This window comes from Anaerotruncus massiliensis (ex Togo et al. 2026) (assembly GCF_030825285.1).
Lineage (GTDB): Bacteria > Bacillota > Clostridia > Oscillospirales > Ruminococcaceae > Anaerotruncus > Anaerotruncus massiliensis.
Map to the genome: position 1 here is coordinate 1 of NZ_JAPJQF010000005.1, position 93,818 is coordinate 93,818.

Below are 93,818 nucleotides of genomic sequence, written 5' to 3' on the forward strand. Positions count from 1 at the left end.
CCCTCCGCAGGCCGCAAGGCCCGCCATCAGGGCCAGCGCCAACATGACTGCCAACAGCTTTTTCATCTTTTTCATCCTTTTACGCTCCTTTTACATACTTATTTCATATGCCCGCCGCGGTTCGCGGCGGGCATCCTGAACCATCATAAGACCGGACCGTCGGATTCGTAACCATTTTTGTAAATATACTTTACTTATGTTTTTAGTTTTAGCATACTCCCAACGGACAGTCAACATATTTTCAGGATTTATGGATAGAATTACAATTCTTTTTGCCGTTTCCCGTTGACAATCCACAAACTTCTGTATACTATATATATAAAAGTAGTTTAACATAAAGGAGCGGAGCCATCTTGAAAGACAGCACCAGGCAGATCCTCGACACCCTCTTCGCCCGCTATCCCCTCTCCTGCTGCGAGCGGGAGGTCCTCGGCGCCTTCACGCTGCTGCACGGCTGCTTCACATCGGGCGGCAAGCTGCTCGTCTGCGGCAACGGCGGCAGCGCGGCCGACAGCGAGCATATCGTCGGCGAGCTTATGAAGGGGTTCCTCCTTCCCCGCGCCCTGACCGCGGCGCAGAGCCGGCGGTTCGAGGAGGCGCTCGGGAGCGAAAGCGCCTACCTCGTGGGGCACCTCCAGCAGGGCCTGCCCGCGATCTCCCTGGTCAGCCAGAGTGGGCTGGTCACCGCCTACGGCAACGACGTCGCGCCCGACATGGCCTTCGCCCAGCAGGTCTTCTCCTACGCGCGCCCCGGCGACCTGCTGCTTGGCATCACGACCTCGGGGGCGTCGGTCAACGTGCTCCACGCCCTGCGCACGGCGAAGGCCGTCGGCATCCCCTCCATCCTGCTGATGGGCGGCCGCAACCGGCAGAATGCCGCGCTGGCCGACGTCGCCGTCTGCGTGGGCGAATCCGAGACCTTCAAGGTGCAGGAGCTGCACCTTCCCATCTACCACGCGCTCTGCGCCGCCGTCGAGGAGGAGCTCTTCGGCGGCTCCTGAGCGGACCGGGCAAAAAGGAGGGCCCGCGGGGACGGTCTGTCCCCGCGGGCCCTCCTTTTTTTAGGGGCGTCGCGTTATTTTGCATCCTCGCCCATGATCTCTTCAAAGTTTTCCGCCGTCACCATGACCGCGCTGAACGGATAGACGCCGTAGGCCTTATCCGTCTTGTACTCCTCAAAGATGGGCGTGCCGTTGGCGATCTTCTCGTAGAGCGCCTTCACCGACTCCTGTCCGGGCACCGACGCCTGGATGTAGGCGGAGGCGATGAAGCAGGAGTAGTCCTTGCGGAACTCGTCCTTCGCGTGGTAGCCGCCCAGGCCGATCACGACGGCGTCCTTGTCGAGGCCCGCCTGCTCGAGCGCGCGGGTCGCGCCCTGCGCGCCCTCGTCGTTGGCCGCGGTCACAAACCAGCGCTTGATCTGGGGGTTGGCGGTGATGGTGGCCGCGGCCGCGTTGTAGCCCTCGTCGGACGAGCCGCCGCCATAGTCGATGCGGATGATGTTCCCCTCGGGGAACTCGGGGAACGCCGCCTTGAAGGCGTCGTACTGCCCGTCGGAGCGCGGCACACAGCTTGTGACCTTCTCCATCGCGAGGATCATCATGCCGGTGGTCTCCGGCTCGGTCATCAGCTCGTTTTTGCCGATGTAGTCGGCCAGCCATTCACCCATCGTCTTGCCCGAGAGGTAGGAGTCGAGCTCGATGGCGGGCGCGAGGTAGTTGCCCGCGTCGTCGATGAGCGGGACGTCGACCGCCACGACGGGGATGCCCGCCTCGGCGCACTTGTCCACGGTCATCTTACTCAGCTGCTGGTCGCAGATGTTGACGATAAGCCCCTGGATGTCCTGCGAGAGGACGTTGTCCAGCACGTTGACGTAGACGGAGGGGTCCTCCTTCGAATCGCCCACGATGAGCGGCTCCATGCCGAGCTCCTCGGCCGTGGCGGTCGCGGCGGCCGCCTCCTGGATGAACCAGGACTGGGTCATGTCGCGGTAGATCGCGGCGATCTTGATCTTCTCCCCGGAAGCGGGCGTCTCGGCGGGCGCGGGGGTTTCCCCGGCCGGGTCAGCCGCGCCGGCGGGCGGGGCCTCGGGAGCGGCCGGTTCGGGCTGCGCGGACGAGCATGCCGGCAGGGCGAGCACCATCAGGAGGGTCAAGAGCAGTGCGGTGAGCTTTCTTTTCATTACGTTCTCCTTTCCACATCGGGTTTTAAAATACGAATCTGATCGTCATCCCTCGCGGGAACATCGGATGGGGCTACCCCTCCCTTCGCTGCTTTCTATAGAAGTCGAAGGTCAGTGCAAACATCATCAGCAGGCCACGCGCAACGTCCTGCCAGAAGGTGGAGACGTTGAGCAGCAGCAGGCCGTTGTTGAACCCCTGGAGGATCAGCACCCCCAAAAAGGTCCCGCTGAGCGAGCCGGTCCCGCCGGTCATCGCGATGCCGCCCAGCACCGAGGCGGTGATCGCGTCGAAGTCGACGTCGCTCGCCGCGCCCGGCTGCCCGGTGTTCATGCGGGAGGCCAGGATGATCCCCCCCAGCGACGCGAGGCAGGAGGAGAGGATGAACAGCCCGCGCTTGACCGCGTCGGCGTTGATGCCCGCCAGCCGGGCGGCGGCCGGGTTCCCGCCCACCGCGTAGACGTTGCGGCCGAAGCGGGTCTTGGAAAGCGCGACGCCCCAGACGAGGAACATCACCACGAGGATGATCACCGGCAGCGGGATCCCCAATATGCGGGTGATGCCGATTTTAATATAGGTGTTGTGGCTGATGAAGACGGGCTTGCCCGCGCAGATGATGTAGGCCAGCCCGCGCGCGATCGACATGACCGCGAGGGTCGCGATGAACGGCTGGATCTTCAGCGCGTTCACCTGGAAGGCGCTGACCGCGCCGAAGAGCGCGCCCACCGCCACCGTGATCAGGATGATCAGCAGGATCGGCATCCCCCGCTGGGCGAGCAGCGCGGAAAAGACGCCTGCGAACGCCGCGATCGCGCCGGGGGAAAGGTCGATCTGGCCCGCTATGATGAGGTAGGATTCGCCGATGGCGATCAGCCCGCTCAGCGACGCGGCGGTCAGGATGTTCAGCAGATTTTTCCCGGTGAGAAAACCGGGCTTCAGAATGGTAAAGACGACGCACATCAGGATGAGGACGACGAACAGCCCCAGCAGATTGGAGGACAGCGCCCGCCTGCTCATCTCCCGCAGTTTCGACTCTTTCAAGTGGTTCCCTCCCTGTTATCCAGCATTGCGTACCGCAGCACCTGCTCCTCGGTGGCGGTGCGCCCGTCGAGCTCCCCGGCCACCCGCTGGTTGCGCATCACGACGATGCGGTCGCTCAGGCCGATGATCTCGGGCAGCTCGGAGGAGACGAGGATCACCGCCACCCCCTGCGCCGCGACGTCGCAGATCATCCGGTAAATCTCCGCCTTCGCCCCCACGTCGATGCCCTTGGTCGGCTCGTCGAGGATGAGGATCTCCGGCTTGGCGGAGAGCCAGCGGGCGAGCAGCGCCTTCTGCTGGTTGCCGCCGCTGAGCTGGTAGATCGGCTTTTCAATCGAGGAGGTCTTGATCCGGAACTCCTCCACATAGTCCCTCGCAAAGGCGTTTTCCCGCCGGCTGCTGATGAACGGCCCCCTGCACAGCCCGCGGAGCACCACGACGCTGATGTTGTCCCTCACCGGCCGCAGCGGGAGGATCCCCTGCTGCTTGCGGTCCTCGGGGCAGTAGGCGATCTTCTGGTCGATCGCGTCGCGCGTGCGGCGGATGCGGCAGGGCTTCCCCCGCAGCTCGATCTCGCCCGCCTCGGCCGGGACCGCCCCGAAGAGCGCGAGCATCACCTCGGTGCGCCCCGCGCCCACAAGCCCGAAGAACCCGAGGATCTCCCCCCGCCGCAGCGAGAAGCCGACGTCGGCAAAGCCTCTGCCGGTGAGCCCCCGCACCCGGAGGATCTCCTCCCCCGACGGTTCGGCGCGCACGAGCCCGCTGAACATGCCGCCCACCGGACGGCCGACCATTTCGCTCACCAGGCGGTTTTCGTCGGTGTCGGCGGCCCGGTGCTCCGCGATGAACTCCCCGTCCTTGAGCACGACGATCTTGCTTGCGAGCCGGAAGATCTCGTTCATGCGGTGGGAGACGTAGATGACGATGAGCCCCTTTTCCCGCAGCCGGTCAATCAGCGTGAAGAGCACCTGCGCCTCCTTGTCCGAAAGGCAGGCGGTCGGCTCGTCGAAGGCGAGCACCTTGGGCCGCCGGGAGTAGGCCTTCATGATCTCCACCATCTGCTGCATCGCCACCGAAAGGTCCCGGACCTTGTCCCCCGGGCGCAGCGGCAGCCCGAATTCCGCGATCAACTCCCGCGCCATCCGGTTGAGGGCGGGAAAGTCGACCCGCCCGCCCCTGATGGGCAGGTTGCCGACAAAGATGTTCTCCGCCACGCTCAGGTCGGGGAACATCTGGCGTTCCTGGTAGATCAGCCCGATGCCGGCGGCGATCGCCTCCTGCGGGCTGGAAAAATGCCGCTCCTGCCCGTCGAGCAGGTAGCTTCCGGACGTCTGCTGGTAGTCGCCGTTGAGGATTTTCAGCAGGGTGGACTTTCCGGCGCCGTTCTCCCCCACGAGCGCGAGCACCTCGCCCCCCTCCACGGAAAAGCTCACCCGATCGAGCACCCGGACGCCCGCGAAGGATTTGCAGATTTCCCGGAATTCCAGTGTATGCTTCATGGTCATTTCTCCTTTGGCATCTCCGCGAAGGCGCGGACCGTCTCCTCCGGCGCGGCCAGCAGGTTCCACGAGGCCACCGCGCCCGCCGCGCCGCCGCGCGCCGCGCGCCTCACGCTGTCCCCGACCTGGCCGGCCGTGACGGGCGGCCTCCCGGGGACCGTGTGCAGCTCCATTCCCGCGAGCACCTCGCAGGCGCAGAGCGCCCGCGCCGCCGCGAGCTCGGCGGAATAGCACGCCCCGCCGCCCTCTTCGGGCCGCGCCCCCGCCGCTTCGCAGAGCGCGCGGAAGTAGGCCTCCTCCCGTCCTGCGGGCGCGAACGCGCGGGCGATCCCCCGCAGCTCGTAGAAGATCCCGGCGGGCGTGTCGGTATAGCGGTAGAGCATCGGCTTCACAAAGTCCGCCTTCTTGGAGAGTGCCCCGTAGTCCTGCCCCACAAAGGGCGCGAGCAGCGGCGAAAAGAGGTCGAGCCCGACCGCGAGCCCACGCCCGTGGAACCAGTCGGCCAGCCGCCCCGCGAGGGCGGTGACCAGCCCGGCGCGGCAGTCGAGATAGGCCGCGAACGCCGGGTCGGCAAAGCGGTAGCGCCCCTCCCGGCGGCTTTCGATCCCGAGCGGCTTTTCCTCCGCCCGCAGGCGGTCGCGGCACGCACGCAGCATCTCCTCCGTCAGCCCCGCCGCCCCGTAAGCCTCCCGGCAGGCGGGGCAGAGACAGGAAAAGAGCGCCTGCGGCCCCGCCGAGGGGGCGGGAAAGCGGATGCGGTCGAGGAACACCCCGTCGAACTCCGCCCAAGCGAACTGTTCCTCATAGATTTCCAGCAGGAACCGCCCGGTGTCCCGCCGGGTGGGACAGCAGAAATCGAACGTCTCGTCGCCGTCGAAACGCGCGCCGCCGAGCGGCTTTCCGCCGAACCCCTCGACGCCCCGGAAGGGGCGCAGCTCCCCGAACTCCGAGAGGACCGGGAGCCAGAGATAGAGCTTCAGCCCCCGCTCCCGTGTGAAACGGCGCAGCCACCGATAGGGCTCCGGCCGGACGGTCCAGCCGGCGATCACGCCGGCAAACGACTCCGCGCGTTCCATCGGGTCCAGCGCCGCGCGCATGGCCTCCTCCGAAACCGCCCGTCCCCCGGGCCCGCCCAGATAGAGCTGTACATACTTTTTCATCGGCTTCCTCTCTTCCACAAGCGCCGCGCCGTTTCACACGGCCTAGTCCAGCGAAATGTAGGGATCCAGCCCGTCGGGCATGTCGGGGTTGTGGCCCCGTTCCACCGCCTTATAGAAGGCGATCATCTGGCAGAGCGCGATGAACGGCAGGCCCCACGCGGCGTAGTCCGCGATCCCCCGCACGGGGAAATAGAAGTCCGCGCCCCAGATGTTCTCCTCCTGCGCGCCCAGCGCGGCCACGGCGGCGCCGCGTTTGCGGATATCCGCCACCATCTGCTTCTGGTAGCTCTCCTCCCACGGTCCCATCGCGGCGATGACGAGCTTTTTGCCGTCCGCCACGACGATCGGGCCGTGCCGGTAGTCAAGCAGGCGGAAGTATTCCCCCCGCAGCATACAGACCTCGGTGAAGGCGAGCGCGCCCTCCTTGGCGATCCCGCAGAGTTCGCCGTCCGCCAGAACCGTGACGTTGTCCCAGCCGACGGAGGCGATCCGCCGGCAGTCGCCGCTGTGGCCGGAAATCCACGCCCCCTGGCCCTCGACCGCCCGCCCAAGGCTCTCCCGGAGGCTTTCGTCGCCGCTGTACACCGTGAAAAGCTCCAGCAGGGCCGCGTAGAGGTTGGTGACGGTGCGCGTCTGGCAGACGCTCTCGTCGAACGCCCAGGGCAGCTCGAGCAGCAGATCGGTCCGCCCGCGCAGGCTGCTGTCCGCCTTCATGGTGATCCCCAGCGTCCGGAAGCGCGCCCGCTGCTTCATCCGCTCCAGCGCGAGCAGCACCTCGCTCGTCTCTCCCGAGCGGGAGAGCGGGAGCACAAGCGCCCCCTCAAAGAGCCCGGCGTACCGGCCGGGGGCGAGCATCACCTCGCCGCCCGCGAGCGCGACCGCCTGCGTCCCGCCCCGCACGGAGAAGAGGTGCGCCGCCCCGGCGGCGAGCATGTAGCTCGAGCCGCAGCCCAGAAAGACGAGCTTTTCCGGCCGGTCCTCCCGAAGCGCCGCGCGGATGCCGCCGGCATATTCCTGCAAATACCGCGCCGTCCGCCCGAGGGCGCGGTCCTGCGAAAAGATTTCCTGTTCGATTGTAAACATCATTTCCGCTCCATTTCTTCAAAGCTCTTGAGGGTCTCCGCGATCTCCGCGGGATCATCGCGCCCGTCCGCCTGCGCGGCCAGCAGCACGCCCCCGCACAGCGGCGGCAGCGCCGGCGGCGTGAGGACCGCGCCCATTTCGCCGAGCAGCCGCCCGAACGGCGCGAGGATCCGCGCTCCCGCCCGGTAGACGCCGCCGTAGTAGGAGACGCGCACCGGCTCCCCCTCCGGGAAATCCAGCTGCCGCAGCACGCCGCCGGCCGTCCGCGCGAGGGCCCGCGCCGCCTGTTCGTAGAGCCGCGCGGCGTCCCGGTCCCCGGCCTCGGCGGCGCGGCAGAGCAGCTTCTGCACCGCCGCGATCCGTTCCCGCCGGTTCTCCAGGTTTTCGCGGTAGTAGCGGATCACCTCGTAGTCCGATTCCAGCCCCCACTCGGCCCGGAGCAGCTCATAGAGCGGCCCTCGTTCCCTGCGGCGGTCCGCCTGCTGCGCGAAGAGCGCCAGCGCCTGCCGCCCGAGCCAGTAGGCGGAGCCTTCGTCCGAAAAGAATTCGTGCCAGCCGTTCGCGCGCGCGGTTTTCCCGCCGGGATCCCGTCCCATCGCGATCGCGCCCGTGCCCGCCACGACATGCACCCCCGGCCCCAGCAGCAGCGAACCGGCGAGCCCCAGCTCGACGTCGTTGCAGAGCCTGTGCGCGCAGGGCAGGACGCGGGGGAGCCGCCGGGACACATAGCCGTCGAACGCCCGGTCCTCCCCGTAGCAGGGGATTCCCCAGACCGCGCACGCCACTTCGTCCTCCCCGGCCGCCGCGTCCCGCAGCAGGAGCCGCGCGCCCTCCTCGAGCAGCTCGCACACGCCGTCCTGCCCGATGTAGGAGTAGGTGCAGCCGCCCAGCCTGCGGCGGGCCACCGGGCGCCCCGCCCGGTCGGTCAGCAGGAAATCTGTCTTGGTCCCGCCGCCGTCCACGCTCAGGTAATAGTTCATCTTGTTCCTCCCGGATCAATGTTACTTCAGTTCCACCGTGTAGACGAAAAAATCCCCCTTGATGATGTTGATCGTATACTCGATGCACCGCTCCCCGCTGAAGGTCGTCCGCTCGATCTGGATGGCGCTCTCCTTCGGCTTGATGAGGAGCAACTCCGCGTCCTCGGCGGAAACCTGGACGAGCCGCAGCTTTTCGACCGCGCGCTGGGGGATGATGTTGTAGGTCTGCATCGACCCGTACAGCCCGTGCTCCCGGATCAGCTCCCGCGTCATGCCGGGATAGACCGCCGCCGGGATGAAGGAGGTCTCCACCGTGTAGGGCTGGCTGCGCGCATAGAGGCAGCGCACCAGCTTGTACACCCGGTCCCCGGGCGAGATCAGCAGGCTGCGTGCCAGCGCCTCGTCCGCCGCGACGGTCTCGAAGGAGAGGATCCGGTTGGTGTGGGGAATCCCCTTGGCGGCGAACTCCTCCCGCAGGCTGTAGAGCTTGGTGAGCTTCTGCTCGATCTGCCGCACCGCCACAAAGGTGCCGCGGCCCTGCTTGCGGTAGATGTACCCGTCCTCCTCCAGCCGCTTGAGGGTGTCCCGCACGGTGATGCGGCTGACCCCGTACTGCGCGCACAGCTCCCGTTCGGGCAAAATCTTGTCGTGCGGCTTCCAGCAGCCGGAATTCATCTTTTCCACGAGGGCGTCGTAGAGCTCCTCATATTTGTACTGGGTTCCCGTTTCCTTGTGATTCACGCCGATTCCAGCTCCCTTCTCTTCTGTCTCTGCCCCGATCCGCTACGCCCGCCCGTTTGAACCGCACAGGCGGATTTTTTCGACGCACAGCCGTTCCACGGCCTCCCGGCCCCGGCCGAGGTATTTTTTGGGGTCGATGACCTCCCGGTCCCCCTCCATCGTTTCCCACACGGCCGCGGTCATGGCGGCGCGCAGTTCGGTGGCAAAGTTGACTTTCGCGATGCCCAGCCCGATCGCCCGGCGGATCATCCCGTCCGGGAGCCCCGAGCCCCCGTGCAGGACGAGCGGGACGGAAACCAGTCCGCGGATCTCACCCAGCAGCGCGAAATCCAGCCTCGGCTCCCCCTTGTAGAACCCGTGCGCCGTGCCGATCGCGGGGGCGAAGAGCCCGACGCCCGTCTCTTCCGCGAACGCCTGCGCCTCTTCCGGGTTGGTGAGGGCGGCCTCTGGAGCCGCGGCGGAATCCTCCTTGCCGCCGACCTGCCCGAGCTCCGCCTCCACCGTGAGGCCCATCGGACGCACGGCTTCCACCACCCGTCCGGTCAGGCGGAGGTTTTCCTCATAGGACATCGCCGACCCGTCGAACATCAGCGAGGTGTAGCCCGCCCGCGCGGCGCGCATCACCTCGTCAAAGGAATTGCTGTGGTCGAGATGGAGCGCCACCGGCACCGGCGCCTCCTGGGCCAGCGAGGCGGTCACGGCGACCGCCTCTTCCATCCCCCAGTAGCGCGCAGTCGGCAGAGTGGTCTGCAGGATGACCGGGGAGCCCTCCCGGCTGGCCGCCTGGATAATCGCCTGCGCCATCTCCAGATTCTCCGCGTTGAACGCGGGGACCGCATAGCCCTCCCGCTGGGCTTTTCGCGTCATCTCACCGGTCGATACAAAGGACATCTCTCCGCCTCCATATGGTCATATTTTGATATATCCATATTGTGCATAATGTGTTTAAATCTTAAATTAATAAAAATTTATATGTATATTAAGCTCATGTGGTATTGTTATAATAATACCACTTTCGGCGTTTGTCAACCCCTTTTTCGACATTTTCCGGTACTGGGAAATCATCCCTGCCACCGGCCCGGGCCGGGGTTCCCCCGAAAAATCCGCCGAAAAAGGCTCCGGACGGCGGGTTGCCGTCCGGGGCCGATAACAGTGTATAGCAATGGGTTCGTGTCCCGGTTTGTCGCGCAGGGCTGCGCGGCGTGAGCTTCGGCGGAGATGAACGACAAATCCAGCCCCGCGGAGAGGGAACGAAAAGGCAGAAAACCCGCAAGGCGGCTTGCCTTGCGGGTTTTCCTGGAGCTAGTAGTCGGACTCGAACCGACGGCCTGCGCATTACGAATGCGCTGCTCTACCAACTGAGCCATACTAGCAGCTGATGCCTAAATAGTATAGCATCCCGCACGAAAAACGTCAAGAACCTTTGCATAAATTCTTCCCGCGCGGGGCAAAAAGTTTTCGTTGACGAACGCTCTCCCCTGCCTTATACTGGTTTGAGAAAAGACGGCGCGGCCGCCGTCTTTACGCCGGGCGCGCCCGGAGGACGGAGGAAACAGGATGCTGCTTGCAATTGATATCGGAAACACCAACATGGAATTCGGCATATTCGACGGGGAGCGGCTCGCGGGCTCATTCCGGCTGGGGACCAACCGGGACATCACCTCCGACGAGGTGGGGCTCTTCACCTCCCAGTTTTTCCGTGAAAACGGCTTTGACCGCAGGGAAATCGAGGACGTGGTCATCACCTCGGTCGTGCCGCAGGTGATGTATTCAATCAGCAACGCGGTCAAAAAATACTTCTACGGCAAAGTCCCGCTCGTGGCGGGGGACAACCTCCCCTTTCAAATCGAGAACCGCTACGAGCAGCCGAAGGAGGTCGGCGCGGACCGGCTGGTCGCGGCGGTCGGCGGCTTCCACAAGTACGGCGGCCCGTTGATCGTGGTCGATTTCGGCACCGCGACCACCTTCGACGCGGTCGACGCGCGGGGCGCCTACCTCGGCGGCGCGATCTTCCCCGGCATCCGCATCTCGATGGAGGCGCTGTTCACCAAGACCGCCAAGCTCCCCCGCGTCGAGCTGGTTGCGCCGGGGCGTGTCATCGGGCGCAACACCGTGGCAAGCCTCCAGGCTGGCGCGGTATACGGCTATGTGGGCGCGGTGAGCAGCATCGTGTCGCGGATGAAGGCGGAGCTGGGCGACGACGTAAAGGTCGTCGCGACCGGCGGTCTCGCGCGGCTGATCGGGGATGAAACGGGCGTCTTCCACGCGATCGACCGCACCCTCACACTCGACGGGCTGCGGCTGATCTATGAAAATTTCCGCAAATAAGCGAAAAAGAGCCAGTCGCCCGGCTGGCTCTTTTTCCCGCGCGCTGGCGCGAAAACAAAATAAAAAGCGGCTGCATGCGCAGCCGCTTCAGGCAGATTAGAGAGAGATTTCCGGGCTGATCAGACCCGACGCCATTTTAAAACTGATTTTTCAGGAGGAGGCTTTACCAGAGCCCTTACCCTGTATTTATTATATCCCCGGAGGGGTTCCGATTCCGCCTTTTTTGATTACAAAGCGGTTACAATTCGGTTACAGCCTCCCGGGAAAAATGACAGAACCGTAACAACGCCCTTTCCCTCTCAACCGCTTCCTTTTTCCTCCAAATCCTTGGCCTTGACCGTGATCCTCCCGTCCCTACGAAAATCCTCCGCCCACCGGCGCGGAGACGGCGGCGCAAAGATGTCCGTGCACTTTCGCATAAAAATCCCCTCTTTCCGCCACTCTTATAAAGGAGCGGCGGAAAAAGGGGAAGCCCCGTATCGATTCGTCAGCTGATATAGTCCTCGATGAGCGCGGTCAGCTTGTCGTAATCCTTGACGCGCACCCCGCGTTCCAGCTGCTGCTGATCGTATTCGGGCAGGGTGCGCACGTAGACGTCGAACACGAGGTCCGGCTCCACGAGGTCGTCGGTAAACACCGCCAGCTTGCCGTCGTAGCTGCGCAGCAGGTAAGGATAGCCGGAGGTGTCCTCCGAGGGAAGGGCTTCCGCGGAGGCCCCGGAGGAAAATTCCGCGGGGGATTCCTGGGGCAGGGCGTAGACCACCCCCACGGTGAGCAGGGAAACGGCGACAATCCCCACCAAAGTCAGCAAAATCGCATTGCGCATAAGAACGCACCTCTTTGATTCGTTCAAGATTCCGGGAAAACGGATTCGTTTACAATATTTTGGACACAGTATAGGCAGAATATACAGATTGATGGAATTGTTGCTTTCCCGCGCCTTTTCGCGGAAATTCGTTTAAAAAACCGTAACACTTTGCCTTTCAATTGTGGTATACTATAGGATATGCTAAACTGCCGGAGTGTGACTTTTTCCTGATAGATGGGAGGATTCTGTTTTGGGATCTCGCAAAGATAAAAAGGGCGGGGGTGTCATCCGAGGCACCCTTGCGAATATCGGGCGGGTCATCGCCGCGCTGATTATGGTGGGGATCATCACCGGATGCATCATCGCGTCGGTGCTGACCGTCTACATCCTGCGCTATATCAACTCGGACGAGGAGATCAGCTTAAGCGACCTGAACCTGCGCTACTCCACCATCCTCTACACCGAGGAAACCGATCCGGAGACGGGCGAGCCCAAGGTGCTCCAGCAGCTCCAGACCACGGAAAACCGCATTTGGGTTTCACTGGATAAAATTCCCAAGCACATGCAGGAGGCGGTTGTCGCCATCGAGGACCAACGCTTCTGGACGCATCAGGGCGTCGACTGGAAGCGCACCTTCGGCGCGTTCGTCAACATGTTCATCCCGATCTATCCCACCCAGGCCGGCGGCTCGACCATCGACCAGCAGCTTATCAAAAACATCACCGGCGACAACGAGGTGCGTATCGAACGCAAGGTGCAGGAGATCTTCCGCGCCCTCAACCTGGAAAAACGCTACTCCAAGGATCAGATCCTGGAGGCCTATCTGAACACCATCTACTTCAACAACGGCGCCTACGGCGTGCAGGCCGCCGCGAACACCTATTTCGGCAAGGACGTCAGCGAGCTGTCGGTCGCCGAGGCCGCGTCGATCATCGGCATCACCAACGCGCCCGGCGCCTATAACCCGCTGGCCCATCCCGAGGCGAACAAACGCCGCCAGGAGAACATCCTCTTCGCGATGCACGAGCAGGGCTACCTCACCGACAAGGAGTACGAGGAGGCGCTCAACGAAAAGCTTGAATTCAAGACCGAGTTCGCCGCCTCCCGCGTCAACCCTGTCTACAGCTATTTTACCGACTATGTGATCGATCAGGTCATCGACGATCTGATGGAGCAGTACGGCTACACCAACCAGGTCGCCCAGCAGATGGTCACAAGCGGCGGTCTGCGGATCTATACGACCGTCGACGAGCGGGTGCAGGACATCGTCACCAACTTCTACAGCGACGTCAAGAACTTCCCGACCGTCACCAACGAGGGCGAATATCCCCAGTCGGCCGCCGCCATCCTCGACCCGAACGGCAAGATCATCGCCCTCGCGGGCGGCATCGGCGAAAAACGCGGCATGCGTGAATTCAACCGCGCGACCGACGCCTACCGCCAGTGCGGTTCGTCGATCAAGCCGATCTCCGCCTATTTGCAGGCGGTCGAACGGGACGTGGTCACCTGGTCCACCAAAATCGACGACGGCCCGGTCGACCTCGGCACCCATACCCTCGTCAACCACTATTCCGGCTACCTCGGCCCCATCACGGTCGACGAGGCGCTTCAGCGCTCCACCAACACCGTCCCCTATAAGCTGATTCAGCAGATCGGCCCCAAAACCTCCTTTGACTTCCTCACCGAGAAGCTCGACATGTATTCCCTCGTCGACCGCAAGGTCACCGACAGCGGCATCAAATCGGATATCGACGTCTTCCCGATGGCGCTCGGCGGCCTGACCGACGGCGTTTCTCCGCTGGAAATGGCGGGCGCCTACCAGATTTTCGCCAACGGCGGCTATTTCACCCGTCCCTACGCCTACACCCGCGTGCTTGACGCGGACGGCAACCCCATCCTCGAGCGGGACACCACCCCCCGCCGCGTCATCACCCCTGAGACGGCCACGATCATCAACCGCCTGATGCAGCGGGTCACGACTGGACCGCATGGAACGGGCGGGCGCGCCCCCTGGAACTCGGCGAGCTTCCCCGTGGCGGGCAAGACCGGAACCACCGACGACGACAAGGACCAGTGGTTCATCGGCGACACCCCCTACTATGTCTGCGCGATCTGGATGGGCTACGACGAGCCGGAGCGCATCCGTTACACCGGCGTCTGGTATCCGCCGCCGGAGGTCTACCGCACGCTGATGCAGCAGGTTCACGAGGGCCTCGAGCCCAAGCAGTTCCCCATCTGGGGCGATGTGCAGCAGGCGGAATACTGCACCGAATCGGGCGACCTGGCGGGCGACAGCTGCGCCACCACCGCCACCGGCTGGTACAAGACCACCAACATGCCGCCCGTCTGCACCTACTGCGACGCGATCGGCGCGGAGGACCTCGACGACCGCCGTTCCAGCGACGACGATGACGACGACCGCGGGCGCAGCTCCTCCAGCAAGAGCGGCGGCCTCATCCGCCGCTCCCCGAGCGGCCTGCGCATCATCGATAACGACGACTGAAAATGCGCGTCATTTGCGGTTCCCGTCCGCAAATGACCGATGTACATTGCCGCCTGCGGCAATGTACAGACGCATTTCACGGGCAGGGGGCGGGCCGCCCCCTCCCGTGTGCCCATCCCTGACAGACTGCAATAAAGGAGCGGCCGCCCGAAATGGGCGGCCGCTCCTTTTTTTCATTTCCATGGCGCAAGCGGGACACGCGTGCGCCTCACGGGCGGAGGGCAAGCCGTCCTCCGCCGTGTGCCCCCGCCCGGCAAGCTCTCTGCGCCTTCCGTTCCCTCAGGAGAGCGGCGAATAGCTCTGGATGATCTCATAGAGCCTGCGGTCGAAGTAGGCGGGCGGCAGGTACCGCCCGGGGTCGAGCGGGAGGTTGCGGGAGCTGTCGTAGAGCACCGCCGAAACCTGCTGGCGCTCGATCTCGACGACCTCCACGCCGCGGGCGCGCAGCTCGTCGAAGGCCGCCGCCTCCCTGTCGGTATAGACCCGCTCGAGCCCGGCGAGCAGCCCGGCGCAGGCCTCGCTGAGCACCGCGCGTTCATAGTCGGTGAGAGACGTGAGCGACTGCTCGTTCGCCCCCAGCCAGAGCGGCGCGGCCGCGTGGTAGCTCTTGATGAAGAAGAGGGTGTTGGGGTCGGCCTCAAGGGCGAGCGCCTGCTCGGTATCCACCTCGATCGTGTCGACCGTCACCTCCTCGGCGGGGCCGTCCGCCCCCTCGGGGAGCAGCTCCGCCTGCGCGCCGAGCATGTTGGGGATGGCGGAGGCCGAATAGGGCAGCACCCGCGCGCCGAGCGAGGAGAAGACCGCGAGCTTGTCCGCGTTGTCGGTGCGCAGCGCCGCGGCGATCCCCTTGTAGTCGGAGGGGGTGCGCAGCTCCCCCTTCGTCGAGACGAGAAAGGCGCTGCCGGAGTAGAAGGCGTTCAGCAGGCGGATCCCGCGCGGCTGGAGGCCGGTGTTGAGCCGCCCGAGCAGCTCCTCCGAATTGAGCGCGAGGCTCAAATGCTGGTGGTCGTCGTAGAGGAAGGGCAGCGCGAAGGTCGAAAAGCGTTCGTCAAGCTGGGCCATCTGCGCGTTGCGCAAAAAGGCGAGGTCCGCCTCCCCGCCCGTGAGCGCGTCGGCGGGCGCCTGCCCGGTGCGCACGTCTATGACGAGCTGCCCGCCGCTCAGGCGCGCGGCGTCCGCCGCGAACGCGTCCGCCTGCTCGAGCACGACCTGGTCCAGCGTGTTGGGCACCAGGAGGGTCAGCACCCGCACGACCCGCATCGGCTCGGATTCCTGCGTCCCCGGTTCCATCGGCGCGCAGGAACAGAGCAGCGCCAGACTGAGCGCCAGCGCCAGCGCGCGTCTCCCGATTTTCATGCCGGTTCCCCTCCTTTATCCGCCGCGCGGCCGCAGCCTGCGGGGACGGTCCCCCTCGTCCGGCGGCTCCTGTTCCTCCTGCTCCCGCGCGTCCTCACCGGACTCCTCCGGTTCCCCGGCCTTGGGGACGTCCGCCTGGAGGGCGCGCGGAACGAATACCTGATGGCGCATGTTGTCGATGCACCGGATGTGGTAGGGGGTGCAGACCGCGAAGGAATTGTTCGCGAAGACCAGCTCGTTGATGCCGTGCTCCCTGATGAAGTCGACGAGCGGGAGCTGGAAATACCGCTGGTCGACGATATACACCTCGTCGTAGTGGTTGATCAAAAAGGGCGCGAAGGCGTTGCCGAACGACTCCTTGACGACCAGAATCCTGCGCCCGTTGCCGATGCCCGTCTTGACCTGGACGAGGGGGAAATCCCCGTGCAGGAAGACGGAATAGCTGTTGGGGCTCTGCGCGTACTCCCCCCAGAGGGTGCTGTCCACCCCGCTGTAGGGGGCGTCCACCAGAAACCGCTGCGCCTCGTAGGGCTGCTTGAAGAGATAGTAGTCGACATAGTCGGGGTTCTTGAGCAGGGTGGTGTCCTGCGTCTGGGAATACATCGTCCCAATGAAATCGTCGAGCCGGCGCGTCTCAAAATCGCTCAGCTCCTTGGGCGTCAGCCCCGCCTCCCCGCAGAACGCCCGGTAAGCGTAATAGGCGCCCAGGCCCGTCCAGTGGTGGTCGGTGCGGAAGTAGATATACTCGTCCGTGTGCGCCGCGAGCTCCGAATAGGCGTCCACCTTCTTGATCGACGGGTCGAGCGTCCCGTAGACGAGGTCGATCATCGCCTTCTGGGACTGGGTGAGGTCGCGGTATTTGTCCGGGACGTAGAACTCGATCGCCGTGGGGATGATCATGTTGTAGATCTGAACGTCGGGCAGCTCCTCATGGTAGGAGTTGAGCACCTGCGCGTACCACTTCCCGCTCGCCGGGTCGCCCCCGTAAAGGGACATCGCCATCCCCCTGTAGACGAAGGTGCCGCCCGTGATCGCGCCGGGCGCGGCCCCGTCGTCCACCGCCGGCGGCGTTTCGGGCGCGGAGGACGCGTCGGATTGGGTTTCGGGCGCAGAGGAGGAATCCCCCGGCCCGGCGGGCGCCGGCTGGGGCTCCTGCGGCGCGGCGGGCGGCTGGTTGGAGGCGTCGGGAAGGTCCTGCGCCTCGCCGCCCGAGGGCGCGACGATGCGCACGTCGTCGACGCGCACGCCGTGCGCCTCGTCCACGACGGCGGAAAGGCCCACGAACGCGTCCCGGAAGGGGAAGGTGTCGGCGTACCACGTTTCGATGTCCCGCGTGAACGTCCCGCTCCTCAGCGCCTCGGCCGAAAAGGCGGGAAACCGCGCGAGGTCGCGCTTCTCCACCGCGGAGCGCTCGGGCTTGGGGCCCAGCAGCGAGCCGAGGAAGAAGGCCAGCAGCGCCCCGCAGAGCACGGCAATGTTGATCCAGCTCAGCCTGTGCAGCCGCTCCGGATCGATGCGGTGGCGGATGAGCGCGTAATACCGTTCCCGCTCCTCCTCGGGGCCGCGCGGGCGCGCGGCCCGCTTGGGAGCGGGACGGTAGACATAGTTCTGTTTGCGGTACTGGTCCATAAAGCCTCCGAAAACCGGGGATTCCCCCGGTCAGAAACGGTAATAGAGGAAGGGGTTGTAGCTCTGCCCGACCAGCTGCGCGGTGCAGACGATGAGCAGGAGAAAGCAGAGCGCGGGCGAAAGCGCCAGCAGGACGGCGGATTTCCCCGGGTCGAGCCGCTCGGAGACCGCGCGCTTGAGCCATTTGACGGCCGGCATGCAGAAAAACGCCGCCAGCGCCACCCAGAAGATGTTGTTGAGCAGGGTGATCTGCACGTTGCTGTCCCAGCCGCGCGCGCCCGAAAGGCCGAACATGACCGAGAGGTATCCGCCGAGCTTGCCAAGGTCGGTGAAGTAGAAGATCACCCAGCCGGTCGTGGCGAGCAGCAGCAGGTAGAGGTGCCCGAACACCGCCGGCATCCGGTCGAGCAGGTCCCCGAGGAAGAGCCGCTCGAGCGCGATGAACGCGCCGTAGTAGAGCCCCCAGAGGATGAAGTTCCAGCTCGCGCCGTGCCAGAGCCCGGTCAGCAGCCACACGGCCAGCAGGTTGAGATACTGGTGCTTCCGGTTGCCGCCGAGCGGGATGTAGACGTAATCCCGGAAGAAGCTCGAGAGGGAGATGTGCCACCGCCGCCAGAACTCGGTGGCGGAGCGGGCGACATAGGGGTAGTTAAAGTTCTCCTTATAGTGGAAGCCGAACATCCGCCCCAGCCCGATGGCCATGTCGGAGTAGCCGGAGAAGTCGTAATAGATCTGCAAAGTGAACATCGCCGCGCCGAACCACGCCCCGCCGACCGAGAGGCCCGAGGCGGGGGCCAGCAGGAACTTGTCCGCGAGGGAGCCCGCGGTGTTGGCGACGAGCACCTTTTTCGCCAGCCCGAAGCAGACCCGCGTCAGCCCCTCCGAGAAGGAGACGGCGTCGGTCGTCCGCGTGGTGATCTCCCTTGCCACGTCGGCGTAGCGCACGACGGGGCCCGCCACCAGCTGGTGGTACATCGACAGGTAGAGCAGGTAATAGACGGGGTTGGGCTGCGCCCTGGCGTCCCCGCGGTAGACGTCGACGACGTAGGAGATCGTCTGGAAGGTGTAGAAGGAGATGCCGATGGGCAGCGCGAAAGCGGGCACCGGAAAGGCGGTGCCCAGCAGGGCGTTCAGGTTCTGGACGAGAAAGCCGCTGTACTTGAAGGTGCCGAGCAGCCCGAGGTTGAGCGCCAGCGAGGAGGCGAGCGCCGCCTTGGCCGCCCAGGTCCCCCGGTAGCGCTCGATCAGCCGTCCGTGCATGTAGTCGAACGCGGCGGAGGTCAGCAGCAGCAGGAACCACACCGGCTCGCCCCAGGCGTAGAACAGGAAGGAAAACGCCACCAGCACCAGGTTGCGGTAGACGAGCTTTTTCGAAAGAAAGTAAAAGAGGATATTGAGCGGCAGGAACAGGTAGATGAACAGCAGATTTGCAAAAACCATGCGGCGCTCCTTCAACGGGTGATGATAGGTATTATTATACACAGTTTTTCCCGTAAAATAAAGCAATTTGTTGAATAAGGACCTTGTATTTGAGGCTTTTTTACGATAGGATAGGAACTGTTGTAAATCACTGAAACGGAGGTCTTCCCCATGAACTCCCAAAAGGCGCAGCAGCGCGCGATCTTCCTGATGATGATCTGCGCCACCCTCTGGAGCGTCGCCGGCATCTTCATCAAGATGATCCCCTGGAACGGACTGGTCATAGCGGGATGGCGAAGCCTCATCTCCGCGGGCTGCGTCGTCATCTACCTGCGCGCCACGAAACAGCGGCTGCGCCTCAACCGCGCCTCCCTCGTGAGCGGCGTCTTTCTGGCGCTGACCTTCCTCGCCTTCGTCTCCGCCAACAAGCTCACCACCGCGGCGAACGCCATCGTGCTCCAGTTCACCGCGCCCGTCTTCATCCTGATTTTGTCGGCGATCTTCCTGCGCCAGAAATTTTCCCGCGCGGACGTGATCACCGTGTCGGTCACGATGTGCGGCATCGCGCTCTTCTTCCTCGACCAGCTCGCGCCCGGCAACCTGCTGGGCAACTTCGTCGCGATCTTCGCCGGCCTCTCGATGGCCTGCATGTATATCATCACCGGCAACACCGACGAGGAGAGCCGCATGAGCGGCATCCTGCTCGGCCATCTCTTCACGGCCGCAGTGGGCATCCCCTTCATGTTCGTCTTCGACACCCCCGTCACCGCGCCCGCCGTCCTGAGCATCCTCGCGCTCGGCGTCGTCCAGCTCGGCATCCCCTACGTCCTCTACGGCATCGCCGTCAAGGACTGCCCCGCGCTCATGTGCTCGCTGCTCGGCGCGATCGAACCGCTTCTGAACCCCGTGTGGGTCTTCCTCTTCACCGGCGAGCGTCCCGGCGTCTTCGCCCTCGCGGGCGGCGTGATCGTCATCGTCACGATCACCGCCTGGTGCGTCTGGCGCGACCGCTCGCTCGCCGCGCAGAAAACCGTATGACGGGGAGAGCTATGATGAAAACGTCCGCCCTGTTCGCCCTGCCGCTTTCGCTCGCCCTCGCGCTCTCCGCCTGCGGCGCGCCGGCGGCGGCGCCCGCCCCGGAAAACGCCGCGTCCCAAAGCGCCGCCACCGAAAGCGCGGCGGCTCCGGAGGCTTCTTCGGCGCCCGCCCCTGCGGGAACGGAAGTTCCTCCGCCGCCCGTGGCGCTGGACTCGCTCGAATGGAAGAGCGACCATGTCCTGCTCGCGCTCGAATCCGGGGAGTACGAAGCCGGGGAGGACAACCTGCCTGTGGGCTTTTCCCTCCCGGCGGAGGCGGAGGACTTCTTCCTCACCGGGTACGCCGAGGAGTTTGGGCCCGAGGTGCTCCCGCTCATGCGGTACGACATCGCGGCGGGCGACGTGAACGGCGACGGCGCGCGGGACTATATCGTCTCCGCCCTGCCGCAGGCCATGTACTTCGGAAATTCGCCCGCGCCCGCCTATTTCTTCCACTCCCAGCCGGGCGGAGGCTACCGCATGGCGTATTTTTCCCTCGCGCAGCCCGTTTACCGCTTCCTCGACACCGGCGAAAACGGCCTGCCCGACCTGCTCTTCTTTTCCTCCGGGCGGACGCTCTCCTATGACGGCGCGAGCGCCTACGAATTTTCCGACGGTTCCCCGGAATCCCGCAGCTACAATCTGCTCTCCTCCAAGCCGGAGGCCGACGGCAGCGCCCTGCGCGTCCCGGTCTGCCTCAATTACGGGCTCCCGGAAAACTGCTGCATCGCGGCCTATTTCAAATCGGAGGCCGGCCGGCTGGAGGAAGCCGCCGTCTGGCTCACGATGCCCGACGGGTCCCGCGCCTTTACCGGAAGCGAAGGCTTCAGCCTGTGGGACTGCGGCGCGGACCTCCGGCTCCGGGACGGCGCGGCGCTCGGGGAGGACGAACTCCTCTTTCCGGACGAGATCCAGTTTGTTCCACCCGAATAAGGCCGCGCCCTTTGACGGGTGGACGGAAACGTTGTATAATCTTGGTGATTGAACCTCACAATAAACAGGTAATTTAAGATAAGGGATGGTCAACATGTCGAACGAACAAACCGCGCCCATCGGCGCGCAGCCGGAGGACGCCGTTCTGGACGCCGCGCCGGAGGCCGCGGACGCCCCCGCCGGGGACGCATCCGCGCAGGAAACGCCCGCGGACCAACCCGCGCGGGAGGAGACCCCGGCGGGCTATGTGGTGAACCCGGAAAAGAACGAGGTCATCGAGGTGGACGGCGTCGGCTACCGGCGGCTGTGCATCAAAACGCACGTCATCACCGACCAGGACAACATCTGCGACGTGGTGGAAAAATACGTTTCCCCGCTCACGGAGCCGGGGGATATCGTCTTCATCACCGAGAAGGCGGTCGCCTGCACCCAGCGCCGCGCCATTCCGCTCGAGGACATCCATCCCCGTCCGCTCGCGCGCTTCCTCAGCCGGTTCGTGCTGCGCACCCCCTACGGCATCGGGCTCGCGATGCCCGAGACGATGGAGATGGCGCTCCAGGAGTGCGGCACCATCCGCATCCTCTTCGCCGCCGCCGTCTCCGCCGTGGGCAAGCTCTTCCACATCCGCGGATGGTTCTACAACATCGCGGGCTACAAGGCGCGCAGCATCGACGGGCCGTGCGACTTCACGCTGCCGCCCTACAACCACTACGTCGTGCTCGGCCCCGACCGTCCCGACGAGGTCGCGGCGGAGATCTCCCGGCGCATCGGCGGCACGCCGGTGGCCATCACCGACATCAACGACCTCGAAGGGCAGATTCTCGGCACCTCCGACAGGAAGATGGACCGCGATCTGCTCTGCAAAATTTTGAAGGACAACCCGCTCGGCCAGTGCAGTGAGCAGACCCCCATGGGGATCATCCGGCGGGCAGAATAAGGAGGAGCAATCATCATGAACAACGTGCATGTGGTCAACGCGGGCAAACGGATGAACAACGTCTTTGTGGTCAACGCGGGCAGTTCGTCCCTCAAGTACCAGCTCATCGACATGGAGAGCGAGCAGGTGCTCGTCTCGGGCAACTGCGAGCGCATCGGCATCGACGGCGGCAAGATCACCTACAAGTACTTTGGCACCAAGAAGGTCGTCGAGACCGACCTGCCCAACCACAAGGCCGCGCTCGACCGGGTCGTCGACCTGCTGCTTTCGGGCGAGACCAAGGTCATCGACAGCATCGACGACATCGTCGCCGTCGGCCACCGGCTGGCGTTCAGCCGGGTTTCCCCCTGTTCCAACGAGATCACCCCCGAGGTTTTGAAGGACATCGAGGCCACCACCGAGATGTTCCCCCTGCACCTGCCCGGCATGCTCACCGGCATCCGCGCCTGCCAGGACACCTTCTCCGGCAAGGTCCAGGTCGCCGTCTATGACAACTCCTTCCACCTGACCATGCCGCCTAAGGCGTATATGTACGCGATCCCCTACGACTATTACAAGGACTACGGCTTCCGCCGCTACGGCTACCACGGCACCAGCCACCGCTATGTCTCCCTGCGGCTCGCAAAGCTGCTCGGCAAGCCGGTGGAGGAGCTCAAGATCGTCTCCTGCCATCTCGGCAACGGCTCCTCCCTCTGCGCGGTCGACGGCGGCAAATCGGTCGACACCACGATGGGCTACACCGCGCTCGCCGGCCTCATGATGGGCACCCGAAGCGGCGACATCGACCCCTCGCTTCTGCTTCCGATGGCCCAGAAGGCGGGCCTCGACCTGGAGGGCATACATAACGTCATCAACAAGAAATCCGGCCTGCTGGGCGTCTCGGGCGTCTCGAGCGACCACCGCGACGTTGAGAACGCCTGCGCCGAGGGCGACGAGCGCGCACAGATCGCGATCGACATGCTCAACTACCAGATCCAGAAGTATATCGGCTCCTATGCCGCCGCGATGAACGGGCTCGACGCGGTCATCTTCACCGCCGGCATCGGCGAGCACTCCCCCGACCTGCGGCGCGAGGTCTGCCGCAACATGGATTTCCTCGGCATCCGGCTCGACGAGGAGAAAAACGCCGCCAACCACGGCGACGAGGAGGAGATCTCCACCCCCGACAGCCGCGTGAAGGTCTGGGTCATCCCCACCAACGAGGAACTCATGATCGCCCGCGACGCCTACGCGATCTACCAGTCCAAGCAGAAATAAGCCGATATCAAAAAGAGCGGTGGGGCCAAAGCCCCGCCGCTCTTTTTGATTTTGTCCGGAAGGCGCGGCCCGCGGGCCGCTTCAGTTGGGGCGCTCCCCCACCGAGTCCATCAGCCGTTCGACGGCCGCGCACAGCGCGGCGTGCTCCGGCTTTTGCAGCGCCGGGTCGTCCGCAAGCACGCGGTTCGCCGCCCGCTGCGCCTCGGCCACGACCTCCACGTCGGTCGCGAGGTCCGCGATGCGCAGCTGCGGCAGGCCGTGCTGCTGCTGTCCGAGGAAATTGCCCGGTCCCCGGGTGCGCAGGTCGTATTCCGCGATGGCAAACCCGTCGTTCGTCCTGCACATCGTCTTTAAGCGGTCGAGCGTCTCGGGGCTCGTGCTGTCGGAGAGCAGGATGCAGTAGGACTGCTCCTTCCCCCGCCCGACCCGGCCCCGCAGCTGGTGCAGCTGGCTCAGGCCGAACCGCTCGGCGTTCTCCACCATCATGATGACCGCGTTGGGCACGTCCACCCCCACCTCGACCACCGTGGTCGAGACGAGCAGCTGGACCGTCCCGTCCTGGAAGCCCGCCATCGTGCGCTCCTTGTCCGCGGCCTTCATCCTGCCGTGCAGGAGGCCGACCGTGTAGCCCTTGAAGGCCCCGCCCGAAAGCTCGAGCATGTAGTCGGTCGCGGCGCGCAGGCCGGCGTCCTCCTCCCCCGCCTCGACGCGCGGGCAGACGATGTACGCCTGTAATCCCCGGTCGAGGTGCTCCCGGATGAACCCGAAGGCCCGCTCCCGCTTGCCCGACGAGATCTTGTAGGTGAGCACCGGGCTGCGCCCGGGCGGCAGCTCGTCGATCACCGAGACGTCGAGTTCCCCGTAGATCATCAGCGCGAGGGTGCGCGGAATGGGGGTCGCGGACATGACGAGGGTGTGGGCGTGCCGGCCCTTCTGGCCGAGCGCGGCGCGCTGCGCCACCCCGAACCGGTGCTGCTCGTCGGTGATGACGAGCGCGAGGTTTTGAAAGGACACCCCCTGCGAGAGCAGCGCGTGGGTGCCGATACAGAGGTCGAATTCCCCCGCCGCGAGCGCCTCGTGCATCGCGCGCTTTTTGGCGGGCGTCATCGAGCCGACGAGCAGGCCCACCTTCATCCCCAGCCGCCCGCAGAGGGAGGAAAGGCCCTCATAGTGCTGCCGCGCGAGCAGCTCGGTGGGAGCCATCATCGCCGATTGTGCGCCTGACAGAAACGCGAAATACGCCCCCGCCGCCGCGACCATCGTCTTGCCCGAGCCGACGTCCCCCTGCACGAGCCGGTTGGCCGGGGCGGACCTGCGCATGTCGGCGGTCAATTCCTCGATCGCGCGGCGCTGCGCGCCCGTCAGCGTAAAGGGCAGCGCGTCGTAGAAGGGCTGCAGCGAATGGGGTTCCATCGGCTGCGCGGCGGCCGCGCGGGTGCGGGTGCGCAGCAGGCCGACCCCGGCGGCCAGCGTGAAGAGCTCCTCAAAGATGAGCCTCCGCTTGGCTGTTTCGAGCTCGTCGGAATTTTGCGGGCGGTGGATGGCGCGCACCGCCCCGGAGATTCCCTCCAGGCGGTATTCGGCCCTGATGTCCGCCGGGATCCGTTCGGGCAGGATGGGCGAGAGCTTCAGCGCCTGCTCCACCAGCCCCGAAAAAGTCCGGGCGGAGACGCCCGCCGTCAGCGGGTAGACCGCGAAGAAGGGCCGGTCGGCACGCGGCGGGAAAATCTGGGGCGCGCGCATCTCCCGGCGCAGGAGGTTGCCCTCCACCCGCCCGTAGAAGAGGTAGGCCGCGTCGTAGTCGAGCGATTCCACCGCATACTTCGTGTTGAAGAAGGTCAGTTCCATTTCGCCGCTGTCGTCCGCGACGGTCGCCTTGTACATCTTGAGCCCGCCGCGCGTGCGGATCTCCCCCGACTTTTTGATCACCGTGGCGAGCACCGCGCACGGCCGGTCGAGCGGCGCGTCCAGGATGCCGCAGGGCGCCGAAAGGTCGATATAGCCGCGCGGATAGTGCAGCAGCAGATCCTCCAGCGTCGCGATCCCCATCTTCGCGAGCGTGCGCGCGCGGGTCTCCCCCACCCCCCGGAGCATCCGGATATCCATCTGTCCCGCGTTCACGCGCGCACCCCCTTTCAGCCATTGGTCCCATTTTACCAAATCGGCCCCGGTTTGTCACGGGGCTTTTCCTGTCGAATCCCTTTCCCTGTAAAAATTTCGTCCCGAATAGTTGACAAGCTGTCCCTGTTTTGCTATAATAATCAAGCGTCGTACAGACACAGTGCCTGCGACCGCAGCATCGACCCATTAGCTCAGTTGGCAGAGCACTTGACTTTTAATCAAGGTGTCCGGAGTTCGAATCTCCGATGGGTCACCATGACCGTGGGGGCGTAGCTCACCTGGGAGAGCGCTTGAATGGCATTCAAGAGGTAGAGGGTTCGATCCCCTTCGTCTCCACCACGTAAAATCCCTGCAAGCCGTTAACCGGTTTGCAGGGATTTTGTTATGTCTGAAATTGTCGCGGATTTTTTATCCTATTACACCCGCTATTACACCTCTTATTGAGGTTGAAAGCTAAAGACTCCGGGGCCTCTGTGGGCTTGTCCTGCGCCATGTACGTCACCCCCACGGCCTTGCACAATCCCCGCGCGATCGCCTCGGCATACTGGTCAAAGTACCGGTCAAAGCGGCCGTTGTCGTCTGCGTTCGTGATGAATCCCAGCTCCAGTAGCGCCGAGGCCATTGTCGTGTAGACGTTCACCCCGAAGTTCTCATAGTTCTGCGGGGTGCCCTTCTGCACGCCCCGGTCCTGCGTCGGCGTAACGGCGAGCAGCTCGTCGAGGATGTCCTGTGCCTTGCGCACCGTGGGATCGTTCGCCCTGCTGTGCACCCACAGACTGATGCCGTGAGCGGCAGGGCCCGCCGCGTCCCGGTGGAAGGAGAGGTAATAGGCGCATCCCGCCGTGTTGGCCATCTGGCACCGTTCCGAGATCGAGGGGACGGCCTTGTCGTCCGTCCGGGTCATGACCACCCCGACGCCCTGCGCTTCGAGCAGGGGTTTCACGGCCAATGCGAGCCGCAGCACGTCGTCCTTTTCGTACCGCCTACTCATTACTGCGCCGGAATCTCTCCCGCCGTGGCCGGGGTCCAGGCAAATCTTTACCATCCGCCTACCTCCCCGTATTCGGGATGTCCTTGTGCGGCATTTCGTAGGTCATGGCCCTCACGCTGTCGTTCACGCCTGCGGTGGTCGGGTCGGTCAGGGCATTGAACACGCTGACAAGCACGGACACCACCACGACGGGGTTCTGCACCGCGCGCAGGAGCACGCCGCCGATCGACGCCCATGTCGTCATGTCCTCCCACGCGAGGCCGAAGTATGCGAGGATGGGCAGGACGACGGCACACGCCATCTGCGCCCACCAGAGCGGGTTCTTGATTCGGACTGTCCAGTTGATTTTCATATGTAGCAGCTCCTTTCACCTGTGCCGCCGAAGGGCGGCATTTTTGCGTTATTCCGCGACCTCGTGTAGAAGTCCGTGACATGCTCTAGATTCTGCGCCGCGTCCTCCCGCGTGGTCGTGACCGGCTGCACCAGCAGGCAGGGTCGCAGGAAGTCGGCGGGAACAAGGTCGGTATAGATTCTCTTGAGCTCGGGCAGGACTTTGGCCGCCAGAGCCTGGATCGCGTCCATGACTGCAAGCTGCGTCGTCATTCCTCACCCTTCAGTTTTTTTGCGAACTTTTCCACGAACTGTTCCGCCAGCCGAACCGCTTCCGCATCGAAGGAACTACGCGGATTGGTCCCTTTGTTCTCCATTTCCTTTCCGGCAAGTTCCATAAGCTCCCCACGCAGCTTCCGGCGCATCTCCGGAAGGTCCTCGAGCAGCCCGGTCAACGTCCGGTCCCATGCCGCCGCTCCCGATACTTCAAGTCCCCGCATCGCATCCCGCCTTTCCGCATTGATCGAAGGACTCTCCAAAAGTCCTTTCCACCCGTACCACATAAATGGAGCAAATGTGCAAAAAAATGCAACTTTCCCGAACATAAAAAAATTTTTCAGCAGCCTTTGGCCAGAACTGTCATCAGCTGTCCGCCGCTTTACAAATCGGGCCGGAAGTCATATAATAACAATAAATGATTGTTTTACGGAAAATTTGAGGCGGTGAGACCTGTGCAAACAAAACATCGACGAGGCTTTACCCTGATCGAGATGGTGGTCGTCATCGCCATCATCGGCGTGCTCCTGGCCCTCACCGCCCCCTTGTTCTCCTCCTTTTTGGAGTCCGCCCGGAAAACCGCCTGCATGGCAAACCTCACCACAGCCACCCGAACGCTCGAATTTTATGAGGTCGTCGAGAATCGGACGCTCACTCCGGATGTGATCGACACGATCATGAAGGATTCCATGGGCGCCGACCCCACTTCTTCCGGTTATCGTGGAATCTGCCCCTCAGGAGGCGTTTACAACGTTACCGTCGGCGCCAGCGGCGATATCAAGGTCCGCTGCTCCAAGCACGGGATGACGGCGGTGGAGACGATCAACTCCGATAACAAGAATATCCTCGACCTGCTCCAGCTGGCCATAGAGAGCTACTTCGAAAAACGTCCGGGAAACACGCTCAATTCCACCGGGCCGAATTTCGGCGATGATATCAAGGAGCGTCTCGCCGCATCCCTGAAGATCTCCACGGATTTCGATTTTCGGATCTATAAGGTCAACAACAACGAATACAAGGTTTACATCTCCGACCCGCTGAAGGATGTGAATGTGTCGGATCAGGTGACGGTCACGGGCTACCAGATCAAAAACGGCTGGGTCGCCGGGACCGGAACGAGCCAACTGATCTCGGTGGGAACGGAATCGGTCGACGGGGTCCCCATCAAGATCATTTCCGCCGCCGAATACCAATGGGACTGAACCGCGAAAAGGCCCCGCCCTGATGGGCGGGGCCTTTTCTATTTTTGCGGCGGACCTCATTGTCCCCCTTATCCCATCCCGCGCCCGCGGGATGGGATTTTTTCACGCATGTTCATTATGAACAAAATAATACAAGAATTTTAATAGCAATCTATAATTGACATCTTATTGTATTAAATGATATTATAACAATATCGAAAAATTGAATCTAATCTCGCAAAAATAAGGAAAAGGAGTCTCTGTTATGAAAAAGGTACTCGCGATTGTATTAACTTTGTCTTTGTGTTTTGCCTCGTTGGCAGGATGCGGTTCCAGCCCGTCCGACACCCCCTCCGCGCCCGCCGCGGACCCGTCCGCGCCGCAGGCCGGCGACGCGGCGGAACCCGTCAAGCTGATCATGGCCATCGAAGTCTCCTCCAACACCGCCTGCGCCCAGGCCAGCAAATCCTTTGCCGAAATGGTCAAGGAAAAATCCGGCGGCTCCATTGAGGTCGACGTCTTTACCGACGGAACCCTCGGCAATGAAAACGAGCTGTGGGAGGCCGTGCAGACCGGCAGCGTCGACATCGTCTGGTCGGGCGACGGCGCAGTGAGCGCCAACGTGCCCGAGTGGGGCTTCGTGGCGCTTCCCTACGTCTTCTCAAGCCCCGAGGCCCGCGACCAGTTCGTCCACGGCGGCGACATCGCGCAGCTCAACCAGATCCTTGAGGAGAAGGGCAACATCGTGGTGCTCGGCAACGGTTCGGGCGCGACACGCAACCTCATCGCGGACAAGGAGATCAAGACACTGGGCGACGCGGCCGGCATCACCATGCGCGTGCAGCAGTCGGACATCGTCGTCGCCACCTGGAAGGCGCTCGGCCTGCTGCCCACCGTGATCGCCTATTCCGAGACCTATTCCGCCCTGCAGACCGGCGTCGCCGAAGCGGCGGAGAACGAAATGTCCACCCTCATCACCCAGAAGTGGTACGAGTGCTGCCCCTACATCATCGAGACCGAGCACCAGATCAACTGCCATCCGCTCTACATCGGCGCGGACCAGTGGGCCAAGCTCACCGGGGAGCAGCAGGCGATCCTGAAGGAGTGCGGACAGGCGGCAGCGGATGAATTCGTCACCAGCGAGCGCGCCAACTCCGCCAGCGACCTCGAAGAGATGCTCGGCGACGGCGCCCAGGTCTGCGAGCTGACGGACAAGCAGGCGTGGATCGACGCGACGGAATCGGTCCGCAAGGAGTTCTGCGAGCAGTACGGCCTGACGGAGCTGCTCGAAAAGGTCCAGCAGTACTGACCGCCTGAAACTGGAATCTCTTGGGCAGGGCTCCGGACGGACGTCCCGGGCCCTGCCCGAATTCTTCCCACTGCAAAGGAGGGGTTACCTTGCATAAAGTTTCACACAAGCTGCAAAGCTGCGCGGAGGTTACCGCGGCGGTCTTCCTGATTGGGATCATCTTCTGCGTGCTCGTGCAGGTCGTCTGCCGCGATATCCTCAAGGTCACCAGCACCTGGACCCAGGAGATCGCCGTCTACTGTTTCATGTGGCTCACCATGGTGGGCGCGCCCCTGATGGTGCGCCGCGGCGAGCATTTCGTGATCCCGCTCTTCATAGACAAGGTCAAATACAAGAGGGTTTTCCTCTGCATGATCGACCTGATGGTGCTGGCGGTCGGGGCGGTCTTCCTGCTATACGGCGTACGCTTCGTGCAGTCCGGTCTGGGGAAGACCTCCGTGGCCGCCCATCTGCCCTTTATCTTCGTCTACATCGCGTACCCCATCGGCGGGGCGCTGACCGTCTTTTTTGCCTTTGAAATGCTGCTTGAACACCTGGGCGTCATTCCTCCCGCTGAGGTCGCCCGCGACACGGAAGGAGGTCTGGACTAATGGAACCCATGGCTCTGCTGCTCCTGCTGCTCATGCTGGGACTGATCTTCCTGTCGGTCCCCGTGCCCTACGCGATCGGATTTTCCTCGATCGTCGTGCTGCTCAACACCTTCCGCCAAACCCCGCTCGTTCTGGTCCAGCGGACCTTTTCGGGGCTCAGCGGGTTTACAACGCTGGCGATCCCGCTGTTCATCCTGACCGCTGAGATCATGAACATCTCAGGCATCACGGACAAGCTTGTCCAATGCTGTTATGCGATCGTCGGGCGGATCCGGGGCGGCATCGCCCACGTGAATGTGCTCGTCAGCATGATCTTCGCCGGGATCTCCGGCTCCTCCTCCGCCGATACGGCGGGCATCGGCGGCATCCTCATCCCCGCCATGATCAAGAAGGGCTACGCCCCCGACTTTACGATCGCCGTCACAGCCGCCTCCTCCACGCTGGGCGAGATCATCCCGCCGAGCATCATCGCGGTCATCTACGCCGCCACCGTCGGCATCTCGGTGGGCGCGCTCTTTCTGGCGGGGCTCTCCGCCGGCGTGATCATCGGGCTCGTGATGATGCTCATCTCCTACGTCTACGCGCTCAAATACGGCTATCCGCGCGAGGCGAAGATGGGGATCAAAAAGGCCCTGCACACCATCTGGGTGGCGCTGCCCCCGCTGGGCACCCCCATCATCCTGATCGGCGGCATCACCGCCGGGTTCTTCACCCCCACCGAGGCGGCGGTCGTCGCCTGCGTCTATTCGCTGATCCTCGCGGCCTGCTACCGCTCCCTCACGCTGAAGGCGCTGTGGGGCGCCGTGAAGAAGACCGCCGCCCTCACCTCCGCGACAACCATGTGCATCGGCATCGCGATGGTGTTCAGCTATATGATGTCGGTCTACCATGTGCCCGACGCGGTCAAGGGGATGGTGCTTTCCGTCGCGGACAGCGAGCTGCCCTTCCTGCTCATCACCTTTGTCATCTTCATGATCGTCGGCTGCTTCATGGACGCGACCCCCGCCATCATCATGCTCGCCCCCATCCTCGCGCCGATCGGCATGGCGCTGGGCGTCAACATGATCCACATGGGCGTCGTCGTCGTGGTCACCCTCTCGCTGGGGCTCATCACGCCGCCCTTCGGCCTTTGCCTGCTGCTGGCCTGCAAGATCGGCCACACCCCGCTCCAAAAGGTCATGAAGCCCACGCTCGTCTTTACCGCGGCGGTGGTCGCGATCATCCTGCTGATCATCTTCGTGCCGCAGATCGTGCTGTGGATTCCGCAGACCTTTGCGCCCAACATGATGTAGCGAGCGCCAAAACGATACAAAGAAGGGATAAACCTATGAACGCACCTCTCGAAGGGATCCGGGTCCTCGACCTCTCCCGCTTCATCTCCGGGCCCTACTGCGGCATGGTGCTGGGCGACCTCGGCGCCGACGTCGTGAAGGCGGAAAAGGCGGGCAGCGGAGACGACACCCGTGTGCTGCCCCCCTTTGTGAAGGGGGAGAGCCTCTACACCTTCGCCGTCAACCGGAACAAGCGCGGCATCGAGCTCGACTTCCGCAGCGACGAGGGCCGGGAAAAACTCTTCCGGCTGGCCTGTACGGCCGACGTGCTGATCGAGAACTTCAAGGCGGGCACCATCGAAAAGATGGGGCTCGACTACGAGGAACTGAAAAAACACAACCCCGGCCTCATCATGGTGAGCATCACCGGCTTCGGAGCGGACGGGCCCTACCGGGACAAGCCCGGCTTCGACGCGGCGGTGCAGGCGATGAGCGGGCTGATGTCGATCACCGGCGAGCCGGACGGCATGCCGATGATGTACGGCACCTACGCGGTCGACTACGCGACCGCTCTCTACGCGGCGGTCGCGGCGCTCTCCGCGCTGCATGTGCGCCATTCGACCGGCCGAGGCCAGCATATCAGGCTCTCTCTGCTCGAATGCGCCGCCTCCCTGCTGCTGACCGGCATACCCGACTACTGCGCCACCGGCCATGTCACCGGCCGCGTCGGCAACCGGGACCGCTACACCGCGCCGGGCAACTGTTTTAAGACGAAGGACGGCGAAGTGCTGATGATCATCGCCGGCAACCAGTCCCACTTTTTACGGCTCGTGAAGGCCATGGAAATGGAATGGCTGCTGGAGGACGAACGGTTCGCCAAGCAGGAGGTCCGCTTCGAGCACGCAGCCGAGATCGAGGAGATCGTCGCCGGGTGGGTGGCCTCACACGAGCTGGACGAGCTGCGGAAGATCCTCGACGCGGCAGGCATCGTCTCCGCCAAGGTGGAGAACCTCCGGGACGTGGCGGAAAATCCCCAGCTCCGCCACCGGGGTAAGCTCGTGAAGCTTTGCCACCCGGTCATGGGGGAGATGACGATGATGGGCGCGCCCTTCGATTTTTCGGAGAGCGAGCTCGACCTGAGTCGTCCCGCGCCCACGCTGGGCCAGCACACCGAAGAGGTCCTGCGGGACTGGCTGGGCGGAGAACCCGACAGGAAGGAGTGAACATTTTGGCGGAACGCACTGTAAAACTTTGCGGCCTGCCGGACGCCGTGAAGCAGATTCACGACGGCGACCGGGTCGCGTTCGGCGGCTTTGCCGTTTACAACAAGGCCATGGCACTGACCCACGAGATCATCCGGGCGGGGCTGCGGCACCTCACCATCGTCGGCGTGGCCAACTCGATCGAGGTGGACATGTTGGTCGGCGCGGGCTGCGTCGACGCGGTGGAGACCAGCTACATGGGGCTTGAAAAGTTCGGCCTCGCGAAGAATTTCCGCCGCGCCGCGCAGGCGGGCGTCCTCAAAATCACCCACTATCCCGAGCTCATCAGCTGGGACCGCTTCCGCGCCAGTCAGGAGGGCCTCTCCTTCTGGCCCACCTACCTGCTGGGCGGCAGCGACATCGTGAAGTACAACGATAAAATCATCCCCTTCCCCGACCCGATCACCGGGCGGCAGATGTGGGCAGTGCCCGCGGCGGACCCCGACGTGGCGCTCATCCACATGTGGAAGGGGGACAAATGGGGCAATCTCCAGACCCAGCCCCGCCGCATGAACCCGCAGTCGGTGGACATCACCGTTTCGCGGGCTTGCAAGCGGGTGATCGCCACGGTGGAGCACCTCGTGGACACCGAGGAGATCATGCGCAGCCCACAGAGCACCACCGTGCCCTCCTTCCGCACTCTGTCGGTCACCCACGTGCCCCACGGGAGCCACCCAACGATGGACCTCGACGTGGTCGCGACCGACGAACTGCATCTGCAGCTCTACGCGGACGCCTGCCAGACCGAGGAGGGCTTCCGGGAATATCTCGACAAATACGTCTACGGCGTCAGCAGCTTCGCACAGTATCTAGAGCTCGTGGGGACCGAGCAGGTGAAGGCGCTGGAAAGGAGTGGGTATCGATGAGCGGACGCTATACGTTGGAAGAGCTTTTGGCGGTCGACCTGGCCCACACAATCGAGGACGGCGAGGTCGGCTTCACCGGCCTTGCCACCGGCAAGGCCGCCACCACCTACATCACCTGCATCCCGATGGCCGCCATGGAGCTGGCCCAGCGCACCCACGCCCCCAACCTGACCATCCTGTTGTCGGGGGTCTACTTCAACCCCGATGTCGCGAAGCTGCACACCCTGCCCGAATCGGAGTACGAGCAGGTGCTCGTCGATCTGCCCAGCGAGGCGCAGATGCCCGGCTGGCCGGAACAGTGGCACCACCGGGCGGGGGATATCAGCTTTGGCTTTGGCAGCGGCGTGCAGGTGGACCGGGAGGGCAACCTCAACAGCACCTGCATCGGCAATGTGCGCCATCCCAAGGTGGAGCTGGTGGGGCCGATCTTCCTGCCCGAGCACTTCTCCTGCTTCGGCCGGGAATACATCATGATGCCGAACCACGAGCGCCGCAGCTTCGTCGAGAAGGTGGACTACATCTCCGGCGTGGGCTGGCCGGGCGGGGCTGAGGGCCGCAGGAAGCTCGGCTTCACCGGCGGGGGGCCGAAATACATCTACACGCCGAAATGCATCTTCTCCTTCGACGAGGAGGGGATCATCCACCTCAAATCGATCCATCCGGGCGTCTCCAAACAGGACGTCATCGACAGCACCGGCTTTTCCATCCCCAACATCGCGGACGACATCCCCACGACGCCCGAACCGACCGACGAGGAGCTGCTCATCCTGCGCGAGCAGGCGGACCCCAACGGCATCTTCCTCGGGAAGTCCTGACCCTCCCGCGCCAGGCCGCCGGAAGTTTCCTTCCCGCCCCAGTTTTGTATGGGAAATCCCCGAAAATATGGTATAATTGAAATATGATATCCCCACGGACAATACAATACGATCTTCCCCTTTTGTATTACCGGGGACAGGCGAATCCGCAAGAGACAGGAGCGATGAGGATGGAAGCGCAGGCAACCAAGCGTCCGTTGTATTTCACGATCAAAGAAGACATCAAGAACAAGGTGCATACCGGCGTCTATCACCCGGGGGACGTGCTCCCGACCGAAAACAGCCTCTGCGAGGAGTATGGGGCGAGCCGCGTCACGATCCGCCGCTCGATCAAGGAGCTGATCGACGAGGGCGTGCTCGAGCGCGGCCACGGTAAGACCGCGCGCGTCGTGTGCGAATCGGTGCCCCGCAGCCTCAACCGGCTGGGCGGGCTCAAGGAGCAGCTTTCGGCGTCGGGCATCAAATGCTCCTCCTTTATCCTCGACAGCGAAATTGTGCGGGCCGAGGGGAAGGTGGGCGAAGCGATGAAGCTCCCCCCCGAGGAGAGCCTTTACAAGATCGAACGGCTCCGTTACGCGAACGGCAAGCCCCTCTGCTACCAGCTGCTCTACCTGCCGGTGCGGCTCTGCCCCGACCTGGACGTGCAGAAGCTGGTGAACACCTCCCTCTACGAGATCATTGAAAAGGAATACGGCCTCAAGATCCTGGACGCGGTGCAGGAGATCCAGGCCCGCATGGCGGACTACCGTGTCGCCGCGCTGCTCGAACTGGCGGAGCTCTCCTGCATGCTGCAAGTCAGCCGCACCACCTTCCTCGACAGCGGCGCGTGCATCGAGTATTCGGATAGCCTCTATGTGGCCAACCGCTACAAACTGTCCATGACCTTGCGCCGTTAGGGAAACCATCCATGAGACAATACTTGATCCTCGACGTGGGCACCAGCTCGGTCCGGGCGGCGCTCATCGATGAAACCCTCCGCATCCTCCGGCTTGAGACAGCCAGGCGCACCGCGCCCGCCCTCTTCGACGCGGAGGCGGAGTGGACGTTGCTGCACGCACTCATGAAGACCGCGGCCTCCGGCGCAGGGGACCTGGCGGGCGTGGCGGTCTCCGCCCTGCTCGGCTGGGTGGGGACGGACGCGCGCGGAAACGCCGTCACCCCCTGCTTCACCTACATGCATGCATGCCCGGAGGAGTACGCGGCCTCCCCTTGGGACGCGGAGGAGGCCTACCGGGTCTGCCGCCGCGCCCCCGCCCCTGAGTCGGGGTGCTTCCAGCTCGCGCGGGTGAAAGCCCGCGACCCGGAAGCCTACGGGCGGACGACGGCCTTCCTCTCCCTGAAGGATTTTATCAACGGCAAGCTGACGGGCGCGTTCGCCACGGACGCCACCACGGCGGCCTATACCCTGCTGTACGATGTGGGGGCTGGCCGCTGGAGCGTCCGTGCCCTTGAAGCCCTCGGGCTCGAACGGGATAAGCTGCCGCCCCTCTCCGTCCCCGGCGCGGCGCTCGCGCCCCTCTCCCCCGCCCTCTGCCGCGAGCTGGGGCTCTCACAGGCCCCGCCGGTCGCGGTGGGGAGCGTCGACGGCTCCACCGGGATTCTCGGCGCGGGCGGCCTGGAGGAGGGGGACGTCGTGAGCGTGATGGGAACCACCGACGTCTTTTTCGCTGTGCAGGCGCACCCTTGCGAGGACCGCACCCGGCGTCTGCTCGTAAATCCCCATGTCGCGGCGGGGCGCTGGCTCATCGGCGGGCCGATGGGCATGTACGGCGGCGCGCTCGACTGGTTTTCCCGTGACCTGCTGGGCGGAAGCCGTCCGCTTTCGGAACTGGACGCACTGGCCGAGGCAGTCCCGCCGGGCAGCGAGGGGGTCACCTTCCTGCCCACGCTCGCGGGGGAACGCACCCCCTTCTGGCGTCCTGCGGTGGAAGGGACGGTGCGGGGGTTGCGCCCCTGCCACCGGGCGGAGCATCTCCACCGGGCGATGATGGAAGCCAACTGCTATGCCAACCGGCGCATCCTCGACCTCGTGCGGGAAAACGGCCTGTCCGTCCGGCGGGTGCTCGCCATCGGCGGCGGCGCGGCCAGCGACGTATGGCTCCAGATGAAGGCGGACGTACTGGGCCTGCCCGTCTTCCGGACGGCAGTCAAGGAGGCCTCCCTCGCCGGGGCGTGCATGCTGGCCATGCAGGCGGCGGGGGCCGGTCTCTCCGAGCTGCCCCGACCTGGCGTCGAGGCCGAATTCGCACCGCGCCCCCAGCCCGCGGCCCGGTACGACGCGCTCTATCTCCGTTTTCTCGCGGACCACGAGGCGATGGCAGCCCTTTATGACAGCGGAGCTTTATAGAATCTATGTATAAATTATATCTTTATTATATTATTTCCGTTAACCGGAATATTATTTTTTGCCCTTTTACCAAAGATTACAAAAATAAAACAAATACAATTGACATTCATTTGCTAAAATAGTATTATTATTGTATTAAATAACTGCAATCCTGCATGGAGGAGGAACTGGCATGAGCGAACAATTTACAGGCGGCCAGCTGGTCGTCAAAGTGATGGAAGAGTTTGGCGCAAAAGTGGTATTCGGGGTCCCCGGCGGGCAGACCCTCTATGTCACCGATCCCATTCAGGACGTTCCGGGCATGCGCTTTGTCCATACCCGCCATGAGAACGGCGCTGCCACCGCGGCGGACGGCTGGGGCCGGCTGACCGGCGAGCCGGGCATCTGCCTCGCCACAACCGGCCCCGGCGCCACCAACCTGATCACCGGCCTGGGCGGGGCCCTGCGGGATTCCAGCCCGGTCATCGCGCTGGTCTTCCAGAACCGGCTTGCCGACGCGGGCCGGGGCGACGCGCAGGAGAGCGACCACGAGCTGCTCTTCGGCAGCATCTGCAAAAAATACATCCCCGTCCGCGACATCTCCGTACTGCCCTGGGCGATGCGCGAAGCCTACCGCACCGCCAAGACCGGCCGCCCGGGCCCGGTGGTGGTGGACCTCTACCGCGACGTCATCGAGAACCAAAAGGCCCCCTACGTCCCGGCAGACCCGGCCGGCTACTGCGTGCGCCCCGACAGCGTCGCGAGCGACGAAGCCATTGAGGCGGCCGCGCGGGTCATCCGCGCGAGCAAAAAGCCGATGCTCTGGATCGGCAACGGCGTTAAGCTGTCCCACGCCGCCGACGAGGTGACGCGTCTCTCCAAACAGCTCTGCGCGCCCATCGTCTGCACCTACAACGCCATGTGCGCGGTGGACGAATCGTTTGAGAATTTCCTGGGGGCCCGTTCCCGCCACGGCACACAGGTCACACAGGCGTGCATTGAGGAGGCCGACTGCGTTATCCTGGTCGGCTCCTCCCTCACCGCCATCAGCACCAACCGCTGGTCAATCGCCCCCAAAAACGTCGTCCAGTTTGACATCCTTCCCGAGCAGATCGGCCGCCAGTACCCGGTGGCGGCGGGTGTCGTGGGCGACGCCAAGGCGTCGCTGCAAAAGCTGCTCGCCGCGCTCAAAGGTTTCGCGGGCACGCCGGAATTCCGGGACGAGATGTTCTCCCGCAAGGCCGCGTGGAAGGAAGCGCTGCTTTCCGGCCCCACCGCCGATACCGAGCGTACCCCAGTGCCGCCCATCGCGCTCCAGAGGGAGCTGGAAAAGTCCCTGCGGGAAAACACCGTCTTCTGCGTGGACGCGGGCAACCCCGGCGCGTGGACCCACTACACCACCTTCCCGAAGGGCACCGCCTACATGAAGCCGGTCAACTACGGCAACATGGGATTCGCGCTGGGCGCGGCGCTCGGCTGCAAGGAGGCCTCGCCCGACCGGGAGGTCGTCGCGCTCATCGGCGACGGCTCGCTGGGCATGACGCTGGGCGAGCTCGAGAGCATCGCGCGGGAAAAGCTCGCGGTCACCGTGCTGCTCGTGAACGACTCCGCTTTCGGCAACATCAAACAGGAGGAGCTCTTCAAGATGGGCGAGGGCCGCTACATCGGCGTGGAGTTCCCCGACTACGACTACCTCAGCGTCGCCAAAGCCTTCGGCTTCGACGGCTGCATCGTCACCAAAGCCAGCCAGATCCCCGCCGCCATGGAGGCCGCCCGCAAAAGCGGCGGCCCATATATGATCGAGGTCAAGCTCGACGGCAGCTTCACCGTCTGGCCGGAGGCTCTCTGAGCCGCGTTCCATTTGCCGACCACTGACAAATATTCTCCTTGCGGCGGGAGCCGGGGCCAAATGGCCCCGGCTCCCGCCCTTTTATATTGTTTTACCCGCCCTCAGGGCAGCCCGATCGTCCTGGCGTCCCGCGCGGCGCAGATCGTCCGAAGCCCGGTGAACCGCCCGATCTGGACCCGGTTGTCCTCGTGCAGCGGGTTCCCCGCCTCAAAGCCGTTCATCACGACCGCCAGGACGGGGAGCCCCAGCTTCGCGGCGTATTCCGCCGTGAGCACCGCTGCGTTGATCGCTCCGAGCCCCGACGGCGAGACGATCACGAGCGGCAGTCCGAGCATCGCGGCCACGTCGCCGAGCAGCAGCTGCTCCCCCTCGGTGCAGAGCGGGCAGAAAAGGCCTCCGCACCCCTCCGCGACGAGATAGTCAAACCGCGCGGCGACCTGCGAAAACCGCTCCATGATCCGCTCCTGCGTGATCGGCGGGCCCTCCAGCCGCGCCGCGAGATGGGGCGACACCGCCTGCTCGTAGAGGTACGCCACATACTGCTCCGGCGGGCCGGGCAGCCCCGACATGCGGCAGACCTCCTCCGCGTCGCCGGGAATGAGCGCGCCGTCCCGCCGGCGGGCGCCGCTGAGCGCGGGCTTAAAATATCCGGCGCTGCGGCCCTGCTCCCGCAGGGTCTTGACCAGCAGCGCCGAGACGTAGGTCTTGCCCACGTCGGTGCCGGTGCCGGTGACAAAAACGCCCTCCCTCATAGCCGCGTCACCTCATATCCGAGGCCGCGCACCAGCGCGAGGTCGGTTTCGACGGTGATGCCCGCGGTGGTCAGCATGTCGCCGGTGATGGCGGCGTTCGCGCCGGAACAGAACGCCGCCCTGCCCCTGTCGGGCAGCAGGCCCCGCCCCCCGGCCAGCCGCAGCGCGGCGCCGGGCAGCAGGAAGCGGAAGACCGCCACCGTCCGCAGCAGCTCCTCCGGCGGCAGCACCGGCCGGTCCTCAAAGGGCGTGCCCCTGATGGGGTTGAGCAGGTTGACGGGCACCGAGCGCACCCTCAGCTCCCGCAGCTCGATCGCCAGGTCGACGCGGTCCTCCATCGTCTCGCCCATGCCGATGATCCCGCCGCTGCACACCTCCAGCCCGGCGCGCCGCGCATTCCGGATGACCGCGCATTTTTCGTCGTAGGTGTGGGTGGTGCAGATGTTCGGGAAGTTCCTGCGGGAGGTCTCCAGATTGCAGTGGTAGCGGGTCACGCCCGCCTCGCGCAGCCGCACGAGCTGACCGTAATCCAGCAGCCCGTGGGAGGCGCAGCGGGCAATCCCGCACCGTGCGCCGATCTCCCGGTACGCTTCGCAGGCCGCGTCCGTCTCCCCCTCCGTGAGCGTCCGCCCCGAGGTCACGACCGAAAAGCGCAGCACGCCCCGTTCGCAGTCGGACCGCGCCCGCCGGGCGATCGGTTCCGCGCCGAGCAGCGGGTAGCTCTCCACCTCCGCCGGGTAGCGGGCCGACTGCGCGCAGTATTTGCAGTCCTCCGAGCAGTGCCCGCACTTTCCGTTGATGATCGCGCAGAGGTCGAACCGGTTGCCGCACATTTGGCGGCGGATGTCGTCCGCCGCCCTGCAGAGCGGCTCCAAATCCGCCTCGCACGCGAGGCGCAGCGCCTCCTTGCGGGAGACGGCCCCGCCCGCTAAAATCCGTTCCTTCAGCTTTGTAATCACAGCAAATGCTCCTTTCCCAGCGCGGCCCGCAATCGTCCGGCAAGCCCCGAGGCAACGACGCACAGTACCGCGTCGCCCGGCAGATCGAGCGGAAACGCGGAGAGGAGGACGACCGCGAACGGGGTCGTCTGGCCGAGATAGTAATTGAGAATCAGAAATTTATAGAGGAAGCCGACCGCATAGGTGACCGCCATCCCCGCGAAGGCGGCGGGCAAAAACTGCCCGAACCGTCCCGCGCCGGTCCGCTCGCAAATCCGTCCGGTGAGCCACGCGGCGGCGATGAACCCGAGCAGGTAGCCAAAGCTCGGGCGGAAGACGTACTGGATGCCGCCGCCCGCCGCGAACACCGGGATACCGGCCAGCCCGACGGCCACATAGACCGCCACGGCAAGGCTCCCCCGCCGGGAGCCGAGCAGCATCCCCGCCAGCGTGACGAACAGGAACTGCAAGGTGAAGTAATCCATGAACGGGACCGGCACCTGCAAAAACGCCCCGATCGCGATGAGGGCGGAAAAGAGCCCGCACAGCACGATCCCGCGGGTCTTCACGGTCGTTGTCATATGGGTTCCCCCTCCATCCTGATCTCCCCGGCGCGCAGCAGGACCGCGCCCGACGGGGTTTCGACCTCGAGGCAGCCGTCGCCGTCGAGCCCGACCGCCCTTCCGCTTTGCCACGCGCCCTCCCGGTAAAAACGGACGCGCTTTCCCAATACCATCAGACGCCGCCGGTAGGGCTCGAGATAGGCCCGTCCCGGCAGGTCGGCGGCGTAGTCGAACAGCCGGTTGGCGATCTCGGCGGCCAGCCGGTTGCGTGAGACGCTCGCGGGCAGCAGCGAGCCCGCGATCTCCCGCAGCTCCGCCGGGAAAAGGGCGGGCGGCGTCTTGACGTTGACGCCAATGCCGACGATCACGCTTTCGGTCCGGCCGCTCTCAAAGTCGCTGACCGCCTCGGTGAGGATGCCGCAGACCTTCCTGCCGCCGACCAGCACGTCGTTTACCCATTTGACCTGCGTTTCCAGCCCGGTCAGCGCCTCGATCGCCTCGCAGACGGCCGCTGCCGCCGCGACGGTGATGATCGGGAGCTGCGCGCTGTCCGTTTCTGGCCGCAGCAGAAGGCTCATGTAGACGCCCGTCAGCGCCGGGGAATAGAACCCGCGTCCCATCCGTCCCCTGCCCGCCGTCTGTTCGTCGGCCAGCAGGATTGTCCGCCCGCCCGCCCCGTCCGCCGCCAGCTTTTTGACCTGCGTGTTGGTCGAGCCGACCCGCCGCTCCACCAGAACGGCGCAGTCCCGGTACGCGGGGCGCAGATGGTACCGCACCCCCTGCGCGGTCAGCACGTCGCTGGCCGCCTCGAGCTGGTAGCCCCGGTTGGTGGCCGCCGTGATGCGGTGGCCTTCCTCCTCGAGGCTCTTCACCGCCTTCCAGACCGCCGCGCGGGACACTGAAAGCCTTTCCGCGAGCAGCTGTCCCGAGACGGGCGCCTCCCTGTGCTCCTCCAGATAGCGGAGCAGTTCCTCTTTGAGCGACATCATATCCCCCCTGTCCCGGTCAGTATAGCATGGATTCCCATGATTGTAAACCATTATATTCTCTTTGGTTTACAATCAGCGCGGTGTGATCACCGTAAAACTCCCCGCGGCGACAATCGCCGCGGGGAGTTTTGCGCGCTATCTTGTCCGGTTGGAAGGGTACCGTTCCGAACCGTACAGGAGCAGCTCGGACGCCAGGATGATCTGCTTACGCGGGGCGTTGCGGGCCCGCTTTCCCGACGCGATCCGCTCGAGCAGGATCTTCGAGCACTCCTCCCCGATCTGCTGCACCGGCTGCGAAACGGCGGAAATTCGCGACCCGCTCATCTCAAAAAAGTCGGCGCGCCCGTAGGACATGAACGCGATGTCCTCCCCCACGCTCATCCCGCATTCCGCGATCGCCTTGAGGCTCCCCACCGACATGCGGCTGTTCGCGGTCAGGATCGCCGTGACGCGCTTTTGGGTTTTGAGGAGCTTTTTGGTCAGCGCGTAGGCGCTGGGGGCCATGAAGTCGCCGTAGAGGATGTACTCCTCCCGGATGGGGATCTGGTTCTCCCGCAGGGCCTCCAGATAGCCGTTCAGCCGTTCAAGCCCCGTCTTCGAGGTGGTCGGTCCGCAGATCATCGCGATGTGGGTATGTCCCTGGTTCACCAGCACCTGCGTCGCCTGGTAGGAGCCCTTGAAGTTGTCCAGGAAGACCCCGTCCAGCCCGCCGCCGCGCAGGTCCCGGTCCAAAAGGACCACCGGGATCCCCATGTGGTTCATCTCCATCAGGAAATCGGCGTTGTATTCCACCACGTCGGACACCGGCGTGATGATCAGGCCCCCGATCTGCTTCTGGCGCAGCGCGGCCAGACAGCGGATCTCCTTGCGCGAATCCTCGTTGGAGTCGCAGACGAAGAGCTCGTACCCCTTTTTGTCGAGCGTCTCCTCGATCGCCCGGATGATCTCGGTATAAAAGCTGTTGCGGATGTCAGGAATCACCATACCGATCACGTTGCCGCCCGAGGAGGCCGGATTCCGCTTTTTATACTTTTTGGGGGCATAGTTCAGTTCCTTCGCGATCCGCAGGATTTCCGCCCGGGTGCTCTCGCTGACATATCCCTGCCCGCTGAAGACGCGGGAGACGGTCGCGGGAGAAACATGCGCCCTCCTTGCGAGCTCCGTGATCGTATTCGGCATCTGGTACCAGTCCTCCTTGTATCTGGGTTCCTGACCTTAGCAGTTCCCGCACGCCGCCCAAATATTTGTCCGCGCGCCGGCAATTGCAAAAAGCGGGGTCCCGCCCGACAGCGAAACCCCGCGGCAGCTCCCGGTCCCGCTATCCATACACAAGGGTTGGAAGCCAGGTCGAGAGCACGGGAATGAAAGTAAAGAGCAGCATGCAGAAGATCAGCAGCCCGATGAAGGGGAGCAGCGCCTTGGACAGCCGCGATATCGGGATATCCAGCAGCGGGGAGACCAGAAAGATCACCATGCCGAAGGGCGGCGTCACCGCGCCGATCTGGGTGATAAAGACGATCAGCAGCCCGAAATGGATCATGTCGATGCCCAGCGCCTGCGCCGTCCCGAGCAGCAGCGGCACCATGATGATGATCGCCGCGCCCCCCTCCATGAAGAGGCCCAGCAGTACGAAGATCAGGTCTACCATCAACAGGAAGGTGACGCGGTTGAACTGGACGGTGGTCAGGTATTCGGTGATGCGGTGGGGCAGACGTTCATAGCTCAGGTAGAAGCTCAGGACGTTCGCCGCGCACATGATGACCAGCACGGTGGCCGTTCCGGTGACGGCGTCCTTGAGAATCGGCCAGATGTGCTTTATTTTGAGCTCCCTGTGGATGAAGACGCCGACGAACAGCGCGTAAAAGACGCACAGCGCGCCGCACTCGGAGGCGGTGACGATGCCGATGCGGATCGCCATGATGATGACCAGCGGCAGCACGAGCGCCCAGCCCGCATCCTTGACCAGCAGCAGGAGCTCTTTCCCCTTCGCGGGCCTTGTGCGGGTGGGGACGTAGCCGCGCCGCTTGGCGATCATATGTACGAGCATCATCATCCCTACGGTCATGATGATCCCCGGGATCCATCCGGCCAGGAACATCCTTCCCACCGACACGTTCGCGACAAAGGCGAAGAGGATGAGCCCGATGCCGGGCGGAATGATCGGGGTGATCATCGACGAGGCCGCGGTCACCGCCGCGCTGAAATCCTTGTCATAACCGCGCTCCAGCATCTCCGGGACAAGGATTTTACACTCGGTCGCCGCGTCGGACGCCGCCGAGCCGGAGATCCCTCCCATCAGTGCGGAGAGCAGAACGTTGACCTGCCCGAGCGCGCCCGGCAGGTGGCCGACGATCCCCTCGCAGAGGTTCATCAGCCGCTTGGTCACGCCGGCGTAGTTGAGCACCGCGCCCGCCGTGATGAAAAAGGGCACCGCCCAAAGCGAGCTGGATTCCACCTGTGCGACCAGCCGCTGCAGGACCATCTGCGGCGGCATCGTCGGGTTGATGAATAAAAAATAGGGCAGAACGCAGGCGATCAGCGCGATCGCGACCGGAACGCCCAGCAGGAACAGAGCAAACATCAGGTAGACCGGCAGCGCGCCCATGCTCATTCCCGTCCGCCTCCTCTCGTCTCGCCCGGTCCGTCCGCCGCCGCGTCCCTTCGAAGGACGGCGGCCGACCGCCGAATCAGGTCGGTCAGCGTGTAGAACGCGATCATTCCAAAGCCGATACAGATGGGGATGTCCAGCCAGAAATAGGGGATCGACAGGTTCGACGTCGTCCTGATCCACGCCGCGTTGGAAAAGTTCCAGCTGAGGTAGGCCACATAGGCGGATGTGACCAGCACCACCAGATCGACAAAGGCGCCGATCACCCGCTGGACCGACTTGGGAAAGAGGTTGACCAGTACGTCGATCCCGAACATCATCTTCGCCTTATATCCGGCGGCCGCCCCGACAAAGATCGTCCAGGAGACGAACAGCGTCGTCAGTTCCTCCGCACCCACCAGGACGAATTTGGTGAAAAAATAGCGTACGATGACATTGACAAAGGTGGTGGTGCAGGCGCCCGCCAGCGCGAGCCCCGCGATCAGCAGCACCCAGTTGTCCGCCAGCCAGCGCAGCCTGCCCCTGGCCTTTTCCATGCCGGTCACGGCCCCCTCTCACAATCTTTTCCCGCCCGCCGGCGGCGCAGACCCGCGCCGCCGGCGGACACACACATAGATCCCCGTCAGTCCGCCTCGATAATCGAGCGGATTGTATTGTAGATGTCGGGAGAAAAGCTCTGGATATTGGTGTACATATCCTTGCAGGCGTCCGCGAACGCCTGACGTTCCTCGTCGGACAGCTCGATGATCGTCGTGCCGTAATCGCGGAAGGTCTCCAGCGCCTCCTCCTCGTTGCCGTCGACCGTCGCGTTGTAGGCGAGGCAGGTCGCGTTGACCTCTTCGTCCAGGATCGCGCGGTACTGCTCGGGAATGCTGTTGTAGACGTCGGTGCTCATGATGACAACGTCGGCGCAGATGATATGGCTGGTCAGCGTCAGGTAGGGGCCGACCTCGTTGAGGCTGCTCGAAAGCAGCGTGTAGGTGGGAGCCTCGACGATGTCGATGATTCCCTGCTGAAGGCCCTGGTAGGTCTCGTTGAAGGGCAGGGTGATCGGCGAAGAGCCGAACGCCTTATACATCTCGACGAACATCAGCCCGCCGGACACGCGCGCGTTTTTTCCCACGAGGTCCTGCGGGGTCCGGATCGGGAAGGTGCTGATCATGTGGCGGTGGCCGCCGTTCCAGCCGAAGAACATCACATGGATGTTGCTGTCGTCCAGCTGCCCCTTGAGCCCCGCGTACCAGTCGGATTTGGCGATGACCTGCATGTCCTCCCAGCTATCGTAGAGGTAGGCGCCGTTAAGCGCCGCATGGTCGGGGCAGTAGTCCGCCAAAAAGTCCGAGCTGCAGTTGGTCATCATCGGCACGCCCTGCTGGATCATCTCCGCGATGTCGGCCAGCGAGCCGAGCTCGTTATTCGGGTACATCTCCATCGTGATGTGGCCGTCCGTCCGTTCGGTGACCCGTTTGCACATCTCGTCAAGCATCATCATGTCGGGATTCGTGGCCGCGGAAGCGCCGCTGAATTTGATCGTGATGTGGAAATCATCTCCAGGATCGGCCGCCGCGCCGTCCGCGGGCGCGGCAGCGGCGGAGGGGGCTGTCGCGGCGGGCTGCTGTCCGCAGGCGCTCAGCGCAAGCGCAAAACAGAGCAGCACAGTGATTGCCAGGATACGCTTTTTCATATTCCTTCCTCCCAGTTCCGATTGTCCGTCGTTTTTCCGCTTCTTCCACCTGCGTGGGGCCGCTTCCCATTAAAAATCGTGGTGCCAGAACTCCTCCAGCGCGATCTTCATTTCCTCCCCGTCGACCGGCTCCATAAAGGCGCCCGTCGTCTCCTGCCACTTGGGGCTGACGGGCTTGGCCGCCTTGCGCGCCATGTCCGCCTCGAAGTCGTCGCCGAGGTATTCATAGCAGGAGAAAAGGTAGTCGCCGCAGCGGAAGATGGTGAAGTTGCGCATATTCGCCTCATGGGCGGCTTCCACAACCTCTGGCCAGATGCCGTCGTGCACCCGCCTGTACTCCTCCGCCACGCCTGGTTTGAGCTTGGTGATCGTTGCAATCCGTTTCATGGTTCTTTCCGCCTTCCGTCAGATTTCCACCGGGGCTACACCCCGAGGAGCTTATGATAGATCGCATAGGAATCCTCGATCGTGAACGGCCCGGGGTTGGTCGCGTAGGCGACCGTGTTCTGCATCGACGCCTTGGCCAGAAGGTCGATGTCCCCGCCTTTGACGCCGTAGTCGAAGAGCGTCTTTCCATAGCGGACGATCGGTCCGTATTCCCGCATCAGGCGGACGAACGCCAGCGCGTCCTGCCGGTCGTCGCCGCTCGCCCGCACGCCCGGGACGCTCCGGAACAGCTCCGCGTAGGCATGACATCCGTTCCGGATGTTCACCTCCATCGTGTCGGGGAAAAAGATCGCCACCGCAAAGCCGTGCGGGACATGGAAGTGGATGCCCGGCCCATAGGACATCCCGTGGGCGGCGCCGGTGCTCGCGTTGTCGATGGCGTATCCCGCCAAGCAGCTCCCCAGCAGCATCTCCTCGCGGCATTGCAGGTTTCCCGGCTCCTCCGCGACCTTCGGGAGCGCCTCGTAGAGGCGCAGGAACGCCTCGCGGGAGAAGAGCCGCGTCAGCTCGTTGGCCTTGGGGGAGACGTAGGATTCCACCGCGTGCACGATGGCGTCCATACCGCAGCCGACCGTCAGGTCCACCGGGAGCGAGGCGCCCAGCTCCGCGCAGAGCAGCGCGTAGGTGGGCACCACGCCCGGACCCACCACGCCGCGCTTAAAGGCCGACCGGGTGTTGATGAGGACGGCCGCGCCCGAAATTTCGCAGCCGGTCCCGGCCGTGGTCGGGACGCAGATCTTTTTGACGCCGGCGGTCAACTGCCTACCGGTGCCCTGGTAGTCCTCGATCACACCCCCGTTTTCGATCAGGGCGGAGACCGCCTTTGCGAGGTCGAGAACGCTGCCCCCGCCGATCGCGACGAACATGTCCAGCCCACGGCCCCGGTAGATCCCGGCCAGTTCGTTGACCAGGCCGGTCGTCGGCTCGCCCGACGGGATGGACCGAAGCTCGATCTTCCTGCCCGGTTCCCCGGCGGCCGAAAGCATTTTGGCGACGGCGGGGTGCTGTGCGACATGCTCGTCCGCGAACACCAGGACGTTGCGGCTGCCCTCCTTATCCAGCAGGTGGACAACACCCGCTGCGAGGTCCCTTTCCATCAGAACATCTGTTTTGACATGAAAATATTGCATTGCGGCACGACCTCCTTTGTCTTCATGTTAATTGCAAACAGATTTTGCCGCAATAAGTAAATGTGATATTTTCCTAGGCAAATTTTCATAATTTTCCGATTTCAGGAAATCTCTCCCGCCCGGACATTTCCAACAAAATATCTGCCGGCCAAAATTGAATTCTGGATAACTCGCTTACATTTTTTTGAAACCCGTTTACCTTTCTGCCGGATATGCAAATGCCCAAAAAGAAAATGTGCTGTTTTTCATCATGGAAATGACGGTTTTTCTCATTGAAACCGCACCGGACGCCATCTATGATAGCGGTGGGAGCAACATTTACCGCCTTATCGGGAGGAAACGTCATGAAGCTGTTTGATGTCAAGGGAAAGCGCGCGATCGTCACCGGCGGCAGCCGGGGGCTGGGAGGCGCGATGGCCGCCGGGCTGATGGAACACGGCTGCAAGGTCGCCGTGATCGCCGCCAGCCCGCAGACGGCCGAACGGGTCGCGGCCTTTGCGCGGCCCGGCTGGGAGTACGGCTGCGTCGCTGCGGACCTCTCCCGCCAGGAAGAACGGGAGCGCGCCTTCCGGGAGTCGCTGGAGCTGCTGGACGGCCGAGTGGACCTGCTGGTCAACGCGGCGGGCATCCAGCGCAAGCACCCCTGCGCGGAGTTCCCGCTGCCCGACTGGCAGGAGGTACTGGAGGTGAACCTCACCGCAACCTTTGCGATGTGCCAGCTCGCGGGAAACCGGATGCTCGCGCAGGGGCGCGGCAAAATCATCAACATCGCGTCGATGGGCAGCTACATTGGGAGCGTGAACGTCCCCGCCTACGTCGCGAGCAAGGGAGGCGTCGTCCAGCTCACCAAGGCCCTCTCGAACGAGTGGTCGGGGCGCGGGGTGTGCGTCAACGCGATCGCGCCGGGATACATGCACACCGACCTCACCGTCTTCCTGATGCGGGACGAAACGCGCAACCGTGAAATCCTCAGCCGTATCCCGATGGGCCGCTGGGGCGAGCCGGAGGACCTCGTCGGGACGGTCCTCTTCCTCGCGTCCGCCGCATCCGACTATATTACCGGCGCCGTCATCCCGGTCGACGGCGGATTTTTAGGGCGGTGACCGACCGCACGGAAGGAGCTGTCAAATATGAGCAAAACGCGCCTGGACTATCCCCCCAAATTTCTCCCCGGCGAGCGGCTGCGACGGGTGATGGCGTATAACCAGCGTCTCGCCTCCACCGGCCGCCGCAACCTCTACACCGCGGACACCACCCAGCTCGTCTACCACTGGACCGACAAGAGCAACGGCATCGTGCCCCAGACGGGCGAATGGTCCTACCCCGTGGAGACGAACCTCTCGCTGGGCGACCACGCCTGCCGCGTGGACATCGGAGCCCCCTTCCCGAAATACGACGAGGTGCCCTCGCATGTCGACGGGTACGAGGAGACGCCCGAAAACTTCGCGCGCGACTACGCCTTCCTCCTCGAGCACTCCCCCGCGGAGATCCATCCGGACGAATCGATCGTCGGGGAATTCCACTGGGAGATGAACGAGATCCGCAAATACTACTTCGGCGATAAGGTGCATGAACTCGGCAGGCAGGTGCGCAAGCTGGGCGCGGGCGGCACGAGCCATGGGCACACCTGCCCCGACTATTCCATCGGGCTCAGCCAGGGCTGGGGCGGCATCCTCCGGCGGATCGAAGAAAGCCTCGCCATGTATACGAGACTCGGGCAGGAGCGCAAGGCGCAGTACCTGCGCGGAGCCAAAATCACCTGCGAGGCGATCATCCGCTACATCGAGAAGCACGCGGAGAAGGCTCGTATCCTCGCCGCGCAGGCGGAAGATCCCGAACAGAAGGCGCTCTATGAGCTGATCGCCCGTGACTGCGCCCACATCGCCGCGGCACCTCCCGAGACCTACCATCAGGCGGTGCAATGGCTCCAGTTCGCCATCATGACCGACCGCATGGTCGGCCACGGCAACGGCTACGGCCGGCTGGACCTCTATCTGGGTGAATTCTACCGGCGGGACGTCGCGCGCGGCGTCCTCACCCGCCAGCAGGCGCGGGAATACCTGGCCGAATTCTTTTTAAAGGTACGCGGGCAGCACTTCTCGATCGGCGGGCGGCTTCAGGACGGCAGCGACGCGAGCTGTGAGATGAGCTTCGTGGTGCTGGAGGCCTACGACATGATCGACGACTACAACAACCTCTTCCTCATGTGGCATAAGGACATGGACCCCGCCCTCTTCCGCTACGCCTGCGACGTGCTCGTCCGGCACGGCGCGAGCGTGCCGTCGCTCGCCAACTACGACCTGCTCGTCGACTGCGAGCTGCGCTCGGGCGTGGACCCCGACATCGCCTGGACCGTCTCGGTGAGCGGATGCCAGTGGTTCTGCATCCCCGGACGGGAGTACTGCGACCAGGACGTGAACGCACTCGTCCTCCTCGATCCGATGTGGCGCGCGATCGACCGCGCGATCACGGAGAACGCCGGCGACTTTGAGGCCTTCTACCGGCTGTTCGAGGCGGAGTTCCGGCGCACCGTCGAGGCGCTGCGCCTCTTCAAGGACGCGCAGTACGAGGTGCTCGACCGGGTGTGGCCGGAGATCGCCACCTCCCTCAACTGCCACGGCCCGATCGAACGCGGCGTCGACATCACGGGGCCGCGCGGCGTCGACGTGCAGTACACCTCCACCAACATCCTCGGCCTTCCAAACGTGGCCGATTCGCTGCACGCCATCAAAAAGCTTGTCTACGAGGAGGGGCGTTATACGATGGCGGAGGTGCGCGAGGCAACGAAGGAAAACTGGAAGGGCCGCGAGGAGATGCGACAGCGGTTTCTCAACGAGGACAAGTTCGGCAACGACCTCGACGAGGTGGACGGGATGTACGTGCGCATCTGCGACATGATCGCCGGCGTGCTCGACAATACCTTCAACAGCCGCGGCCAGCAGTACCGCGCCTCCCTCTTCCAGTTCCAGGGGCACACCTGCGTGGACGTGCTGCCCGCGACGCCCGACGGCAGGCTCGCCGAGGAGCCCCTCGCCCACGGCTGCAACCCGACCGCGGGCAGGAACACGCGGGGGCTTTTCGCGACCGCCAACTCGCTCACCAAGGCGCAAAACGTCAAATTCCAGGGCGGCTCCCTCCAGGTGGAGCTGCAGCCCCGCTTCTTCGACGGGCGCGAAAATCCGACGCAGTACATCATGGACTTCGCCGAGGCGTTCTTCAAGCGGGGCGGGTTCCAGATCAATCTGAACATCATCGACCTCGAGGCGCTCCGGGACGCGATCAACCACCCGGAAAAGCCCGAGTACCAAAACCTCATTATCAAGGTCACCGGCTACACCAGCCGGTTCATCTGTCTGGCAAAGCCGTTCCAGAAGGAATTCTGCGCCCGGAACAACTACTCCGGGATGTAAGCCGTTTTTCATCCGAATAGGAAAGGGAAGGTGCATTATGACAAAGCCAGCCGAAATCCCCTCCACCATGCGGGCCCTGGTCGCGTACGGCAAGCACGATTACCGCTTTGAGCCGGCCTATCCCGTACCCGGCTGCGGGGACGACGAGATGCTCGTCAAAAGCGAGGGCTCGGGCATCTGCGCGGGCGACCTCAAAAACTATCAGGGCGCGTCGATGTACTGGGGCGGCGACGGGATGGTGGGCATCTGCCGGCCTCCCTTCATCCCTGGCCACGAGTTCGTCGGCCGCATCGTCAAAACCGGGAAAAACGTCACCGGCTTCCAACCGGGCGACCGGGTGGTCGCCGAGCAGATCGTCCCCTGCGGGCACTGCCGCTTCTGCCGGACGGGAAAGTACTGGATGTGCAAAAACCGGGGCGGCTTCGGCTTCTATAAGGAGCTCAACGGCGGCATGGGGGAATATGTGCGTTTCCTGCCCGAGACGCGCGTCTACAAGATTCCGGAGGAGCTGCCCTTCGAGAAGGCCCTGCTGATCGAGCCGTACGCCTGCGCCAAGCACGCCGTGGACCGTGCGGACATCCACTGCGAGGACGTGGTGGTCATCTCGGGCGCGGGCACGCTGGGGCTGGCGATGATCACCTACGCACGCATGAAAAACCCCGCGAAGCTGATCGTGCTGGACATCAACCCTCAGCGACTGGAGAAGGCGGCGGCGTTCGGCGCGGACCTCGTCATGAATCCGGCGGAAACCGACGCGGTGCAGGCGATCCGCGGCCTCACTGACGGCTACGGCTGCGACATCTACATCGAGGCGACCGGCCACTCCGCCAGCATGGTGACCGGACTCAACGCGGTGCGCAAGCTGGGGGTCTTCGTCGAGTTCGGCGTCTTCGCCGAAAACACGACGGTCAACTGGTCGCTCATCGGCGACCGCAAGGAGCTTGACATCCGCGGGGCGCACCTGAGCCCCTACTGCTACCCGTTCGTCATCGAGAACATCGTAAACGGGCGTCTGAAGACGGACGGCGTGGTCACCTCCGTCTTCCCCATCGAGCAGTGGGAAAAGGCGTTTGAATACGCCGGCGGCCAATACGGCGACTACAAGGTCGCGATCAGGTTTTAACAAGACGAACGGCGCGCCGCGGGCCTGCGGCGCGCCGTTTTCCAGCCGGGCATGCGCCCGGGGAAAGGAAGCCTCCTATGGAACCGGAACCGCGCGCGATGATCTTCGACCTCTACCGAGGCACCACACACGACGGGCCGGGTCTGCGCTCCACCGTCTTTTTCAAGGGCTGCCCCCTCGCCTGCCGGTGGTGCCACAACCCCGAGGGCATCGCCTTCACCCAGCGGGTGTGGTGGGAGGCGCGCAAATGCATCGGCTGCCTGAGCTGCCGCGCAGCCTGCCCCACCGGCGCGAACCGGCCGCGGGAGGAGGGCGTCTTCATTGACGACGCGTCCTGCGTCCGCTGCGGCGCATGCGTGTCCGCCTGCCCCTCCAGGGCTCTCTCCTTCGTGGCGCGGGAGTGGCGGCTTTCGGAACTCATGCGCGAGGTCCTCAAGGACCGGCACTACTACGGGCAGTTCGGCGGCGGAGTGACCGCCTCGGGCGGGGAATCGCTGGCGCAGCATTCGTTTGTCGCCGCTTTTTTCCGGGAGCTGAGACGGGAAGGCGTCCATACCGCCCTCGACACGAGCGGGTACGCCCCCCGGGAAGCGCTCGAAGCGGTCCTTCCCTTCACCGACTGCGTCCTCTACGATGTCAAGCTGCTGGACGACGGCCGGCACCGCCGCCTGACCGGAAAAAGCAACCGGCTGATCCTTCAGAACCTGGAGCTCCTCGGCGGAGAAATCCGGTCCGGGCGCGCCCGCTGCGAGCTGTGGATCCGGACCCCGCTCATCCCCGGGGCGACGGCCGACGCGGAAAACCTCTCCGCCATCGGCGCCTACCTCGCGGAGACGCTGGGGGATGCCGTCTCCCGGTGGGAACTCTGCGCCTTCAATAACGCCTGCATTGGCAAATACCGGAGGCTGGGCCTGCCGTGGGAATACGAAGGCATCCCGCTCCTCGGCCGGGAGGAAGCGGCGCGGCTGCGGGAAGCGGCGCTGTCCGCCGGGTTCAGCGAAAGCCGCCTCGCAGTCACCGGAATCCTGGCCTCCGGGGGGGCGTGACCGCCCAAAGCACACAAAAAGGCCCCCGGAGCCGGCGGCTCCGGGGGCCTTTCTTCTGAAATCTATCCGAGCTGGTCGTAGAGGGACTGGTAGGCCTGCGCGCTGCTGCGCCAGGAGAAATCCCGTTCCATGCCGCGCCGCACCATCTCGTCCCAGCAGGAACGGGTGTCGTAGAAGACCCGCTCCGCGTAGAAGATCGTGTCAAGCATCTCCTCCGCGTTATAATTCGCAAAGGAGAAGCCGGTGCCCGTCTGGACGTACTCGTTGTAGGGCTCGACCGTGTCCTTGAGGCCGCCCGTCTCCCGCACGATGGGCACCGTGCCGTAACGCAGGGAGATCAGCTGGGTGAGGCCGCAGGGCTCGAACAGGGAGGGCATCAGCATTGCGTCGGCGGCCGCGTAGAGCTTGTGGGCGCGGTCGTCGTTGAAGTAGATGTTGGCGGAGACCTTCTCCTTGCGCTCCCACTCGTAGCGGCGGAAGAGGTCCTCGTATTTCTTGTCGCCCGTGCCGATGATGACCAGCTGGATCCGCGAGGTGAGCAGCCAGTCCATCACCCGTTCCACGAGGTCAAGCCCCTTCTGGTCGGTGAGGCGGGTGATCATGCCGACCATCATCACCTCAGGGTCCTCAGGCAGTGCCAGCTCCCGCTGGAGCGCGGCCTTGTTGGCCGCCTTTCCCTGGCGCACACCGTTTTTGTCATAGTTCGCGTAGAGCTTGCGGTCGGTCACCGGGTCATAGATGTCGTAGTCGATGCCGTTGAGGATGCCGCTGAGGGTTCCGCTCTTGGCGCGCAGCAGGCCGTCCAGCCCCTCGCCGAAGGAGGGCTGCTGGATCTCCCACGCGTAGGTGCCGCTGACCGTCGTGATCCGGTCGGCGTAGACGAGCCCGCCCTTGAGCATGTTGGCGTCCCGGTGGAACTCGAGCCGGTCGGGGGTGAACGCCCGGTCGGGCAGGCCGGTGAACCGCTTCATCGCCGGGATGTCCCATACCCCTTGGAAACGCAGGTTGTGGATCGTCACGACGGTGCGGATGCCGCGGTAGAAGGGATTGTCCTTGAACATCTCGTGCAGGAAGACGGGAACCAGCCCCGCCTGCCAGTCGTGGCAGTGGATGACGTCGGGACGGAAGCCCACGGTCGGCAGGATCGAAAGGGCCGCCTTGGAGAAGAAGCAGAACTTTTCGATGTCCCACAGCAAATCGCCGTAGGGCTTGTCGCCGCCGAAGTAGTGCTCGTTGTCGATGAAGTAGTAGGTGATGCCCTCCACCCGGCAGGTCATGACGCCCACATAGACGCGGCCCAGGCCGCCCAGCTCCATCTGGAAGCTGTCCACGTACTGGAACTGGCCGCGGTATTTTTCGGGGATGCAGGTATAGTCGGGCAGGACGACGCGCACGTCGTAACGGCTTTTGTCGAGCGCCTTGGGCAGCGCGCCGGCCACGTCGGCCAATCCACCCGTCTTGATGAACGGCACGCATTCCGATGCGACAAACAGGATGTTCTTCATGTCATTTCCTCCTCCCATGTCAAAGGGGCCCGCCGGTTCTTTTTTCCAGTATACTACAATTGGCAGGAGAGATAAAGTCGCACGGAAGCGATTATACGATATATCCCAGATTTTCCCCCTCCATTTTGTGGAATAGAGCCAAAGAAAAGCCCCCGGCAAGCCGGGGGCTTTTGGGCTGAAAATTCAGCGGTACATCCGGTAGCCCCGGATGCTGTAGAGGATCAGCAGCGGGCCGACGACCGGCGTGACCACCGCCGCGACGGCGAGGATGCCGGCCGCATAGATGAACGCCCCGCCGATGAGCGGCATGAGCGAGAGGATGGCCAGGATGCTCACGATCGTGGGCAGGCCGGCGATGACCGTAAAAAGCACACACTGCTTGCGCGCGTAAAAATAAAAAACGAGATAGTAGACCACCAGCGTGCCCACGCTCACGAGCAGGTCGGCCAGCGTGCTGAACGGATAGCGCAGCAGCACCGCAGCGACCGAGACGATCGGCAGCGCGTAGGCGAGCGGAACGCTGGCGAACACGTCGTAGACGCGGCGGTTGAGGTGCTTCATCGAGTCGCCGATCTGTCCGAGCATGAAGAGCTGGAAGAAGGGGATGAACGCAAAGAAGGGATTCGGAAGGCCGCGCACGACCGCGAGCCGGTAGATCGCGTAGGACTGCAACAGATAGACGCCCAGCGCGAGCAGGCTGGTGAGGAAACTTCCGCCGAAATGAAACATTGTGATTCTCCCATCGTGATAGAATGTCCGCGCCGCGCGGGCGCCCTGTCAAAAGCATGGGCATCCGGGCGCGTTCCTAATCGCCCGCCGCCACAGGCAGGCGCAATTTGCCGGCGCCGATTGCCCGCGTTTATTATAGCATGCGGGCCGCCCGAAGAAAAGCAGGAGAAGGGAATTGCCCATTCGGCGCGCGGGCGCAAAAAAGGCCCGGAGCCTTCGCTCCGGGCCTTTTTCAGCTCCTACTTCTGCACCGGGCCGTGCGTCAGGAAGATCACGGCGCCCGACGGACGCTCCCTGCGGGCGCTCCAGCGCGGGCGGTAGCTTTCGCCCAGGAACCGTTCCATCCCGCGCGCGCAGAGGAACCCGACCACCCCGATGAACAGCAGTCCCGCGACAATCAGCACTTCCATGCGCCCCCTCCCCTGTCTTCTGGTTCCATTATACCCCCCGGGCCGTTAGGGCGGGGTAAAGCTTTCGGGCCGGGGCGTTAATATTGTATAAAGACGGAAGGCCCGCCGCTGCGTTTGCAGCGGCGGGCCTTCCGGTCGCGGGCGGTCAGGCGTCGGCCTCCGGGCTGTTCACGATGCGGAGCATCCGGTAGCCCACGCCCACGTGGGTCTGGATGTATTTCGGCTGGGAGGGGACCTGTTCGATCTTTTTGCGCAGGGTGGCCATGAAAACCCGCAGCGAGGGGGTGTCGCTCGGCAGGACGTTGCCCCAGATCTCCTTGAGAATCATGTTGTGGGTGAGCACCTTCCCGACATTGTGCGCCAGCAGGCAGAGCAGCTTATATTCGATCGGCGTGAGGTGGACCTCCTCGCCGTCCACATAGGCGCAGCCCGCGGCATAGTCAATTTTGAGCCCGCCGTTTTCAAAGACGCTGCTCTCCGCTCCCGGCCGCGCGCTGTCGTACCGGATGCGCCGTAGCGCCACCCGCACGCGGGCAAGCAGCTCGTCGGCGGAGAACGGCTTGGTCAGGTAGTCGTCCGCCCCCGCGTCGAGGGCGCTGATCTTGTCGCGGTCCTCGCTGCGCGCGCTCACCACGATGATCGGCAGGCTGCTCCAGCCGCGCACCTTTTTGATGATCTCCACCCCGTCCATATCGGGCAGGCCGAGGTCGAGGATCATGATGTCCGGATGGCCGGACACCGCCTGCATCAGCGCGGACGCACCCGTCTCGGCGGTCAGGTAGTCGTAGCCCTGCGTCTCCAGCGTGGTGGCGATCAGGTTCCGGACCGCCTTATCGTCCTCGACCACGAGGATGGAAGTCTTATTCATGGCAGTTCACCTCTTCAGCTTGCAGTGTAAAGGAAAATACGGTGCCGTGCGGGAGGTTGTCCCGCACCGTGATCGTCCCGCCGTGGGCGGTTATGATCGATTTGCAGAGCGAAAGCCCCAGCCCCAGCCCGCGGCGGCTGTCTCCCCCGCGCTTATGCTGCGCGGTGTAGAACATCTGGAAGAGCTTCTCCTTGGCCTCGTCGGGGATGCCCCCGCCGTCGTCCGCAATCTCCACCCGGACCATCTCCCCCTCCCGCCGGGCCGAGATCGTAATCCGGCTTCCGGCCGGGGTGTATTTGACGGCGTTGTTCACGATGTTGATGATCACCTGGATGATCAGCCGGGAATCCATCCGCGCCATCAGCAGGTCGTCCTCCTGCACGGTGGCGATCGTATGCTCGCAGCTCCGGCGGCTCAGGTGCAGGAGCGCCTCCCCGATCACCTCGTCGAGCAGCTCGGGCTCCATGCGGATGTTCATCGTGCCGTTTTCGATCCGCGTCACCGACAGCAGGTTCTCCACAAGGTTGATCAGCCACATCGCGTCGTCGTAGATGTCGGTGTAGAGCTGGTGCTTTTTTTCCTCGCCGAGCTTTTCCGCGCTGCCCATCAGGATGCCGGCGTTGCCGGATATGCTCGTCAGCGGGGTGCGCAGGTCGTGGGAGATCGCGCGCAGCAGGTTGGCGCGCAGCTGTTCCTGCTCCACCTGCATGGAAATCCGCTTCTTCTGCTCGGCCTCCCGCATCTTCTCCAGCGCGAGGGCGAATTCGCCCAGCATCGCGATCAGGATGTTGCGGTCGAAGACGTCGAGCGGCGCGCCGTCGTCCATCGCGATGCCCACCACCGCGAAGACGGTGTCGTGGTTGCGCACCGCGAGGTAGAGGCATTTGGAACCGGGCAGCGTGTCGGTCGTCGCACCCGCGTGCTTGTTGTTGCGGTAGACCCAGTGGGCCACCGCGCGCTCGTCCGCCGCCGTATACCGGGCGGTATCCCCCTGTGCGCCGGGCGCGGTCCAGACGCCCGGCTCCCCGGGACCCGCCGCGTCGAGCGGATAGAGGAGCACCGTCTTGTTCAGCAGGCGGATGAGCTGGCCCGCCATCTGCTCAAACGCCTCCCGTTCGGTCTCGGCGCGCAGGAGCTTCTGGCTCGTTTCCAAAAGGACCTCGGTGCGGTAGGCCTTCATCGCGGCCTGCCGCGCCTGGCTGCGAACCCGCATCGTCAGCGTGCTGGTCAGGAAGGAGGCCGTGAACATGACGCCGAAGGTGACGTAGTAGCCGGGGTCGTTGAAGCGGAAGGTGAGATAGGGGGCCGTAAACAGGTAGTTGAAGGCGAGCACGCTGAGCAGCGAGGCGGCCGCGCCGTAAATCCTGCTGCGGGTGCACATCGCGACGAAGAGCACGCCGAGGATATAGACGGTAATAATGTTCGCCTCGCGGAAGTTCCAGCGGGAAAAGAGCATGGAAATCAGGGAGGCGGCCGCGAGGATCCCGGCGGTCTTGAGGGTGTCCGCACCCGAAAGCCCGGCGGACAGCTTCCGCCAGCGGCGCGCGGCGGTGTAGGGCGGGGCGTTGTCGGGGATGATGTGGATGTCGATGTTGGGCGCAAGCACGGTCAGCCGTTCCACCAGGTTCTGGCGGCGGGCGAAGAGGCCCTTCCGGTTGTTCGAGCGGCCGATGACGATCTTCGAGACGCCGCTCACCTTGGCGTACTCCGCGATCTGCGCCGGGATGTCCTCTCCATAGACGGTGGCGATGTGCGCGCCGAGCTGCTCGGCCAGCCGCAGGTTTTCCCGCAGGCGGCCGCGGTTTTCCCCGTCCAGCTCGGCGGTACCGGGCGTCTCGACGAAGAGGGCGGTGAAGCTGCCGTGGAACGCCCCCGCCATGCGGGCCGCGGTGCGGATGACCTTGGCGTTGGAAGGGGAGCTCGACAGGCAGATGAGGATGTGTTCCTCGGTGTAATAGTCGGCGCCCAGCGGTTTGCCGCGCTCCGCGATGCGGTTCACCCGGTCGGCGGTGCGGCGCAGCGCGATCTCCCGCAGGGCCACGAGGTTCTCCCGCGTGAAGAAATGCCCGAGCGCCCGGTGCGCCTGGTCGGACGCGTAGATCTTCCCCTCCGACAGCCGCTCGATCAGGTCGTCCGGCTCGATGTCCACGAGCTTGACCTGGTCGGCGGAGTCAAAGACGCTGTCGGGCACCCGTTCCCGCACGATCACCCCGGTGATCGAGGCCACGATGTCGTTGAGGCTTTCGATGTGCTGGACGTTCACCGTCGTGTAGACGTCGACGCCCGCCTTGAGAAGCTCCTCGATGTCCTGGTACCGCTTGCGGTGGCGGCAGCCCTCGGCGTTCGTATGGGCCAGCTCATCCACCAGGATGAGCTGTGGGCGCCGCGCGATCGCGCCGTCGAGGTCGAACTCCCGCAGCGCGACCCCCTTGTAGGAGAGGGTGAGCGGCGGCAGCCGCTCGAGCCCGTCGAGCAGCCCGAGCGTGGCGGGCCGGGTGTGCGGCTCGATATAGCCCGCCACCACGTCCACGCCCGCGTCCTTCGCGGCGTGCGCGGCTTCGAGCATCGCGTAGGTCTTGCCGACCCCCGCGGCATACCCGAAAAAGATTTTGAGGCGGCCCCGGCTTTCTTTGGGCTTCTCCCCCTTGATCCGGGTGAGGAGCTGGTCGGGGTCGAGGCGCTGTTCGTCCATTTCCGCGCACCTCCGTTTCCTTCCCCAGTTTACCACAAAGATCGTTAGAAGAACATTACGATATCCGCGCCCGATGTAAAGATTCCGTTAAGATTCCATTAAGGGCCCTTCCGTTTACGGAACCTTAACGCCGGCCCCCCAAAGCCTAACGCCGCGTTTACGGCGTCCGTGCTATAAATAGAGCGTTGAGCAAAACACCCCAACACGAAAGAAAGAGGTGACCAACGCAATGAGTGCCGTAATCGCCGCCATCGGCGCCGCATCGGTCCTGATGCTCGCTTATCTGGTTTATATCCTGTTTAGAGGTGATGAAAAATGACCAACCACATCCTGCAATATGTCCTTTATCTTTTGATCCTGGTTCTGCTGGCCGTCCCGCTGGGCAAATATATGTACCACGTCATGACCGGCGAAAGGACCTTCCTCTCCCCCCTGCTGCGGCCGGTCGAAAAGGGGCTCTGCAAACTCATGCGCGTCGACCCGGCCCAGGAGATGACCTGGAAGCAGTACGCGCTGGCCGCCGTGATGTTCAGCGCCTTCGGATTTCTCTTCCTGCTCCTTCTCAATCTCTTCCAGGGCGTTCTGCCCCTCAACCCCGAAGGACTGCCCGGCTGCTCGTGGCATCTCTCCTTCAACACGGCGGCCTCCTTCGTGACCAATACCAACTGGCAGTCCTACTCGGGGGAGAGCACCCTCTCCTACCTCACGCAGACGCTCGGGCTGACAGTGCAGAACTTCGTCTCGGCCGCGACGGGAATCGCTGTGATGTTCGCACTCATCCGGGGGTTCACGCGGGTGAAATCCACCGGGCTCGGCAGCTTCTGGGCCGACCTTGTGCGGGTGACCTCCTACATCCTCATCCCGCTGTCCATCGTGGTCGCGCTCGTCATCGCCTCCCAGGGCGTCGTACAGACGTTCTCGCCCTATGACACCGTCGATCTGCTCCAGCCGGTTGTGCTGGAGGACGGCGCCGCCGTTACCCGGCAGGTCGTCCCGCTCGGCCCAGCCGCCAGCCAGATCGCGATCAAACAGCTGGGAACCAACGGCGGCGGCTTCTTCGGGGTCAACTCGGCGCACCCCTTTGAAAACCCGAACGCGCTTTCCAACCTCTTCGAGATGATCTCCCTGCTGCTCATCCCGGTGGCCTGCTGCTTCACCTTCGGGTACGGCGTCCGGGACAAACGCCAGGGACGCGCGCTCTTTTTGGCGATGCTCATCCTGCTGGTGGCCTTCCTCGGCATCGCAGCGGCCTCGGAGGCGGGCGCCACGCCGCAGCTCGCGCAGGAGGGCGCGGTGGACGTCTCCGCGTCCGGCGCGCAGGCGGGCGGCAACATGGAGGGCAAGGAGTCCCGCTTCGGCATCGCGGCCTCCACAACATGGGGCGTCTTCACGACCGCGGCCTCCAACGGCTCGGTCAACTCGATGCACGACAGCTACACCCCCTTCGGCGGCATGGTGGAGATGCTCCAGATGGAGCTCGGCGAGGTCGTCTTCGGCGGCGTCGGCTGCGGTCTCTACGGCATGGTCGGCTTTGCCATTCTCACCGTCTTCATCGCCGGGCTGATGGTCGGGCGCACGCCCGAATACCTCGGCAAAAAGATCGAGCCGCGCGAGATGAAGATGGCGGTGCTCGTCTGTCTGGCCACCCCCGTCGCCATCCTGATCGGCACCGGGCTTGCCGCCGCGCTGCCCGCCACCGCCGATTCCCTCAACAACGCCGGCGCGCACGGCTTCTCCGAAATCCTCTACACCTACTCGTCGGCCGGCGGGAACAACGGCTCCGCCTTCGCGGGCTTCAATGCGAACACCCCCTTCCTGAACGTCTCGATCGGCCTCGTGATGCTCTTTGTGCGGTTCGTGCCGCTCATCGCGACGCTCGCGATCGCGGGCTCCCTCGCGGGCAAAAAGAAGGTCGCGGAGAGCGCCGGGACCCTGCCCACCCACAACGCCCTCTTCATCGGGCTGCTGATCTTCGTGGTCCTGCTCGTCGGCGCGCTGAGCTTCTTCCCGGCGCTCGCGCTCGGGCCCATCGCGGAGTTCTTCCAGATGATTGCTTAAAGGAGTGAACCTCATGAATCAAAAAAAGACGGCCTTTGTCACAAAGGAGCTGATGCTCCGGGCGGTGAAGGACTCCTTCGTCAAGCTGGCCCCCAAGACCCAGCTGCGCAACCCGGTCATGTTCCTCGTCTATGTCTCGGCGGTCCTGACCACCGCCCTCTATGTCTGCTCCCTCTTCGGGGTAGCGGACGCGCGCCCCGGCTTTATCCTCGCCGTGGCGGTCATCCTCTGGTTCACCGTCCTCTTCGCCGACTTCGCCGAGGCGATCGCCGAAGGGCGCGGCAAGGCGCAGGCCGACGCGCTGCGCGCCGCCAGACAGGACGTGACCGCCAACAAAATCCCCTCCCCCGACCGTCGGGACGAGATCACCCGCGTCAAGAGCGCCTGCCTCCGGAAGGGCGACCTCGTCCTCGTCGGCGTGGGCGAACAGATCCCCGCCGACGGCGAGGTGATCGACGGCGCGGCGTCGGTCGACGAAAGCGCGATCACCGGCGAATCCGCGCCGGTCATCCGCGAATCGGGCGGCGACCGCAGCGCGGTCACCGGCGGCACCACCGTCACCTCCGACCAGCTCGTCATCCGCGTCACAAGCGAGGCGGGCGAGAGCTTTCTGGACAAGATGATCGCGATGGTCGAGGGCGCCTCCCGCAAGAAGACCCCCAACGAGATCGCGCTGCAGATCCTGCTCGTCGCTTTGACGATCATCTTCCTGCTCGTCACCGTCTCCCTCTATCCCTTTTCCGCCTTCTCCGCCGGCCAGGCCGGGATGGTCAATCCCACCTCGGTGACCGCGCTGGCCGCCCTGCTCGTCTGCCTCGCGCCCACCACGATCGGCGCGCTGCTCTCCGCAATCGGCATCGCGGGCATGAGCCGCCTCAACCAGGCCAACGTCCTCGCGATGAGCGGCCGCTCGATCGAGGCGGCGGGCGACGTGGATACCCTGCTGCTCGACAAGACGGGCACCATCACCCTCGGCAACCGGCAGGCTTACGAGTTGATCCCCGTCGACGGCACCGACATCCACGAGCTGGCCGACGCGGCGCAGCTCTCCTCACTCGCCGACGAGACTCCCGAGGGGCGCAGCGTCGTTGTGCTCGCCAAGGAGCAGTTCGGCCTGCGCGGGCGGAACCTCGGCGGCCTGCACGCCAGCTTCATCCCCTTCACCGCCAAGACCCGGATGAGCGGCGTGGACTACGCCGGCAACGAAATCCGCAAGGGCGCGGCCGAGGCGGTCAGGGCCTACGTCGCCGGGCAGGGCGGCGCCTACTCCAAACAGTGCGAGGAGGCCGTTGAGCAGATCGCCCGCCAGGGCGGCACCCCCCTCGTCGTCGCCAAAAACGGGCGGGTGCTCGGCGTCATCCACCTCAAGGACATCATCAAGCAGGGGGTCAGGGAGAAGTTCGCCGACCTGCGCAAAATGGGCATCCGCACCGTCATGATCACCGGCGACAACCCCCTCACCGCCTCCGCCATCGCGGCGGAGGCCGGGGTGGACGACTTTCTTGCCGAGGCCACCCCGGAGGGCAAGCTGCAGATGATCCGGGACCTGCAGGCCAAAGGACACCTCGTCGCAATGACGGGCGACGGCACCAACGACGCGCCCGCGCTCGCGCAGGCGGACGTGGCCGTCGCGATGAACACCGGCACGCAGGCGGCCAAGGAGGCGGGCAACATGGTCGACCTCGACTCGTCGCCGACCAAGCTGATCGACATCGTGCGCATCGGCAAGCAGCTCCTCATGACCCGCGGCAGCCTGACCACCTTCTCGATCGCCAACGACGTGGCCAAGTACTTCGCCATCCTGCCCGCCCTCTTCATGGGGCTCTACCCCGGGCTTTCCGCCCTCAACATCATGGGCCTGCACAGCGCCGAAAGCGCCATCCTCTCGGCGATCATCTACAACGCGCTCATCATCGTGGCGCTCATCCCGCTGGCCCTCCGGGGCGTCCGCTACCGGGAGGTGCCTGCCGCGAAGCTGCTCTCCCGCAACCTCGTCGTCTACGGCCTCGGCGGTATCATCGCCCCGTTTATCGCCATCAAACTGATCGACATGCTGCTCGTCCTCTTCGGGCTCGTGCTCTAAAGAAAGGCGGTTATCACATGAAAACCCTGAAAGAATATACGGTCAAGGCGCTTGTGGTCTGCGTGGCGCTCACCATTCTCTGCGGCGTCGTCTACCCGCTCGCCGTCACCGGGATCTGTCAGCTCGCCTTCCCCAAGCAGGCGAACGGCAGCATCATCGAGATCGACGGGAAAAAGTACGGCAGCGCCCTGCTTGCGCAGGAATTTACCGGCGACGAGTATCTCTGGGGCCGCGTGATGGTCCTCAACACCGGCGCCTTCCACGATGATGACGGCAGCCCGCTCTTATACGCGGGCCCCTCCAACAAAAGTCCCGCGAGCGCGGAATACGGGCGGATGATCGCCGAGCGGGTCGAAAAAATCCGCGCCGCCCATCCCGAGCGCGCGGACGAACCCATCCCGGTGGACCTCGTGACCGGTTCCGGCTCGGGGCTTGACCCGCACATCTCCCCCGCCGCGGCCGAATATCAGGTGGAGCGGGTCGCGCGGGCGCGCGGCGTCACCGCCGATGAGGTGCGCGCGGTGATCGCGGAATACACCGACGGGCGGCTGCTCGGCGTATTCGGGGAGCCTACCGTCAACGTGCTCGAGGTGAACCTCGCCCTCGACGGGATTTTAAAGTAAGATTCTCAAATGATAAGGCCCGCCGCAACTGCGGCGGGCCTTATCATGTTCCTTTTCGCCGCTATTAAAAAGCCGGCAACCCATTTAAAGGACCGCTTCCGCGAAGCCGCCGCTCTCACGCAGCGACCCGTCGGGCATCACCCACAGCGCCTCGGTGTCCTCCATCCCCTCCACGAGCGCCAGTCCCTCCTCATAGGGCATGTTGTAGAGCGCCGTCGACAGCGCGTCCGCCGCCCCCGAGTCGGGCGTCAACACGCTCACCGCCGTATAATAAGCGGCGGGCATGAGCGTCTCCGGGTCGATGATGTGGTGGTAGGTCTTTCCGTCCACCGTGTAATACCGCTGGTAGCTGCCGCTCGTCACAAGCGAGCGGTCCCGAAGCCCCACCGTGCAGAGGAACTGCGGGCCGCCCTCCCCCATGCCGGGGTTCTGCACTCCCACCTTCCAGGGGGATCCGCGCCCGTCCATGCTCCCGATCGCGCGCACGTTGCCGCCCACGCTCACAAGCAGGCTTTCGATCCCCTTTTCCTCCGCCGCCCGGCAGGCCCGCTCGACCGCGTAGCCCTTGGCGACCGCCCCCACGTCGAGGCGCATCTCCGGGTCCGCGAGATAGACGGTCGAGGCCGCCTCGTCGATCACGACCTTGTCGATATCGGTGTGCGCCGCCGCCTCCCGCAGCTTTTCCATCGGCGGCAGCTTGGCGGAAAGCGGGTCGTCGATCCCCCGTTCCCGGTAGTCGTGCCAGATGGACAACACGCTCCCGAACGCGACGTTCACCCTCCCGCCCGTGAAGGCGTAGAGCTCCTTCGCCTCAAGCAGCAGGTCGATCACCGGGCGCTCCACCACGACCGGCGCGACGCCCGCGCGGTCGTTGATCGTCTTGATGTTGTGGATGCCCTCGTAGTCGTTATAGATGTCGTAGAGCCGGTGGTAGCGTTCCAGCTCGTCGTGAATGAACTGCGCCTCCTCGGTAAACGCCGCCTTGTCGTCGGTATAGCCGACGATCGTCGTCACCGTATCGAAGAGGGTCAAAAAGGTCGCCTCATACCGCGGCGTCTCCGCCTCCGGCCGCCCGCAGGCGGGCAGCGCCGCCAGCAGCAGCGCGAGCAGGCATGCCGTCCATTTCCTCATCCGTTTGCACTCCCGAAAAAGGAAGGGACGGTTCCCGTCCCTTCCTTTTCATTTTATTCCGTTCAGCCCGCGTTTTCCGCGGCCTTCTGGAGGATCGTGTTAAAGTCGCCGATGCCGATCGTCACCGAGGCGGCCAGCTCCGCGTCCGTCGGGGAGCCGTGGTCGTTCACCGCCAGACCGGAAAGCTCCGCCGGGGTCTTGCCCAGCGCGTACTGCGCGTAGTTCTCCGCCTGCTGGTACCACTCCAGCCCGATCCCAGAGGCCACCTTCATGCCGTAGGCCTCCTTGAGCTCGTTCTTCGTCTGCGGCGCGACCGTCAGATCGGTTGTGATCTTTCCGGTCCGATCAAAGTTCACGTTGCTCTGCGAGCCGTCGAGGATGCAGCTCGTGATCCGGCCGTCCGGCCCAAACGTCGCCGCCGTGTACATCGAGTAGGCCTGCGCCAGGCCGTCCTCGTCCCCCGCGTCGGTGGATTTCGACATGTTCGTCTCGATCCCGAGGCCGAGCCTGTCGCCCGCCTTCGCGCCCATCGGCTTCGCGTTCTCGACCGCCTTCTCCACCGTCTCGAGCCAGCCGCCGACCGACATCGTCACCGACGACGCAAGCTCCGCGTCGCCCGCGTGCCCGTCCTCCGTCACCGCGATGCCTCTCAATTCATCCAGCGTCTTGCCCGTCACGTAGGCGGCCAGCGCGTCCGCCTGCTCGTTCCACTCCCTGCCGATGCCGGAGGCCTTCTTCATGCCGTAGTCTTCCTTCAGCTCCTGCTTGGTCCGGAACATCGTGTCCGTTCCGACGAGCAGCTTCCCCTCCTTCGAGAAGGGGATCTTCGCCTGCACCCCGTCGATCTTGCAGTCGACGATGCGGCCGTCCGCGTCGACGAGCACCGCCACGACGTTCGAGTCCGCCTGTGCGAGGCCGTCCTCATCGCCCGCGTCCTTCGAACTGCCCACCGAGTTGATCACCGCCAGCCCGGTCATAAGGCCGCCCTCGCTCAGGGAGGCGGCGCCCGCGTTTTCCGCGGCCTTCTGGAGGATCGCGTTGAAGTCGCCGATGCCGATCGTCACCGAGGCGGCCAGCTCCGCGTCCGTCGGGGAGCCGTGGTCGTTCACCGCCAGACCGGAAAGCTCCGCCGGGGTCTTGCCCAGCGCGTACTGCGCGTAGTTCTCCGCCTGCTGGTACCACTCCAGCCCGATCCCAGAGGCCACCTTCATGCCGTAGGCCTCCTTGAGCTCGTTCTTCGTCTGCGGCGCGACCGTCAGATCGGTTGTGATCTTTCCGGTCCGATCAAAGTTCACGTTGCTCTGCGAGCCGTCGAGGATGCAGCTCGTGATCCGGCCGTCCGGCCCAAACGTCGCCGCCGTGTACATCGAGTAGGCCTGCGCCAGGCCGTCCTCGTCCCCCGCGTCGGTGGATTTCGACATGTTCGTCTCGATCCCGAGGCCGAGCCTGTCGCCCGCCTTCGCGCCCATCGGCTTCGCGTTCTCGACCGCCTTCTCCACCGTCTCGAGCCAGCCGCCGACCGACATCGTCACCGACGACGCAAGCTCCGCGTCGCCCGCGTGCCCGTCCTCCGTCACCGCGATGCCTCTCAATTCATCCAGCGTCTTGCCCGTCACGTAGGCGGCCAGCGCGTCCGCCTGCTCGTTCCACTCCCTGCCGATGCCGGAGGCCTTCTTCATGCCGTAGTCTTCCTTCAGCTCCTGCTTGGTCCGGAACATCGTGTCCGTTCCGACGAGCAGCTTCCCCTCCTTCGAGAAGGGGATCTTCGCCTGCACCCCGTCGATCTTGCAGTCGACGATGCGGCCGTCCGCGTCGACGAGCACCGCCACGACGTTCGAGTCCGCCTGCGCGAGACCGTCCTCGTCGCCCGCGTCCTTCGAGCTGCCCACCGAGTTGATCACCGCCAGTCCGGTCGAAAGCTCCGCGCCCGCCGGGACCTGCACCGGATTCTCCGGGGCGGGGTTCTCCTGCGGCTGCTGGGCCCCGCCCTCGGACGAAGCCTGCGGTCCGAAGGGGGAATACCCCTTCGGCAGATTGGAACTGCATCCCGCCAGCAGCGAAGCCGCCAAAGCGAGGCTGAGCGCCGTCGCAAAAAATCGTTTCATATCGATCCTCCTTTGATCGTCATCGGCCGGGCTTCGCCGCCGGCTGTAGCTTGAGGCCGTAAAATGCCCTGTCCAGTATCTCCGTGAGCCGCCGCCGCTTCTCCTCGGGAGCGCCGAGCTCCCCGAGCAGCTTGGCCGCGCGGTCGTAATAGCGTTTGGAAAGCCGGCGCGCGTCGTCGAGCCCGCCGCTCGCGCGGACCCGTTCGTCCACCTCGGCGCGCGCGAGTTTCCCTCTCCGCGCGCGCTCGAGAAAGGCCGGGTCCTGTTCGAACGCCCGGATGAGCGGCAGCGTGACGACCCCCTGCTCGTAGTCCGACTGCACCGGCTTTTTGGCGGTCGCCTCGTCCGATTCAAAATCGATGCAGTCGTCGGTGAGCTGGAAGATCATGCCGATCTGCCGCCCGAGCCGCGCGTACCGGCGGATGAGCCGCTCCTCCTCTGTAAAGAAGAGCGCGCCCGCGTAAAACGCCGCCTCAAAGAGGGCGGCCGTCTTGCCCCCGATGATCTTGAGGTAGCGGTAGGCGGTCAGCTCGAGGTTGCCGTTATTGAGGTGCTGGCCCAGCTCTCCGAGGCAGATGCGCCCCACATAGTCGGGCAGCCGCAGGTCAAGGTAGCGTTCCCGGTCGCCCACCTGCGCCGCGAGCCGCAGGGAAGCGGCGAGCAGATAGTCGCCGCAGATGACCGCCGTGCGCCTGCCGTACATGCGCTGGAGGGTGGGGATGCCGCGCCGCAGATCGGCGTCGTCGATGACGTCGTCGTGCACGAGCGTCGCGAGGTGGAGCATCTCGACGGCGGCGGCCAGCTCCGCCGCGTCGGCGGGAATCCCGCCGTCCTCCCCCTGTGCGCAGGCGAGCAGGGCGGCGGCGCGGATCATCTTGCCCCGCGCGCCCGCGAGGTGCGCGGTATAGCTGCGGATCAGACCCGGCGAGCCGGTGAGGGCCCCGTCGATGCGTTCCTTCACCGCCTCGAACGCCGCGTCAAATCCGGGGTAGCAGGCGGCCCGGGGGCGCGCCTGATTTTGTGTCGCGTCAATCATTGTAGAGATACCACTTTCTGACAAACCTGACGTTTTTCCAGTGTTTTTTAAGGGCGGGCATGACGTAGTAGTCGAGGCCCAGCGTCCTGCCGCCGCCGATGAGTACCGCGATCGCGGCGAAAATCATCCAGAAGGTGTTGAGGTAGAGCCCCGTCGTGGTGACGAACATGAACTGCAGCACGAGCGAGGCGGCGGAGGCCGGGAAGTTGAAGAGGCCGCCGATCAGCGCGAGGCCGATGAGGATCTCAAGCACCACGATGGTGATCTGCATGAACATCTGCATCCCGTCGCTGGCAAGCACCACATGGTCGACGAACCAGTTGATGAAGGGGATGTCGATCTTGAAGGCGTAGTCCGCCAGCGTGGAATGGGCCAGGTCGGTGCCGCTGACAAGCGTCACGTCCATAAATCCGAGCAGCCGGTAGCTGAACACCGCCACGCCGCTGGCCACCGCCTCGCCGACCTCGGCGGTCGCGGTGGCGACCGCGTCGACGGCCCCGGAGGTCGCGCCCGCGACCGCGTTGACCATATCGGTCACGTTGCGCGCGCCCGCGGCGGAGAGGATCTTGTTGAAGAAGCCGGTCGCGCCGCTGAAGAAGCCGGTGAGCTGCGGGGTCTGCATCCAGCCCTCGACGATCTTCATGACGCCCTCGAACACCCAGCAGACGCCCAGCCAGACGCGCAGCGGCACGAGCAAAAAGCTCGGGGTGCGGTTGGAAAAATGCCCGCCCACAAAGCTGCGGCAGTTGCGGATGGTGAAGAACTCGTGCCTCAAATAGCTGATGACCTTGTTCCAGCCGAGCACCTGCACGAAGTAGACGACGTTGATGAAATGCTTGGTAAACATCGCCAAGAAGGAGGGCAGGCAGATCATGTGGTTGGGGGTGCCCACCTGCGCGACGCCGTACCTGCCGCCGACCGACACCATGACCCCGTGGAACTTGGGGCGGTAGTCCTCCAGCTCCCCCTGCCCGGTGAGCTGCACCGTCAGGTTGTGGGCAATCGTGTCGGCGCTCTGCTCGCAGTTTTCGACCATCTGCGGGACGGGGTTCTCCTCCCCCTCGGGGACGTACATGATGTTGTCGCCCGCGATGAACACGTCCTCGTGGTCGATTGCGCGCAGGTATTTGTCGGTGACGACCCGGCCGCGGCGGGCGGTCTGGAGGGCCTTGGCCGCCTCGGAGACGATGTCGCTCGACTCGATGCCCGCCGTCCAGATGACGGTGCCCGCCTGGTGGCACTCGACGGCGTCCCCCTGCTTGAGCTCGATGTAGTCCTTGCCGATGCCCGCGACGCCGGTTCCGAGCATGACCTGCACGCCCATCTTCGTGAGCCTGCGCTCCACCTTGTCGGAGAGCTTCTTCGGCAGGATGGGCACCGTGCGGTCGAGCACGTCGACGTCGAACATCGACACCTCGTCCCGGTCGATCTCGAATTTCTCGCAGAGCAGCGGCACCAGCTCGGCCAGCTCGCCCGCCATCTCGACGCCGGTGAAGCCCGCGCCGACCACATAGAAGGTCAGCAGCCTGCGGCGCTCGGCCGGGTCGGTCTCGCGCGCGGCGCGGCGGAAGACGTGGAGCAGGTGCTCGCGCAGGACGACCGCGTCGTCGTAGGACCACAGGGTATAGGAGATCTCCTCCGCGCCCGGCACGCCGAAGAAGGTCGGCTTGGAGCCGGTCGCGAGGATGAGATAGTCGTAGGGGTAGGTGCCCACGCGCCCTTCGAGCACCTTGCCGTCAAAATCGATCGAGGTGACCGTGTCAAGCACCACATGTACGCTGCGCCCCGCGAAGACCCGTTCGAGGCTGATCTTGATGCTGTCCTCATCCACGCGGTGGGCGGCGACCTCGTGCAGCTCGGTGTACATGGTGTGGAAGGGGTTTTTGTCGATGACGGTGATCTGCACGTCCTCCTGTTTTTTCAGCCGTTTCGCCAGTTTTTTGGCGGTCAGGACGCCCGCGTAGCCCGCGCCGACAATGACAATGTTTTTCAATGCTTTCATCTCCTAAATGTGAACTCCGCCAGTTCGCTCCCGGCGTGAAATCATTTGCGCTCGTTCGTTTCGCCGTCCGGGGGCATCCCCGCCGCGGCCTTCAGCAGGAAGATCTCCTCGACCGTTTCGATCAGCCGGATCGCCCGCTGGTCGACGATCTTGTAGACCATGCTCTGTCCCTGTTTGTCGCACTCAACAATCCGGTTGGCCCGCAGCAGCGTCAGGTGCTGGGAGAGCGCCGACTGGGTGATCCCCTTGAGGCGCTTGTGCAGCTGCCCGACGTTCATGGGGCCGGTCATCAAATGGCAGAGGATGACCATGCGGTTTTCGTTCGCCAGCAGCGCGCAGAGCGCCGCCGCGTCCTTCGCTGGATTCGCCATTGATTCCCCCCCGTTTTTCGTGTATAATATTAAGGAAATTAGTAATTAAGCAATTTCTAATATAATTATATCTTTGGTATTTGTCAAGTATTTATCAATGGTTTTTTGCCATTTTATATAATGTGTCCAACTTCCCCGCCATCTATTTAACAAATTACCCGATAACCGTTTTTTCCAGAGAAAGGAGGCCGTCCGGATTGGCCTACCGGGACTTGCAGGCATTCATCGCCGCGCTCGAAAAGCGCGGCGAACTCATGCGGATTTCCGCGCCCGTCTCCCCCATCCTGGAGATCACCGAAATCGCCGGCCGCGTCATGAAGCGGGGCGGCCCGGCCCTTCTCTTCGAGCGGGTCGAGGGCTCCGATTTCCCCCTGCTCATCAACGCGATGGGCTCCGACGCGCGCATGGCGCTCGCGCTGGGCGCCGAAAGCCTCGACGAAATCGGCGGCGACGTGGCCCGCTACCTCGATTTCGGCAACTACACCTCCCTCGGAAACCTCGTCCGCTTCGTCCCGCGTCTCCCGCGCCTTGCCGCCTGCTTTCCCCACCGGCGCCGCCTGCGCCTTGCCCGCCCGCCCTGCCAGCAGGTGATCGAGCGGGAACCCGACCTCTCGGCGCTGCCGGTGCTCCACTGCTGGCCGCAGGACGGCGGCCGCTTCTTCACCCTGCCGCTCGTCTTCACGAAGCTGCCGGGCGCGCGGACGCAGAACTGCGGCATGTACCGGATGCAGGTGCTCGATAAGACCTCCACCGCCATGCACTGGCACAAGCACAAGGACGGCTCTGCCATCTATGAGGCGTGGCGGGCGCGCGGCGGGAAAATGCCCGTCGCGGTCGCGCTCGGCTGCGGCCCCGAGATCACCTACGCCGCGACCGCGCCGCTGCCGCCCGGTCTCGACGAGATGCTGCTCGCGGGCTTCCTGCGCAGGCGGCCCGTCGCGCTGACAAAATGCGTCGCCAGCGACCTGTGGGTGCCGCGGGACGCGCAGTTCGTGCTCGAGGGATACGTCGACACCGAGGAGCCCCCCGTGTGGGAGGGCCCGTTCGGCGACCACACCGGCTACTACTCGCTGGCCGACTGGTACCCCCGCTTCCACGTCACCTGCGTCACCCGCCGCAGAAACCCCGTCTACCCGGCGACCGTCGTGGGCAGGCCCCCGATGGAGGACTGCTATCTGGCGAAGGCCACCGAACGTATCTTCCTGCCCGTGCTGAAGCTGCAGATGCCCCAGCTGTGCGACCTCTGCCTCCCCTTCGAGGGGGTGTTCCACAACTGCGCGGTCGTCTCGGTCAGAAACGACTTCCCCGGCGCGGCGCGCACCGTCATGAACGCGATGTGGGGGATGGGACAGATGCGCTACACCAAGCTGATCGTCGCGGTGGACGCGTCGGTCGACCCGCGGGACACCGGCGCGGTGCTCGCGGCGGTGCTCCAAAACGCCGATCCCGCGTCGGACTACCTTCTCTCGGACGGCCCGCTCGACGCGCTCGACCACTCGTCCGACCGCGCCCTCTACGGCGCGCGGCTGGGCGTCGACGCAACCGTGAAACCGGGCGTAACGCCCCGGACGGGGCGTTACGCCCTCCTGTCGGTCCAAAAGCGCGCGCCGGGCGACGGCCGGGAGGCCGCGCTGGCCGCGCTCGAGGCGGAGGGCGTCTCGTTCGCCGTGGCGCTCGACGACACGGTGGACCTCGCCGACCGCTCGGAGGTGCTCTGGCGGGTCTTCAACAACATCGACGCGGGGCGCGATCTCGTGGTGAAGAACGGGAAAATCGCGCTCGACGCGACGAAAAAGCTGCCGGGGGAGGGGCTCACCCGCCCCTGGCCGGACGACATCACGATGTCGCCGGAAATGGCCGCGCGGGTGGACGCGCGGTGGGAAGAATACGGATTCTGACGTGGAGGCGCCTTCGATATGGAACTCGCTCATAAACTGATTCGGAAGCTGCGCGCCTACGGGACGCTCGTGATGTTCAGCCACACGATCTTCTCCCTCTCGTTCGGCGCCGTCGCCTTCCTCGCCGCGTCGAACGGCAGGCCGCGCCTCTGGACGGCGGCGTGGGCCGCGCTCGCCTTCCTGTCGGCGCGCACGGGGGCCAACGCCCTCAACCGCGCGGTCGACGCGAGAATCGACGCGAAAAACCCCCGCACCGCCGGACGGCAGATCCCGCGCGGCGAAATCTCCGTGCGCGAGACGGTCGCGCTTTCAGCCGCCTGCTTCGCGCTGCTCGTCGTGAGCGCCGCGATGCTGAACCCCCTCTGCCTGGTCCTCTCCCCCCTCGCCCTCCTGATGATGGCCTTCTACTCCTACACCAAGCGGTTCACCTGGCTCTGCCACCTCTTTCTGGGCGCGACCTGCGGCATCGCGCCGGTCGGCGCGTGGCTCGCGGTGACGGGGCGGTTTTCCCTGCCGCCGCTGCTGCTCGGCGCGGCCAACTGCCTGTGGACCGCCGGCTTCGACGTCATTTACGGCTGCCAGGACTATGACTTCGACCGGCAAAACGGCCTTCATTCGATCCCCGTGCGGTTCGGCGTGGCGGGCGCGCTGCATATCAGCACCGCGTTTCATGCCGCGGCGCTCGTCTGCCTCGCGGCCTTCCTCCTGCTGGAGCCGCATATGGGACTCCTCTTCGGCGCGGGGCTGCTCGCCGCCGCCGCCCTCATGGCGGTGCAGCACACGATGGTCTCCCCCCGGCGGCTCGAGGGAGTCAACGTCGCCTCCTACAGCATGAGCCAGCTCACCAGCCTCGCGCTGCTGGTCTTCGGCATCCTCGACATCTACCTCTGAAAGGAGGGCTTCTATGGAAACCTACATCATCGGGATCACCGGCGCGAGCGGGAGCGCCTATGCGCTGCGCATCTCGGACGCCCTGCTGGAAAGCGGCGCGGCCCTGCGGGTCGTCGCCACCGATACCGGCCGCCGGGTGCTGGAATATGAGACGGGCGTCTCGCTCGAACACTGGGCCGGGGAACGCCCCAACGCCGTGCTCGAGGACAACGCCGACCTCTTCTCCCCGCTCGCGAGCGGCTCGCGGCGGTTCGCGGGGATGGTGGTCGCGCCCTGCTCGATGTCGACGCTCGGCAGGCTCGCGTGCGGCGTCACGACCGACCTGCTCACCCGGGCGGCGGACGTCATGCTCAAGCAGCGGCGGCCCCTCCTGCTGGTGCCGCGCGAAACGCCGCTCACCTCGATCCACCTGCAGAACATGCTGACGCTCAGTCAGTGCGGCGCGACGATCCTGCCCGCGATGCCCGCGTTTTACCACCGCCCCCGGACGGTCGACGACCTTGTCTCCTTCGTGGCAGGCCGGGCGCTCGACTGCCTGGGCGTTGAAAACCATCTATATCAGCGTTGGAGGGAAGAACCATGAAAAAAACCATTTTGAAGCGCGCCGCGGCTCTGCTGCTCGCGGCGCTCGCCGCGGCGGGGCTCGCCGCGTGCGGCAGACAGCCCGAGCCCGACACGCTGCGCATCGGCGTCATGTATTCGTCCGACATCATCCCGCTGGCGGTCATGAAGGACCAGAAGCTCGATGAAAAGCAGGGCGTCGTCCTCGACATGCAGGTCTTCTCCTCCGCCAAGGACCGCGACGCGGCGCTGCAGGCGGGCGAGCTCGACGGGGTGTTCACCGATTTCATCGGCGTGTGCATCTACCAGAACGCCGGGCTCGACGTGAAGATCACCGGCATGACCGACGGCGACTACCTGCTGCTCGCCGGTCCGGATTCCGGCGTCACGACGCTCGCGGACGCCGCCGGGAAATCGATCGCGATTTCGGAAAACACGCTGATCGAATACGCGCTTGACTACATCCTAACGCAGGAGGGGTACGGCGCGGACTACCTCAAAAAGGAGGTCGTCCCCCGCATCCCCGACCGCCTTGAGATGCTGCGCAACGGCGAGGTCGACCTCTGCCTGCTGCCCGAGCCGTTCGCGACCCTCGCCCTCACCGACGGCGCCGTCGAGCTCGGCAGCGCCAACACGGCGGGGCTCTATCCCGCCGTCTCCGCCTTCACCCAGTCGGCGATCGACGGGAAGGCCGGCGCGATCAGAAAGTACTACGCCGCCTACGACGAGGCGGTCGACTACGTGAACAACACCCCCCTCTCGGAATACGAGCCGGTCGTGATCGCGGGCGCGGGCTTCCCAGAGGAGCTCGCGGGCAGAATCGAGCTGCCCGTCTTCCGCAAAAACGCGCTGCCCGACGCCGCCGTCCTCTCCGACGCGGTCGCCTGGGCCTCGGGCAAGGGGCTCTGCCCCGCTTCCCTCACCCCAGCCGACCTGCTCGGCGACCTCGGATAAGCGCGATGCTGGAAGTTGAAAACCTCACGGCGCGCTACCCGCGCGCGAGCCGCCCGGTCATCGACGGGCTCTCCTTCTCCCTCGGGGAAGGGGGGCTGCTTGCACTGCTCGGGCCGTCCGGCTGCGGCAAGACGACGCTACTGAACCTGCTGGCCGGCGTGCTCCCGCCCGCGGGCGGGAGCGTCCGCTTCTGCGGCGCACCCCTCTCCCCGCGTGATACCGCCATCGGCCTCATCCCCCAGAGCTACGGCCTGCTCCCCTGGAAGACGGTGCGGGAGAACTGCCTTTTCTGCGCGCGGCTGCGCGGCGCGTCCGGCGAAAGGGAGCTTGACGCCCTCTGCGCGCGGCTGGGCATCGGCGGCCTGCTCGACCGCTACCCGCGCGAATTAAGCGGCGGGCAGGCGCAGCGGGCGGCGCTGGCGCGCGCGCTGCTCATGAAGCCGCGCCTGCTGCTGATGGACGAACCCTTCGCCGCGCTCGACGCGGCGGCGGCCGACCGCGCCAGACGGCTCTGTTTCGAGCTCTGGCGGGATTCGGGCGCAACGGCGGTCGTGGTGACCCACCGCCCGGAGGAGGCGCTCTACCTCGCGGGCCAGATCGCCGTCATGGGAAAGGGCGGGCGCTTTACCCGCCTCCTGGAGAACCCCTGGCAGGGCCTGCCCGAGCCGGGCGGCCCCGATTTCGAGGCGTTCTCCCACGAGCTGCGGCGGGAAATCCTGCTCGCCGCCGGAGAGGAGGCCGCGTCATGAAAAAGACGGGCGCCTTCCTGCTCGGCTTCGTGACGGTCAACCTGCTCTGGCTGGCCGCCGCCGCGCTGCTCGACACCCGCGCGCTGCCCGGCCCCGCGGAGGTGTACGCCCACTTTGGGGACGTGCTCGCCGCGGGCGTCTTCCGCCACATCGGCGCGAGCCTCTGGCGGGTGTTCGCGGGGCTTTTCCTCGCGCTCGCGGTCGGGGTGCCGGTCGGCCTGCTGATGGCCGCCTCCCCCCGTTGGAACGCCCTGCTCCACCCGATCGTCTACTTCTCCTACCCCGTCCCCAAGACCGCCCTGCTGCCCGTCGCGATGCTCCTTTTCGGCCTGCGGGACGGCTCGAAGATCCTCATCATCCTGCTGACCGTCCTCTTCCAGGTGATCGTCGCCACGCGGGACGCGGCCCGGGCCGTCGACCCCGGCCTCTACCAGGTGGCCGTCAGCGCAGGGGCCTCGCGCGGCCGCCTGCTCGGACAGATCACGCTTCCCGCCGTGCTGCCCGAGCTCTTCACCAGCCTGCGCATCGGCGTGGGCACCGCGCTGGCCGTCCTCTTCATCGTCGAGGCGTACGGCACCCGCGCGGGGATCGGCTACTACATCCTCGACGCATGGAGCCGCATCGACTACCTCGAAATGTACGGCGGCATCGTCGTGATCTCGGTGGTGGGCGCGGCGCTCTTTCTGGCCGTCGACCTGCTCGCGCGGCGGCTCTGCCGCTGGAAGGAGCCGTCCTGACCGGGCTCTACCGGGGATTCCACCAGCCGTTTACCCCGGTCGACCGTCATTCGCGTGCCAAACCCGACGGCTTCTGGTATCATGAACACAATTACCAAAGGAGGGGCGCGGATGGATTATAACCATATGGGGGACCTCATCAGCAGCGTTCGGAAATCGAAAAACATGACGCAGAAGGAGCTCGCCGACCTGCTGCATGTGACGGACAAGGCGGTGTCCAAATGGGAGCGCGGAATCTCCTGCCCCGACATCGGCACCCTTCCCGCGCTCGCGGACATCCTCGGGATCTCGACCGACGAGCTGCTGCGCTGCCGCGGGCAGGCTCCCGCTGAAAACCGCGGCGCGCCCACGGGGCGGGAGCTCCGCCGGACGGCCCTGCCGGTCCTCCGGGCGGTCGGACTCGCGATGGGCGTCGCCACACTGGTGCTTTCCGTGCTCGGGAAGCTGGACGGCCGGACGGCGGCCACCCTGCTGTCCATCGGCGTCACCTGCATCGGGATCGTGCAGCTGTCGGAGTAATGTTATACAGTTGGTAATATATTCTATCATTTATCCCATAAAAAGGGACGCAGCGGCAAGCCGCTGCGTCCCTTTTTTGGGGATATGAGGAGGTCAAAAGAAATCAGGTGAAGAGGTCGTTGAGCGCCTCGCTCATCGTCGGGTGGGTGAAGACTTGCCTGCCGAGCACGGTATAGTCGGCGTCGAGGTCCATCGCGAGCTTGACGATGTTGATCATCTCGTAGCTCTCCTCGCAGAAGAGCATCGCGCCCAGGATCTTGTTGGTGTCCGCGTCCACGACCGCCTTGAGCAGGCCGACGGGGTGCTTCAGTACCTGCGCCTTGGGGATGGCGGCGGCCGGCAGGGTGAGGACCTTCACATTGCGGCCCGCCTCGCGCGCCTCCCTTTCGTTGAGGCCGACGCGGGAGAAGGAGGGGTCGATGAAGACGCTGTAGGGGACGTTTTTACGCCTGGCGGCGTCATAATCGCCGCCCGAAAGCTGCGACCAGACGATCCGGAAATCGTCGAGGGAGACGTAGGTGAACTGCAAGCCGCCCACAACGTCCCCCATCGCCCAGATGTTCGGGGCGGTGGTGCGCAGCTTTTCGTCCACCTTGACCGCGCCGCGCGGAGTCAGCTCGACTCCCGCCTCGGCCGCGTTGAGGCCGTCGGTGTTGGGGCGGCGGCCGGTCGCGACGAGCACCGCGTCCGCCGCGAGCGTCTCTTCCGCGCCCTCCCGCGCGAAGGTAACCTCCGCGTGGTCGCCCGCGTCCGCGACCTTTTTGACCGCCGCGCCGATCTGGAAGGCAACGCCCTTTGCTTCGAGCGCCTTTTTGATTTCGGCGGCGATATCCGCGTCCTCGCGGGGCAGGAACACGGGCGCGCCCTCGAACACCGTGACCTGCGAGCCGAAGCCCGCGTAGATCGAGGCGAACTCGAGCCCGATGTAGCCTCCGCCGATGATTGCCAGCCGGCGGGGGAGCTTTTCAAGGTCCATGAGCCCCTCGCTCAGGTAGACGAACGGGTTCTCCCGGAGCCCCTCGATGGGCGGGACGACGGGGGTGGAGCCGGTGTTGATGAAGATCTGCTTCCCCTCGAGGACGAGCGTCTCCCCCCGGTCGGACACGACCCGCACCTGCGTCGGCGAAAGGAAGCTGCCCATGCCGTTGAAGACGGTGACGTTGGGGTTGCCGTCGAGCTTGTCAAAGTTCTTTTTGCGCAGCATGGCGGTCAGGCGGCGTTTCTCCTCGATGGCGGCGGCGTAGAACGCCTGCTTCTTCTCAAAGTCCGCGTTTCGGTGCCCGTGGGAGATGCCCGAACTGCGCACCAGCGATTTGGAGGGGATGCACCCCACGTTGATGCAGGTGCCCCCATACATCCTGTCGGATTTTTCGATCATTGCGACGGTTTTTCCGCTCGCGCCGAGTTTGCCCGCGAGGGTTTTGCCCCCCTTGCCGAAACCGATTACGATTGCGTCATACTGCTTCACAAAAATGCCTTCTTTCTCAGCTCGTGTGTGGTCCGAATATCTTCCGGTCGATGTCCGCGATGGTGATCTCCCCCAGCCTGCGGCGGCAGAGCTCGTCGAGGTCGGAATAGATGTCGTCCATGATGTCCCCCATGCCGGAGGCCACCAGGCAGGCCTTCTCCCGGTCGCCCGGCTTCCAGCAGGCGGATACCAGCCGGACGTCGACCGCCTCGTCGATGCGGCGGAGGGTGACCTCCGCGGGAGCCTTGATGAAATGGTATCCCCCGTCGACCCCCTCCTTGGTGGCGACGAGGCCCGCCTTCTTCAGCTTGGCCATCACCTTGCGCACCCGCGCCGGGTTGGTGCAGATGTTTTCGGCGAGCGCCTCGCTCGAGACGGTTTCCCCCTTGTGGTTGAGATAGACCAGCGCGTGCACCGCGATGGCGAATTCACTTGTCATCTGTGTTTCCTCCTTATTGCATCCACTAACTGTAATTGTACATCATACAGTTAGCGGAATCAAGAGGCAATCTGCCGCAGCCGCCGCAGAAGCCCTCCCAGCAGGACGAGATGCACCGCCAGAAGCGCGCCGTGCAAAAGCACGGTCCTTCCGGGGGCGAGCGCGCAGGCCAGCCCGCTCTGCTGGCGGGCGAGGACGGCAAGCTGGGAGGCGCCGTAGGCTGCGGAGACGGCCATGCAGAGAAGGGGCGGCGCGCGGTTGCCGCCCAGCTTCACCAGCGCGCCCGCGGCGAGCAGGACCGCGAGGGCCGCCGCCACGCCCGCGAAGGAGAGCAGGGTGCTCAGGACGAAGTGGGTCATGCGTCCGCCTCCTCCGAAAGCGTCCGCAGGCCGTCGTCGACCATCCGGCGGAACTCCTCCGCCGTGCGCCCGCCGTAGAGCGATCCGCCGACGACGTTGCCCGCGCTGTCGAGCAGGAAGCTCTCGGGCACGGTGCCGAGGTCCTTCAGCTTGATCGCGATCAGGTCGTCGGAGGGCAGCAGCTGCAAAAACTCCGCGCCCGTCATCTCCTGGATCTGCTGGATGATCTCGACCTCTCCTTCGCTGATCGAGCCGTCCTCCGCCTGCGCGCTCGCGGCGATCCCGATAATGTTCAGGTCCGCGCGGTCATATTCCGTGTAGAGCTGCTGGAGCGCGGCCATATCCGCCACGCAGGAGTCGCAGAAGGTGCTCCACACGCTCACGAGCGTGAGACGGCTGCCCGCCAGCACCTCCTCGGTGACGACGTTGCCGTCGAGGTCCTTCGCCGCCCAGTGGGTGAAGTCGGTGGCCAGGCTCTCCCCCGACATCTTGAGCGGGTAGGGCAGGTCGGCGCGGCAGCCGGGGATCGCCTTCACCGGCAGCTCCCCGCCCGGCGGCTGGAGCGCGGGGTCCTCGGAGGAGGTCTCCCGCGGCGCGGAGGCCGCCTCGGCCTGTTCCGTGCTCCGCACGGGACCGGACGGCTCCGGGAGGGCGGGAGCCTCCGGAGCGGGAGCCGCGCAGGCGGCGAGCAGCGCGGCCATCGCCGCCGCGCCGAGCAGGGTCATCAGTGGGTTCTTCACATCGGTTCCTCCTTATATGATACAGCTTGCCGCCCGGCCCTGAAAAAAGAGCGCCAGCAGGAGCAGAAGCGCCGCCGCGGCCAGCAGGATTTGCAGCCGTTCGCCCCGGGTCATTCGCCGGTCACCGTGCCGTACGGCCAATCCACGATTCCCCCGAAGTCATAGACGTTGGTATAGCCGAGCGCGACCAGCTTTTCGGCAGCCTGCCGACTGCGCACCCCCGTGCGGCAGTGGACGAGGATCTCCGCGTCGAGGTCGGGCAGCAGCGCGGGCTGCTCGTCTCCGATCGACTCATTCGGGACGTTGATCGAGCCTTCGATCCGCTCCGCCGCGTGCTCCTCCGGCGTGCGGACGTCGACGATGACCGCGTCGGGATTGGCGTCGAGCCGCTCCTTGGCCTCCTCAGCGGTGATCTTGTGGTATTCCGCCGCCGGGGCCGCGCCGTCCGCGCTCTCCCCGGCGTCCGTTGCGGAGGCCGGTGCCTGCGGGGCGGACGGGACCTCCCCGCTCTCCCGCGCGCACGCCGTGAGCGCCGCCGCCATGAGTGCCGCGCCCAGCAGGGCCATGATGTGCTTCGCCTTCATAAGGTTCCTCCGTTCCTAACTGTAAATTTTGTTGTATCAGTTTTTACTGTAATTATATCTGTTACAGATAGTCTTGTCAACCCCCGCGGAAAAAATATTTTCCCGGAAACGCGGACCGGGCGCGGGCGGTCAACGGCCGCCCGCGCCCGGGGGGGGTGCTTCAAGAATCTTCATGAGCGCGGCGATCTCCCCCAGCCTCTGCGGGATGGCGATCCCCTGCGGGCAGTGGGAGACGCACCTGCCGCAGCCGACGCAGCGGCCGGCGCGCCGCTCCTCCGGCAGCGCGTCGTAAATCGCGCGGATTGCCTTCGCGTTCTCCCGCAGCGCCCTGCCGTCCGAAGGGTCGAGCCCAACCTCGGCGGCGCAGCGGTTGTAAGCCGCGAAGACGCCGGGGATGTCGACGCCCGACGGGCAGTCCATGCAGTAACGGCAGCCGGTGCAGGGGATGGTCCCGAGGGCGAAGTAGGCCCGCCGCGCCCGGTCGAGCGTCTCCCGCTCGGAGTCGGAGAGGGGCTCGAAGGGGGACATCGTTTCGACGTTGTCCCGCACCTGCTCAAGGGTCGACATGCCGCTCAGGACGGTCAGCACATTGGGCAGCGACGCGGCGAAGCGGATGGCCCACGACGCGGTGCTCGCGCCGGGGCGCGCCGCGCGGAGGATCTCCACCGCCTCCGGGCAGAGGGAGACGAGGTTGCCGCCCCGCACCGGCTCCATAACGATGCAGGGCAGGCCGTTTTCCTCGAGGATGCGGTACTGCTGCGCGGCGTCGAGCAGCTCCCAGTCGAGGTAGTTGAGCTGGATCTGCACGAAGTCCCATCCGCCGCGCGCGATGAGCTCCCGCAAAACCTCCGGCGTCCCGTGGAAGGAGAATCCGAGGCGGCGGATGACCCCCGCCGCCTTCTGCGCCCGCAGGTGGTCGAGCAGGCCGGTCTTCTCGTAGACGTCGGTAAATTCCTGAACCGATTTCCCCACCGAATGGCAGAGGTAGAAGTCAAAATAATCGGTGCGGCACCGTTCGAGCTGGTCGGCGAAAATCCGCTTGCCCTCGTCCAGGCTGTGGACGAGCCAGGTCGGCATCTTGCTCGCGAGGTGGTAGCTCTCGCGCGGGTATTCCGCCAGCGCCCGGCCGAGGAACGGCTCGGAATCGCCGTCGTGGTAGCGGTAGGCGGTGTCGAAATAGTTGACCCCGTGGGTATAGGCGCAGTCGATCAGCTCGCGCGCCCTCTCGAAGTCGATCTCCTGCGTGTCGGGGGAAACGCGCGGCAGGCGCATCGCCCCGAAGCCCAGCAGGGAGACTCGGTCGTCCGTTCCGCGGTATGCGCGTGTCTCCATATGGCGGCCCCTTTCCTGAGGTGATTTTTCCCGTAAGCGGCATGAACGGGCGGCCCCGAAAGCCCGCCCGGCATCCCGGAAACAGCTGTCCATGAAAGTATAGCACACCGGGGCCGCGGATACAATCCTTCCCCGCCGCGCGGGCGGAAAGGGGCGCCCCGCATGGGGCGCCCCTTTCCGCAACAATGTTTAATCCGGCTTCCTGCGGATGGAAACGGCTGACGCTATGGCCGCGGCCGAAAGCCCCAGCAGCGCGAGCGCGAGTGCCGGCGCGGAACCGTCGCCCGTATTGGGCAGCTTCATCAGCGGGACGGGCAGGTCCCTGATGATCGTCGGGTCGGCCGGGGCCACGATGTGGATGTCCGGACCCTCGTCCGAGCCGCCGTCCCCGCCGCCTCCGCCCGGCGACTTCGACAGCACCGCCAGCGCCACGTCGCATTCCGCCAAGCTTCCGTATTTGTCCGTCAGCACGATCCGGTAGACCCCCGCGTCGCTTTTCTGCGCGTTCGGGATCGTGTAGACGTTGCCCGCGTAGTTCTCCCCCTCGAAGAGCACCTCCGACAGGGTGTCCGCGTCGAGCACCTTATACCACGCGAAGCGGTAGGGCAGCACCCCGTCCTTCGCGCTCACCGTCAATTCCGCCGTCTCCCCGACGTAGACGCTCACATCCGCGCCCCATACCTCCGGGCCCGGCAGCGTCATCACCTTGAACTGCGTGCTCGCGGACGGGCGCTCCGGCGTCGCCGTATCCACCTCTTCGCTCACGCTCACGATATCCGAGAGGTCCCTGTCCGTCTCCTCCCCGCCGATCTCCCCGGCGGCCAGCGCCGTCAGCGAAACCGTCAGGGCAAGCGCCGCGGCCGCGAGCAGGGCGGCTCCCCTTCCCAGTCCTTTCAATGCGGTCCCTCCCCTCCTCAGTTCTGGATGATCAGCTGCATCTCCGCTCCCGCGGTCCCCACCAGCTCCTGTGTGTCGGCGGTATAGGCGTAGAAGGTCGCCGTTGCCGGATAGGTCCCCTTTGCAAGCGCCCGGTCGAGCTTCGCCTCCTGAATGTGGTAGTTCGGCTCCAGCGCGCCGGAGGTGTACACCTTCTCCCCCGTGTCGTTGAGGGTGATCTCCACCACCATCAGATAGTGGTTGGCGGGGGAGTTCTCGATGCAGAGGTTTCCGGGGGAGCTCCCGTCCGGGAACTCCGGCTGGGTGTTGATCGAGATGTTGAACATCCCCTCCTCAACGATGCGGTTGAGCTCCTCGACGATCTGCTCCTCCGTCTTGCCCTCGAGCTGGCCGAGCTGCGCGTCGGCGGCCCGCGTGAGGCCCGCCGGCTGTTCCTGCGGGCGCAGCAGCAGCCAGGCGATCACGCCGACCAGGATGAGGATGACAACCGGAAAAACCCATTTGACGGCTCCGCCGTTCTTTTTCGTCTTTTCTTCCATAACGCGCTCCTATGTTCTTTTGTCGTGCCTGTACCGGGGAAAACGCCGCGCCGCGCGGCGCTTTCCCCGGCACAGGGGTTCCCTGTGCCGGAAAATGCAAAGCTGCCCTAAGGGTTATTCGGAAAGTGCGATCGTGTAGGTAACCTTGAACGCCTCAGTCGTGGTTTCGGCGTCGCCGTTTTGCGGAGCGGCCTTCGCCTCCATCGGGAGTTCGAGCGCAACACCCTCGACACGCTGCGCATCGGTAGGAGCCGCCATCGTCCAAGCATCCAGACCGGATTCCAAGCCCGAAGTGGTCGTGGACAGATCGATGCCGTTGATCTTCATGCTGACTTTCTTGGCGATCTCAGCCCCTTCGCTGCCGGCCGCGACCAAGGTCCAGGTGTTTCCAACCTGTTCTGCCTGAATCTTCTTGACGGTGACCTTCTTGTCGAACGAGTGGTTCAGCATTTTGTACGCGGTCTGGGACGGAACAGCCGTCGTGCCGTCCTTGGCGACCGCAAAGGTGACGGTCAGCGGAACGGTAACGCTCACCTGATAAGTCGGGACCGTCGCGCTCTTGTCGACGATGCTGAAGGTGGTCGCGCCGGTGTTCGTGTCTTCCGTAAACGCGGCCTGCTCGCCGACGCTGGTTCCAAGGGAACCGTCGCTGTCCACCCGCTGCGCCGCGAACGCGGTCACGCCGAGTGAGAGAATCATTGCCACTGCCAGGATCGTTGCTAATACCTTTTTCATTGTTTTGACCTCCTGTTTTTCTTGTTTTGTGGGGTTACGTTGAAATGTATGTAAAGTCATAACCTCCTTTTCCACAGGCTGCGCGCGGCTTACGACTCCACCGTCAGGAGCACTTCCGCCGCCGCCTGCCCGACTTCCGACTGGTCCTCCGGGTCGTGCGCCGTAAAGATCGCAGTCGCCTTATAGGAACCCTTCGGCAGCGCCTTGGACAGCGTGATATTCTCGATGTACTGCCCCGGCCTGATGCCTCCGGATTGATATACCGATTCGCCCGTATCGTCCAGCACGATCTGCACGGTCATGTTGTAGTGGTTGGCGGAGATGTTGTCGATATAGGCCTGCCCCTCCGCCGTCCCGTTCGGGAAGCTGATCTGGGTGTTGATCGAGATGTTGAACATCCCCTCCTCGACAATGCGGTTGAGCTCCTCGATGATCTGCTCCTCCGTCATGCCCGGGAGGATTCCCGTCGTGGCGTTCGGGTCGAAGAAATCCGCCATGCCGCTTCCGCCGCGTCCAAAAAAGAACCATGCCGCCGCGCCGATCACCACGAGCGCGGCCACAATTCCCACGGCCAGCCCGCGCCTGGATTTTTTCGGCGGGGCCGCCACAGCCGCGCCCCGCTCCGGTACCTCATTCATGGGATATCACCTCTTTCACACTTTTTATTGCAGCACACCCATTTGGGGCTCCCCGGCGATCGACGCCTTAAAGGTAATCTGGTAGCTGTAGTTGGCAGGTCTGCCGTTTTCGCCCTGCCCGCTGGGCATCTGATTGCTGAGGAAATCGAAGGTGCACTTCTGGTTCCACGGGATCTCCGCGAAGTCTTGGAAGACCACAATGACCAGCCCCCTCGATTCCGCACTGCTCGAATCGCCGGTTTTAAATGCAATGGGAGCCGTCTGTGGAGAAACGTCAATCGGGCGGATCGCCAGATCGTAGTCGGTCCCTTCCCCGATTTTCGGCGCGTCGATCTGCCGCATCGCATCACCACTGTCCGCGGCCAACCGCGTCAACATCGGTTTTACCTGCGTATTGACCGGGAACGCGGAGCGGTTCTCCACATACATCCTGTCCGCGCTCGGCTGTGCGAGCGTGCCGTCCTTCGCCACGCAGACGGTGATCGAAAGCGGCACCGTCACGTCGAGGCGGGCGGTTTTCGTCTCAAAAGGCACCTCCATGTTCGCAGCCGTCGGGACGTCCAGCCCCAGCATGGAGGCCCCCCCGGACGACAAGCCGGTCAGCGGCGTTTCGCCGATTTTGCACTCCTTGATCAGCAGTTTTTTGGTCTGGGCCGCGTTGAGGGCGTTGGCGTTTTTCAGCGTGACCGTCCAGGAGGCGGACCCGTTGGCGGGCACCTGCATCCCGGAAAGCACCGTGGAGGGAGCCAGCTCCGTACCGTCCACCTTGAAGTTGAACTTGTACATCGCGTCGTCCGCCGTCCAGAGCTTAAAGTTCTCGTCGATCTCCCGCTCCGTCGCGAACCCGATCGTGGGCGTGTCCATGCCCAGTAAAATTCCCATTCCCTCCGAGAGCCCCACGCCGGTGGAGGTGACCGTTTTTTCCACACCGTAGCCGTTATAAACCGTGAGGGCGCCCGTATCGCTGTTCGGCGTGTTATCCGAAGTACCGGTCGATTTCGCCGTCAGAGTGCTCGCTTCGTAAAGCGACAGGACAAACTCTTCGCTCTTCGCCGTGACGCCGTTTGCGTCGGTCGCGGTCAGATAGTATTTCCCCGCGCGGGTTCCGGCCTCGGGCCGGAAGGTGAAGCTCACAGTCGAGGTGCTTTCGTTGTTCGAGCGCACCACCGCCCGGAAGGACATCTCCTCCGGCATATCGTCGCGGGAGGAGGCCTCCATTTCGACTCCGTTTTTATCGTACAGCTTGACATCCGCAGCCGAGCTTGTGGAGACGTCAGCCGTAAAGGTCACCTTGTTCCCCACCCGCACGAACATGTCGTCCGGCGTGGTGGTGAAGTGGAAGGGCAGACCCAGCTCGAGCGTGTTTTGCTCGGTCGCGGATTTGACCAGTGCGAACTCCTCCGTGATTCCCTTCGCAAGGGAGAAGCGCGCCGCATCGTTGGCCACGTCGTTATAGGACGCGGCTCCCTCCGCGAACACGGCCACATCCCTGCCCGCTTCGTAAACGCCATCCGGCGGTGTGGTTCTATCCATGTCGACAGAGATCTTCGCACCGCTTTCGAGCGCGGAATCAACGTTGATGACCTTCGCGGTCTTTCTGTCGGCGCCCGCCGTCAGGTAGACCGTCTGGTCCGCGCCGAGCGTGGGCGCGTTCGCGCCGAGCCGGAAGGTGCCGTTCTGCCAGACGCCCGCGCCGTTTGCCGCACGGTTCCCGGTGATCGTGCCGCCGTCCATCCGGAAGGTGCCGCTGTTGGCCACAGCGCCGCCGTCACCGCTGTTGGCGTTATTTTGCAGGCGCGCGCCGTTGTCCGTCGTGAGCAGTCCGTCCGCCGCGACGACAATCAGAGGCGCTTTCGCCGTTACCCCGTCCGCGACGACCTCCTGTTTTCCGCTCGTGACGGCTTTTGCATGGCCGTCCAACGTGATCCCGTCGAGCGTCAGGCTTCCGGTCACGTTGAAGAGCGCGTTTTGGTTGTCGGCCACGCCAAATCCGGTGAGACCGGAGATGTTGTCCGGTTGGGCATAGCGCTTGACGAGCACCGCGCCCGCGACGTCGGCGCTGCCGCCCTCGCCGCTGTAGTGTGTCGTCACCGCGCCGGTTTCGCCAGTCTCGGCGGCGATCCGCGCGCTGCTCACATCGACGGTCTCCACCACATAGAGGGTGCCGCCTTTCAGGCTTGCGAGCTTGTCAAATGCGGTTTTCAGCGTCCTGACGGCGGCTGCCGGCGTATTGCCGTCTTTGCCGTCGCCGCCGCTTGCGCCGTTGATGTAGACCGCGTTTTTCGCCTGCAGTTCGAGGATACTGTTATCTACGACCTTCCGGCCGAGCGTGTAGAGCGCGGCGATCTCGTCCGCGAGGGTGTAATCCGCGAGCCGTTTGGAGACGTCGGCGTCCACAATTGGAGCCGGATACTTGACCACGTTGCGGCCGTTTTCCGCGCCGTCCATGTTGACCAGCAGCGCGTTCGCGGGCGCGAAGTCACCCATTACCTCGATGATCTTCTTGTCTGTTTTGCCCATTATTTTGCCGACCGTCAGATAGATTTCTCCCGCGATCGACGGGCCGCCGCTCACAAGGAAGCTGCCGTTTTGATAGACCGCCGCACCCTTGGCCGCCCCGGTGTTGGCGATTGCGCCGCCAGTCATCTGGAAATTCCCGGCATTAAAGACCGCGCCGCCAAAGACGGACTCGCTGATATTGTTGTTGTTTTGGAGCTCCGTGCCCTCCCTAACGATCAGGACGCCGCTCGCCGTGACTCCGATCAGCGGGGATTGCGCCTCCACCGCCGGGGCCGTGGTTTTGGGGCTGCCGGTGTTGAGCGCCGCGCTGTGGCCGTCGATTGTCACGCCCGAGACGACGAATCCCCCGTCGGTCACGGTAAAGAGCATGCCGGTATGGCTCCGCTTCGCCTTTTCGCTGGTAAAACCGGTTGAGGGCGGATTCGTCGGCACGGAGTAGCGCCGGATCACCACCGGCCCGCCGGTCGCAACCGTCCCGTCGCCGCCAGTATACTGCCGGTCAGCCAGCGTGACGCTGCCTGTGACAGAGACGTTGTCCACGACGTAGATGACGCCGCCCTGCTCCGTAAGCAGTTCATAGGCGCGCTTGAGCGTCTGGACCGCCGTATCGGGAGTCGTGCCGTCACGACCGTCGCTTCCGTCCACTCCGTCGATGTAGACGATGCCCTTTTCCTGCAATTCGAGGATATAAGGACGATCCGCACGGCGCTCAAGCTTATACTGCATCAGGATTTCCGGCGCAAGGGTGTACTTTGCCTTCATTTCATCGGTCTGATCATCTGCACCGACTATTACCGGTCGACCGTTATAGGCATCTTCCAGATTGATCGTAAGCTCCGGGCCTGTCTCATCATAGACAAATGCAGTAATGACCCGGCTGGTTTCCTCACTTCCCCGGCCTGTCAGGTAGATATCCCCTTCGACCTTTTCCACCACATAAGTAATAATTATTTGACCGTTCTGGTAGATCGCGCCGCCCTTCGCCGCCTGCGTGTTGACAATCATGCCGCCCTCCATCGAGAGTGCGCCGGAGGCGATGTTCACCGCGCCGCCATTGCCGGTCGTCGTGTTGTTTGCGAGCGTCGTGCCCGCGCCCATCGTGACGATTCCGCCGTTCACCTTGATGATCGAGCCGTCCGCGGTGAAGCCCTGATCCGCGTCGTGACGGCCCAGGATCGTAATCCCGCCAAGGGTCAGCGTGCCGCCCGTCACCTCGATCATGTCGCCGCGATAGGGCGCATAGCTGTACTTGCCCGCCACGGCAAAGCCCGAATAGCGCCGCAGGGACTGGTCCGCCCCAAGGCTCCAATTTTCGTCTGCGGAAACCGTGAGCTTCCCGCAGATGTAGATGTTGCCCGGGTCGCTGCCCAGCGCCGCTTTCGCCGCCGCGAAGGACTTATATGCGAGATCGGGCGTGCTGCCGTCGTTCTGATCGCTGCCCTTCACGCCGTCCACAAAGATGATCTTTTTGAGGACGATATTTTTGGCCTTGTTTCCCGTGCCGCGGTCGAGCACCGCGCCCTCGTAATCGGTCGCAAAGTAGCGCAGGTTTGGGGCCGCGCTCTCGAGCGTACCCTCGGGGATCACCACACTGTCGCCGACCCTGAAGCCGTTTGCGGAAGCCACGGCCGGCGTCGCCAGCTCCACGTTGTACCGGCGGCCCGCCTGCCGGATCGTCCGGGACAGCTTGATCGGGTACGCGTTGCTGCTCAGGTAGACGCCGTCCGCGAGATCCGCGCCGCCGCCCTCAAGGATGAAGTTCGGGGACGCGACATAGACGCCCCTGCCCACGCCGGCCGCGTTCGAAAGGATGTTTCCGGACACCCGCCCGCCTTTGAAGGTGGTGGTGGCGCTCCCAGAACAATAGCAGCCTGCGCCTTGACCAGCGGTATTTCCGGTGATCTCGCCGCCCGTGATCACGGCGGCTCCCCCGATGTTGTAAAGTCCGCCGCCGTTATTTTTCGCTGTATTTCCGCTAATTGTTCCGCCGCTCATCGTAAAGGTGCCGGCCTCAAGATAGACACCTGCTCCGTTAGACGCCGTGTTCCCACTGATCGTCCCGCCGCTCATTGTAAAACTGCCAATATTGAGATAAACGCCATTGCTGTTCGTGTTTTCATCAATCATTCCGCCGCTCATCGTAAAAGTGCCACGATTGATATAGACACCTTCGCTTCCCATGTTTCCACGAATTTTCCCATCGGTCATGATTAATTCGATATAATCACTGGCATAGATGCCGCCGCCCCTGACAGTTCCCGTGTTACCGCTGATCTCCCCACCATTCATCGTGAATCTGCCGTGGCGGGAATAGTCGGCATAGCCATAGATACCGCCGCCATACTGTGATGTGTTCCCGCTGATTTTCCCACCATTCATTGTAAAATTTCCGGAATAGCCGATGCTGACACCGCCTCCATGACCTGCGTTGTTTCCGCTGATCTCCCCGTCATTCATTATAATATTACCGTAGCTTACATAAACTCCACCCTTGTTGCGGCTAATCTTTCCGCCATCCATCTGGAAAAATCCTGAACAACCAACACCGTAGCCGTTATTCCCGTCGACCGTTCCTCCGCTCATTTTAAAGCTGCCGGAACCGGAGACAGAGACACCCGAATAATTTTCGTTAATTGTTCCGCCAGACATCGTAAAACTTCCAGAAGAGACATAGACACCACTAGAGGCACCACTAGAATTCTCGGAAATACGTCCTTCCGAAATCACTGTACCCGTGCTGTCCTTCTCCTCCTCCAGCGTAAAAGCGCCGCTATCCAAATACACCCCATGGCTGGCGTTGCTGGTGATTCCTCCCCCAGACTGGACGACATCCGTCGCGGTGGAAATCTTCAGCCCGTAATAGTTGTTGGAAATCTCGCCGCCGGTCATCGAGAAGTGGGAGCCGCTGCCCGATACGTTGACACCCGCGCTGCCGCTGAAGGTCCCATTGTTTTGGAGCAGTGCGCCGTCCGCGATCGTGAACGTGCCGCCCGACTGGCTGACGAGATAGCTGGTTTCGCTGCCCGCCGCCGCATCGCCGTCAATTGTGATATTTTGCAGCGTCAGCGTGCCGCCCGTCATGCCGACCATGGTACCCGTAAAGCCGCGCATCCGGCGCAAAACGGGCGTGCGGCCGCCAACCATGATCGGACTTCCGCTGTCCGTCGTCATGGCCCAAATCCCGTTATTTTCACTTGTCGTCACGTTCACCGTCCCGCAGACGAGGATATTGGCCTCTCCGCCTTCGGGGATATCGGCAATGGTCTGCAAGAGCTCCTTCGCGTGCGCAAAGGTCTTCGCCGGCTTCTTTGGGCTCCAGCCATAGCCGTCCCCGTCGCTGCCGGTCCCGGAAATATAGACGTTCCAGCCCGCCGCGACAATGTCCGACGGAGACGACCCGTCCGCCGGATCCGCCATGAGGCGCATCGTCTTTGCCGGCGCGGCCGCCAGTATGAATTGAATGCCCCCCTCGTTCAGATACTGGGCCGCGGGGAGGCCTTGATCTTTGCCGTTTACAACAATTTCCCCAAGATAGTATTCGGAAATCGTTAGCTCAATGGCGCTGACCGCGGCAAGTCCTGTTGGCGGCGTGCGCTGGGACAATGCAGCTGTCAGTGTAATTGGGGTTACATTGTGGCTCGTGGTGCCGTCGTCCCATAACATCACGCCGTCGTTGACGTCAATCTCGCCGCCAATTTCAAATTTTGCAGCATTGACGGAATAAATATTGTTCGACCCGGAATCCTTCGCCGTATTTCCGCGGAGATGCCCGCCGGTCATGGAAAAGTTCGCGCCGGAAGCGATATACACGCCGCCGCCCGTTCCGTATGGAGCCGTATTCCCGCGAATGATTCCTTCTTCCGAAAGTTTGAAGGTCGCACCTGACGACACATAGACACCGCCGCCGCCATAACCGTTGGAGCTGGAACCTGAGCTGTTCCCGGTGATTGTGCCTCCGGACATATCGAACACCGCGCCAGAACTGAGCCACACGCCGCCGCCATAGTTGCGGGTATTTTTAAAGCCGGAGATCGTGCCGCCGTCCATGTCGAATACCGCGTTTGCCGCGCTGAGACGCACGCCGCTTGTATAAATCGCATTGGACGATCCGTTGCTGATTTCGCCGCCATGCAACTCGAAGCGCGCGCCGCTCCCGGAAAGGACCACCGCGTTATATGCCTCGTTATTGGTGATCTGCCCACCGTTCATCGTAAACGTGCCGCTCGCGCCAACCACGACGGCCGCCGTGCCGCTGGTGCTATTTGTCCTCCCATTCCCCGTGACAAGCGCGCCATTTCCCATCGTGAGCGACCCGCCCGATACCCGCACCGCGCTGAGATAAGCGCCCTGAAGGGTCGCGTTCTCCCCAAGCGTCAGGCTCCCACCCGTCACCCGAAACAGATCCATTGTGGGTTGCCGGCCGGTGGACGTATTTTGCAGACCGTCCACGACGATGTTGGAGAGCGTCACACTGCCGCCCGATATCTGAACAAGATAGACCGGCTTGAAGTTCTTATTGGTGAACCGGCGGATGTCGGCCGTCCAGCCGGACTTGACCGCGTTGACTTCGCTCAAGTCCCAGGTTCCCTCGTTCGAGTTCACCGTCACCTCGCCGCAGAGGAAGATATGCGGGACAAAGCTTGTATTTTCTTTTTGCTCTTGCGCAAGCGTCAGGAGCTTCGCTTTCGCCTCGGCAAAGGTCTTGACCGCCTGCGCGGGAGAGCGGCCGGTGTTGCCGTCGTTCCCATTTACGCCGTCAAGATATATTCCGATTTCAAGCAGAATCAGGTCGTTTTTATAGCCGCCGATCGTAAATTTATCGGTGTTGTTTTTCAGGACAAAGTTCTTTTCATAGCCCGACGCATCCATGAGCGAGCCGGTGGGAGTCACCACGCTGACGCCGGAGGCGTGGCTCGAGCTGACGGTTACATCAAACGTCTTGCTATCTGTGGGCGCGCCCGACAGATTGATTGCATAGGACGAGGACGGCAGGTTGATCCGCCCGTTTACCGTCGCCGCAGCGCCGTTGAGCGTGAAATCGGGCGAATAGACATTGATCGCGGTTCCCGTCTCCGGATCTTTCGCAGAAACCGTGCCACCGTTCAAATTGAACGCCCCTCCTGTGGAAGAAGTCCCCGCTAAATTGTAGCCGACGCCACAGGAGCTCCCACCGATGACCGTGCCGCCGTTCATATTGAAGGTACCCATTGTGATCACCACTGCCGTTTTACCCGAAGTACCCGCAGAAACCGTCCCATCATTCAGAGTAAATCTTGAGGTGTCCTCGACAACCCTAACCGCATCCCAGTTGCTTATGACGGTTCCGCTATTCATTTCAAAATTTCCGTAAGTGGAAAGCCGGACACCGCACGACGTCCCAAAAATAGTCGCATCTTGGAGGGTCAGCGTCCCTCCGTTTATATAAACACCGGTAGAATTGGGAGTGGATGTAGGGAATGTTGCCGTTCCGGATATGGACACAACGCCAGCATTATATATCGCATAATCACAATATTCAAACTCCCCGCCGGACATCTCAAAGGCCGCGCCTTTCTCCAAGTTAACGCCTTTACTTCCGCCCCGGATGGTGCCGCCATCCATCACCGATTTCCCGCCGAGAAGGGCAACCGCGTTCCCGGTGCTGATATTTACATGAAGAATTGTCCCAGCATTTATGGTGAGTGCGGCAGTATTTCTGGTCGGCTGTGTCTCCACCTGAACGATCTTACCGCCGTTAATCGTGATGTCTGAAAGGGTAAGCGCGCCACCGCTCGATACGCTACACATCCGAAAAATCAGAGTACTGTTCGACCACGGCCTTTGAAAAACCATCTGCTTCCCGGAGAGACCAATCCTCTTTACCGGTAATTTTGACCGTGCTCCCGCAGATATAGATGACCCCGTTGCCCTTTAATTCCGTGAGCAGCAGCTCTTTTGCGCGCGCAAAGGTCGCGACCGGCGTATTTGCCGTCGCACCGTCGTTGTTGTCGTCGCCTGTCCCCGAGAGGTAGATCGCCGTGTAGGTGACGATCGGGTAGGCCTGCATGATCCGTTCGTTGCCCGTTCCGGGCTTGACGCGCAGCGCCCACTGCGGGTCCTTGGCCTCATTGACGCTGCCGTCCAGCGCCAGGTATCCTCCCAGATTGTCCGCCGTGATCGTCTCCGGAGCGGAAGCCGCGTCAAACGCGCTGGTAAACGGATCGACGTTTGGGGCGAATTTGATCGTATAGGGGGCGGTGGGTTCCTGTGTAAAGATGATTCCGGGGGCGGTGGGGCGCTGCTCGAAATAGACCGGTCCGTCCATCGAGAGCCCGGCGCCGGCGGTCAGCGTGCCGTCCGCGAGCGTCACGACGGAATCCGCAGCGGAGCCGCCGCTCTCTGTCGTGTTGGACAGCGTCAGATTTGTAAGCGACAGATTGACTCCCTTGTCAATGTAAAAGTACGGGCCGGAAGGATACTTGTTCCAGCGTTTGACCGTCGCATTTTTTCCGTCGAAGATGAAGGTCGGAGCATTGCCTTCCTTATGATAGGTATCGCTGCACATGCTCATGCAGACAATCGTTCCGCCCTCTTTAACAAGCCACAGCGCCTGTTCCAGCGTCTTTACCGACGCCAGCGCACTGTTCCCGGCCGCGTCGTCGTTTCCTCCGGGGATTGTTTGATCCACGTCCTGGAACGCCGGGTCGGGGTTCCAGTAAACGGTCTCAAGGCTGCTCTCTGCCGCAGTCGCCGCCGGGGCGGAAAAGGCCGCCGCGCGCAGCAGGTTTTCGCCGCGGAACGCCCTGACGGTGTACACCCCGTCCGCGCTCGCGGGCACGGCGGTGCTCGCCTCCGTCAC

At 64.1% G+C, this 93,818-nt stretch carries 80 protein-coding genes and 3 tRNA genes; 33 read left to right on the plus strand and 50 right to left on the minus strand.

What is annotated here, in order from left to right; all coding sequences use genetic code 11:
- Nucleotides 1-353: 353 nt before the first annotated feature.
- Entirely contained in the window at nt 354-1,001 is a 648-nt protein-coding gene (locus tag RCI06_RS03170) for an SIS domain-containing protein (protein ID WP_306574185.1), read from the plus strand.
- 74 nt (nt 1,002-1,075) lie between these two features.
- Here the strand turns inward: RCI06_RS03170 and RCI06_RS03175 are convergent, their stop codons facing one another.
- The 9 genes from RCI06_RS03175 to RCI06_RS03215 form a co-directional block, all read right to left on the minus strand.
- Entirely contained in the window at nt 1,076-2,182 is a 1,107-nt protein-coding gene (locus tag RCI06_RS03175) for a substrate-binding domain-containing protein (RefSeq protein WP_306574188.1), read from the minus strand.
- Nucleotides 2,183-2,255: 73 nt separating this feature from the next.
- A complete protein-coding gene (locus RCI06_RS03180; protein ID WP_207654190.1) occupies nt 2,256-3,221 on the minus strand; it encodes an ABC transporter permease in 966 nt (321 codons plus the stop codon).
- Nucleotides 3,218-4,720 (minus strand): sugar ABC transporter ATP-binding protein, encoded by a 1,503-nt coding sequence (locus RCI06_RS03185; protein ID WP_101551895.1) that lies wholly within the window; start codon nt 4,718-4,720, stop codon nt 3,218-3,220. Before RCI06_RS03185 ends, RCI06_RS03180 begins: the two co-directional genes overlap by 4 nt.
- A gap of 2 nt (nt 4,721-4,722) precedes the next feature.
- Nucleotides 4,723-5,880, minus strand: coding sequence for a hypothetical protein (locus RCI06_RS03190; protein ID WP_306574192.1), 1,158 nt, complete (start codon nt 5,878-5,880; stop codon nt 4,723-4,725).
- A gap of 42 nt (nt 5,881-5,922) precedes the next feature.
- Nucleotides 5,923-6,963, minus strand: coding sequence for an SIS domain-containing protein (locus RCI06_RS03195; protein WP_158595588.1), 1,041 nt, complete (start codon nt 6,961-6,963; stop codon nt 5,923-5,925).
- A complete protein-coding gene (locus RCI06_RS03200) occupies nt 6,963-7,943 on the minus strand; it encodes an N-acetylglucosamine kinase (RefSeq protein WP_306574194.1) in 981 nt (326 codons plus the stop codon). Before RCI06_RS03200 ends, RCI06_RS03195 begins: the two co-directional genes overlap by 1 nt.
- A gap of 21 nt (nt 7,944-7,964) precedes the next feature.
- Entirely contained in the window at nt 7,965-8,684 is a 720-nt protein-coding gene (locus RCI06_RS03205; protein WP_242970862.1) for a GntR family transcriptional regulator, read from the minus strand.
- A 42-nt stretch (nt 8,685-8,726) separates the two neighbouring features.
- On the minus strand, nt 8,727-9,575 hold the full coding sequence (locus RCI06_RS03210; protein WP_306574197.1) for a class II fructose-bisphosphate aldolase: 849 nt from the start codon (nt 9,573-9,575) through the stop codon (nt 8,727-8,729).
- A 406-nt stretch (nt 9,576-9,981) separates the two neighbouring features.
- Nucleotides 9,982-10,057: transfer RNA gene (locus RCI06_RS03215), tRNA-Thr, on the minus strand.
- A 184-nt stretch (nt 10,058-10,241) separates the two neighbouring features.
- Between RCI06_RS03215 and RCI06_RS03220 the strand changes: the two genes are divergently transcribed.
- Nucleotides 10,242-11,012 carry a type III pantothenate kinase gene (locus tag RCI06_RS03220; protein WP_101551905.1) on the plus strand — a complete coding sequence of 257 codons (771 nt, stop codon included), beginning with the start codon at nt 10,242-10,244 and terminating at the stop codon, nt 11,010-11,012.
- A 487-nt stretch (nt 11,013-11,499) separates the two neighbouring features.
- On the opposite strand, the gene RCI06_RS03225 is transcribed toward RCI06_RS03220, so the two are convergent.
- Nucleotides 11,500-11,838, minus strand: a complete 339-nt coding sequence (locus RCI06_RS03225; protein ID WP_101551907.1) for a hypothetical protein — start codon at nt 11,836-11,838, stop codon at nt 11,500-11,502.
- A gap of 232 nt (nt 11,839-12,070) precedes the next feature.
- Between RCI06_RS03225 and RCI06_RS03230 the strand changes: the two genes are divergently transcribed.
- Nucleotides 12,071-14,323, plus strand: coding sequence for a transglycosylase domain-containing protein (locus RCI06_RS03230; protein WP_101551910.1), 2,253 nt, complete (start codon nt 12,071-12,073; stop codon nt 14,321-14,323).
- A 279-nt stretch (nt 14,324-14,602) separates the two neighbouring features.
- On the opposite strand, the gene RCI06_RS03235 is transcribed toward RCI06_RS03230, so the two are convergent.
- The 3 genes from RCI06_RS03235 to RCI06_RS03245 are packed head-to-tail and all read right to left on the minus strand — an operon-like array spanning nt 14,603 to nt 18,748.
- Entirely contained in the window at nt 14,603-15,679 is a 1,077-nt protein-coding gene (locus RCI06_RS03235) for a hypothetical protein (RefSeq protein ID WP_306574200.1), read from the minus strand.
- Between the two features lie 15 nt (nt 15,680-15,694).
- Nucleotides 15,695-17,308 (minus strand): DHHW family protein, encoded by a 1,614-nt coding sequence (locus RCI06_RS03240; RefSeq protein ID WP_306574202.1) that lies wholly within the window; start codon nt 17,306-17,308, stop codon nt 15,695-15,697.
- A gap of 30 nt (nt 17,309-17,338) precedes the next feature.
- Nucleotides 17,339-18,748: an MBOAT family protein gene (locus RCI06_RS03245; protein ID WP_306574205.1), complete on the minus strand. Its 1,410-nt coding sequence runs from the start codon at nt 18,746-18,748 to the stop codon at nt 17,339-17,341.
- A 150-nt stretch (nt 18,749-18,898) separates the two neighbouring features.
- Between RCI06_RS03245 and RCI06_RS03250 the strand changes: the two genes are divergently transcribed.
- The 4 genes from RCI06_RS03250 (at nt 18,899) to RCI06_RS03265 (ending at nt 22,930) form a co-directional block, all read left to right on the plus strand.
- Entirely contained in the window at nt 18,899-19,765 is an 867-nt protein-coding gene (locus RCI06_RS03250; protein WP_276872401.1) for a DMT family transporter, read from the plus strand.
- A 14-nt stretch (nt 19,766-19,779) separates the two neighbouring features.
- Nucleotides 19,780-20,736 (plus strand): hypothetical protein, encoded by a 957-nt coding sequence (locus tag RCI06_RS03255; protein WP_306574208.1) that lies wholly within the window; start codon nt 19,780-19,782, stop codon nt 20,734-20,736.
- Between the two features lie 94 nt (nt 20,737-20,830).
- Complete coding sequence (locus tag RCI06_RS03260; protein WP_306574211.1) at nt 20,831-21,673, plus strand: coenzyme F420-0:L-glutamate ligase; 843 nt, start codon at nt 20,831-20,833, stop codon at nt 21,671-21,673.
- Nucleotides 21,674-21,688: 15 nt separating this feature from the next.
- A complete protein-coding gene (locus tag RCI06_RS03265) occupies nt 21,689-22,930 on the plus strand; it encodes an acetate/propionate family kinase (protein ID WP_306574213.1) in 1,242 nt (413 codons plus the stop codon).
- 81 nt (nt 22,931-23,011) lie between these two features.
- Here RCI06_RS03265 and recG read toward each other — a convergent pair whose 3' ends face one another.
- Nucleotides 23,012-25,051: an ATP-dependent DNA helicase RecG gene (recG, locus tag RCI06_RS03270; protein ID WP_306574217.1), complete on the minus strand. Its 2,040-nt coding sequence runs from the start codon at nt 25,049-25,051 to the stop codon at nt 23,012-23,014.
- Nucleotides 25,052-25,231: 180 nt separating this feature from the next.
- Here recG and RCI06_RS03275 point away from each other — a divergent pair.
- Nucleotides 25,232-25,307, plus strand: a tRNA-Lys gene (locus RCI06_RS03275).
- Nucleotides 25,308-25,314: 7 nt separating this feature from the next.
- Nucleotides 25,315-25,390 (plus strand) — tRNA-Ala (locus RCI06_RS03280).
- Between the two features lie 43 nt (nt 25,391-25,433).
- On the opposite strand, the gene RCI06_RS03285 is transcribed toward RCI06_RS03280, so the two are convergent.
- From RCI06_RS03285 to RCI06_RS03300, 4 genes are read right to left on the minus strand one after another with little or no spacing between them, the layout of a single operon-like run.
- Nucleotides 25,434-26,096, minus strand: a complete 663-nt coding sequence (locus RCI06_RS03285; protein ID WP_306574220.1) for an N-acetylmuramoyl-L-alanine amidase — start codon at nt 26,094-26,096, stop codon at nt 25,434-25,436.
- Between the two features lie 4 nt (nt 26,097-26,100).
- Nucleotides 26,101-26,394 (minus strand): phage holin, encoded by a 294-nt coding sequence (locus RCI06_RS03290; RefSeq protein ID WP_306574222.1) that lies wholly within the window; start codon nt 26,392-26,394, stop codon nt 26,101-26,103.
- Complete coding sequence (locus tag RCI06_RS03295) at nt 26,391-26,645, minus strand: hypothetical protein (RefSeq protein WP_306574225.1); 255 nt, start codon at nt 26,643-26,645, stop codon at nt 26,391-26,393. The genes RCI06_RS03290 and RCI06_RS03295 overlap by 4 nt, the downstream gene beginning before the upstream one ends.
- The gene (locus RCI06_RS03300; protein ID WP_306574228.1) at nt 26,642-26,977 is read right to left on the minus strand and encodes a hypothetical protein; all 336 of its coding nucleotides are present in this window, start codon (nt 26,975-26,977) and stop codon (nt 26,642-26,644) included. The genes RCI06_RS03295 and RCI06_RS03300 overlap by 4 nt, the downstream gene beginning before the upstream one ends.
- 126 nt (nt 26,978-27,103) lie before the next feature.
- Between RCI06_RS03300 and RCI06_RS03305 the strand changes: the two genes are divergently transcribed.
- From RCI06_RS03305 to RCI06_RS03350, 10 genes are all read left to right on the plus strand, one after another.
- Nucleotides 27,104-27,850: a type II secretion system protein gene (locus tag RCI06_RS03305; protein ID WP_276870708.1), complete on the plus strand. Its 747-nt coding sequence runs from the start codon at nt 27,104-27,106 to the stop codon at nt 27,848-27,850.
- Nucleotides 27,851-28,094: 244 nt separating this feature from the next.
- Complete coding sequence (locus tag RCI06_RS03310; protein ID WP_276870710.1) at nt 28,095-29,138, plus strand: TRAP transporter substrate-binding protein; 1,044 nt, start codon at nt 28,095-28,097, stop codon at nt 29,136-29,138.
- Between the two features lie 89 nt (nt 29,139-29,227).
- Entirely contained in the window at nt 29,228-29,728 is a 501-nt protein-coding gene (locus RCI06_RS03315) for a TRAP transporter small permease (protein WP_172439260.1), read from the plus strand.
- A complete protein-coding gene (locus RCI06_RS03320) occupies nt 29,728-31,020 on the plus strand; it encodes a TRAP transporter large permease (RefSeq protein WP_207654191.1) in 1,293 nt (430 codons plus the stop codon). Before RCI06_RS03315 ends, RCI06_RS03320 begins: the two co-directional genes overlap by 1 nt.
- Before the next feature lie 35 nt (nt 31,021-31,055).
- A complete protein-coding gene (locus RCI06_RS03325; RefSeq protein WP_306574232.1) occupies nt 31,056-32,222 on the plus strand; it encodes a CaiB/BaiF CoA-transferase family protein in 1,167 nt (388 codons plus the stop codon).
- A 5-nt stretch (nt 32,223-32,227) separates the two neighbouring features.
- Nucleotides 32,228-33,127 carry a CoA transferase subunit A gene (locus RCI06_RS03330; protein ID WP_172439261.1) on the plus strand — a complete coding sequence of 300 codons (900 nt, stop codon included), beginning with the start codon at nt 32,228-32,230 and terminating at the stop codon, nt 33,125-33,127.
- Nucleotides 33,124-33,942, plus strand: coding sequence for a hypothetical protein (locus RCI06_RS03335; RefSeq protein WP_306574236.1), 819 nt, complete (start codon nt 33,124-33,126; stop codon nt 33,940-33,942). Before RCI06_RS03330 ends, RCI06_RS03335 begins: the two co-directional genes overlap by 4 nt.
- Nucleotides 33,943-34,112: 170 nt before the next feature.
- The gene (locus RCI06_RS03340) at nt 34,113-34,838 is read left to right on the plus strand and encodes a GntR family transcriptional regulator (RefSeq protein ID WP_172439262.1); all 726 of its coding nucleotides are present in this window, start codon (nt 34,113-34,115) and stop codon (nt 34,836-34,838) included.
- Between the two features lie 11 nt (nt 34,839-34,849).
- Nucleotides 34,850-36,289 carry an FGGY-family carbohydrate kinase gene (locus RCI06_RS03345; RefSeq protein ID WP_276870739.1) on the plus strand — a complete coding sequence of 480 codons (1,440 nt, stop codon included), beginning with the start codon at nt 34,850-34,852 and terminating at the stop codon, nt 36,287-36,289.
- 172 nt (nt 36,290-36,461) lie between these two features.
- The gene (locus RCI06_RS03350; protein ID WP_306574239.1) at nt 36,462-38,117 is read left to right on the plus strand and encodes a thiamine pyrophosphate-binding protein; all 1,656 of its coding nucleotides are present in this window, start codon (nt 36,462-36,464) and stop codon (nt 38,115-38,117) included.
- Nucleotides 38,118-38,218: 101 nt separating this feature from the next.
- Here RCI06_RS03350 and bioD read toward each other — a convergent pair whose 3' ends face one another.
- From bioD to RCI06_RS03400, 10 genes are all read right to left on the minus strand, one after another.
- The gene (bioD, locus tag RCI06_RS03355; protein WP_306574242.1) at nt 38,219-38,869 is read right to left on the minus strand and encodes a dethiobiotin synthase; all 651 of its coding nucleotides are present in this window, start codon (nt 38,867-38,869) and stop codon (nt 38,219-38,221) included.
- Nucleotides 38,866-39,828: a biotin synthase BioB gene (gene bioB, locus RCI06_RS03360; protein ID WP_306574244.1), complete on the minus strand. Its 963-nt coding sequence runs from the start codon at nt 39,826-39,828 to the stop codon at nt 38,866-38,868. Before bioB ends, bioD begins: the two co-directional genes overlap by 4 nt.
- Entirely contained in the window at nt 39,825-40,388 is a 564-nt protein-coding gene (locus tag RCI06_RS03365) for a biotin transporter BioY (RefSeq protein WP_101551952.1), read from the minus strand. Before RCI06_RS03365 ends, bioB begins: the two co-directional genes overlap by 4 nt.
- On the minus strand, nt 40,385-41,356 hold the full coding sequence (locus RCI06_RS03370; protein ID WP_158595592.1) for a biotin--[acetyl-CoA-carboxylase] ligase: 972 nt from the start codon (nt 41,354-41,356) through the stop codon (nt 40,385-40,387). Before RCI06_RS03370 ends, RCI06_RS03365 begins: the two co-directional genes overlap by 4 nt.
- A gap of 138 nt (nt 41,357-41,494) precedes the next feature.
- Nucleotides 41,495-42,538 carry a LacI family DNA-binding transcriptional regulator gene (locus RCI06_RS03375; protein ID WP_306574247.1) on the minus strand — a complete coding sequence of 348 codons (1,044 nt, stop codon included), beginning with the start codon at nt 42,536-42,538 and terminating at the stop codon, nt 41,495-41,497.
- A 139-nt stretch (nt 42,539-42,677) separates the two neighbouring features.
- Complete coding sequence (locus RCI06_RS03380) at nt 42,678-43,970, minus strand: TRAP transporter large permease (protein ID WP_306574249.1); 1,293 nt, start codon at nt 43,968-43,970, stop codon at nt 42,678-42,680.
- Nucleotides 43,967-44,503 carry a TRAP transporter small permease gene (locus RCI06_RS03385; RefSeq protein ID WP_306574252.1) on the minus strand — a complete coding sequence of 179 codons (537 nt, stop codon included), beginning with the start codon at nt 44,501-44,503 and terminating at the stop codon, nt 43,967-43,969. Before RCI06_RS03385 ends, RCI06_RS03380 begins: the two co-directional genes overlap by 4 nt.
- Before the next feature lie 86 nt (nt 44,504-44,589).
- Nucleotides 44,590-45,651, minus strand: coding sequence for a TRAP transporter substrate-binding protein (locus RCI06_RS03390; RefSeq protein ID WP_306574254.1), 1,062 nt, complete (start codon nt 45,649-45,651; stop codon nt 44,590-44,592).
- A 69-nt stretch (nt 45,652-45,720) separates the two neighbouring features.
- A complete protein-coding gene (locus RCI06_RS03395; protein WP_101551962.1) occupies nt 45,721-46,038 on the minus strand; it encodes an L-rhamnose mutarotase in 318 nt (105 codons plus the stop codon).
- A 35-nt stretch (nt 46,039-46,073) separates the two neighbouring features.
- The gene (locus tag RCI06_RS03400; protein ID WP_302822973.1) at nt 46,074-47,228 is read right to left on the minus strand and encodes an iron-containing alcohol dehydrogenase family protein; all 1,155 of its coding nucleotides are present in this window, start codon (nt 47,226-47,228) and stop codon (nt 46,074-46,076) included.
- A 344-nt stretch (nt 47,229-47,572) separates the two neighbouring features.
- On the opposite strand from RCI06_RS03400, the gene RCI06_RS03405 reads away from it, so the two are divergent.
- The 4 genes from RCI06_RS03405 (at nt 47,573) to RCI06_RS03420 (ending at nt 52,807) form a co-directional block, all read left to right on the plus strand.
- Nucleotides 47,573-48,331: an SDR family oxidoreductase gene (locus RCI06_RS03405; RefSeq protein WP_256151741.1), complete on the plus strand. Its 759-nt coding sequence runs from the start codon at nt 47,573-47,575 to the stop codon at nt 48,329-48,331.
- A gap of 27 nt (nt 48,332-48,358) precedes the next feature.
- Entirely contained in the window at nt 48,359-50,638 is a 2,280-nt protein-coding gene (locus tag RCI06_RS03410; protein ID WP_306574257.1) for a pyruvate formate lyase family protein, read from the plus strand.
- A 37-nt stretch (nt 50,639-50,675) separates the two neighbouring features.
- Nucleotides 50,676-51,761, plus strand: a complete 1,086-nt coding sequence (locus RCI06_RS03415; protein WP_306574260.1) for an alcohol dehydrogenase catalytic domain-containing protein — start codon at nt 50,676-50,678, stop codon at nt 51,759-51,761.
- A gap of 77 nt (nt 51,762-51,838) precedes the next feature.
- Nucleotides 51,839-52,807 carry a glycyl-radical enzyme activating protein gene (locus RCI06_RS03420; RefSeq protein WP_306574262.1) on the plus strand — a complete coding sequence of 323 codons (969 nt, stop codon included), beginning with the start codon at nt 51,839-51,841 and terminating at the stop codon, nt 52,805-52,807.
- Between the two features lie 62 nt (nt 52,808-52,869).
- Here RCI06_RS03420 and glgA read toward each other — a convergent pair whose 3' ends face one another.
- The 5 genes from glgA to RCI06_RS03445 all read right to left on the minus strand — a co-directional run bounded on the left by glgA (nt 52,870) and on the right by RCI06_RS03445 (nt 59,011).
- Entirely contained in the window at nt 52,870-54,312 is a 1,443-nt protein-coding gene (gene glgA / locus RCI06_RS03425; protein ID WP_306574264.1) for a glycogen synthase GlgA, read from the minus strand.
- Between the two features lie 183 nt (nt 54,313-54,495).
- Complete coding sequence (locus RCI06_RS03430; protein ID WP_306574267.1) at nt 54,496-55,041, minus strand: hypothetical protein; 546 nt, start codon at nt 55,039-55,041, stop codon at nt 54,496-54,498.
- 239 nt (nt 55,042-55,280) lie between these two features.
- Complete coding sequence (locus RCI06_RS03435) at nt 55,281-55,451, minus strand: hypothetical protein (RefSeq protein WP_276870752.1); 171 nt, start codon at nt 55,449-55,451, stop codon at nt 55,281-55,283.
- Nucleotides 55,452-55,596: 145 nt separating this feature from the next.
- Entirely contained in the window at nt 55,597-56,319 is a 723-nt protein-coding gene (locus tag RCI06_RS03440) for a response regulator (RefSeq protein ID WP_101551978.1), read from the minus strand.
- Nucleotides 56,312-59,011: a sensor histidine kinase KdpD gene (locus RCI06_RS03445; protein WP_306574270.1), complete on the minus strand. Its 2,700-nt coding sequence runs from the start codon at nt 59,009-59,011 to the stop codon at nt 56,312-56,314. The genes RCI06_RS03440 and RCI06_RS03445 overlap by 8 nt, the downstream gene beginning before the upstream one ends.
- 315 nt (nt 59,012-59,326) lie before the next feature.
- On the opposite strand from RCI06_RS03445, the gene kdpA reads away from it, so the two are divergent.
- The 3 genes from kdpA to kdpC are packed head-to-tail and all read left to right on the plus strand — an operon-like array spanning nt 59,327 to nt 63,775.
- Complete coding sequence (gene kdpA / locus RCI06_RS03450) at nt 59,327-61,069, plus strand: potassium-transporting ATPase subunit KdpA (protein WP_306574273.1); 1,743 nt, start codon at nt 59,327-59,329, stop codon at nt 61,067-61,069.
- A 13-nt stretch (nt 61,070-61,082) separates the two neighbouring features.
- Entirely contained in the window at nt 61,083-63,152 is a 2,070-nt protein-coding gene (kdpB, locus tag RCI06_RS03455) for a potassium-transporting ATPase subunit KdpB (RefSeq protein ID WP_276870766.1), read from the plus strand.
- A gap of 17 nt (nt 63,153-63,169) precedes the next feature.
- On the plus strand, nt 63,170-63,775 hold the full coding sequence (gene kdpC, locus RCI06_RS03460; RefSeq protein WP_306574276.1) for a potassium-transporting ATPase subunit KdpC: 606 nt from the start codon (nt 63,170-63,172) through the stop codon (nt 63,773-63,775).
- A gap of 84 nt (nt 63,776-63,859) precedes the next feature.
- Here kdpC and RCI06_RS03465 read toward each other — a convergent pair whose 3' ends face one another.
- From RCI06_RS03465 to RCI06_RS03485, 5 genes are all read right to left on the minus strand, one after another.
- Nucleotides 63,860-64,906: an FAD:protein FMN transferase gene (locus tag RCI06_RS03465; RefSeq protein WP_306574278.1), complete on the minus strand. Its 1,047-nt coding sequence runs from the start codon at nt 64,904-64,906 to the stop codon at nt 63,860-63,862.
- Nucleotides 64,907-64,968: 62 nt separating this feature from the next.
- Nucleotides 64,969-67,011 carry a hypothetical protein gene (locus tag RCI06_RS03470; protein ID WP_306574281.1) on the minus strand — a complete coding sequence of 681 codons (2,043 nt, stop codon included), beginning with the start codon at nt 67,009-67,011 and terminating at the stop codon, nt 64,969-64,971.
- Nucleotides 67,012-67,030: 19 nt separating this feature from the next.
- Nucleotides 67,031-68,047, minus strand: a complete 1,017-nt coding sequence (locus RCI06_RS03475) for a polyprenyl synthetase family protein (protein WP_306574284.1) — start codon at nt 68,045-68,047, stop codon at nt 67,031-67,033.
- Nucleotides 68,040-70,040: an NAD(P)/FAD-dependent oxidoreductase gene (locus RCI06_RS03480; protein WP_373690840.1), complete on the minus strand. Its 2,001-nt coding sequence runs from the start codon at nt 70,038-70,040 to the stop codon at nt 68,040-68,042. The genes RCI06_RS03475 and RCI06_RS03480 overlap by 8 nt, the downstream gene beginning before the upstream one ends.
- A gap of 50 nt (nt 70,041-70,090) precedes the next feature.
- Nucleotides 70,091-70,420, minus strand: coding sequence for a helix-turn-helix transcriptional regulator (locus RCI06_RS03485; RefSeq protein WP_242970865.1), 330 nt, complete (start codon nt 70,418-70,420; stop codon nt 70,091-70,093).
- 197 nt (nt 70,421-70,617) lie between these two features.
- Here RCI06_RS03485 and RCI06_RS03490 point away from each other — a divergent pair, with 197 nt between their 5' ends.
- The 7 genes from RCI06_RS03490 (at nt 70,618) to RCI06_RS03520 (ending at nt 76,729) form a co-directional block, all read left to right on the plus strand.
- Entirely contained in the window at nt 70,618-72,318 is a 1,701-nt protein-coding gene (locus RCI06_RS03490; RefSeq protein WP_306574290.1) for a menaquinone biosynthesis decarboxylase, read from the plus strand.
- Between the two features lie 18 nt (nt 72,319-72,336).
- Entirely contained in the window at nt 72,337-73,209 is an 873-nt protein-coding gene (locus RCI06_RS03495; protein ID WP_276870781.1) for a 4-hydroxybenzoate octaprenyltransferase, read from the plus strand.
- 13 nt (nt 73,210-73,222) lie between these two features.
- Nucleotides 73,223-73,792 (plus strand): UbiX family flavin prenyltransferase, encoded by a 570-nt coding sequence (locus RCI06_RS03500; RefSeq protein ID WP_306574292.1) that lies wholly within the window; start codon nt 73,223-73,225, stop codon nt 73,790-73,792.
- Nucleotides 73,789-74,724 (plus strand): ABC transporter substrate-binding protein, encoded by a 936-nt coding sequence (locus RCI06_RS03505; protein WP_306574295.1) that lies wholly within the window; start codon nt 73,789-73,791, stop codon nt 74,722-74,724. Before RCI06_RS03500 ends, RCI06_RS03505 begins: the two co-directional genes overlap by 4 nt.
- A gap of 5 nt (nt 74,725-74,729) precedes the next feature.
- Complete coding sequence (locus tag RCI06_RS03510; protein WP_276870787.1) at nt 74,730-75,473, plus strand: ATP-binding cassette domain-containing protein; 744 nt, start codon at nt 74,730-74,732, stop codon at nt 75,471-75,473.
- Entirely contained in the window at nt 75,470-76,210 is a 741-nt protein-coding gene (locus RCI06_RS03515; RefSeq protein WP_276870788.1) for an ABC transporter permease, read from the plus strand. The genes RCI06_RS03510 and RCI06_RS03515 overlap by 4 nt, the downstream gene beginning before the upstream one ends.
- 111 nt (nt 76,211-76,321) lie before the next feature.
- Nucleotides 76,322-76,729 (plus strand): helix-turn-helix domain-containing protein, encoded by a 408-nt coding sequence (locus RCI06_RS03520; protein WP_306574297.1) that lies wholly within the window; start codon nt 76,322-76,324, stop codon nt 76,727-76,729.
- Between the two features lie 103 nt (nt 76,730-76,832).
- On the opposite strand, the gene RCI06_RS03525 is transcribed toward RCI06_RS03520, so the two are convergent.
- From RCI06_RS03525 to RCI06_RS03580, 12 genes are all read right to left on the minus strand, one after another.
- The gene (locus RCI06_RS03525) at nt 76,833-78,197 is read right to left on the minus strand and encodes an FAD-dependent oxidoreductase (RefSeq protein WP_306574299.1); all 1,365 of its coding nucleotides are present in this window, start codon (nt 78,195-78,197) and stop codon (nt 76,833-76,835) included.
- Between the two features lie 16 nt (nt 78,198-78,213).
- Complete coding sequence (locus RCI06_RS03530; protein ID WP_101552011.1) at nt 78,214-78,636, minus strand: Rrf2 family transcriptional regulator; 423 nt, start codon at nt 78,634-78,636, stop codon at nt 78,214-78,216.
- A gap of 59 nt (nt 78,637-78,695) precedes the next feature.
- Complete coding sequence (locus RCI06_RS03535) at nt 78,696-78,995, minus strand: hypothetical protein (protein WP_101552013.1); 300 nt, start codon at nt 78,993-78,995, stop codon at nt 78,696-78,698.
- A complete protein-coding gene (locus RCI06_RS03540) occupies nt 78,992-79,735 on the minus strand; it encodes a TlpA disulfide reductase family protein (RefSeq protein ID WP_306574303.1) in 744 nt (247 codons plus the stop codon). The genes RCI06_RS03535 and RCI06_RS03540 overlap by 4 nt, the downstream gene beginning before the upstream one ends.
- A 110-nt stretch (nt 79,736-79,845) precedes the next feature.
- Nucleotides 79,846-80,319, minus strand: a complete 474-nt coding sequence (locus RCI06_RS03545) for a rhodanese-like domain-containing protein (protein WP_306574306.1) — start codon at nt 80,317-80,319, stop codon at nt 79,846-79,848.
- 129 nt (nt 80,320-80,448) lie between these two features.
- Nucleotides 80,449-81,651 (minus strand): aldo/keto reductase, encoded by a 1,203-nt coding sequence (locus tag RCI06_RS03550; protein WP_306574309.1) that lies wholly within the window; start codon nt 81,649-81,651, stop codon nt 80,449-80,451.
- Between the two features lie 189 nt (nt 81,652-81,840).
- The gene (locus RCI06_RS03555; protein WP_306574311.1) at nt 81,841-82,548 is read right to left on the minus strand and encodes an immunoglobulin domain-containing protein; all 708 of its coding nucleotides are present in this window, start codon (nt 82,546-82,548) and stop codon (nt 81,841-81,843) included.
- Nucleotides 82,549-82,565: 17 nt separating this feature from the next.
- Complete coding sequence (locus tag RCI06_RS03560) at nt 82,566-83,087, minus strand: hypothetical protein (protein ID WP_306574313.1); 522 nt, start codon at nt 83,085-83,087, stop codon at nt 82,566-82,568.
- A 114-nt stretch (nt 83,088-83,201) separates the two neighbouring features.
- Entirely contained in the window at nt 83,202-83,822 is a 621-nt protein-coding gene (locus tag RCI06_RS03565; RefSeq protein ID WP_306574316.1) for a hypothetical protein, read from the minus strand.
- 89 nt (nt 83,823-83,911) lie between these two features.
- Complete coding sequence (locus tag RCI06_RS03570) at nt 83,912-84,460, minus strand: hypothetical protein (protein WP_121587477.1); 549 nt, start codon at nt 84,458-84,460, stop codon at nt 83,912-83,914.
- A gap of 24 nt (nt 84,461-84,484) precedes the next feature.
- A complete protein-coding gene (locus RCI06_RS03575; RefSeq protein WP_306574319.1) occupies nt 84,485-92,188 on the minus strand; it encodes a hypothetical protein in 7,704 nt (2,567 codons plus the stop codon).
- A gap of 571 nt (nt 92,189-92,759) precedes the next feature.
- Nucleotides 92,760-93,818, minus strand: a 1,059-nt coding sequence (locus RCI06_RS03580) for a hypothetical protein (protein WP_306574321.1), incomplete at its 5' end; no start/stop codon positions are given.

Excerpts from the sequence above, each read along its gene's own strand:
- RCI06_RS03265 (WP_306574213.1), top strand. The coding sequence starts at position 21,689 with ATGAACAACGTGCATGTGGTCAACGCGGGCAAACGGATGAACAACGTC.
- RCI06_RS03375 (WP_306574247.1), bottom strand. The coding sequence starts at position 42,538 with ATGCCGAATACGATCACGGAGCTCGCAAGGAGGGCGCATGTTTCTCCC.
- RCI06_RS03175 (WP_306574188.1), bottom strand. The coding sequence starts at position 2,182 with ATGAAAAGAAAGCTCACCGCACTGCTCTTGACCCTCCTGATGGTGCTC.
- RCI06_RS03300 (WP_306574228.1), bottom strand. The coding sequence starts at position 26,977 with ATGTTCGGGAAAGTTGCATTTTTTTGCACATTTGCTCCATTTATGTGG.
- RCI06_RS03380 (WP_306574249.1), bottom strand. The coding sequence starts at position 43,970 with ATGAGCATGGGCGCGCTGCCGGTCTACCTGATGTTTGCTCTGTTCCTG.
- kdpB (WP_276870766.1), top strand. The coding sequence starts at position 61,083 with ATGAATCAAAAAAAGACGGCCTTTGTCACAAAGGAGCTGATGCTCCGG.
- RCI06_RS03220 (WP_101551905.1), top strand. The coding sequence starts at position 10,242 with ATGCTGCTTGCAATTGATATCGGAAACACCAACATGGAATTCGGCATA.
- RCI06_RS03195 (WP_158595588.1), bottom strand. The coding sequence starts at position 6,963 with ATGTTTACAATCGAACAGGAAATCTTTTCGCAGGACCGCGCCCTCGGG.
- RCI06_RS03385 (WP_306574252.1), bottom strand. The coding sequence starts at position 44,503 with ATGGAAAAGGCCAGGGGCAGGCTGCGCTGGCTGGCGGACAACTGGGTG.
- RCI06_RS03430 (WP_306574267.1), bottom strand. The coding sequence starts at position 55,041 with ATGTTTCATTTCGGCGGAAGTTTCCTCACCAGCCTGCTCGCGCTGGGC.
- RCI06_RS03495 (WP_276870781.1), top strand. The coding sequence starts at position 72,337 with ATGGAACTCGCTCATAAACTGATTCGGAAGCTGCGCGCCTACGGGACG.
- RCI06_RS03505 (WP_306574295.1), top strand. The coding sequence starts at position 73,789 with ATGAAAAAAACCATTTTGAAGCGCGCCGCGGCTCTGCTGCTCGCGGCG.
- RCI06_RS03560 (WP_306574313.1), bottom strand. The coding sequence starts at position 83,087 with ATGGAAGAAAAGACGAAAAAGAACGGCGGAGCCGTCAAATGGGTTTTT.
- kdpA (WP_306574273.1), top strand. The coding sequence starts at position 59,327 with ATGACCAACCACATCCTGCAATATGTCCTTTATCTTTTGATCCTGGTT.
- RCI06_RS03255 (WP_306574208.1), top strand. The coding sequence starts at position 19,780 with ATGAAAACGTCCGCCCTGTTCGCCCTGCCGCTTTCGCTCGCCCTCGCG.
- glgA (WP_306574264.1), bottom strand. The coding sequence starts at position 54,312 with ATGAAGAACATCCTGTTTGTCGCATCGGAATGCGTGCCGTTCATCAAG.
- RCI06_RS03510 (WP_276870787.1), top strand. The coding sequence starts at position 74,730 with ATGCTGGAAGTTGAAAACCTCACGGCGCGCTACCCGCGCGCGAGCCGC.
- kdpC (WP_306574276.1), top strand. The coding sequence starts at position 63,170 with ATGAAAACCCTGAAAGAATATACGGTCAAGGCGCTTGTGGTCTGCGTG.
- RCI06_RS03570 (WP_121587477.1), bottom strand. The coding sequence starts at position 84,460 with ATGAATGAGGTACCGGAGCGGGGCGCGGCTGTGGCGGCCCCGCCGAAA.
- RCI06_RS03565 (WP_306574316.1), bottom strand. The coding sequence starts at position 83,822 with ATGAAAAAGGTATTAGCAACGATCCTGGCAGTGGCAATGATTCTCTCA.
- RCI06_RS03200 (WP_306574194.1), bottom strand. The coding sequence starts at position 7,943 with ATGAACTATTACCTGAGCGTGGACGGCGGCGGGACCAAGACAGATTTC.
- RCI06_RS03530 (WP_101552011.1), bottom strand. The coding sequence starts at position 78,636 with ATGACAAGTGAATTCGCCATCGCGGTGCACGCGCTGGTCTATCTCAAC.
- RCI06_RS03190 (WP_306574192.1), bottom strand. The coding sequence starts at position 5,880 with ATGAAAAAGTATGTACAGCTCTATCTGGGCGGGCCCGGGGGACGGGCG.
- RCI06_RS03290 (WP_306574222.1), bottom strand. The coding sequence starts at position 26,394 with ATGAAAATCAACTGGACAGTCCGAATCAAGAACCCGCTCTGGTGGGCG.
- RCI06_RS03235 (WP_306574200.1), bottom strand. The coding sequence starts at position 15,679 with ATGAAAATCGGGAGACGCGCGCTGGCGCTGGCGCTCAGTCTGGCGCTG.
- RCI06_RS03410 (WP_306574257.1), top strand. The coding sequence starts at position 48,359 with ATGAGCAAAACGCGCCTGGACTATCCCCCCAAATTTCTCCCCGGCGAG.
- bioD (WP_306574242.1), bottom strand. The coding sequence starts at position 38,869 with ATGAGGGAGGGCGTTTTTGTCACCGGCACCGGCACCGACGTGGGCAAG.
- RCI06_RS03390 (WP_306574254.1), bottom strand. The coding sequence starts at position 45,651 with ATGAAAAAGCGTATCCTGGCAATCACTGTGCTGCTCTGTTTTGCGCTT.
- RCI06_RS03420 (WP_306574262.1), top strand. The coding sequence starts at position 51,839 with ATGGAACCGGAACCGCGCGCGATGATCTTCGACCTCTACCGAGGCACC.
- RCI06_RS03225 (WP_101551907.1), bottom strand. The coding sequence starts at position 11,838 with ATGCGCAATGCGATTTTGCTGACTTTGGTGGGGATTGTCGCCGTTTCC.
- RCI06_RS03345 (WP_276870739.1), top strand. The coding sequence starts at position 34,850 with ATGAGACAATACTTGATCCTCGACGTGGGCACCAGCTCGGTCCGGGCG.
- RCI06_RS03245 (WP_306574205.1), bottom strand. The coding sequence starts at position 18,748 with ATGGTTTTTGCAAATCTGCTGTTCATCTACCTGTTCCTGCCGCTCAAT.
- RCI06_RS03415 (WP_306574260.1), top strand. The coding sequence starts at position 50,676 with ATGACAAAGCCAGCCGAAATCCCCTCCACCATGCGGGCCCTGGTCGCG.
- RCI06_RS03515 (WP_276870788.1), top strand. The coding sequence starts at position 75,470 with ATGAAAAAGACGGGCGCCTTCCTGCTCGGCTTCGTGACGGTCAACCTG.
- RCI06_RS03185 (WP_101551895.1), bottom strand. The coding sequence starts at position 4,720 with ATGAAGCATACACTGGAATTCCGGGAAATCTGCAAATCCTTCGCGGGC.
- RCI06_RS03370 (WP_158595592.1), bottom strand. The coding sequence starts at position 41,356 with ATGTCGCTCAAAGAGGAACTGCTCCGCTATCTGGAGGAGCACAGGGAG.
- RCI06_RS03400 (WP_302822973.1), bottom strand. The coding sequence starts at position 47,228 with ATGCAATATTTTCATGTCAAAACAGATGTTCTGATGGAAAGGGACCTC.
- RCI06_RS03500 (WP_306574292.1), top strand. The coding sequence starts at position 73,223 with ATGGAAACCTACATCATCGGGATCACCGGCGCGAGCGGGAGCGCCTAT.
- RCI06_RS03285 (WP_306574220.1), bottom strand. The coding sequence starts at position 26,096 with ATGGTAAAGATTTGCCTGGACCCCGGCCACGGCGGGAGAGATTCCGGC.
- RCI06_RS03365 (WP_101551952.1), bottom strand. The coding sequence starts at position 40,388 with ATGACAACGACCGTGAAGACCCGCGGGATCGTGCTGTGCGGGCTCTTT.
- RCI06_RS03475 (WP_306574284.1), bottom strand. The coding sequence starts at position 68,047 with ATGATTGACGCGACACAAAATCAGGCGCGCCCCCGGGCCGCCTGCTAC.
- RCI06_RS03240 (WP_306574202.1), bottom strand. The coding sequence starts at position 17,308 with ATGGACCAGTACCGCAAACAGAACTATGTCTACCGTCCCGCTCCCAAG.
- RCI06_RS03575 (WP_306574319.1), bottom strand. The coding sequence starts at position 92,188 with ATGGGTACCTTCAATATGAACGGCGGCACGGTCATCGGTGGGAGCTCC.
- RCI06_RS03250 (WP_276872401.1), top strand. The coding sequence starts at position 18,899 with ATGAACTCCCAAAAGGCGCAGCAGCGCGCGATCTTCCTGATGATGATC.
- RCI06_RS03340 (WP_172439262.1), top strand. The coding sequence starts at position 34,113 with ATGGAAGCGCAGGCAACCAAGCGTCCGTTGTATTTCACGATCAAAGAA.
- RCI06_RS03545 (WP_306574306.1), bottom strand. The coding sequence starts at position 80,319 with ATGAAGGCGAAGCACATCATGGCCCTGCTGGGCGCGGCACTCATGGCG.
- RCI06_RS03440 (WP_101551978.1), bottom strand. The coding sequence starts at position 56,319 with ATGAATAAGACTTCCATCCTCGTGGTCGAGGACGATAAGGCGGTCCGG.
- RCI06_RS03210 (WP_306574197.1), bottom strand. The coding sequence starts at position 9,575 with ATGTCCTTTGTATCGACCGGTGAGATGACGCGAAAAGCCCAGCGGGAG.
- RCI06_RS03395 (WP_101551962.1), bottom strand. The coding sequence starts at position 46,038 with ATGAAACGGATTGCAACGATCACCAAGCTCAAACCAGGCGTGGCGGAG.
- RCI06_RS03405 (WP_256151741.1), top strand. The coding sequence starts at position 47,573 with ATGAAGCTGTTTGATGTCAAGGGAAAGCGCGCGATCGTCACCGGCGGC.
- RCI06_RS03260 (WP_306574211.1), top strand. The coding sequence starts at position 20,831 with ATGTCGAACGAACAAACCGCGCCCATCGGCGCGCAGCCGGAGGACGCC.
- RCI06_RS03335 (WP_306574236.1), top strand. The coding sequence starts at position 33,124 with ATGAGCGGACGCTATACGTTGGAAGAGCTTTTGGCGGTCGACCTGGCC.
- RCI06_RS03550 (WP_306574309.1), bottom strand. The coding sequence starts at position 81,651 with ATGGAGACACGCGCATACCGCGGAACGGACGACCGAGTCTCCCTGCTG.
- RCI06_RS03320 (WP_207654191.1), top strand. The coding sequence starts at position 29,728 with ATGGAACCCATGGCTCTGCTGCTCCTGCTGCTCATGCTGGGACTGATC.
- RCI06_RS03470 (WP_306574281.1), bottom strand. The coding sequence starts at position 67,011 with ATGAAACGATTTTTTGCGACGGCGCTCAGCCTCGCTTTGGCGGCTTCG.
- RCI06_RS03520 (WP_306574297.1), top strand. The coding sequence starts at position 76,322 with ATGGATTATAACCATATGGGGGACCTCATCAGCAGCGTTCGGAAATCG.
- RCI06_RS03435 (WP_276870752.1), bottom strand. The coding sequence starts at position 55,451 with ATGGAAGTGCTGATTGTCGCGGGACTGCTGTTCATCGGGGTGGTCGGG.
- RCI06_RS03310 (WP_276870710.1), top strand. The coding sequence starts at position 28,095 with ATGAAAAAGGTACTCGCGATTGTATTAACTTTGTCTTTGTGTTTTGCC.
- RCI06_RS03535 (WP_101552013.1), bottom strand. The coding sequence starts at position 78,995 with ATGACCCACTTCGTCCTGAGCACCCTGCTCTCCTTCGCGGGCGTGGCG.
- RCI06_RS03295 (WP_306574225.1), bottom strand. The coding sequence starts at position 26,645 with ATGACGACGCAGCTTGCAGTCATGGACGCGATCCAGGCTCTGGCGGCC.
- RCI06_RS03465 (WP_306574278.1), bottom strand. The coding sequence starts at position 64,906 with ATGAGGAAATGGACGGCATGCCTGCTCGCGCTGCTGCTGGCGGCGCTG.
- RCI06_RS03445 (WP_306574270.1), bottom strand. The coding sequence starts at position 59,011 with ATGGACGAACAGCGCCTCGACCCCGACCAGCTCCTCACCCGGATCAAG.
- RCI06_RS03485 (WP_242970865.1), bottom strand. The coding sequence starts at position 70,420 with ATGGCGAATCCAGCGAAGGACGCGGCGGCGCTCTGCGCGCTGCTGGCG.
- RCI06_RS03325 (WP_306574232.1), top strand. The coding sequence starts at position 31,056 with ATGAACGCACCTCTCGAAGGGATCCGGGTCCTCGACCTCTCCCGCTTC.
- RCI06_RS03350 (WP_306574239.1), top strand. The coding sequence starts at position 36,462 with ATGAGCGAACAATTTACAGGCGGCCAGCTGGTCGTCAAAGTGATGGAA.